General features: G+C 71.4%; 86 protein-coding genes (1 of these 86 cut by a window edge). 51 read left to right on the top strand and 35 right to left on the bottom strand.

The window, feature by feature from the left end; all coding sequences use genetic code 11:
* The 8 genes from ACWEQG_RS33010 to ACWEQG_RS33045 all read left to right on the top strand — a co-directional run.
* Positions 1-441, top strand: the 3' portion of a protein-coding gene (locus ACWEQG_RS33010) for a flavin reductase family protein (protein ID WP_452290787.1). The gene continues 66 nt to the left of window position 1, outside the view; the window shows 441 of its 507 coding nt (coding positions 67-507); the start codon falls outside the window, past its left edge; it ends in the stop codon at positions 439-441.
* A gap of 338 nt (positions 442-779) precedes the next feature.
* Entirely contained in the window at positions 780-2,018 is a 1,239-nt protein-coding gene (locus ACWEQG_RS33015; RefSeq protein ID WP_452290789.1) for an acyl-CoA dehydrogenase family protein, read from the top strand.
* 25 nt (positions 2,019-2,043) lie between these two features.
* A complete protein-coding gene (locus tag ACWEQG_RS33020) occupies positions 2,044-3,216 on the top strand; it encodes an LLM class flavin-dependent oxidoreductase (RefSeq protein WP_452290791.1) in 1,173 nt (390 codons plus the stop codon).
* Positions 3,217-3,241: 25 nt separating this feature from the next.
* Positions 3,242-5,062 (top strand): ABC transporter substrate-binding protein, encoded by a 1,821-nt coding sequence (locus tag ACWEQG_RS33025; RefSeq protein ID WP_452290793.1) that lies wholly within the window; start codon positions 3,242-3,244, stop codon positions 5,060-5,062.
* A 25-nt stretch (positions 5,063-5,087) separates the two neighbouring features.
* Positions 5,088-6,719, top strand: a complete 1,632-nt coding sequence (locus ACWEQG_RS33030; RefSeq protein WP_452290795.1) for a dipeptide ABC transporter ATP-binding protein — start codon at positions 5,088-5,090, stop codon at positions 6,717-6,719.
* Positions 6,712-7,647 (top strand): ABC transporter permease, encoded by a 936-nt coding sequence (locus ACWEQG_RS33035; protein ID WP_452290796.1) that lies wholly within the window; start codon positions 6,712-6,714, stop codon positions 7,645-7,647. The genes ACWEQG_RS33030 and ACWEQG_RS33035 overlap by 8 nt, the downstream gene beginning before the upstream one ends.
* Before the next feature lie 5 nt (positions 7,648-7,652).
* Positions 7,653-8,642 carry an ABC transporter permease gene (locus ACWEQG_RS33040; protein ID WP_452290798.1) on the top strand — a complete coding sequence of 330 codons (990 nt, stop codon included), beginning with the start codon at positions 7,653-7,655 and terminating at the stop codon, positions 8,640-8,642.
* Between the two features lie 19 nt (positions 8,643-8,661).
* Complete coding sequence (locus tag ACWEQG_RS33045) at positions 8,662-9,870, top strand: GNAT family N-acetyltransferase (protein WP_452290800.1); 1,209 nt, start codon at positions 8,662-8,664, stop codon at positions 9,868-9,870.
* 92 nt (positions 9,871-9,962) lie between these two features.
* Here ACWEQG_RS33045 and ACWEQG_RS33050 read toward each other — a convergent pair whose 3' ends face one another.
* From ACWEQG_RS33050 to ACWEQG_RS33060, 3 genes are all read right to left on the bottom strand, one after another.
* Positions 9,963-10,487: a hypothetical protein gene (locus ACWEQG_RS33050; protein ID WP_452290802.1), complete on the bottom strand. Its 525-nt coding sequence runs from the start codon at positions 10,485-10,487 to the stop codon at positions 9,963-9,965.
* Positions 10,488-10,509: 22 nt separating this feature from the next.
* Entirely contained in the window at positions 10,510-16,929 is a 6,420-nt protein-coding gene (locus ACWEQG_RS33055) for an RHS repeat-associated core domain-containing protein (protein ID WP_452290804.1), read from the bottom strand.
* Between the two features lie 96 nt (positions 16,930-17,025).
* Positions 17,026-20,724, bottom strand: a complete 3,699-nt coding sequence (locus ACWEQG_RS33060; protein ID WP_452290806.1) for a LamG domain-containing protein — start codon at positions 20,722-20,724, stop codon at positions 17,026-17,028.
* Between the two features lie 630 nt (positions 20,725-21,354).
* On the opposite strand from ACWEQG_RS33060, the gene ACWEQG_RS33065 reads away from it, so the two are divergent.
* A complete protein-coding gene (locus ACWEQG_RS33065) occupies positions 21,355-24,531 on the top strand; it encodes an AfsR/SARP family transcriptional regulator (RefSeq protein ID WP_452290808.1) in 3,177 nt (1,058 codons plus the stop codon).
* 78 nt (positions 24,532-24,609) lie between these two features.
* On the opposite strand, the gene ACWEQG_RS33070 is transcribed toward ACWEQG_RS33065, so the two are convergent.
* Entirely contained in the window at positions 24,610-25,095 is a 486-nt protein-coding gene (locus ACWEQG_RS33070; protein ID WP_452290810.1) for a S26 family signal peptidase, read from the bottom strand.
* Between the two features lie 174 nt (positions 25,096-25,269).
* Here ACWEQG_RS33070 and ACWEQG_RS33075 point away from each other — a divergent pair, with 174 nt between their 5' ends.
* The 5 genes from ACWEQG_RS33075 to ACWEQG_RS33095 all read left to right on the top strand — a co-directional run bounded on the left by ACWEQG_RS33075 (position 25,270) and on the right by ACWEQG_RS33095 (position 29,340).
* Positions 25,270-25,491, top strand: a complete 222-nt coding sequence (locus tag ACWEQG_RS33075) for a hypothetical protein (RefSeq protein WP_452290812.1) — start codon at positions 25,270-25,272, stop codon at positions 25,489-25,491.
* Between the two features lie 30 nt (positions 25,492-25,521).
* Positions 25,522-26,037, top strand: a complete 516-nt coding sequence (locus ACWEQG_RS33080) for a MauE/DoxX family redox-associated membrane protein (protein WP_452290814.1) — start codon at positions 25,522-25,524, stop codon at positions 26,035-26,037.
* 39 nt (positions 26,038-26,076) lie between these two features.
* Entirely contained in the window at positions 26,077-26,619 is a 543-nt protein-coding gene (locus ACWEQG_RS33085; RefSeq protein WP_452290816.1) for a TlpA family protein disulfide reductase, read from the top strand.
* A 5-nt stretch (positions 26,620-26,624) separates the two neighbouring features.
* Positions 26,625-28,469 (top strand): ABC transporter ATP-binding protein, encoded by a 1,845-nt coding sequence (locus ACWEQG_RS33090; protein ID WP_452290818.1) that lies wholly within the window; start codon positions 26,625-26,627, stop codon positions 28,467-28,469.
* Positions 28,470-28,671: 202 nt separating this feature from the next.
* Complete coding sequence (locus ACWEQG_RS33095; protein WP_452290820.1) at positions 28,672-29,340, top strand: maltokinase N-terminal cap-like domain-containing protein; 669 nt, start codon at positions 28,672-28,674, stop codon at positions 29,338-29,340.
* A gap of 117 nt (positions 29,341-29,457) precedes the next feature.
* On the opposite strand, the gene ACWEQG_RS33100 is transcribed toward ACWEQG_RS33095, so the two are convergent.
* Positions 29,458-30,141 carry a TetR/AcrR family transcriptional regulator gene (locus tag ACWEQG_RS33100; RefSeq protein ID WP_452290822.1) on the bottom strand — a complete coding sequence of 228 codons (684 nt, stop codon included), beginning with the start codon at positions 30,139-30,141 and terminating at the stop codon, positions 29,458-29,460.
* A gap of 187 nt (positions 30,142-30,328) precedes the next feature.
* Here ACWEQG_RS33100 and ACWEQG_RS33105 point away from each other — a divergent pair, with 187 nt between their 5' ends.
* Positions 30,329-31,588, top strand: a complete 1,260-nt coding sequence (locus ACWEQG_RS33105) for a YncE family protein (protein ID WP_452290824.1) — start codon at positions 30,329-30,331, stop codon at positions 31,586-31,588.
* A 60-nt stretch (positions 31,589-31,648) separates the two neighbouring features.
* Here ACWEQG_RS33105 and ACWEQG_RS33110 read toward each other — a convergent pair whose 3' ends face one another.
* Both ACWEQG_RS33110 and ACWEQG_RS33115 read right to left on the bottom strand, forming a co-directional pair.
* Positions 31,649-31,849, bottom strand: a complete 201-nt coding sequence (locus tag ACWEQG_RS33110; RefSeq protein WP_452290937.1) for a ferredoxin — start codon at positions 31,847-31,849, stop codon at positions 31,649-31,651.
* Between the two features lie 41 nt (positions 31,850-31,890).
* Positions 31,891-33,105: a cytochrome P450 gene (locus ACWEQG_RS33115; RefSeq protein WP_452290826.1), complete on the bottom strand. Its 1,215-nt coding sequence runs from the start codon at positions 33,103-33,105 to the stop codon at positions 31,891-31,893.
* Positions 33,106-33,385: 280 nt separating this feature from the next.
* On the opposite strand from ACWEQG_RS33115, the gene ACWEQG_RS33120 reads away from it, so the two are divergent.
* Positions 33,386-33,991 carry a DedA family protein gene (locus ACWEQG_RS33120; RefSeq protein ID WP_452290828.1) on the top strand — a complete coding sequence of 202 codons (606 nt, stop codon included), beginning with the start codon at positions 33,386-33,388 and terminating at the stop codon, positions 33,989-33,991.
* Positions 33,992-34,156: 165 nt separating this feature from the next.
* Here the strand turns inward: ACWEQG_RS33120 and ACWEQG_RS33125 are convergent, their stop codons facing one another.
* A complete protein-coding gene (locus ACWEQG_RS33125; RefSeq protein ID WP_452290830.1) occupies positions 34,157-34,720 on the bottom strand; it encodes a hemerythrin domain-containing protein in 564 nt (187 codons plus the stop codon).
* 122 nt (positions 34,721-34,842) lie between these two features.
* Between ACWEQG_RS33125 and ACWEQG_RS33130 the strand changes: the two genes are divergently transcribed.
* On the top strand, positions 34,843-35,262 hold the full coding sequence (locus ACWEQG_RS33130) for a hypothetical protein (protein WP_452290832.1): 420 nt from the start codon (positions 34,843-34,845) through the stop codon (positions 35,260-35,262).
* Positions 35,263-35,272: 10 nt separating this feature from the next.
* Here the strand turns inward: ACWEQG_RS33130 and ACWEQG_RS33135 are convergent, their stop codons facing one another.
* Genes ACWEQG_RS33135 through ACWEQG_RS33150 form a run of 4 tightly spaced genes read right to left on the bottom strand, consistent with a single transcriptional unit; the run spans position 35,273 to position 38,603 of the window.
* A complete protein-coding gene (locus tag ACWEQG_RS33135) occupies positions 35,273-36,019 on the bottom strand; it encodes an SDR family NAD(P)-dependent oxidoreductase (RefSeq protein ID WP_452290834.1) in 747 nt (248 codons plus the stop codon).
* 33 nt (positions 36,020-36,052) lie between these two features.
* Positions 36,053-36,745, bottom strand: coding sequence for a 3-oxoacid CoA-transferase subunit B (locus tag ACWEQG_RS33140; protein WP_452290836.1), 693 nt, complete (start codon positions 36,743-36,745; stop codon positions 36,053-36,055).
* A complete protein-coding gene (locus tag ACWEQG_RS33145; protein WP_452290838.1) occupies positions 36,742-37,419 on the bottom strand; it encodes a 3-oxoacid CoA-transferase subunit A in 678 nt (225 codons plus the stop codon). Before ACWEQG_RS33145 ends, ACWEQG_RS33140 begins: the two co-directional genes overlap by 4 nt.
* Positions 37,416-38,603 (bottom strand): thiolase family protein, encoded by a 1,188-nt coding sequence (locus ACWEQG_RS33150; RefSeq protein WP_452290840.1) that lies wholly within the window; start codon positions 38,601-38,603, stop codon positions 37,416-37,418. The genes ACWEQG_RS33145 and ACWEQG_RS33150 overlap by 4 nt, the downstream gene beginning before the upstream one ends.
* 175 nt (positions 38,604-38,778) lie before the next feature.
* Between ACWEQG_RS33150 and ACWEQG_RS33155 the strand changes: the two genes are divergently transcribed.
* Both ACWEQG_RS33155 and ACWEQG_RS33160 read left to right on the top strand, forming a co-directional pair.
* On the top strand, positions 38,779-39,132 hold the full coding sequence (locus ACWEQG_RS33155) for a hypothetical protein (RefSeq protein ID WP_452290842.1): 354 nt from the start codon (positions 38,779-38,781) through the stop codon (positions 39,130-39,132).
* 30 nt (positions 39,133-39,162) lie between these two features.
* Positions 39,163-39,786: an O-methyltransferase gene (locus ACWEQG_RS33160; RefSeq protein ID WP_452290844.1), complete on the top strand. Its 624-nt coding sequence runs from the start codon at positions 39,163-39,165 to the stop codon at positions 39,784-39,786.
* A 110-nt stretch (positions 39,787-39,896) separates the two neighbouring features.
* Here the strand turns inward: ACWEQG_RS33160 and ACWEQG_RS33165 are convergent, their stop codons facing one another.
* Positions 39,897-40,730 (bottom strand): AraC family transcriptional regulator, encoded by an 834-nt coding sequence (locus ACWEQG_RS33165; protein WP_452290846.1) that lies wholly within the window; start codon positions 40,728-40,730, stop codon positions 39,897-39,899.
* A 19-nt stretch (positions 40,731-40,749) separates the two neighbouring features.
* On the opposite strand from ACWEQG_RS33165, the gene ACWEQG_RS33170 reads away from it, so the two are divergent.
* Entirely contained in the window at positions 40,750-41,271 is a 522-nt protein-coding gene (locus tag ACWEQG_RS33170) for a TIGR03086 family metal-binding protein (protein WP_452290848.1), read from the top strand.
* A gap of 78 nt (positions 41,272-41,349) precedes the next feature.
* The gene (locus tag ACWEQG_RS33175; RefSeq protein WP_452290850.1) at positions 41,350-41,826 is read left to right on the top strand and encodes a hypothetical protein; all 477 of its coding nucleotides are present in this window, start codon (positions 41,350-41,352) and stop codon (positions 41,824-41,826) included.
* Positions 41,827-42,020: 194 nt separating this feature from the next.
* Here the strand turns inward: ACWEQG_RS33175 and ACWEQG_RS33180 are convergent, their stop codons facing one another.
* From ACWEQG_RS33180 to ACWEQG_RS33205, 6 genes are all read right to left on the bottom strand, one after another.
* On the bottom strand, positions 42,021-42,209 hold the full coding sequence (locus ACWEQG_RS33180; protein ID WP_452290852.1) for a hypothetical protein: 189 nt from the start codon (positions 42,207-42,209) through the stop codon (positions 42,021-42,023).
* 209 nt (positions 42,210-42,418) lie between these two features.
* Positions 42,419-42,898, bottom strand: a complete 480-nt coding sequence (locus ACWEQG_RS33185) for a hypothetical protein (RefSeq protein ID WP_452290854.1) — start codon at positions 42,896-42,898, stop codon at positions 42,419-42,421.
* Positions 42,899-42,972: 74 nt separating this feature from the next.
* Positions 42,973-43,338 (bottom strand): hypothetical protein, encoded by a 366-nt coding sequence (locus tag ACWEQG_RS33190; RefSeq protein ID WP_452290856.1) that lies wholly within the window; start codon positions 43,336-43,338, stop codon positions 42,973-42,975.
* A gap of 133 nt (positions 43,339-43,471) precedes the next feature.
* On the bottom strand, positions 43,472-43,801 hold the full coding sequence (locus ACWEQG_RS33195) for an NPCBM/NEW2 domain-containing protein (RefSeq protein ID WP_363472243.1): 330 nt from the start codon (positions 43,799-43,801) through the stop codon (positions 43,472-43,474).
* 1,020 nt (positions 43,802-44,821) lie between these two features.
* Positions 44,822-45,127, bottom strand: coding sequence for a hypothetical protein (locus tag ACWEQG_RS33200; RefSeq protein WP_452290858.1), 306 nt, complete (start codon positions 45,125-45,127; stop codon positions 44,822-44,824).
* Positions 45,128-45,252: 125 nt separating this feature from the next.
* Positions 45,253-46,332, bottom strand: coding sequence for an ADP-ribosylglycohydrolase family protein (locus ACWEQG_RS33205; protein ID WP_452290860.1), 1,080 nt, complete (start codon positions 46,330-46,332; stop codon positions 45,253-45,255).
* A gap of 119 nt (positions 46,333-46,451) precedes the next feature.
* Here ACWEQG_RS33205 and ACWEQG_RS33210 point away from each other — a divergent pair, with 119 nt between their 5' ends.
* From ACWEQG_RS33210 to ACWEQG_RS33230, 5 genes are all read left to right on the top strand, one after another.
* The gene (locus ACWEQG_RS33210; protein ID WP_452290861.1) at positions 46,452-47,663 is read left to right on the top strand and encodes an ROK family protein; all 1,212 of its coding nucleotides are present in this window, start codon (positions 46,452-46,454) and stop codon (positions 47,661-47,663) included.
* A complete protein-coding gene (locus tag ACWEQG_RS33215) occupies positions 47,660-48,556 on the top strand; it encodes a polysaccharide deacetylase family protein (RefSeq protein ID WP_452290863.1) in 897 nt (298 codons plus the stop codon). Before ACWEQG_RS33210 ends, ACWEQG_RS33215 begins: the two co-directional genes overlap by 4 nt.
* Positions 48,553-49,866, top strand: a complete 1,314-nt coding sequence (locus ACWEQG_RS33220) for an MFS transporter (RefSeq protein WP_452290865.1) — start codon at positions 48,553-48,555, stop codon at positions 49,864-49,866. The genes ACWEQG_RS33215 and ACWEQG_RS33220 overlap by 4 nt, the downstream gene beginning before the upstream one ends.
* 204 nt (positions 49,867-50,070) lie before the next feature.
* Complete coding sequence (locus ACWEQG_RS33225) at positions 50,071-50,859, top strand: SGNH/GDSL hydrolase family protein (RefSeq protein WP_452290867.1); 789 nt, start codon at positions 50,071-50,073, stop codon at positions 50,857-50,859.
* A 31-nt stretch (positions 50,860-50,890) separates the two neighbouring features.
* Positions 50,891-52,921, top strand: a complete 2,031-nt coding sequence (locus tag ACWEQG_RS33230) for a beta-galactosidase (RefSeq protein ID WP_452290869.1) — start codon at positions 50,891-50,893, stop codon at positions 52,919-52,921.
* Here ACWEQG_RS33230 and ACWEQG_RS33235 read toward each other — a convergent pair.
* The gene (locus ACWEQG_RS33235; protein WP_452290871.1) at positions 52,859-53,956 is read right to left on the bottom strand and encodes a LacI family DNA-binding transcriptional regulator; all 1,098 of its coding nucleotides are present in this window, start codon (positions 53,954-53,956) and stop codon (positions 52,859-52,861) included. The genes ACWEQG_RS33230 and ACWEQG_RS33235 overlap by 63 nt on opposite strands.
* A 375-nt stretch (positions 53,957-54,331) precedes the next feature.
* On the opposite strand from ACWEQG_RS33235, the gene ACWEQG_RS33240 reads away from it, so the two are divergent.
* The 7 genes from ACWEQG_RS33240 to ACWEQG_RS33270 all read left to right on the top strand — a co-directional run bounded on the left by ACWEQG_RS33240 (position 54,332) and on the right by ACWEQG_RS33270 (position 63,511).
* Entirely contained in the window at positions 54,332-55,324 is a 993-nt protein-coding gene (locus ACWEQG_RS33240; protein ID WP_452290873.1) for an ABC transporter permease, read from the top strand.
* Positions 55,321-56,193: a carbohydrate ABC transporter permease gene (locus tag ACWEQG_RS33245; protein ID WP_452290875.1), complete on the top strand. Its 873-nt coding sequence runs from the start codon at positions 55,321-55,323 to the stop codon at positions 56,191-56,193. Before ACWEQG_RS33240 ends, ACWEQG_RS33245 begins: the two co-directional genes overlap by 4 nt.
* Before the next feature lie 52 nt (positions 56,194-56,245).
* Entirely contained in the window at positions 56,246-57,916 is a 1,671-nt protein-coding gene (locus ACWEQG_RS33250) for an ABC transporter substrate-binding protein (RefSeq protein WP_452290876.1), read from the top strand.
* A gap of 67 nt (positions 57,917-57,983) precedes the next feature.
* Positions 57,984-59,525 carry a GH39 family glycosyl hydrolase gene (locus tag ACWEQG_RS33255; RefSeq protein ID WP_452290878.1) on the top strand — a complete coding sequence of 514 codons (1,542 nt, stop codon included), beginning with the start codon at positions 57,984-57,986 and terminating at the stop codon, positions 59,523-59,525.
* Positions 59,522-60,241 (top strand): hypothetical protein, encoded by a 720-nt coding sequence (locus ACWEQG_RS33260; protein WP_452290880.1) that lies wholly within the window; start codon positions 59,522-59,524, stop codon positions 60,239-60,241. Before ACWEQG_RS33255 ends, ACWEQG_RS33260 begins: the two co-directional genes overlap by 4 nt.
* Positions 60,228-62,252 carry an alpha-glucuronidase family glycosyl hydrolase gene (locus ACWEQG_RS33265; RefSeq protein ID WP_452290882.1) on the top strand — a complete coding sequence of 675 codons (2,025 nt, stop codon included), beginning with the start codon at positions 60,228-60,230 and terminating at the stop codon, positions 62,250-62,252. The genes ACWEQG_RS33260 and ACWEQG_RS33265 overlap by 14 nt, the downstream gene beginning before the upstream one ends.
* The gene (locus ACWEQG_RS33270; protein ID WP_452290883.1) at positions 62,249-63,511 is read left to right on the top strand and encodes an SGNH/GDSL hydrolase family protein; all 1,263 of its coding nucleotides are present in this window, start codon (positions 62,249-62,251) and stop codon (positions 63,509-63,511) included. The genes ACWEQG_RS33265 and ACWEQG_RS33270 overlap by 4 nt, the downstream gene beginning before the upstream one ends.
* Before the next feature lie 30 nt (positions 63,512-63,541).
* Here ACWEQG_RS33270 and ACWEQG_RS33275 read toward each other — a convergent pair whose 3' ends face one another.
* Positions 63,542-63,994, bottom strand: a complete 453-nt coding sequence (locus tag ACWEQG_RS33275) for a MarR family winged helix-turn-helix transcriptional regulator (protein WP_363473995.1) — start codon at positions 63,992-63,994, stop codon at positions 63,542-63,544.
* Between the two features lie 193 nt (positions 63,995-64,187).
* On the opposite strand from ACWEQG_RS33275, the gene ACWEQG_RS33280 reads away from it, so the two are divergent.
* The gene (locus ACWEQG_RS33280) at positions 64,188-65,549 is read left to right on the top strand and encodes an extracellular catalytic domain type 1 short-chain-length polyhydroxyalkanoate depolymerase (RefSeq protein ID WP_452290885.1); all 1,362 of its coding nucleotides are present in this window, start codon (positions 64,188-64,190) and stop codon (positions 65,547-65,549) included.
* A gap of 91 nt (positions 65,550-65,640) precedes the next feature.
* Here the strand turns inward: ACWEQG_RS33280 and ACWEQG_RS33285 are convergent, their stop codons facing one another.
* Positions 65,641-66,474 (bottom strand): PaaX family transcriptional regulator, encoded by an 834-nt coding sequence (locus ACWEQG_RS33285; protein ID WP_363473999.1) that lies wholly within the window; start codon positions 66,472-66,474, stop codon positions 65,641-65,643.
* A gap of 125 nt (positions 66,475-66,599) precedes the next feature.
* On the opposite strand from ACWEQG_RS33285, the gene ACWEQG_RS33290 reads away from it, so the two are divergent.
* From ACWEQG_RS33290 to ACWEQG_RS33315, 6 genes are all read left to right on the top strand, one after another.
* Positions 66,600-67,058 carry a MaoC family dehydratase gene (locus tag ACWEQG_RS33290; protein WP_452290887.1) on the top strand — a complete coding sequence of 153 codons (459 nt, stop codon included), beginning with the start codon at positions 66,600-66,602 and terminating at the stop codon, positions 67,056-67,058.
* Between the two features lie 297 nt (positions 67,059-67,355).
* Entirely contained in the window at positions 67,356-68,303 is a 948-nt protein-coding gene (gene speB, locus ACWEQG_RS33295; protein ID WP_452290889.1) for an agmatinase, read from the top strand.
* Positions 68,300-69,952, top strand: coding sequence for a N,N-dimethylformamidase beta subunit family domain-containing protein (locus tag ACWEQG_RS33300; RefSeq protein ID WP_452290891.1), 1,653 nt, complete (start codon positions 68,300-68,302; stop codon positions 69,950-69,952). The genes speB and ACWEQG_RS33300 overlap by 4 nt, the downstream gene beginning before the upstream one ends.
* A complete protein-coding gene (locus tag ACWEQG_RS33305) occupies positions 69,949-70,329 on the top strand; it encodes a cupin domain-containing protein (RefSeq protein ID WP_363470789.1) in 381 nt (126 codons plus the stop codon). The genes ACWEQG_RS33300 and ACWEQG_RS33305 overlap by 4 nt, the downstream gene beginning before the upstream one ends.
* A gap of 126 nt (positions 70,330-70,455) precedes the next feature.
* A complete protein-coding gene (locus tag ACWEQG_RS33310) occupies positions 70,456-71,946 on the top strand; it encodes an APC family permease (RefSeq protein WP_452290893.1) in 1,491 nt (496 codons plus the stop codon).
* On the top strand, positions 71,939-74,497 hold the full coding sequence (locus tag ACWEQG_RS33315) for a CehA/McbA family metallohydrolase (protein ID WP_452290895.1): 2,559 nt from the start codon (positions 71,939-71,941) through the stop codon (positions 74,495-74,497). Before ACWEQG_RS33310 ends, ACWEQG_RS33315 begins: the two co-directional genes overlap by 8 nt.
* A gap of 257 nt (positions 74,498-74,754) precedes the next feature.
* Here ACWEQG_RS33315 and ACWEQG_RS33320 read toward each other — a convergent pair whose 3' ends face one another.
* Positions 74,755-75,606, bottom strand: coding sequence for an SDR family NAD(P)-dependent oxidoreductase (locus ACWEQG_RS33320; protein ID WP_452290897.1), 852 nt, complete (start codon positions 75,604-75,606; stop codon positions 74,755-74,757).
* A 323-nt stretch (positions 75,607-75,929) separates the two neighbouring features.
* On the opposite strand from ACWEQG_RS33320, the gene ACWEQG_RS33325 reads away from it, so the two are divergent.
* Genes ACWEQG_RS33325 through ACWEQG_RS33345 form a run of 5 tightly spaced genes read left to right on the top strand, consistent with a single transcriptional unit; the run spans position 75,930 to position 81,096 of the window.
* Positions 75,930-77,276, top strand: coding sequence for an MFS transporter (locus tag ACWEQG_RS33325; RefSeq protein WP_452290899.1), 1,347 nt, complete (start codon positions 75,930-75,932; stop codon positions 77,274-77,276).
* Between the two features lie 16 nt (positions 77,277-77,292).
* Positions 77,293-78,828: an acyl-CoA synthetase gene (locus ACWEQG_RS33330; protein ID WP_452290901.1), complete on the top strand. Its 1,536-nt coding sequence runs from the start codon at positions 77,293-77,295 to the stop codon at positions 78,826-78,828.
* 3 nt (positions 78,829-78,831) lie between these two features.
* On the top strand, positions 78,832-79,899 hold the full coding sequence (locus ACWEQG_RS33335) for an aromatic ring-hydroxylating dioxygenase subunit alpha (protein WP_363470807.1): 1,068 nt from the start codon (positions 78,832-78,834) through the stop codon (positions 79,897-79,899).
* Positions 79,896-80,117, top strand: coding sequence for a hypothetical protein (locus ACWEQG_RS33340; RefSeq protein ID WP_452290903.1), 222 nt, complete (start codon positions 79,896-79,898; stop codon positions 80,115-80,117). Before ACWEQG_RS33335 ends, ACWEQG_RS33340 begins: the two co-directional genes overlap by 4 nt.
* Before the next feature lie 22 nt (positions 80,118-80,139).
* Positions 80,140-81,096: a PDR/VanB family oxidoreductase gene (locus tag ACWEQG_RS33345; protein ID WP_452290905.1), complete on the top strand. Its 957-nt coding sequence runs from the start codon at positions 80,140-80,142 to the stop codon at positions 81,094-81,096.
* Positions 81,097-81,128: 32 nt separating this feature from the next.
* Here ACWEQG_RS33345 and ACWEQG_RS33350 read toward each other — a convergent pair whose 3' ends face one another.
* Together ACWEQG_RS33350 and ACWEQG_RS33355 are read right to left on the bottom strand one after the other, a co-directional pair.
* Positions 81,129-81,980: a LacI family DNA-binding transcriptional regulator gene (locus tag ACWEQG_RS33350; protein WP_452290907.1), complete on the bottom strand. Its 852-nt coding sequence runs from the start codon at positions 81,978-81,980 to the stop codon at positions 81,129-81,131.
* A 136-nt stretch (positions 81,981-82,116) separates the two neighbouring features.
* A complete protein-coding gene (locus tag ACWEQG_RS33355; protein ID WP_452290909.1) occupies positions 82,117-83,367 on the bottom strand; it encodes an ROK family protein in 1,251 nt (416 codons plus the stop codon).
* A gap of 222 nt (positions 83,368-83,589) precedes the next feature.
* Between ACWEQG_RS33355 and ACWEQG_RS33360 the strand changes: the two genes are divergently transcribed.
* Together ACWEQG_RS33360 and ACWEQG_RS33365 are read left to right on the top strand one after the other, a co-directional pair.
* Complete coding sequence (locus ACWEQG_RS33360; RefSeq protein ID WP_452290911.1) at positions 83,590-85,128, top strand: cellulase family glycosylhydrolase; 1,539 nt, start codon at positions 83,590-83,592, stop codon at positions 85,126-85,128.
* Positions 85,129-85,381: 253 nt separating this feature from the next.
* On the top strand, positions 85,382-85,981 hold the full coding sequence (locus ACWEQG_RS33365) for a hypothetical protein (RefSeq protein ID WP_452290913.1): 600 nt from the start codon (positions 85,382-85,384) through the stop codon (positions 85,979-85,981).
* 50 nt (positions 85,982-86,031) lie between these two features.
* Here the strand turns inward: ACWEQG_RS33365 and ACWEQG_RS33370 are convergent, their stop codons facing one another.
* From ACWEQG_RS33370 to ACWEQG_RS33385, 4 genes are all read right to left on the bottom strand, one after another.
* Complete coding sequence (locus tag ACWEQG_RS33370; RefSeq protein ID WP_452290915.1) at positions 86,032-88,188, bottom strand: glycoside hydrolase family 44 protein; 2,157 nt, start codon at positions 88,186-88,188, stop codon at positions 86,032-86,034.
* Between the two features lie 200 nt (positions 88,189-88,388).
* Positions 88,389-89,060: a FadR/GntR family transcriptional regulator gene (locus ACWEQG_RS33375; RefSeq protein WP_363473951.1), complete on the bottom strand. Its 672-nt coding sequence runs from the start codon at positions 89,058-89,060 to the stop codon at positions 88,389-88,391.
* A 186-nt stretch (positions 89,061-89,246) separates the two neighbouring features.
* Positions 89,247-90,032 carry an SAM-dependent methyltransferase gene (locus ACWEQG_RS33380; RefSeq protein ID WP_452290917.1) on the bottom strand — a complete coding sequence of 262 codons (786 nt, stop codon included), beginning with the start codon at positions 90,030-90,032 and terminating at the stop codon, positions 89,247-89,249.
* 246 nt (positions 90,033-90,278) lie between these two features.
* The gene (locus tag ACWEQG_RS33385; protein ID WP_363473947.1) at positions 90,279-91,877 is read right to left on the bottom strand and encodes a lectin; all 1,599 of its coding nucleotides are present in this window, start codon (positions 91,875-91,877) and stop codon (positions 90,279-90,281) included.
* 560 nt (positions 91,878-92,437) lie between these two features.
* Here ACWEQG_RS33385 and ACWEQG_RS33390 point away from each other — a divergent pair.
* Positions 92,438-95,182, top strand: a complete 2,745-nt coding sequence (locus ACWEQG_RS33390; RefSeq protein WP_452290919.1) for a beta-L-arabinofuranosidase domain-containing protein — start codon at positions 92,438-92,440, stop codon at positions 95,180-95,182.
* 16 nt (positions 95,183-95,198) lie between these two features.
* On the opposite strand, the gene ACWEQG_RS33395 is transcribed toward ACWEQG_RS33390, so the two are convergent.
* A complete protein-coding gene (locus ACWEQG_RS33395) occupies positions 95,199-95,657 on the bottom strand; it encodes an N-acetyltransferase family protein (protein ID WP_452290921.1) in 459 nt (152 codons plus the stop codon).
* A gap of 43 nt (positions 95,658-95,700) precedes the next feature.
* The gene (locus ACWEQG_RS33400) at positions 95,701-96,279 is read right to left on the bottom strand and encodes an NADAR family protein (RefSeq protein WP_452290923.1); all 579 of its coding nucleotides are present in this window, start codon (positions 96,277-96,279) and stop codon (positions 95,701-95,703) included.
* Between the two features lie 398 nt (positions 96,280-96,677).
* Between ACWEQG_RS33400 and ACWEQG_RS33405 the strand changes: the two genes are divergently transcribed.
* Together ACWEQG_RS33405 and ACWEQG_RS33410 are read left to right on the top strand one after the other, a co-directional pair.
* On the top strand, positions 96,678-97,985 hold the full coding sequence (locus tag ACWEQG_RS33405; protein WP_452290925.1) for a hypothetical protein: 1,308 nt from the start codon (positions 96,678-96,680) through the stop codon (positions 97,983-97,985).
* Between the two features lie 86 nt (positions 97,986-98,071).
* On the top strand, positions 98,072-98,305 hold the full coding sequence (locus ACWEQG_RS33410) for a bacterial Ig-like domain-containing protein (RefSeq protein WP_452290927.1): 234 nt from the start codon (positions 98,072-98,074) through the stop codon (positions 98,303-98,305).
* Between the two features lie 65 nt (positions 98,306-98,370).
* Here ACWEQG_RS33410 and ACWEQG_RS33415 read toward each other — a convergent pair whose 3' ends face one another.
* The 4 genes from ACWEQG_RS33415 to ACWEQG_RS33430 form a co-directional block, all read right to left on the bottom strand.
* On the bottom strand, positions 98,371-99,414 hold the full coding sequence (locus ACWEQG_RS33415) for a WxL protein peptidoglycan domain-containing protein (protein ID WP_452290928.1): 1,044 nt from the start codon (positions 99,412-99,414) through the stop codon (positions 98,371-98,373).
* 107 nt (positions 99,415-99,521) lie between these two features.
* Entirely contained in the window at positions 99,522-100,157 is a 636-nt protein-coding gene (locus ACWEQG_RS33420; protein ID WP_452290930.1) for a hypothetical protein, read from the bottom strand.
* A gap of 117 nt (positions 100,158-100,274) precedes the next feature.
* On the bottom strand, positions 100,275-105,491 hold the full coding sequence (locus ACWEQG_RS33425; protein WP_452290932.1) for a ThuA domain-containing protein: 5,217 nt from the start codon (positions 105,489-105,491) through the stop codon (positions 100,275-100,277).
* Between the two features lie 214 nt (positions 105,492-105,705).
* Positions 105,706-106,986 carry an ROK family protein gene (locus ACWEQG_RS33430; protein WP_452290934.1) on the bottom strand — a complete coding sequence of 427 codons (1,281 nt, stop codon included), beginning with the start codon at positions 106,984-106,986 and terminating at the stop codon, positions 105,706-105,708.
* A gap of 245 nt (positions 106,987-107,231) precedes the next feature.
* On the opposite strand from ACWEQG_RS33430, the gene ACWEQG_RS33435 reads away from it, so the two are divergent.
* Positions 107,232-108,533 carry an ROK family protein gene (locus tag ACWEQG_RS33435; RefSeq protein WP_452290935.1) on the top strand — a complete coding sequence of 434 codons (1,302 nt, stop codon included), beginning with the start codon at positions 107,232-107,234 and terminating at the stop codon, positions 108,531-108,533.
* The last annotated feature ends 506 nt before the right edge of the window (positions 108,534-109,039 follow it).

The raw sequence follows: 109,039 nt of genomic DNA on the forward strand, positions 1-109,039 counted from the left end.
GCGGCCGGGGTGGTGGTCATCACGGCGCAGCGGGAGGGGATCCCGGCGGGACTGACGGCGACGTCGTTCTCCTCGGTCAGCCTGTCACCGCCGCTGGTGTCGTTCTACGTCGACCACGGCTCGACCACCTGGCCGTCGATGCGGTCGGCCGATCACTTCGCCGTGAACGTGCTGACCCGCGATCAGGGCGAGCTGGCGGCCAGGTTCGCGCGCAAGGGGGTGGACCGGTTCGCCGCGCCCACCCGGTGGCGTCCCGGCCCGTTCGGCGCGCCCCTCCTGGCGGACGCGACGGCGCACCTGATCTGCCGGCCGTACACCGCGACCGGCATCGGCGACCACGTGCTGGTGGTGGGCCTGGTCGCCGAGGCGACCGTGCACGGTGCGGGCGCTCCGCTGCTCTACCACCAGGGCAGGTTCGGCAGCTTCGTCCCGCACGACTGAGCACACGTTCTCTTGCGCCGGATATCGGACTTCTGGTAATTTCCTACTATGCATGTAGGGAAAGTTATGATTAGGCGCCGCTGGGTCGACCTCGCCCGGCTCGCCGCCGGCCTCTGTCGCCGGTCCTGACCTTTCCCGCCGGGCGACGACGCCCGGTGCGTTCCCTACCTCTCCCGCATGGCAGGCCCGACCACGGCTGCCGCCCCTCTCACCCAGGGCTGTCCCGAACGCCCCACCTGCCGCAGAGACGTGTCCCGCGACCGGCCCACGCCCCGGGAACGCGCCTCCTGGTACGGCACGGCCGCCGTACGCCCCCACGCACGACCGCAAGGAACCCCATGAGTCTCATCGATCAAATCCCCCCGCGTTCCGGCTCCGGCCGGTTCGAGGAATGGCGCGAGGCGGCCGTCAAGGTGGCCGATCGGCTGCGCGCCGACGCCGCCGAGCGTGACATCGCGGGCGCGGACCCCGTCGCCGAGGTCGACCTGCTGCGCCGGTCCGGCCTGCTCGCCGTCCATCTCCCCGAGGAGCTGGGCGGGGGAGGCGCGACCTACGAGGAGGTCCTCAGGATCGTACGCGTCCTGGCCGCGGCCGACACCTCGATCGCCCAGCTCGCGGCGTTCCACTTCCTGGGCAGCAGGGCCGGGCTCGGCGGCGGCCGGGCGCTCGCCGAGCGCTGGGCGAAGGGCATCGTCGAGGAGGGCCGGTTCGTGGCGGCCGTCGCCCAGGCCGCGTACGAGCCGCTGATCGCGGCCACACCGGACGGCGACGGCTTCCTGCTGAGCGGTTCCAAGCCCTTCACCAGCGGCGCGGCGGTGGCGGACACGCTGATCGTGTGGGTGCGGTTCGGCGAGGGCGCGACGGCCGGCGGCGTGGACGTGTCGGGGCTCGTCGGGCAGTTCGCGGTCCGCTCGCCGGCCGAGGGCATCGAGTTCCACGGCGACTGGGACAACTTCGGCCAGCGGCTCACGGTCAGCGGCGGCGCGACCCTCCGCGAGGTCCGCGTGACGGCCGGCGACCTGCTCGGCTACGCGCATCCGGACACACCCCCCTCGCCACAGGAGACACTCCAGGTGCCGCTGGCCCAGCTCGCCTACGGCGCCCTCTACCTGGGCGCGGCCCTCGGCGCCCTGGGGGAGGCGCTGGACCACACCCGGACCAGGTCACGCCCCTGGCTCACCTCCGGCGTCGCCGCGGCGACCGAGGATCCCCTCGTGGTCGAGCGGTACGGCCGGCTGTGGGTCCTGGCCGAGTCGGCGGTGGCGCTCGCCGACAGGGCGGGGGAGCTGGTCCAGGCGGCGATCGACCGCGGCGGCGACCTCACCGAGGAGGAGCGCGGCCGGGCGGCCGTCGCCGCCTACCAGTCCAAGGTCCACTCGACCGAGGTGGCGCTGGAGGTCACCTCGCGGATCTTCGAGCTGACGGGAGCCCGCTCGACCGCCCGCTCTTATGGGCTCGACCGCCATTGGCGCAACGTGCGCACGCACACGCTGCACGACCCCGCCCACTACAAGCTGCTGGAAATCGGCCACTTCGCCCTCAACGGGCGGTCGCCCGAGCCGACCTACTACTCCTGACAGCGCGGAACGGAACGACGGAGAAATGAGTCACGACCCCAAGCGCCCCATCCGGATCCACTGGTATCTGCCCACCAACGGCGACAACCGCGACATCGTCGGCTCCGGCGACCGATCGGAGAAGACGCTCGGCGCCGTCGCGGAGGGCTACCGTGCGCCGAGCGTCGACTACCTCGGCCAGATCGCCCGGTCGGCCGAGCAGCTCGGCTTCGAGGCCGTGCTCACGCCCACCGGCCTCTGGTGTGAGGACGCCTGGATCACCACCGCGGCGCTGACCCAGGTGACGAAGCGGCTGAAGTTCCTCGTCGCGTTCCGGCCGGGACTGATCTCGCCCACCCTCGCCGCGCACCAGGCCGCCACGTTCCAGCGCGTCTCCGGCGGCCGTCTCCTGCTCAACGTCGTGACGGGCGGGGACTCGGCCGAGCAGCGGCGCCTCGGCGACCACCTCGACCACGACCAGCGCTACGCCCGCACCGACGAGTTCCTCGCGGTCCTGCGCGGTGTCACCGGCCCGCCGCCCGGCGAGACGTTCAGCTTCGCGGGCGAGCACTTCCGGATCGACGACGCCCGCGTCGACGCCGGCCCCTGGGGACCCCCCGAGATCTTCTTCGGCGGCGCGAGCCCGGCCGCCGAGCGGGTGGCGGCCCGGCGGGCCGACGTCTACCTCGCCTGGGGCGAGCGGCCGGACCAGATCGCCGAGCGGCTCGAACGGATGCGGAAACTCGCCGCGGCCGAGGGGCGTGAGCTGCGCTTCGGCATCCGGCTGCACGTCATCAGCAGGGACACCGCGGAGCAGGCGTGGGCGGAGGCCGACCGGCTGCTGTCCAGGATCAGCCCCGAGCGGATCGCCGCCGTGCAGAGGGACTTCGCGAGCAGCGAGTCGGTGGGCCAGCGGCGCATGTACGAACTCCACGGCGGCGACCCCGGCAGACTCGAGGTCTACCCGAACCTGTGGGCCGGCTACGGCCTGGTGCGCGGCGGCGCCGGCACCGCCCTGGTCGGCAGCCACGAGGAGGTCGCCGACCGCATCGAGGAGTACCACGCGCTCGGCCTGGACCACTTCATCCTCTCCGGCCAGCCCCACCTGGAAGAGGCCTACTGGTTCGCCGAGGGCGCCGGGGCCGTGCTCCGGTCCCGGGGACTGCTGGCGCCCCCCGCCGTCGACACAGCCGGCGACCCGGCCGGCCCGACCCCCTGACACGCCCGTGCGAAAGAGAACCACCGTGAAGAGAACGACGCCCCTCAGACGCGGGCCGCTCCTGTCCCTGCTCGCCGCGTCCGCCGGGGCCGCACTGCTGGCCGCCTGCGCCGGCCCGGTCGCGACCGCGGGCGGCGGCGCGAGCGGCGGAGCCGGCGGCGCGGGCGGTGAGGCCCCCGCCCCCGGCGGCACGCTGCGCATCGCGTCCCTGCAGTCCGACCTCGACGCGCTCGACCCCCTCACCGGCTACAGCACCGACTCCTGGGAGATCATCAGGGCCCTCACCCGTCAGCTCGTCACCTATCCGGGCAGCACCACCGGCATCAAGGACGACACGAAGCTCGTGCCCGACCTGGCCGAGTCGTGGGACGTGAGCGAGGACGGCAAGACCTACACCTTCCACCTGCGCGACAACATCAGGTATTCGGGCTCGTCCACCCGTGAGATCGTCGCGGGCGACTTCGTCTACGCGATCAAGCGATTCTGCGACCCGAACAAGCAGGTCGCCGCGATCAACTACTTCCAGCTCGCCTTCTCCGGATTCGGCGACTACTGCGAGAAGTTCGCCAAGGTGCCCGCGGGCGACCCGGCGAAGTCCAAGGCCTTCATCGACGCCCACGACATCGCCGGCGTCTCCGCGCCGGACGACAAGACGCTGGTGCTGCGCTCGGACACGAAGAACTACGACTTCCTCAGCATCCTGTCCATGAACTTCGTGTCGCCGCTGCCCGAGGAGGTCGCCTCCAAGTACGTCGGCGACTCGCTGGAGTTCCGCAAGCACTACCCCTCCAGCGGGCCGTACCAGATCGCCTCCTACGAGCCGGGACGCAGCCTGGTGCTGAAGAAGGTCGCCGGCTACGACCACGCGGGCGACCCGGCGCGCAAGGCGTACGTCGACGAGATCGTCGTGGACTTCACCGCCAACAGCGAGGACGCGGTGGTGCAGAAGATCCAGTCCGGCGACGCCGACCTGTCGCTCTACCTCGACGTGCCGCCGCTGTCCACGATCCAGCAGTACCAGGCGAGCAACAGTCCCCACCTGCACTCCTCCGACAGCGGCGCGGCCAACTTCATCACGATCAACGCCCGCCCGGAGGCGACCTCTCCGGGCGCCGAGGCGCTGCGCAAGCTCAAGGTGCGGCAGGCCCTGGCGTACGCGGTGAACAAGGCCAACCTCGTGCAGGCCCAGGGCGGGAAGATCGCGGCGAGGCCGCTGGGGCAGATCATCACCTCGACGATCCTCGGCCACCAGGACTTCGACCCGTACCCGACCCCAGGCGACGCCGGGGACCCCGCGAAGGCCCGGCAGTTGCTCGCCGAGGCCGGCTATCCGGACGGGCTCAAGCTGGATGCCGTCTACCGCGTCAACGCCCAGTTCGAGACGATCGCCGTCACGCTCAAGGCCGACCTCGCGAAGGCCGGGATCGAGCTCGACCTCATCCCCGTCCCGCCCGCCCAGTCCAGCGCGTACCTGCAGGACCCGAAGAGCCGCTGGGACGTGTTCCTGAGCGCGTCCTTCGCGCCCGACTGGCAGGGGCCGAGCACCCGGATGCTGCTCGGGGGCTGGCTCGACTCCGAGGCCGCGCCCTGCGGCACCGGCAACGTGCACGCCATCTGCTACGACAACCCGGAGCTGAACAAGCTGGCGGCGAAGGCGTTCCCCTCCGACGACCCCGGGCCCATCTGGGCCGAGGCCGACAAGCTCGTCTCCGCCGACCTCCCGTGGATCCCGCTGTTCGAAAAGCGCAAGGTCGCCATCACCTCCGACCGGGTGCGCAACTGGACCTGGTCGTCGCTGGCGACCCAGGCCGACATCACCAACATCGCCGTGAGCCCGGCGAGCTGAGCCGTACGGAAGGGAGGCGACCGCCATGGCCCTGTTCTCGGTGGAAGATCTGAGCGTCACGTTCGCCCGGCGAGGGCGGACGACCGCCGCGGTCCGCGGCGTGTCGTTCGCCGTGGAGCCCGGCAGGACGCTGGCACTCGTCGGCGAGTCGGGCTCCGGCAAGAGCGTCTCGCTGCTCGCCTCGACCGGGCTGCTGCCGGGCCACGCCGAGGTGCGGGGACGCGCCCTGTACCGCGGCACGGACCTCACCCGGCTGACGCGCGCCCAGTTGCGCGGGATCAGAGGCCGGCACATCGGGTTCGTCTTCCAGGACCCGCTGAGCAACCTGCACCCGCTCAAGACCGTCGGCGCCCAGATCGGGGAGGCCGTCACCGCGCACGAGCGGACTGGGCGGGCCGCGCTGCGCAGGCGCGTGCTCGACCTGCTCGGCGAGGTGGGCATCAAGGACCCGGCACGCCGGATCGGCGACTACCCGCACCAATTCTCCGGAGGCATGCGCCAGCGGGTCATGATCGCCATGGCGATCGCCCTGAATCCGGAGCTGATCATCGCCGACGAGCCGACGACCGCGCTCGACGTGACCGTGCAGGCGTCGATCCTGAAGCTGCTGCGGCGGCTGCAGGAGTCGCACGGGACCGCGCTGATCTTCGTCAGCCACGATCTGGCCGTGGTGTCCGACATCGCCGACGACGTCGTCGTCATGCGGGACGGCGAGGCGGTCGAGACGGCACCGGCGGCGGAGATCCACGCCGCCCCCCGGCACGCGTACACCCGGGAGCTGCTCGCCGCGGCCCGGCATGGCCGGGCTCTCGTACGGCCGCCCGGGTCCGAGCCGCCGGAGCAGCCCGAGCGGTCCGAGCCGCAGGCCGGGGGCGTGCCGCTGCTGCGGGCGAGCGCGCTGCACATGAGCTATCGCCGGGCCGGCCGCAAGGAGTCGTTCAGCGCGCTCGCCGACGTCTCGTTCGACCTGCGGGAAGGCGAGATCGTCGGACTGGTGGGGGAGTCGGGGTCGGGCAAGTCCACGATCGGCAGGATCGTGGCGGGCCTGGCCAGGCCGACCGCCGGATCGGTGGCGCTGCGCGGCGAGGAGTACAACGCGCCCGGTGACGTGCGGCTCCCGAAGAGCCTGCGGCCCGCGATCCAGGTCGTGTTCCAGGATCCCTACGGGAGCCTCAATCCACGGCGCACGGTCGCCGCCACGCTCGCCGAGCCCTTCGCCGTCAACACCGATCTCCCGGCCGCCGAGATCCGCGCCAGGGTCGAGGCGCTGGTGGCACGGGTGGAGCTGCCCCTCTCCGTGCTGCACCGGCTCCCGTCACAGCTGTCGGGCGGGCAGCGACAGCGCGTGGCCATCGCCCGCGCGATCGCGCTGCGGCCCTCGGTCGTCGTGGCCGACGAACCGGTCTCCGCGCTCGACGTCACCACGCAGACGCAGATCCTGGCCCTCATCCGGCGGCTGCGGGACGAGCTCGGGACGTCGTTCCTGTTCATCTCCCACGACCTCGGGGCGGTCGCCGCCCTGTGCGAGCGGGTCGTCGTGCTGAACCACGGCCGGGTGGTGGAGCAGGGCCCGGTCCACGAGGTGTTCGACGAGCCCCGGGACGCCTACACCCGCACGCTGCTCGACTCGATCCCCGGGCGGGTGGCCCATGTCTGACGTGCTGCTCGCCGCCGAGGCGTACGGCGAGGCGGAGGCCGTCCGGCGGCTCCCGACGGTGCGGGCCGTCCTGGCCGAGCGCTCCGTGCGTACCGGTCTCGTCCTGGTCGGCGTGGTCGTGCTGGCGGCGTTGCTCGCCCCGGTCGCGGCGGCGCTGACCGGGCACGGCCCGGACGAGCAGTTCCGCTCGGAGGCCCTGGCCGAGAACGGGCTGCCGATCGGCCCGGGCGCGGGCTTCCTGCTCGGCGCGGACGGCAACGGCCGTGACGTGCTGATCCGGACCCTGTACGGCGCGCGGATCTCCCTGCTGGTGGGCGTCCCCGCGACAACCCTCGCCCTCGTCGCCGGCACGGCCGTCGGCCTGGTCGCCGGGTTCTTCCCGGGCAGGACCGACCGGCTGCTGTCCCTGGGCACCGACATCGCGCTGTCGTTCCCGTTCGTCGTGACCGCGCTCAGCCTGGTCGCGCTCAACCGGGGCGGCGACGGGGAGCCCGTCGTCGACCCCGTCCTGCTCGTCATCCTGGTCATCGCGCTGTTCGCCTGGACCTACTTCGCCCGGCTCACCCGCGGGCTCGTGGTCGTGCTGCGCAACCGGCCGTTCGTGGAGGCCGCCGTCTCGATCGGCGTGAGCCGCCGCCGGCTGATCGTGCGGGAGATCCTGCCCAACGTGCTCCCGGTGGTCGCGGTCTACTGGGCCGTCCAGCTTCCGGTGAACATCCTCGCCGAGGCGACCCTGTCGTTCCTCGGGGTCGGCGTGCAGGCGCCCACGGCGAGCTGGGGCAACATGATCGCGGAAGCCCAGCGCTCGTCCCTGTACCAGGTGCAGCCGTGGTTCCTCCTCGGGCCCGGCATCGCCATGTTCGTCACCGTGCTGGGGTTCAACGCGATCGGCTCCGGCATCCGCACCGTCCTCGACCCCCAGGGGTAGCCGGAATGAGAAGGCACATCGCGGGTCACGCGGCCCGCGCGCTCGCGACCCTGCTGGCCGTGCTGGTCATCACGTTCGCGATGACGCGGGTCGCCTACCGCAACCCCGCCGCGGTGCTCGCGCCCCGCAACGCCACCCAGGAGACCCTGGACGGCATCACCCGGGCGCTGCGCCTCGACGAGCCCTGGTACGTCCAGCTCTGGCACTACCTCTTCCGCGGACCGGACATCCAGGGCGCGCCGATGGGCCTGTTCAACTGGCCGCCCGCTCTCGGCTACTCGTTCAGGCAGCAGCGGCCGGTCACCGAGCTGATCCTGTCGAAGATCCCGGTGACGCTCTCGCTCGCACTGGGCGCGCTCGTCATCTGGATGACGCTGTCGGTCCTCTTCGGCGTCGCGGCGGCCGCGAGACCCGGCTCCTGGGCGGACCGCGTGCTGTCGGCGCTGTCCTACGTGGGCCTGTCCGTGCCGACCTTCCTGACCGGGATCCTGCTGTCCTACTTCCTGTACTTCACGCTCTCGATGTACGGCGTCAGGTGGTTCCCGGGCAGCGGCTACGTCGGGCTCACCGAGGACCCGCTGGAGTGGGCCAGGCACCTCGCGCTGCCCTGGCTGACGATCGCCGTCGCGGAGATCGGCGTCTTCCAGCGGGTGGTGCGGGCGAACATGCTCGACGTGCTCGGCGCCGACTACGTCCGCACGGCGCGGGCCAAGGGCGTCACCGAGCGGAGGGTCCACTTCGACCACGCGCTCAGCGCGGCGCTGAACCCCGTCATCACGCTCGGCGGGCTTGAGCTGGCCGCGCTGATGGGCGGGGCCATCGTGACCGAGCAGATCTTCGGCCTCGACGGGGTCGGGCGGCTGGCCGTCGAGGCGGCGGTCGGCGGGGACTTCCCCGTCGTCATCGGCACCACGGTCCTCGCCGCGACGATCTTCGTGGTCTCGACCTTCGCCGTCGACGTCGTCACCCGCCTGCGCGACCCCGCCGCCCGTTGACCTGGTTGGAGGAGAAGACATGAGTTTCGACGTTCGCGTGCTGAGCGGGGAGGACGACCTGCTCGCGGCGTCGGCGACGTTCCGCACCGCCCTCATCGGCCTGCCGCCCGTGCCGCCCGGAACCGGCGTCACCGAGTTCTTCGAACCCGGCCGGACGCTGGGCGCCTTCGACGGCGGACGGCTCGTCGGCACCGCCGACTCCTACGAGAGCCTCCTGACCCTGCCGGGCGGCGCGCGGGTGCCGCACGCGGCGGTCACGCACGTGGGGGTGCTGCCCACGCACACCCGCAGGGGCATCGTGACGGCGCTGATGCGCCGCCAGCTCGCCGACGCCGCCGCCAGGGGAGAGGCCGTCGCGACGCTGCGGGCCTCCGAAGCCGTGATCTACGAGCGCTTCGGGTACGGCATCGCCGGTTCGTCCGCGCGCCGTGAGGTGTCCCGCAGGCAGGCCGTCCTCCGGGAGAGCGTGCCGCGCGGGGGCCGGGTCAGGCTCGCCGACGCCGCCACCTCCTGGAAGCTGCTCGCACAGATCCACGAGTCCGCCGCGGGCCGGGCCGGGGCGGTCGGCCGGCCCGTCTCCTGGTGGCGGCAGCAGGAGCAGCGGCAGGCCGCCGCCCCGGGTCCCGCCTACGTCGCCGTGCACGGACGGGACGGCTGGGAGGACGGGTACGTCCGCTACCACCCGATCGGCACCGAGGAGTGGTTCACCAGCCGCGACCGGGCGATCGTCGTGGACGACCTCGTCGCCGCCACGCCGGAGGCGTACGCCGGGCTGGTCCGCTACCTGCTCGGCCTCGACCTCGTCGACCGGATCATCCTGCCGTCCACCGCCCCGGACGACCCGCTGCCGCTGCTGCTGACCGACGACCGCGCCGTCCGCACGGTCTCCGTACGGGACGAGACGTGGCTGCGCCTCGCCGATGTGCCCGCCGCACTGGCCCGGCGAAGCTACCGGGGGCCGGGCACGGTCGTCCTGGCCGTCACCGACGGCCTGCTGCCCGGCAACACCGGGACCTACCTGATCAGCGCACACGGGGCGGCCAGGACGAAGGGGCCGGCCGATCTGACGGTGGACGTCGCGACCCTGGCCGCCCTCTACCTGGGCGGTTCCCGCTGGTGGCAGCACGCCCACGCGGGGCGGGTCACGGTCCACCGCGACGGCGCCCTGGAGACGGCCGAGGCGCTGTTCCACACCGACGCGCTGCCCTTCTCCGGCACGGTCTTCTGATCGCGGCGACGGCCGGCGGTTCGCGCCGCCGGCTCCCGGCATGCTCCACCGACGACACCACCACCGGAGGCCGCCGTCACGGGCGGCGGCGGTCACGGGCGACAGCGGTCGGGGCCGGCGTGCAGGAAGGCGTCCCGGTCCGTCTTCACCGTCTCGTCGCCGCCCGCCCAGGCCAGCACCTGCCCGCCGCCCAGACCTGCCAGGTCGGCCGTCGTGAACGGCACCCTGCCCCGCAGGCTCCGCCCGCCGGAGGTGCCGTTGACGGTCGCGACGTAGGGGACGCCGTCCCGCAGGGCGGTCAGCGTGTCGTCGGCGGCGCGCCAGCCCTCGGGCGGCGCCTGGAAGAGCCGGACGTCGCGCACCGACGAGGTCCACCCGCCGTTGTGCACGCTCCAGGCCACCGTGTCGCCGTCCCCGGTGTCCTCCAGGACCGAGAAGTCCTTGGCGACGTAGCCGGGGCAGCCGGCGAGCAGCAGCCTGACGCCGCCGTCCTCGGCGCGCTCGACGGCGAGGACGCCCTTGGGCTCGGGAGTGCTGTCGCACGCCGAGGCGAAGAAGGCCAGGGCGGCCAGGGCGGCGGCCGCGAGTCCGGGCCCCGGCCTTCTTCTGCGCGTCATCGTCGTCCTTCCCCTCGAATTCCTAGCTCACCGGGCCCCAGTGCAGCGGCTGCCATTCGACGTAGCCACCCCACCACAGGTTGGCCTGGACCTCGAACTCGTTGGCGGCCACCTTGCTGCCGGTGGTCCGCTGCGAGTACCAGGTGGCCCCGCCGTACGCCGCGACGAACTGGGTGGCGTCCCGGAAGCGTGCCCACTGCTCGGAGTGCACCGCCTCGTGCCGTTCGAGGTCGGGGCCGTACTTCTTGGCCGTCTCGCGGCCGGCGACCCTCGCGATGTCGTCCCGCGCCTGCTTCTCCTCCCGCAGCCGGCCCTCGAACTCCTTCTTCGAGTGCGGGTAGAAGTGGACGTCCCCGACCGTCATGGGCTGGTCGCCGCCGGGGGAGCCGCCGTAGCAGACGTACTGCAGGGCCCGCCGTTCGCATCCCTCGCTGGCGAAGACCTCGTACGTCACCGCCAGCGCGTTCGCGCCGTTGAAGTTGTTGCCCCAGTGGAACGGTTTGGTGAGCAGCGCCTTGAACAGGTTGACGCCGTTGTCGCGGTTGAGCGGCTTGCAGTGGCAGCCGCCCGCCGGGGGCTTGGGCGACGGGCCGGGGGACGGCCTCGGCGTCGGGTAGCTCCTCTTCCCGGGCTTCTTGTGATGCTTCGGCGGCGTGACCTTGTGGGTCTTCGGGTTGTATCCGACCGACTGCTGCACCTTCTTCGAGCAGTTCGCGAGGGAGTACCGGCAGGAGTTGGGCCGCGACCCGATCTCCTCGCCCGTCGGGTCGCTGAACGTGACGGGGTTGTTGTTGCCGTAGGAGTATCCGTTGAGCGACTGGGCCTGGTCGGTGGACAGCACCGGGTCCACGCTCAGGAACCTGCCGGTGACCGGGTCGTACATGCGGGCCCCCACGTAGGTGAGCCCGGTGGCGGCGTCGGCGGGCTTGCCGAGGAACCCCTTGTCGTCGGGCCACGCCCCGCCGACCGTGTCCCCGCGCGGCGCGCCGAACGGGGTCGTGAACCGCTTGCCGATCGCCTGCCCGGCCGCCTCGACCGACAGCGAGGAGGTGCCGTGCTGATCGCCGGCGAGGAAGGAGACCGCGTTCTTCCCGGCCTGGGTGGTGCGCACCGCGATCACCTGGGTGCCGGCGGCGTAGAAACGGCTGCCCCAGGTCGTGACGGTGCCGCCCGTCTTCTTCGAGTGGATCTCGGTGGCGCCGAGGTAGAGCACGCTCTCCCCGTCGCCCATCGCGCGGCGGATCAGCAGCGCCCCGTCGGCGTCGTACAGGTAGGCCGTCTTCTGCGTGCCCTGGGTGAGGGTCGCGATGCGACCCTGCGCGTCCCAGGTCAGCACCTGGCCGTCGCGCCCGGTCGTGTTGCCGGACTTGTCGTAGGAGTAGGTCGCGGTGGCGCCGGCGCAGGAGCCGGTCACGACCGCGGTCAGGGCGTGCCGCTTGGCGGTGTCGCCGTAGCAGTACGCCGAGGTGGTGGCGGTGGAGCCGCTGTAGCGGGTCTCCGTCGCCCGCAGGCCCGAGGCGTTGTAGGTGTAGGAGGTCCGGTACGGCGCGGCGCCGCCGAGCGTCCTGCTCGTGCAGTCGTCGGTGGCCGGAGTCCACGCCTCGGCCAGCCGGCGCTGCCCGTCGTACGCGAAGCACTGGATGTCGCTGCGGCCGGCGCCGTCCTGGGTGGGGGTGTCGGCGATCTCGGTGACGTTGCCCGCGTCGTCGTAGTGGTAGGTCAGGTCCTGCGGCTTGACCGGTGTGGACTGCGTGGTCACGAAGGACCGCGTGAGCCGGTCGGTGCCCTCCTCGTAGGTGTTGTTGAGGAAGGTTTTCTTGGCCTGCGCGGCCCCCGACAGGCCGAGGGTGAACTGCAGGGGCCGGCCGAGCGCGTTGTAGTCGGCCTTCTGCAGGTAGTCGGTGGTGCCGGTCAGCCCGTTCACCTGCCCGGTCGGGGTGTAGGCCAGGCTGATCCTCTCCTCGGCCAGGCCGGCGGCCGCGGGCTCGGTGGAGCTCTTCAGCGTTCCGTCGAGGTTGTAGTCGCTGGCGAAGGTGTAGCTGCTCTTCGCCGCCCCGGAGACGACCATCGGGTCGTTCGGATCGATCTCGATCCGGGTGCTGGTCGCGCGGTACTGGCCGTCGTAGGCGAGGACCTTCTTCGTGTACGCCTTGCCGGTCAGGCCGCCGTCGTAGCTGGTGGACGAGGCGAGCTGCCCCTTGGCCACGGTGTCGTAGGTCCAGGCGGCGAGCTTGTTCGCGTCGGTCCGCGACCCCGACCACAGCCCGGTCTTGCGGCCGAGCTCGTCGTAGCCGTACAGCAGGACCGTGCCGTTCGCGCCGGTGACGGTGTCGGTCTGGTCGAGCGCGGTGTAGCGGACGGTGCTGGCGCCCTTGTCGGGGTCGCCGATGCCGGTCTGCCGGGCGAACAGGTCGTAGGTGTAGGACCACTTCGCGCCGTCGGGACCGGTGACGGTCAGTTCCTTGTCGTCGGGCCGGTAGGTGAAGGACGTGGAGGTGTACCCGTCGGAGGCCAGGGCGCCCCACTGGGTGTCGGCGGGGGAGGGCGAGTTGTACTCGCGCCGCTCGACGGTGCGCCCCAGCGCGTCGGTGACGGTCCTGGTCGCCGTGCCGCCGGTCACCGCGCTGACGGCGGTGGAGTCGCCGGTGTGGGTCGTGGTGGTCGTCCACTTCTCCACGCCGTACGACAGGAACGTGGCGCGCACCTGCCGGCCGGCGCCGTCGAAGACGAGGTTCGTCTGCTTGGGCGCCTCGCCGTACTCCTCCCGGGTGTAGGTGGCGTTCGGCGTCTGCTTGGTGTCGAAGATGTCGGCGTAGGTCTCGTAGGCGAGGCCGCGCGAGTCGTAGCGGGTGTCGGTCAGGAGCCGGCCGCCGTTCGGGGTCGGCTTCTGCGTCTGCATCGGCCGCAGCAGCGAGTCGAAGATCTCGTAGGACCAGCTGGCCGTGGTGGACGACTTGACGGCCGAGCTGCCGATCGCGGGCGCCTTGCCCCGCTGGTAGACGTAGGAGTAGGCGTAGGTGGGGGTCTGGCCGCCGTCCTTGCTGCGATCGGGCAGCCATACGCCGGTGAGCCGGCCGAGGGCGTCGTAGGTCTGCTCGGTCTTGCCGTTGTCGGGGTCGTAGGTGCGCTCAGGAAGGCCGCGCGTCCCGTCGAGGAACGTCGTCGTCTTCTGCTGCTTGGCGTTGGTCTCCACCGTCTTGGTGAGCACCCCGGCACCCGCGGGGGTGTACGCCGTGGAGGTGGGGTTGCCGCCGGCGTCGGTGACGGTCAGCGGCCTGCCCAGCGCGTCGTAGGTGGTCGACTCGACGCGCTGCCAGCCGGTCGGCGGGCGGTCGTCGCCGGTGACGGCCGAGGGATACCCGGTGGCCCGTCCCGTCCAGGTGGCGTCGCCCGTCACCGGCTTCCGGCTCGCCGACCACCCGGTCGCGGCGGTGTCGTCGTACACGGTGGCCGTGTCGGACAGCACGTCACCCGAGGTGGCGGAGTCGGCGGGCAGCGACAGGTCGGCCTCCTCCACGGAGCAGGCGCGGCCGACGACGCGGGTGCGGGAGACCAGCGAGTTCAGGCCCTTGGCGTCGTCGCGGGCGTACCAGACGCGGGTGCAGGTCTCGTCGCCGCTCTTCGCGGTGTCGCCCGTGCTGTCCTGTTTGACCGCCATGCCGTACGAGTCGTACGTCGTGGAGGTGGTGACTGTGCGCCAGGTCTTGGGGACGGTCAGGTAGGTGTGCTCCGACGTCTTGCCCATGCGCACGTAGTAGGCCTCGGTGTCGGCGTACGACTTGTGCTGGGTGGCGGTCTTCGCCGACCAGGGGTCGTTGACCGTGACGTCGACCGGGTTCGCCCCGTCGTAGCTGACCTCCTCGCGGGTGGAGCCGGCGTACTGCTCGGCGTCGGCGAGGTCGGGCACGTCGAGACCGGCGACGTCGAGGCCGGGCACCGTGGCGGCGCGCCGCCTGTCGGGGTCGACGGTCCTCGGGGTGGCCGACTTGAGCAGCCGGTCGCCGTTCATGCCCTGCAGGTACACCGCGACGGTCTTCGTGCGGGTGCCGTCGGCGTCGCCGGCGTACGTCGTGACCTTCTGGTAGCCGCGCCACAGCGACCAGGTGCGCTCGTCGGCCGGGGTGAACGGGCTGTCGTTGTAGCGCCAGCCGGGCTTCTCGTACTCGTAGGCGAACTCGAGAAGCGGGTTGTGCCCGGCGGGGTCGGCGGTGTTCACCGCGAGCACGCGGTATTTGTTGAACCAGTCGATGGAGGCGTCGGTGGCGCCGTTGACGTGCCAGAACTGCGGATAGCAGGACAGCGCGTTGTCGTCCTCGGCCTTCGGCATCCGCGAGCCGCGCACGCATTCCGGTTCGTTGTAGCTGACCGTCGTGATCGCGCCGGTCTCCGAGGTGATCGTCTCGATGCGGGGCCTGGTCAGCGGCAGGATGTCGCCGCCTCCCGGCTGGGTGCCGCCGGCCACCCGGTTGGGCCGCATGGCGTAGGTGAACGAGACGGGGTCGAGCGTGATCGGCGTGTCACCGGCGGACCCCGTCCGCACGATCGACATCAGCGACAGCGTCTGGTCGGCGGAGCTGCCGATGTCGCCGCCGTCCAGGTACTTCTGCGTGAACGCCCACGAGTCGACCGGCTTGTACGCGGTGCCGGACAGGACGCTCGTCTCGATCTTCACCAGGCGCTTGCGGCTGAAGAAGGCCGGGCTCTCCGCGTGGCAGTCGTCCTTGTCCGCGTCCTTTTTGCAGATCGCGTCGAAGGGCACGTCGGGCCAGTTCTGCGCCGTGTCCTTGGTGAGGCTGCCGCAGTCGGAGGCCGTGCAGCGCTCGGCGTAGGAGAAAGCCACCTTGTAGGGCGCGTCCACGGTGAACAGCGTGTCGGACCGCTGCCCGTAGAGAATCCTGTCGAGGTGGCCGCCGCGGACGTAGGAGGTGGTCGCGGTGGCCGACTTGTTCTTCCGGTAGTAGTTGGTCTCCGGCGTGTACCAGTACGTCATGGCGTTGCCGTGGGTGTCCTCGGCGTAGTCGAGGTTCCACCGCCACGCCTGGACGACGGACCGGTCGGCGAAGGCGCCGCCCTTGTCGTAGCCGGGCTCGCCGGAGTCGTCGCCGTACACCGGGACCGTCCACACCGAGTTGGTCCGCTGGCTGCCCGCGCCGCTCGGCTTGTTCAGGCCGAAGACGTACTTGGTGCCGTCGCCGGTGACGACGGTCCAGTATTCCCCGTCCGCGTCGCCGTTGTCGGCGCCCGTGGCGTGGACGACGGTGGAGGCGTCGTCGTTCTTCAGCCGCCACTTGCCGCTGGTGTCGTCCTTGACCAGCTCGGTGGCCTTGCCGTTGAGGACGAGCGAGGCGTTGTCGTACTTCCAGCACAGGTCGTACTGCTTGTCGTGGCCGTCCTCGCGGCAGGTGCCGAACTGGCGGTCGATGTAGGAGGTGGCGGCGGTCTCGAAGCCCTCGCCGACCGAGGTGCCCTGGTTGTTGGTGGTGGAGGTGCGCCCGTCCACGCCGCCCGAGTCGTACGACAGGTCGAGCGCGGGCGCGGGACCCGCCGCGGGCTCCACCGGGGCGATGGGGTAGGACCAGGTGAAGGAGCCGGAGTTGCCGCCCGCCTCCCAGGTGGACGACGCGGAGAGCGGGGTCGCCGCGTAGTCGCCGCTGCCGTCCGCCGCCTCGCCTCCCTCGCCGGGGGTGCCGGCGGTCACGGCCAGCACGGCAGGGGCGGCGTCGAGCGCGACCGGTGCCGAGAGTGTCTGCGCGGCGGCGGCGTTGGCGGTGTCCAGCGGCGTCCGCGTGCGGCACTCCTCCCGTTCCGGCGTGGTGGCCGCGCAGGCCGGCAGGCGCACGAGGCGCAGCCGCCCGCTCCACCCGCCGCCGTACGCGGAGGCGAACGCGGCGTAGCCGACGCTCAGCGTCGCGGTGCCGGGGGACTGCGCCGACACCGCCAGCAGCACGCCGTCCACCCCGGCCGCCTCGGCCGCGGCGCGGTCGAGCACCTGGACGTGAACGGCGGCGGGGGTTCGCGCGGACGCCGCGGCCTCGGCAGAGTCACCCGCGGTGGCCGGGGCCGCGGAAGCCGGGGTCGCGGAGGCCGGACCGGCCGGTTCGAGGGTGACGGGGAGTCCGCCGACGTCGACGCTCCGGCCGCCGATGGGCACGTCGGCCTCGCCGGCCCCAGGCCAGCGGGAGGCCTCGCGCTCCGTGGCGGCCCGCTCCGCCGCGGCGTCGTTGCGCGCCCTGGACGCGGCGACCCGCTCCCTGGCCTCCTTGGCCCCGTCCGCGGCCATGGCCCTGACCTTGCTGGGCCGTTGTTTCTGCACCGGAGGGGCGCCGGGCGAGCCCTGTGCCGCGGAGACAACGGCGGCCGAGGCCGCCGTCACCCCGACGGGTAACGAGATCACCACCGTCAACGCCGCCGCCAGGGCAGCACGAATTCCGGGCCGACGCATGACCCAACCTCCTCGAGAGGACAAGAGAGAACCCGCGGATCAACCGGGGGAAGATGCGGACAGGTGCGGGGACCGGCTCGCCGGTCCCCGCACCCGTCAGTCGCCGATGACGGCGTCCATCTGGTCGGAATCGGCCATGGCGCCCGCCCACAACCGCAGATCGGTGATCCTCGCGGGGAGGAAGTGACCCCAGGAGGTCGCGCTGAAGCCCTTGCCGGCCGCGAAGTCGCCCGACCCGGGCACGGCGGTGTAGGCCAGGTCGAGGTCGTTGCGCTCGTGGCCGACGTAGAGGCGCACGACCGGCCCGTTCGGCGCCAGGGCGTCGTACACGCCGGTCAGGCGGACCGGGCTGTCGAGGCTGGCCGAGGTGTCGGAGCTCACCCAGGTCTTGGTGCCGTCCTTGCCGACCCGGCCGAAGCGCCAGAAGCCGACCGGGACGGCGACCTCGTTGCCGTCGTCGTCGAGCTGCGTCTCCTTGCCGGTCAGCTCGAACCACAGGCCCCACGACGACCCGTCGGCCGTGCGCTGCCCGGCCACCTGGCCGACGGTCCCGACCGGCTTCGCCAGGATCTTGTCCCGGTCGAGCTCGGCCTTCACGGTCACCGTGAACGAGCCGGTGTCGTCCACGACGGGGCCCGCGGTGGTGGCGGCGTCGTCCACGCCGTCGAGCACCAGGCCCTCGCCGTCCAGCGACGCCCCGCCGGCCAGCGCCAGCGCCCGGCCGTAGCCCGACAGCGAGTCGGGCACCTGCGTCCCGGCGGCGCCCGCCGGGTCCCAGTCCGCCACCAGCTCCACGTCGTTGCGCCCGGACGCCGGGGACTCCGACCGCGCCTCCGTCGCGACCTCCTCCGGGGTCAGGACGCGCTGCCAGGCGGCCACCTCGTCGATCGAGCCCGGGAAGTGGAACTGGAAGACGTCGGCCCACTTGTAGCGGCCGATCTCGAACGGGCCGGTGGCCGACCACACGCCGGACACGGTGGCGGTGCCCTGCGGCAGGCCGTTGACGTAGAAACTCAACTTCTGCGTCGCCGGGTCGTAGCTGCCGGCGAGGTGGGTCCAGACGTTCGCCCTGGAGGTGGCGTTCTTCGAGCAGACCCCGTAGTAGGCCTTGCCCGTCGCCTCGTCCTTGTCCTTGACCCCGAAGCAGAAGGCGCCGTAGTCCTTCTCGTGCCACAGGAGGAACGGGCTGTAGCCGCCCGAGCCGTCCTGCGACAGCACGATGCCGTCGTCGCTCACCTTGTCCAGCCGCACCCAGGCGGCGACGGTGTAGGCCGACCGCGTCTCCAGCACGGGCCCGGACGTCGCCGCGTACGCCGAGGTGCCGTTCAGGCTCACGCCCTTGTCGATCTTCGGGGCGTCCAGCGGCGTGCCGGCGTCGTCGTGCCAGACCTCGCCGCGGCGTCCCCGCGCGTCCCGTACGGCGCCGCCGTAGAGCGTGGCGTCGTGGCGTCCCGTGCCCCGGTCGACGGCCGCGCCGGAGTCCTCGTCGAAGTGCCATCTGCCGACGGGGCCGGCGCCCGCGGCGACCAGGAAGTCGACGGCCGTGGTCGCGCCGTACCTGCCGACGTTGTCCTTGGCCCGCACGTACAGGCTGTAGGTGCCGGAGGCCGGGGGAGTGATCACTGCCTTGGCCGTGGCGCCCGCGACGTCGGACGACCAGGTCGGGCTGGTCGACGCGCGGTACTGGTAGGCGACGTTGCCGGCGTCGCCGGACGCCGGGCCGAAGGTGACGGTCGTGCTCTGGCCCGGCCCGCCGGCGGGCGTGCAACTGGTTGTGGTGCAGGCGGTGTACGGCGCGCCGAGCGTGACCACCGGAGCCTTCGGCGCGGTCGGGTCGACCTTGAAGTAGCACCATCCGGTCGTCGAGCCGTTGGACGGCCCCGCCAGCTGCTTGGTGTAGTTGCTGTAGTAGGAGCGCGTCCACGAGCGGTAGCGGTACAGCACTCCCTCCGACAGCGTCGGCGTGGACGCGGTGACCTTCACGTTGTCGCCGACGTGCCCGGTCGTCGGCCGCTCCATGGTGGTGAAGGCGTCGGTCCAGGTGCCGTCGGCGTTCTTCTTGTCGACGTCCATCGCCGCCCGGAGCATCGCGCCCGACTCGCCGCCCGCGGCGGTCTGCGGGGTGGACGCCAGCGCGGGCGTGGGGTCGGACACGACCGCGGGGGCGGTCTCCTTGGTCTCGCAGACGGTGCCGGAACCGGTGACGAGGCCGATGCCGGTCGGCAGCGCGGGCACCCCCACGTAGTCCACGACGAGCACGGCGTCGTTCCTGAACCGCTTCCAGGCGGAGGTGTCGCCCTCGTCGTGCGCCCGCAGCTCCAGGGTGAGCTTGGAGAACTTGCCCGCCGCGAAGTCCTTCACGGTCGGGGTCAGGTTCTCGTTCGTCTCCTCGGGGTTGTCCTTGAACTCGATCGGCGCGGTCGGCTGGTCCGGGTCGCACGCCGAGCCGCGGCCCGCCGACACGTGGCGGTCCACCATCCAGTCGAGCTCCTTGGGCCGGCCCGACCAGGTCGTCGAGGAGGTGAAGTTGTTCGTCCGGACGAGGTCGACCCACCGGGGGCTGCACTGGAAAGCCCAGGGCTCGGTGACGCGGAACGCCGCGCTCAGCACCTGCTTGCCCTTGAGGCTGGCGGGGGAGAACTGGAAGTACAGCCGTTGGGTGTATCCGGGCCCGCAGTAGTAGCCGTTCCAGGTGCCGCAGTGCCCGACGCCCTCACCCTGGTTGTTGCTGCCGTTGCCCCAGTTGTACGACTTGTAGCCGTCCGAGCGCAGCAGCGTCCTGTCGGTCTCCCCCCAGGTGACGGTCGGATCGATGTAGACGGGGTAGGCCGACTCGTCCTTCTGCCGCAGCAGGCCGGCGTCGGGGACGAGCGTGAGCGTGTCCTCGCCGACCTCGATCGGCAGCTCGGCGTGCCCCGCCCCGGGGGCGGGACCGTCGGCGGCCTGCCCCTCGCCGGCGGGGGCGCTCGTCTCCGGCGTCGCCTGTGGTGTCGTCTCCGGTGCCGTCTCCGCGGCGGGCGCGGATCGGGAGGCGCCGCCCTTGGCCCCCGAGGTGGGGGCGGCCGGCGCGGTGGGGGCGGCGGATGCGCCCGCCGTCCCGTCCTGCCCGGCGGCGGGGTCGCCGGTGGAGTCCCACATCGCGGCGGGAGGCGAGGTGAAGACCTCGGTGGCGTTGCCGTCGGTCGCGGACATGCCGCCCTCCGCGGTCTCCTCCACATCGAGGCCCGACGACCTCACGGCGTACTGGATCCGCGCGAGCGCGGGGTCGGCCGCGGCCTGCGGCGTCTTGACGATCAGGACCTGCCGGAAGCCCTCGGTCGTCGCGGTCATCCTGAGGTCCACGTCCGGCAGCACGTCGGGGTAGGTGGCGTTCGGGCCGTCGAGCACCGGCGCGGGCAGTGCCCCCGGCCACCCCAGCGCGAGCGTCCGGCCGTCCCTGGTCATCGTGACGAGGCTCCCGCCGTCGCCGCCTCCCGAGAAGGAGATGCCCACCGCGGCGGCGACCGGCCCCACGCTGCCGTCATCGCGACGCTCCAGCGTGGCGTCGGGCGGCACCCACGCGCCGTCCGGTCCCTTGACGCGGACGGGGGTGGTCGACTGCTCCAGCCGGAACGACTGGCCGTCGGGATTGGCGTAGGTCGTGGTGAACTCGGTCCGGGCCTCGGTCACCTCCACCGGTTCCCGGAGCTCGGCGGCGCGCGCCTGCGCCAGCCGCCAGCCGCTGAGCCGGCCCGCGTCGGACCCCGTCCGACCTTCCTCCGCCGCCATCGCGGCCGGGGGTGCCCCGGTTCCCACCAGAACACCCGCCACGACCACGGCAGTGAGCGCACGCCAACTCCGCAGTCCGGGAAACCAAAACATGGGTTATCTCCCGTACGAAATCCACAAGATCGCCAACATTAAACGTTTACCGTCACCCCCTGTCAATAAAATCTTTTCGCCCATGCGGGATTTGAGTCATGTTGCTGACATAAAGAGAAAATAAGTGATATTAGGTCGGTAAGTCAGACAAATTGACACTGCGATGCCCAGCGCGTGTGTCCGCGGGCGAGACCTCCGCCTCGAATGTCGCATCGCCGAGCCGGCCGCTCACGGCGCGTGAGGACGGGAGCGTCGATCGCGGAGCGGACCGTGCCGGCCGTCGCCGCGCGTGGGCCGCGGGGCGGACAATGCCGTGCGGCGGGAGAGGAGTGCGCCCGGCGGACCCGGCGGCGCCGCCGGTCGTGACCGGCGGGGGACGCCGCTCCCAGGGTCGCTACCAGGGCATATACCTCGCGTATACCGGCCTCTTCGACGCTCGAGAGAGCCCGCAGAAGGAGACCATGCGACGGGGGCCGCCAGGGCAGGGCATGGCCGGGGGAGGAGTCGGCGGGCACCCCGGCCCACCGAGGCCCGCCAGGGCGACCGGCCTCGCCGGGGGTGACGGTGTTCGAGTTCGACGTTCTCGGGCCGCTGCGGATGAGCCGCGAAGGGACGCCCGTTCCGCTGGGCGCGGCGATGCTGCGCCGCCTGCTGGCGGCCCTGCTGTGCACGCCGGGCAGGCCTGTGGCGGTGCCGGCGCTGATCGAGGCACTGTGGGGGAGCACGCCGCCGCGCAGCGCGCACAAGACCCTGCAGATATACGTGCTGCGGCTGAGGCGGGCGATGGGGGAGCGCGACCGCGTCGTGCACGAGGCCGGCGGTTACGCGGTCGCCGTACTGCCGCCGGAACTGGACGCGCTGCGCTTCCGGGAGTTGGCGGCGGCGGGGCGGGCCGCCAGGAGGAACGCCGATCTGGCGACGGCGGGCATGCTGTTCGAGCGTGCGCTCGGCCTGTGGCGGGGCCCCGCCTACGCCGACGCCGGGGACGTTGCGCCGGTGGCCGACGAGGCCCGGCGGCTGGAGGAGGAGCGGCTGCTGGCCTGGGAGGAACTGGCCGTCGTCGATCTGGCCCGCGGCCGCCACGCGGAGCTGGTGACCGGCCTGACCGAGACGGCCGGGCTGCATCCGTACCGGGAGCGGCTGCACGCCTGCCTGATGCTGGCGCTGAGCCGGGCCGGCCGCCAGGCCGAGGCGCTGGGGGTCTACCGGCGGACGCGGACCGTGCTCGGCGAGGAGCTCGGCGTGGAACCCGGCCGGTTGCTGCGGCGGGTTCACGAGGCGGTCCTGCGGGACGAGGCGACCGGCCCGATCATCGACGAGATCCTCGGGGCGGAGGGGACGGCCTGTGCGGACGAGCACGGCGCGTACCCCCTGTGCGGCGCCGGCGACGACGCCGGGAGCGACGCGGAGGAGCGCCGGGCGGAGGAGTGCCGGGCGGAGGCCGCGACGACCGTGCCGTGCCATCTGCCACCGGACATCGCCGACTTCACCGGCCGCCGGGAGACGGTGGAGTCGCTGCGGCTGTGGCTGGCCGGTGGAGGCGGGCACCCGTCCGCGACGCCGGTGGTGACGCTGTACGGCGGGGCGGGCACCGGCAAGACGACGCTCGCGGTCCACGTCGCGCACCGCCTGCGGGAGACGTTCCCCGACGGCCGGCTCTACGCCGACCTGCGCGGGACCGGCCCGCGACCGGCCGAACCGGCCGAGACCCTGGCGCGGTTCCTGATCGCCCTCGGCGCGGACGCGCGGGCGGTGCCGGACGGGACCGAGGAGCGCGTCGAGCTGTTCCGCACCCTTCTGGCCGATCGCCGCGTGCTGGTCGTGCTCGACGACGCCGCGGGCGAGGAGCAGGTCAGGCCGCTCCTGCCGGGCGGCCCGGGCTGCGCCGTACTGGTGACGGGCAGGCGCGCCCTGGCGGGGCTCAGCGCCCGCGCCGTACGCGTCGGCCCGCTCGACCCGGCATGCGCGTCCGAGCTGCTCGCGCGCGTCGCCGGGCCGGACCGGGTGGCGGCGCGGCCCGCGGTCGCGGCCGAGATCGTCCGGCTCTGCGGTCACCTGCCTCTGGCGATACGGATCGCCGGGGCGAAACTGGCGCTGCGCGAGCACTGGCACCTCGGACACCTGGCGGATCGCCTGCGGGAGGAGCGGCGGCGCCTGGATGAGCTCGCCGTCGGCGACCTGTCGGTCCGGGCCGGGCTGGCCGCCGACTACGACAGGCTCGACGAGACCGCCCGCCGGGCGCTGCGGATGCTCGGCCTGCTCGACGTCCCCGATCTCGCCGCCTGGATGCTCGCCGCGGCCCTCGACGTGCCGGTGCGCGATGCCGAGACATGCGCCGACCTGCTCGTCGACGCCCAGCTCCTCAGCTGCGCGGGCGGCGACGGGAACGGACGGTCCCGCTACCGCCTCCCCGGCCTCGTACGGCTCTTCGCCCGGGAACGCGCCGAGCTGGAGGAGACCGCCGGCGAACTGGACAAGGCGGTCGCCCGCGTCCTCGGCGCGCTGCTCGCGCTGGCGGAGGCGGCTGAAGGCGGCCTGCCGGAGCGAGCGGCCTCCGTCGTCCGCGGCGCGGCCCCCCGGTGGTACGCCGACCCCGCCACGACCAGAGCCCTGGTGGGCGACGCGGCGGCGTGGTTCGACGGCGAGCGGGAGACCCTGCTGGCGGGGGTGGCGCAGGCCTGCCGGCTCGGGATGAGCGAGGCGGCCTGGGAACTGTCCGCCCGCGCGGCCGGCTACTACGCCTTCCGGGGCCACTACCGGGACTGGTCGTCCTCCCACGAGCTGGCGCTGCGGGCGTGCCAGGCCGGCGGCGACCGGTGGGGGGAGGCGGTGATGACACGCGGCCTGGGCCACCTGCGCATGATCGGCGTGGACGTGCGGCGCGGCGTCGACCCGGAGGCGATCGAGGCGGCACTCGCGGTGTTCCTCGCGGCGGGGGAACGGCACGCCGCGCTCGACCTGCTGTGCCTGCGGGCCTTCGCGCTGCACCGCGCGGGCGACCCCGGCCAGGCCCGCGCGCTCGCGGACGAGGCCATGACCATGGCCGCGGAGATCGGCGACGAGCCCGCCCTGAGCCGTCTGTGGTGCCTGCGCGCCGTCGCGGACCGGGAGCAGGGGCTCCACGAGGACGCGGCCGTCTGCGCGGACCACGCGCTCCGCCTGGCCATCCGCGGGAACAGTCTCGTGGCCAGGACCCTCGCCCTGCGGGAGGTGGCCGCCGCCTGCCGCGACCGCACCGCGTTGACGCGCGTCTCCCAGCAGATGGGGGAGGGCCTGCGGATCTGCCGGCGGCGCAACGAGCGGCTGCTCGAGGCGTGCCTCCTGCTCGCCCTCGGTGACCTGTCCCTGCGGTTCGGGCGCCGGGACCCGGCGAAGCTCGTCGCACAGGTGATGCCCGTGTTCGAACAGTACGCGGTCCCGTCAGGACGGGCCACCGGGCTCCGGATCCTGGGGGAGTCCCACCGCCTCGGCGGCCGGGCGGACGAGGCGGTCCGCGCGCTCACCGAGGCGGTGCGCGTCACGCGGGAACTGCACGACCTCCACGAGCAGGCCCTCGCGCTGCGGGCCCTCGGCCGGGCCCAGCGCGACCGCGGCGACGAGGACGCGGCCGTACGGTCCTGGGCGGCGGCCCACCGGCTGTTCCAGCGGCTCGGCGACACCGCCGAGGCCACCGCGACCGCCGTGCTGCTGGCGGACCGGGCGTCCCTCGCCGGAATCCCGATGGCCCGCGTCCACGGCTAGGCAGGTGCTCCGCACCTCTGTCGTCGACCGGCCTCGGCGGCTCGGTTCCCGCTCCGTCCGCAGTGGCGAGCGGGTGTCTCACGACAATCTGCGGACGACGGTGCCAAGCACCTCGCTCACCGGAAGATAACCCCAGTGCCGGGAATCGGCGCTGGTGGGGCCGTCGCCGAGGACCACCAGCCGGCCGGCCGGGACCACGTCGCCCGGCGCGAAGTGCACGCCCGTAGCGGCCTGGGCGGGCACGGTGTCACCCGGCATCGCGGCGACCCGCTTGATCAGCCACTCCGCCCCGCGCGGTCCGGGCACCGGTCTCGGCGAGCCCCTGCCGTCCGCCGAGCCGGTGCCGTCCGCCGAGCCGGTGCCGTCCGGCCGCAGCCGCCGGAAGACCACGACCTGGCCGCGCCGCAGGGCCGGCCGCGCGCCGCGCCGTATGAGCACCCGGTCTCCCGGCTGGTACGTCGGAACCATGCTCGTCCCGGCCACCCGCACCACGACGAAGCGACGCCGGGCCGCGGCAATCCCCGCCGCCACGGCCAGCGACAGCAGGATGACGAGATATCGCATGATCCCCCTTCGTCCTCGTCGGGCGATCGCGATTCTGGACGGCTCCGGTAGCGCCGGGGTAGCGCGACGCCTGCGGCCCTCCACACGACCGGCCGCAACCACGGCGAAGGTCGCACCGCGCATCCTCACAGAGCGGGCGGCCTACCACGCCCGAACCCAGCGAAGGGACAACACATGATCCGCTCTCTGAACCGCCTGGGAGACCGGCTGCTCGAACGGCTCCTCCCCGGCGCGGAAGCCCAGGCCGACACGTGTTACTACGTGGGGCCCGTATCCGGCCCGCCCGGTTACGCGTGCCACCACGAGAAGCACTGCTACCCGAACCCCACCGGCTCCATCTGCGTGAAGTACATCCGTTCGGACTGCGGCACCTGGTACAACGTGGGCTCCTGCTGACGTGGGGTAACAGGTCCCATGGTCTATGCCGTGTTGACTCTGCGGCTCGTGCTGACGGGGGTCTTCCTGGTCTCCGTCCTCACGAAGCTGCGCACGCGGCGGGCTTTCGGTGAATTCACCACGGCGGTACGGCGGCTCGGCGGCCTTCCCGCGCCCCTCGGGGCGCCCGCCGCCGTCGTCGTCGTCACCGTCGAGGCCGGGACCGTCGTCATGCTGGCGGCGCCCGGCCTCGACGGCGACGGCAGGGCGGGCCTCCTGCTCGCGGGGGGCCTGCTCCTCGGGTTCGCCGTGGTCCTGGTGACGGCGCTGCGGCGGGGAACGACCGGACCGTGCCGATGCTTCGGCGGCTCGGACGAGCCGATCGGCCGCCGGCACGTGGCCCGCAACGCCGTGCTCGTCGCGTGTGCCGTCGCCGGAGCCGTCATGACGTCCGCGGCGGGCGGGACGCCCGTCGCGCCGCCCGCCGCCGCGCTCTGCCTGCTCGGGGCCTCGGTCGCCGTCGGCGCCGTCGTGCTCCTCGACGACCTGGTCCACCTCTTCCGCTGACCCCAGCCGCGTCCCGCCCTGCACAGAAGGGAAGCCCCCATGGCCGTCCTGGTCGCCGCCGTGATCCTCCTCGGCGGGCTCGTCCTGGTGAACCTGCTCCTCACCACGGCGATCATCCGGAAGCTGCGAACGCTCGACAAGGAGTCGTCCCTCGGCAGGGAGGTTCCCGAGCTCGGACTCGCCGCGGGCGCCGAGGTTCCCTCCTTCTCCGCGGTCACGGTCGCGGACACGAAGGTCGGCTCGGGCGACTTCGCGGGCGAGCGTACCCTCGTCGGGTTCTTCAGCACCGACTGCCGGCACTGCCTGCCCAAGGCGCCCGCCTTCGTCGCGGCCGCCCGCGACGCCGCCGCCGACGGCGTACGGACCCTGGCGGTGGTCGTCGTCGGCGGAGAGGAACCCGCGAAGCTGCTCGCCGCGCTGGCGGACGAGGTGAGCGTGGTGGTGGAGAGCGAGGGGGGAACGATGTCGAGCGCGTTCGCGGTCGCGGGTTTCCCCTCGTTCTTCCTCGTCGGACCCGGCGTCACCGTCGACGCCAGCGGTCATGAGCCGGAGCGGCTGCTGGCCGCGCCGTCCCGGACCTGACCGGGGTGAGGTCCCGGATCGAGCCGCTGCTGCTCACCCTGGCGCTCGTCTGGCGGGCCGGACCCGTGCTCGCGCTGTCCCAGCTCGCCGTGGCGGTCCTGAACGGCGCATCCCCCGTGGCCGTCGCGTGGCTCACGAAGCTCCTGATCGATCGCCTGACGACCGGGTCGAGCCCGGCGACGACGCCCCTGGCCGCCGCACTGGCCGCGCTCGGAGCCCTGACCGCACTGATGCCTCATCTGTCCGGATACGTCCAGCGGGAGCAGCAGCGGCGCATCGCGTGGCACACCAGCGACGACCTGTTCACCGCGGTGTGCCGCATGCAGGGACTGACCAGGCTGGAGAACCCGCGGTTCCACGACCGGCTCCAGATGGCCCAGCAGTCCGCCCAGACCACCCCGCAGCTCGTCACCGAGTCGGCGCTCGGGGTGGTGCGCGGCGGTATCACCATCGCCGGGCTCCTCGGCGCGCTCGCCACGCTCAGCCCGCTCCTGGCGGCCGTCGTGGCCGGGGCCGCCGTGCCCGAACTGGTCATCCAGCTCCGGCTCAGCCGTCACCGCGCACGCCTGCTCTGGGAGATAGCACCCGCGGACCGCCGCCGGGTGTTCTACCAGCTGCTGATGCTCGACCAGCAGGCCGCCAAGGAGATCAGGCTGTTCGGCATCGGCGGCTTCCTGCGCGGGCGCATGCTGGGCGAGCTGGGCACCGCGCAGCGGGCGGAGCGCCGGGTGGACCTGACCGCCATCCGCTACAACGGGGCGCTGACCGTCCTCAGCACGATCATCGCGGGTGCCGCGCTGATCGTGCTGGTCGCCCGGATCGCGGCGGGCCAGGCAGGCATCGGCGACCTGGCCGTCCTCACCGCCGCCGTGGCGGGCACGCAGTCGTCCCTGTCCGGCGTGGTGATCCAGCTGGCCCAGCTGAACGAGGCGCTCGTCCTGGCCGGCCACTACGCCCACGTCGTCACCATCGGGCCGGATCTGCCCGAGCCCGTCTCCGGCGGCGACGTGCCACCGCTACGGCACGGGATCGAGCTCCGCGACGTCTGGTTCCGGTACGACCCAGGCCACCCCTGGGTGCTGCGCGGCCTGAACCTGACCATCCCGTACGGGCGGAGCGTGGCCCTGGTCGGCCTCAACGGCGCGGGCAAGAGCACGATCGTCAAGCTTCTGTGCCGTCTGTACGACCCCGAGCGCGGCAGCGTCCGCTGGGACGGCGCCGACCTGCGCGACCTGCGCGTCGACGAGCTGCGCCGCCGGATCGGCGCGGTGTTCCAGGACTACATGGCCTACGACCTGACCGCGGCCGAGAACGTCGCGGTCGGCGACGTCGGCTCCCTCGACCGGCCGGAACGGATCCACGAGGCGGCCCGCCGGGCGGACGTCCACGACACACTCGCGAGCCTTCCCCGCGGCTACGACACCCTGCTGTCCCGATTCTTCGCCTCGGAACAGGACGGGGACCCCGGCCAGGGCGTGCTGCTGTCCGGGGGGCAGTGGCAGCGCGTCGCCCTCGCCCGCGCGCTCCTCCGCGCGGACACGGCCGACCTGCTCATCCTCGACGAGCCCAGCTCGGGACTCGACCCCGAGGCCGAGTACGCCGTCCACCAGCGGCTGCGCGGCTACCGCAGCGGCCGTACGAGCCTTCTCATCTCGCACCGCCTCAACACGGTGCGCGATGCCGACCACATCGTCGTCCTCGCCGACGGCCGGACAGCCGAGGAGGGCACCCACGACGAGCTGATGGCCCTCGGCGGACAGTACGCCCGCCTGTTCACCCGCCAGGCGGCCGATTTCCAGCTCACGCCGGCCCGGCCCGTCCGCGAGTCCGCTTCGACAGGCCCCGATTGATCGTCGTGCCCTGAACGGCGGGCGACTGGAGGTGGTGACCGATGTCGCCGCCGCCCGTGCGGCTGCCGACTGCTCGCCGACCGGCTGCGGGCGCGTGGACTGTCTCCGCTCACCGCCGCCGCACGGTGTGAGACGATGATCGGCCCCGGACGGTGACGCCGGGAAGCACGGTGACGGGACGCCGACGGAGGGCCTGCGCGGAATGGCTGTCATTCATCACACCACCCTGACCCCCAGCAAGCTGGAGCTGCTCACGTCGTGGCTCCCCGCCCGGCCCTGGTACCAGGCGCCGGGGCGCCTGCCGGAGCTGACGAAGGCCGGCGGCTTCCGGCTCGACGATCCCGAGGGCGAGGTCGGGATGGAGTTCATGGTGGTCAACGACGCGGCCGGCGACCGGCCGGTCTCCTACCACGTCCCGCTCACCTATCGGGGGGCGCCGCTGGAGGGAGCCGAGCACGCCCTCATCGGCACGGCGGAGCACGGGGTCCTGGGCCGGCGATGGATCTACGACGGAACCCACGACCCGGTCCTCCTCGCCCAGCTCCTCGCCGTGTTCCGGGGTGACGCCAAGCCGCAGCACCAGAGCGAGAGCGACACCCCCGATCCCACCGTGACCAGGAGCTTCACCGGAACCCCCGCCTGGGGCCCGATCCTGTCGGCCACCACGGACGACGGGCCGCACGGCACCGACGTCGTCGTGCACACCGCCGCGGACGGCGCGCCGGAGGAGCGGCTGGCCGTGCGCGTGACCCGCGTCCTGAGCCCAGGCGCGCAGGACGCCGCCGAGGCGCGGGGACACATCACGGCCGGATGGCGCCTGCCGGACGATGCCGAGGCCCGCGGGGTGTTCGCCGTCGTCAGGGACGTCTGACCCCGGTCGCGATGGCGACGGCTGCGCCGACGTCGTCTCCCCGGTCTCCGGCGGCCTGGCTCGATCTTGGGGTGGATGACGCAGGATCTCACGCCATGGTGGAGGAGCCGCCACTGCTTATCGCGAAATGGCTGGGTTCGGACCGGCGGGGCCGGCGTCGCCGGGGACCTGGAGGCGGCCCAGGAGCATGAGCAGGAGCTCGTCGACGATCTGGTCGAGGGTGGCGTCGACCCAGCCGACGGCCCAGTCGTGCATCAGGCCGTTGATCGCTCCGATGAAGGCGGCCGCCGTGACGCGGAAGTCGCGGGCGGGGATCTCGCCGCGGCCCGCGGCGTCGTCCAGCTGCTCGCACAGGAAGGCTATCCAGCGGGCCCGGCGGTCCAGGCGCTGCCGGTCCAGACGGGGGCTGACGCCGATGATCTCCACGAAGGCGATGCGGGTGTGGCGCGGGTCGGCGGTGGCTCCGGCGGCGTACGCGCGGAACAGCCGGCTGCAGCGTTCGACGGGCTCCAGGTGCCGAACCTGGGGGAGTACGCCGAGGACGGCCTGCTGCGCGACGTCGTTGACGTACAGGTGCAGCTCGGCCAGCAGGTCCTCCAGCGTGTGGAACTCCTCGTAGAACTGGCGGCTGGACAGCCCGGCGGCGCGGCACACGTCCGTGATCCTGGTGGCGCGGTAGCCGGGCCCGGCGCCGAACAGGTCGAGGGCCGCCTCCAGGAAGCGCCTGCGGCGCTCGGCCTGCCGTTCCGCCGCCGGCCTGCCGCCGTACCGGCCCGCCGCCGGTGTGATCCTGCCCGCCACCGTGTCCTCCGCTCCGTTGTCATGAATTTTGGGCCTTGTAGCGGAGGTCAGACGTGCCTACTATCCAGTAACACAGTCTGAATATCGCAATGTTCAGACTTGTGCGAGTCCACGCGCCGAAGGCGCGCGGGCCCCTCGGCCGGCCATGCTCGCTCACCGCCCACCTCCCACCACCCGGAGGAAGCACATGCACGCTTCGGCCCTCGCACGCCTGCGCAGATCCCTGCTCGCCGCCGCCGTGGTGGTCGGGGGCGCCGTCGTCTGCGGCGTTCCGGCCGCTCCCGCGAGCGCCGCCGACGGACTGCGCGAGGTGATGTTCGTCGGCAACAACTGGGACGGCACCGCGGACGTCATCGAGTCGAGCGGGGACTTCGCCAGGATCGGCCGGATCAACGTCATCCCCGACAAGGCCCGGCGGCTGGCCGAGATCTACCTCAACCCCATCAAGCTGGCCTTCTTCCTGGGCATCCGGCAGGGCCCGGGCGAGGGTCACGACCAGTTCGTCGACGACATGTACGCCACCCCGGACGGCACGGCCATGGTCGTCTCCCGCCCGAGCTTCGCCGACGTGGTGTCCGTCGACCTGACCACCGGCGCGATCCGATGGCGCTTCCCGGTCTCCGGCTTCCGCGCCGACCACATGGCCGTGTCCCCCGACGGGACCCGGGTCGCCGTGTCGGCCTCCACGTCCAACACCGTGCACGTGCTGGACATCGACACCGGCAGGCAGCTCGGCTCGTTCCGCACGGGGGACAAGCCGCACGAGAACGTCTTCACCGGCGGCGGCAGGTACATCTGGAACATGTCGATCGGCGAGGTCGACAACGACTTCGACAGCCCGTCCCAGGACTGGCTGAAGGGCGACCGCCACGTCACGATCGCGGACGCCTCGACGTACAAGGTCGTCAGGACCATCGACATGCGCGACCGGCTGGACGCCTCCGGCCGCAAGGACCTGTCGGACGCGGTGCGGCCCGCCGTCTTCACCCCGGACGAGTCGAAGCTGTATTTCCAGGTCTCGTTCTTCAACGGCTTCGCTGAGTACGACACCGCCACCGACACGATCACCCGGATCAAGACCCTGCCGAAGAACCCGTCCACCAGCGAGGACCGCACCACCTGGGTCAACGACTCCCGGCACCACGGATTGTCGATCAACCCCGCCGGTGACAAGCTCTGCGTCGCCGGGACGATGGACGACTACGCCACCGTCGTCGACCGGGCCACGCTGCGGGAGGGACCGCTGGTGAGCGCGTCCAAGCCCTACTGGGCGACCGTCAGCGGCGACGGACGGGCCTGTGTCATCTCCGAGAGCGGCGCCGACCGGGTCACCGCCATCGACTTCGCGACCGGGCAGAAGATCACCTCGGTGCCGGTCGGCGACCACCCGCAGCGCGTCCGCGTCGCCCGCGTCCCGGCCGGCTGGACGCCACCGGCCGCGGGCTGAGGCCCTCCCGGGTGCCGGGACGGACGGTCCGTCCCGGCACCACCGGGCGTGCTCCCCGGGTCAGGCGTCCTCGTCCACCTGGATGGCGGCGGCGGGGCAGACGGCGGCGGCCTCGCGGACCGCGGTGTGCAGGTCCGCGGCGGGCTCGGGCTCCAGCAGGACGACGACGCCGTCCTCGTCGCGCTGGTCGAACACCTCCGGCGCGATCAGCGCGCACTGCCCGGCGCCACAGCACTTCCCCTCGTCGACGACGACCTTCATGTCCATGTCCTCCTTGCCGATCGGGCCACTGTGGTCAGGGATCACCAGCGGACCGGGACCTCGCGCAGGCCGCCGACGGCGAGCCCCTCCACGCGTTCCAGCTCCTCCACGGGCACGGCCAGCTCCAGCGTCGGCAGCCGGCGCAGCAGCACCTCCAGGACGACCTGCAACTCGGTGCGGGCCAGTGCCTGCCCCAGGCAGGAGTGGGCGCCGGAGCCGAAGGCCAGGTGGGGGTTCGGGCTTCGGGTCAGGTCCATCTCGCCGGCGTTCTCGAAGGCGGTCTCGTCGCGGTTGGCGGCGGCCATGCTGCACACCACGGTCGTGCCGCGGGGCAGGACCGTGCCGCTGACCTCGGTCTCCGCGTTCAGATAACGGGGCAGGCCGAAGCCGGAGTTGGCGTCGAAGCGCAGCGACTCCTCCACCGTGGTGCGGATCAGGGACGGATCGGCCAGCAGCCGCTCCCACCGGGAGCGGTCGTCGGCCAGCAGCATGGAGACCATCTTCCCGATCATGTTGGCGGTGGTCTCGTGCCCGGCGACCAGCAGCGCCATGCCCGTGACCAGGATCTGGATGTCGGACAGCCCGCCGGTTTCGGGGCCACCGGCCGTGATCAGCTCGCTCAGCAGGTCGTCGCCGGGCTCGGCGCGCTTGGCCGTGACGAGGTCGGACATGTACTGGAAGAACTCGCCCTGGGCGGCCTCGGTCTCGGCCTTGCCGTAGCGGGTCAGGTTGAGCAGCGTGTCGGACCAGTAGGAGAACCGGTCCCGGTCGGCGGCCGGCACGCCGAGCATGTCGCAGATGACGTAGACCGGCAGCGGGAAGCCGAGGCTCGCCCTGAGGTCGCCGGGCGCGCCGCGCTTGACCATGTCGTCCACGAGCTCCTCGGCGATCTGGATCATGGCGGGCCGCAGGGCGTTCATGCGCTTGGCGGTGAACCACCTGCCGACCAGGCGCCGCCAGTGCTGATGCTCCTCGCCGCTGTCCGGGATGATCGTCGTCAGCTCGCTGCTGAACACCCCGCCGCCGTCCGCCGACAACCGGGCGGCGTCGGGTGCGTCGAGCCGGCGGGTGAAGCGCGGGTCGGCCAGCACCTGCTTGACGTCCTCGTACCGGGTCAGCAGCGTCGCCGTGTCGCCGCTGGGCAGCGTGACGTGGGCCACCGGGCACGTGGCGCGCAGCTCGGCCCACTCGGCGGGCGGGTCGAGCGCCGCGTCGTTGGGGATCGGGTAACTCAGGACCCGCTCGTCGGTGCTCATTCGGCATCTCCTCCTGCGAATGGTCGGTCGCCGTGCACCCTCCCGGTCGGAGGGGCGGCGCCTCTCACGTATGCCCGCGTCGGTGTGAAGGCCGGTCGTGCCGGTGCCCGTCCGTGTGCAAACTTCCGTGCGTGCCAGAGCCGGATGTCCCAGGGGCGGTTTCTCCCATCGGGTGTCCGACGGGTGCCTCAGGGGCCGGCGGCGACCGTGCTGCGGGTGTGCGGCACGCGTACGCGCCCCTCCTCGGGGACACGACAACGGGGAGGCGCATGGAGGACGGGTGGACGCGATCACCAGCTGGCTCTGGGGCCTGTCGGGAACGGTGCTGTACGCGGCCGTGGCGGCGCTGGTCTTCGCCGAGGACGCCCTGTTCGTGGGGTTCGTCGTGCCGGGGGAGACGGCCGCCGTCCTGGGCGGCGTGCTCGCCGGTCAGGGCAGGCTGTCGGTGTACTGGCTGGGGCTCGTGGTGACGCTCGCCGCGATAGCCGGCGACAGCGCGGGCTACTTCATCGGCCGCAGCCTCGGCCCCAGGGTCCTGAACGTGCGGGCCCTGCGCCGCCGTCGCCACCGCGTGGAGAGGGCACAGGCGCTGATCCGCCGGTGGGGCCCTCAGGCGGTGTTCTTCGCCCGGTTCACCGCGTTCCTGCGCGCCATGATGCCGACCCTGGCCGGGGTCTCGCGCATGAGCTACCGGCGGTTCTTCCTGTTCAACGTCCTGGGCGGGGTGCTCTGGGGAGTCGGTTACACCCTCCTGGGCTTCTTCGCCGGCGCGGCGTACGAGCAGGTGCGGTCGGCCGTCGGCGGTGTGGTCGCGGCCGTTCTCGCCGCGGTCGTCGTGACCGCCCTGGTCGCGTGGCGCGTCCGGCGGCACCGCGGCAGGCGGTAGGCGGCCATAGGGGTGCGCGGCGTGCGTATAGGGGTGCGCGGCGTGCGGGCCCGTCCATCGGACGGGCCCGCACATCACCGGTGTCCCCCCGGCGCCTACCCGGGTCCGGCCGGAGCGGCTTCGAAGCCGCTCCGCTCTGGTCTGCCGGACCGGGCGGGTCGTCCGTCAGTCCTTGTTCGACTGCCGCCAGTCCCGTACGACGTCGCGGATCTTGTCGAACACGGCCACCGGCGGGCCGACCAGCATGTTCGCGGTGGCGGACTCCCCGGCGCCCGGGTGGGGCCTGGTCGGCGAGATCGCCTCGGCGACCCGGACCGCACCGGCCATGCGGCGCAGCCGCTCGGGGGAGGTCTCCTGACGCAGCCGGGGGAACTCCTCCCGTTCCTCGTGCGTGGCGTGGTCGACGACCGCCTTCTCCAGAGCGGCCAGCCGGGCGTCGAACTCGGGGTGGTCGACGCCGAGGTCGTACAGGTCGGACAGGGCGTGTTTGGCCTCGTCCTCCTCGTGCAGCCGGGCATCGACGACCTCTTCGCCCGCCTTCGACCGCGCCGCCGGGTGCACGACCTGCTCCTCCGCGGCCTCGTGCACCGCCAGCAGCCGTACGAGGTCGTTGAACAGCTCACGCCTGCGCTCGCCCCGCGCGGCGGCGACCTCCGCGAACATGGTCTTGATCTGGTTGTGCTGCGCCAGCAGCAGGTCGATGACGTCCTGTTCCGTAGCAGTGCTCACTGTCGTCACCTTTCGACTCGGAGACTCGGACCCGCCTGCCCGGGCTCGGCCGCCCTACACCCCGCGCCTCGCCCGGACGTTCTCCGTTGAGCCGGAGGGCGTCGTGATGCGTCATAGAGAGCATGAGGATTTCGCGTATCGCGTTGCTGCCGCTGGCGGCTCTGCCCGTCCTGGCCGTCACGGCTCCCGCCGAGGCGGTCACGGCGCCCAGGAAGCTGGTCGTGGAGTTGCGGGAGGAGGGCGGGTTCGCCGGGCTGCGTGACCGCGTGGCCGTCTACACCGACGGCTGCGCCGTGCTGAGCCGCCGCACCGGACCCACCGTCCGCAAATGCCTGACCGCCGCGGAGTGGCGCGGCCTGCGCGGCTCGCTGAAGCACCTGCGGCTCGGCCGCTCCGAGCCCCCGCCGCAGGGGGCCGACTTCCTCGCCTACCGCCTGAACTACAAGGGCCACCGGGCCACCCGCTACACGCTGCCCCCGACCTGGCGACCGGTCGTGAGCAGGCTGGAGAAGGTCCTGGTCAAATACTGGGCGCCCGACTGACCGTCTCGGCTCAGCTGCGCAGGTAGGAGGCTCCGTTGAGATCGACGATCGCGCCGCTGGCCCACTCGGCGGCCGGTGACGCCAGGTACAGGACGGCGGCCGCGATCTCCTCGGGCCTCGCCACTCTCCCGAACGGGCTCTGGGCGCGGATCTCGTCCCCTCGCGGCCCCTTGAGATGCCTCTCGGTCATGTCGGTCTCGACGAAGCCGGGCGCCACGGTCGCCACCGCGATGCCGAGGGGCGCCAGGGCGACGGCGAGCGATTGGCCCAGTGCGTTGAGGCCCGCCTTGCTCGCCCCGTACGCGGGACTGTCGGGCTCGCCGCGGAAGGCGCCGCGCGAGGAGACGTTGACGATCCTGCCGCCGGGAGCCATGTGCCGCACGGCGTTCCAGATGACGTTGGCCGGCCCGGCGAGATTGACGGCCAGCGTCTCGCGCCACACCGCCTGCCACTCCTCGTACGAGGTCTCCATGATCGGGTGGTGCGGGAAGACCCCCGCGTTGTTCACCAGCACGTCGATGCCGCCGAGGGCGGCCGCCGCCTCCTCGACCATCCGCCGCGCCTCGCCGGGATCGGCGATGTCGGCCCGGACGACGGCGTGGCCCGCTCTGGGCAGCTCGGCACGGAGCCGTTCGGCGAGTTCGGGGGAGCCGCGGTGGTGGATCGCGACGCGGTCGCCGGCGGCGGCGAAGGCCACCGCGATCGCCCGTCCGATGCCGCGCGACGCGCCGGTGACGAGGACTGCCCGCTCACTCACAGGAGGAGACTAGCGTCCGGTCGGTCCTGGTTGTCATGGTGTCAGCCGGTCCGTCCTTTCTGTCGCGTCGAGGGTGCGCAGGGGGACCTCCAGCCGGGAGGCGAGCTCGGCCACGCTCGTGCCGTACGTCTCGGCCACCGTGACGCCCTCGGGGCCGATGTGGAAGACGGCGCGGTCGGTGTAGAGGCGGCTCACGCAGGCGAGCCCGGTGAGGGGATAGGTGCACTCGGGGACGAGCTTGGGCGTGCCGTCCTTGGCGAACAGGGTCATCATGACGAACACCTGCTTGGCGCCGGTGGCCAGGTCCATGGCGCCGCCCACGGCGGGGATGGCGTCGGGGGCGCCGGTGTGCCAGTTGGCCAGGTCGCCGCGTCCGGAGACCTGGAACGCGCCGAGCACGCACACGTCGAGGTGGCCGCCGCGCATCATCGCGAAGGAGTCGGCGTGGTGGAAGTACGACGCCCCCGGCAGCTCGGTGACCGGGAACTTGCCGGCGTTGATGAGATCGGGATCGACCTCGTCCCCGTGGGCGGCGGGCCCCATGCCGAGCATGCCGTTCTCGGTGTGCAGGACGACCCCGGAGGCGGCCGGGAGGTGGTCGGCGACCATCGTGGGCTGGCCGATGCCGAGGTTCACGAAGGAACCGGGCGGGATGTCCCGGGCGACGCGCGCGGCGAGCTCGTCGCGCGCGAGGGGGCCGCGGTCCGGGTGCTCCACGGTGCTCACTGGTTTCCCTCCGTCGCGCTCAGGTCCAGGATCCGGTCGACGTAGATGCACGGGGTGACCACGCTCTCGGGGTCCAGCCCGCCGGTCTCGACCACGTGGTGCACCTGCGCGATCGTCAGCGTCGCGGCGGTCGCCATGACGGGACCGAAGTTGCGGGCGGTCTTGCGGTAGACGAGGTTGCCCATCCGGTCGCCGACGTGGGCGCCGATGAGGGCGACGTCCCCTCTGATCGGATACTCCAGCACGTAGTCGCGGCCGTCGATGGTGCGCCTCTCCTTGCCCTCGGCCAGCGGGGTGCCGACCCCGGTGGGGCAGTAGAAGGCGCCGATGCCGGCTCCGGCCGCGCGCATGCGCTCGGCCAGGGTGCCCTGCGGGACGACCTCCAGCTCGATCTTCCCGGAACGGTAGAGGCCGTCGAACACCCACGAGTCGCTTTGCCGGGGGAACGAGCAGATCATCTTGCGCACCCGCCCGGCGGCGAGCAGCGCCGCCAGTCCGGTGTCGCCGTTGCCCGCGTTGTTGCTGACGACGGTCAGGTCGGTCGCGCCCTGCCGGATCAGCGCGTCGATGAGCCCGACGGGCATCCCGGCCAGGCCGAAACCGCCGATCAGGACGGTGGAGCCGTCCGCGACGCCCGCCACGGCCTCGTCGGGGTCGGTGAACACGGCGGTCATGAGGCGCTCACGTTCTCGAGGACGACGGCCAGGCCCTGGCCGACGCCGATGCAGATGGCGGCCACGCCCCACCGCCGGCGGCGTTCGCGCAGCACGTGGGCGAGCGTGCCGAGGACGCGCCCGCCGGAGGCGCCCAGCGGGTGGCCGATGGCGATGGCGCCGCCTCTGGTGTTGACGATTTCGGGATCGACCTTCCAGGCGTCCAGGCACGCCAGCGACTGGACGGCGAACGCCTCGTTCAGCTCGACGGCGCCGACGTCGTCCCAGCCGATGCCGGCCCGGCGCAGCGCCTGGTTGGCGGCCTCGACCGGCGCGTACCCGAACATCTGCGGTTCGAGCGCGCACGCGGCGCGGCCCGCGACACGGGCGATCGGGTCCGCGCCGATCCGGCCGGCGGCGGCCTCCGAGCCGAGCACGACCGCGGAGGCGCCGTCGTTGAGCGGGGAGGCGTTGCCGGCCGTGATGGTGCCGCCGGGACGGAAGGCCGGCTTGAGCCCGGCGAGGATCTCCGGCGTCGTGCCGGGTCTGATCCCCTCGTCCCGGGTCAGGGCGGCGCCCTCGATCGGGACGACCAGGTCGTCGTAGAAGCCGTCGTTCCAGGCCGCGTCGGCCAGCACGTGCGACCGCGCGGCGAAGGCGTCCTGCCGCTCGCGCGAGATCCCGAAGCGCTCCTGAAGCTGCTCGTTGGCCTCGCCGAGGGAGACGGTCCACTCCTTGGGCATCCGCGGGTTCACCAGGCGCCAGCCCAGTGTCGTGGACACGGCCGTCACGTCACCGGCGGGGAAGGCTCGCGACGGTTTGGGCAGCACCCAGGGGGCCCGCGTCATCGACTCCACGCCACCGGTCACGACGACGTCGGCGTCGCCGCTCTCGACGGTCCGGGAACCGATCATGGCGGCGTCCAGGCTCGACCCGCACAGCCGGTTCACCGTGGTTGCGGGCACGGTGACCGGCAGCCCGGACAGCAGCACGGCCATCCGGCCCACGTTGCGGTTGTCCTCGCCCGCGCCGTTGGCGTTGCCCCACACCACGTCGCCGATCTCCGCCGGATCCAGCCCGGGCAGCTTGGCCAGCACACCGCGCAACGCGGTGGCCGCCAGGTCGTCCGGCCGGACGTCGGCGAGTGCCCCGTTGAACCTGCCGAACGGCGTGCGCGCCGCGGCGTAGACGAAGGCCGAGCCCATGACGATCCCTTCTTGTTCGCTATGCGAACGCCGGTTCATTTTGCGAACATTGCGAGCATAGTCCATGCGGTCGACGCGCCACCGGTGCGGGCCGCAAACGATCTCCAAGCGGCTCACAAGGGTGACGCGCCAGGCTGTGGCCGACCTTGAGACAACCATCGTGAGGACAGCACACATGACCAGGAAGTTCGCCGCCGCGGGCGCGGCCGTCGCCCTGACCATGCTCGTCGCGCAGGTGCCGGCCGCCCGGCCTGCCGCCGCCGCGACGACGTACAGCAGCCCGTGCCAGGGGGTCCGCGACTGCCTCGGAGAGATGCAGAGCGGCGAGGGATGGATGGTCGAGACCCCCGAGAAGAACTGGAAGCGCGTGATCTACCGGTTCAAGCACCTGAAGAAGAGCGAGAAGAGGGTGTGCGCCCACCAGTACCCGCGACTGACCATGTGGATCAGTGATCCGAAGAGCTCGCGCCACAAGACGGTCACCATCAAGGCGTCCGGTAAGCTGCCCCGCCGCGCCTGTTCCTACTGAGACGGGCGTCCGTCGTCCTAACCTGGAGCGATGTCGATCGACGGCACGGCGGCGTACGACCGCCTCACGGGACTGCCTCCACTGGTCGGGCGCGCGGTCGAGGCGGCGCGGCAGGCGGGCTTCGGTCCCTCCTGCCGGCCTGAGCAGGGGCGCCTGCTGTACGCCCTGGCGTCCGGCGCCGAGATGATCGGTGAGACCGGCACCGGATGCGGGGTGGGCCTGGCCTGGCTGGCGTCGGGCGCCCGGCCTGGGGCCCGGCTGGTCAGCGTCGAACGGGATGCCCGACGAGCCTCCCTGGCGGCCCAGGTCTTCCTCGATCACCCGCAGGTGTCGGTGATCTGCGGCGACTGGCGGGAGATCCACCGGGACGGGCCGTACGACCTGCTCGTGCTCGACGGCGGCGGCCAGGGCAAGAGCGGTGCGGAGCCGGCCGATCCGCACCGGCTGCTCAGACCGGGAGGAACGCTGGTCGTCGACGACCTGACCCCGGCCCGGCACTGGCCGCCGCGCTTCGACGGTGCCGTCGACCGGGCACGCATGCACTGGCTCGGCCACCCGGGGCTGGACGCGGCGGAGCTGCGGCTCGCGCCCGATCTGGCCGCGGTCGTCGCCACCCGCCGCTTCCCCGAGACGTCCGGCACGGCGGATCGCTGAGCCGGCTCGCGTTCAGGGCTGGGCAGCGGGGTTCGTAGCGGGCAACCGCGTCCGGTTGTAGTGGCTCCCGGCGGATGCCGCCGCTGAGGCCCTTCGAAGTCCGGGCCGCATCAGCGCGCGACCTGGCCGCTGAGCCGGGCGTAGGCGGCAGGCGGCATCCCGACGGCGGCGGTGAAGTCACGCGTCAGGTGAGCCTGGTCGGTGTAACCGAGCTCGGCTGCCAGCGTGGCGAGGTCGAGGCCCTGCTGGATCCGCTCCGCGGCCTCGTGCAGACGGAAGCGGCGGATCACCCACTTGGGGCCGGCGCCGACGTAGTCCCGGAACAGCCGCTGCAGCGAGCGCACCGACCGCCCCGATCGGGCGGCCAGCTCGTCGACCCTGGTTATGGACGTGTCGTCCTCGGCCATCGCCACCAGGGCCGCGGCCTCCTCCGCCAGCGGATCCTCGGACGGGCCCAGACCCCGCAGGAACGTCTCTACGAGCGCGACGGCGGCCCGGGAATCGGGCTCGGCCAGGACCCGTTCGACCAGGGCCGCGCCGGCCGCTCCGAACATCTCGCCGATTTCTACGAACTGGCCGGACAGCCGTGATACGGGGCCGTCGAGGAACGGCCGGAACCCGCCCGGGCGGAAGCGGGTGCCGAGCACGCGTCCGCTGCCCCGCATCGTGTAGGAGAAGCCGCCTTTGATCACTCCCGCGATCCGGTGGAAATCCCGGGTGATCGTCATGTTCACCGTGGGATGCGAGATGATGCGCTGTTCGTACGGCTCGCCGAGATCCGTCCACGTGACGACCCAGAAGTGCTCCACGTACGCCGAGATCTCGGGTGACGGCGCCTGCCGGACGAAGTCGAAGGCGTCGAGCCCGGCGTACGGGTTCACCCAGCCGCGCTGTCGCGTTTCTACAAGCCGCGCCTCGGGCGGGCGCGGCACGATGCCTGCCATGCGAGAGATGATGCCGTTGATGACGCGCACCACCGAACGAACCGCGGGCTTGGTGCGCTCGGTGCGGCAGGAGCAGCTCGGGCTCCTGACGCCCTGCGAGAAGTTCGAGGTCAAGGACCTGATCAACCACCTCGAGTGGGTGGCGGAGCTGTTCGAGTCGCTGGCTCGCAAGGGACCGCGCGTCGAGCAGGGACCCTACACGGGCGACTTCCCCGAGCGGGCGGGGCGTGCGCTGGCCGCCTGGTCGCGGCCGGAGGCGTGGGAGGGGACCAGCCCCGCCATGGGCATGCCGATGACCACGCTGGCCCACATGTACCTCGTCGACATGGTCGTGCACGGGTGGGACCTGGCCAGGGCCACCGGTCAGGAGTACGAGCCGGACCCGGAGGCCGTCGAACGGGCCCTGGGCTTCACCGAGACCATGGTGGAGATGGGCAGACGTCGCGGCGCGTTCGGACCGCCGGTGGCGGTCCCGGACGACGCCGCTCCGTTCGACCGTCTGCTCGGCGTCATCGGCCGGGACCCGGCCTGGACACCCTGATTTCGGTCCCGTCCGGCGACAGCCCCAGGGTGGCCAGGAAGCGTACGCCTTCCGGGTCGTGACGCTCGAAGCCGAGCCGTGGGGTTCCGACTTCTCGTCGTCGCCCAGATTGGTCTCGACCTCGGACTTCTCGCACTCGGGGCCCCAGAGGTCGTCGGGGAAGCGGTGTTCCCCGCCCTGGGCGACGGCGATGATGCGGTCGCTGAACCGGTACGGCAGATGTCCGGCGGCGAACTCGGGGAGGGGCTCGCGGGAGAGGGTCATCTCCCGATCCCAGGCCTCGTCCGAGTAGTCCTCCCACGCGATGTTGAGCCCCGGCCGGATCTCCGCGATGGACTCGAAACCCCTCCCGCTCGAGTAGCCGCCGCCGTCGTAGTCGAAGGAGACCGAGTTGAACGTCCGGTTGGTGACGGGGGAGGGGAAACGGTAGAGCCTCTTCACCGGAACGAGCACCCAGTCGCCGTCCGCCCGGGCGGCGAAGTGGGGGACGCCGTTGATCCGGAACATCACCGGGACCAGATTGCTGTCCAGGATGGCGAGCAGCGACTCCTCTAGTCGGCGAAGAACTCCTCGTTCACCCGGGCCTCCGCGTCGCCGCGGTCGAGATAGGCACTCCGACCCGCTGCCGTGGTGAATACGGCGCGCGGCAGCGCCCTGGGCCGCTCCCGTGTCTCACCCAGCCCAGGCGGCGATCGTCCTGCCTACGTCGTGATCATGCATGCGGGCCAGCGCCTCGCGCTCCAGCCGGCTCATCCACTGGTGTGGAACCCCACCGTCTCGGCGATCTGCCGTCGGGTCTGCTCCGCCGTGCCGTCAAGGCCGAACCGCAGCCGTACGATCAGCGCCTGGCGGGGCGCGAGGGCGGCCTGGCCGAGCGGAGCGCGTCGGTCGGCCTGTTCAAACGCCGCCTCCGGACGGGCCCATGTCGCGTGCTCCACCGGTTCGTGCTGCGGGGACTGCTCCAGAGACGAGGGCCGTCGGCCGGTCGGGCGTCGAGGGTGACGTAGTTGCGCGCGAGCAGCCGCCAGGCGAGGACTCCACGCCAGCACGGTACTTGAATGGATCTCACGTTCCGTAGAGTCGTCGATCTGGGTGTCGAGATCATGAGCGACCGTGGTTACCCTCATAGCTCATGCTGAGTGGCCCGCTAGGTGTCGGATCGTGTGAACCAGCACTCTGACATGTCTGAAATCACATGCATGCGATTGCCGAGTACCGAGTAGATGTGCGTTCTGCTTTTGTTTTCATTCTCCCTCAACTGCCCCGAGGTGCGGTCGACCCGACCGGTGCCGGTGGTGGTCCAACCCGGATTATCGCTCGTCGCCGGGAAGGTGCTCGTCCATATATAAGTACCATCGTCGTGAATGACGACCTGGGCGTCCCAGGTGGCTCCTGTTGAGAATTTCGTGCAGGTCCCATTCCATCTGCCGGATGGATCGTCGGTGTTCGCGTATGCCTGTGTCTGACTTTCGCGACCGAGGACGATTTCGCTTGTATGTGCGGCCGGCAAGGAGGCGGCGCCGGTGAGCATCGCGAAGGCCAGGACGATGAAGCGTATAAGTTCAGGCATCGCATGAACTTTCTTCGACTGCCATGTGTGAACTGTAGGGTCGAGACCAATGGTCACGTGAGGGCCCACTCGAAGCAGGCAGAAAGGTGCTTGCCGATCGGCGTATGAGTGCTGCATCTCGGCCGTAGCTGTTATCCCGGAGGCGTGCAGTATTTTGCCTGACCCTCCTGGAACCCCTTATCGTACTCTTTATTGTAGGCCTCGGCATATCCTAGCCCGTAAGCATCTTTGCTGGCGCTCGGGTCAAGGCGGCCCTTTCCCCAATCGTAATCGCATTTATTATATGCCTGTGACGCGCCGGCCTTGTAGCCTTCCGGCGTTCCCTTCTCGTAGCCCTCCTGATAGGGCGAGTAGTCGTCCGTCTCGATTTGTGGGCCGGCGACGAGAGTCTGGTTCTCCCCCGATGGGGCTGCCACGGCTTGCGCTGTTGTAGGCCCGAGCGATACGGCCGCGAGCAGGGCCGATCCGAGAACGACGGACTGTCCGTTGTAGTGCATTTCTGTTCCTCTGTTCGATTCTGATGTGGTTAAGGATGAGGATGGGGGCGTCTCTTGCGGGGCCCCGGTATTCTCGTGGCCTGGGGCCACGCGCCGGGAGTCGGCGCTCCGCGCAACTCTGAAGACGGCATGTTTATTTCTCCAGCGCCGCGTCTCCCCAGACCACGCTGTAGACTCTGTCGCCCGATATCCACGTTGTCTTGAGTTTGAGCCGCAGTACGTTGCCGATGCTGACTCGAATGGTATCGGCCTCGCCGAGGCCGAGTTGGTTGTGGTACAGCAAGGTGTCGTCGCCGTAGACCTCGACGAGAGCTTTGGCGTCGGCTGGAGCGTCATCTTGTACACCAACCGTGGCTTTCAGCGTCTGCCATGCTCTGGAAAGGTCGTATTCGGCTTGATTCGCGCCCTCCCATGGGCTGTTCGGCTTCAGTGTTATGCTCTGGGGGTATGTCGTCCCGTTCACATTTGCTGATTCCGCAACAGGGCTCCCTGTGACTGCTTGTATTGTGCTTAGGTATTGGACGTCCTGGATCGGGGGTGGGGCGCTTTCGCGAGCGGTGTAGTTGATATTTTCTGCGGCAGGAATGCAATGCCATGTATAGCTGCCCGCGGCGGATGCCAGCGGATTTGTAAGTGTGAGAGCTAGCGCGACCCGCGCTGATTTACGACGATCAAACATATTCAACATCACTCTGTGCCTTCATCGGGGTGACGGCTGCCTCGAATCATCCTGTTGGCAGGGGATCCGGCTGTGCGCCTGCCGCGATCGCTCGCGGGCAGCGCGACTTTTTATTCGTGCGCCGTCCGGTTCGGCGCCAGTCGTAGGTCCCTGCCCGCTATCTGGAGCCACAGCTCTATCCGACCAAGAGATAACGAGAGAGGTCCAGGCGGGCAGTTGTGATTTTGCAGGAGCATAGATTCATGCCTGCGAACGTTTCACCAAAGGAAGGGCTTGGCGTTCACTGGCCTGCCTCGCCCGCGCCGATCACATGCGCCGAGGCGCGGGAGATGATTGAGCCGATGGACATGGTGACCCATATGGTCACTGTTATCTGGTGCGGGTCTAGAAGGGTCTCGGTGCGAGGCACCCGCCGGCCACGAACTCGCTGAGCACGTACGCCTGGCCCTCGGCGATGTGCTGCTACACGCGGAAGTCCAGCGTCACGACGTGCGCGCCGATGAGGTCACATAGGCGATCGGTCCGTCCGAGGTGGATCTGAGCCGCCTGCCGAGAACGAGATCGGCGATTCGCAGGTCCTCGGGTGAGCCGCTCCGGACCGCGTTGACGGGGGCGTCGAGGTCGGTGATGTAGCCGGCGAGCCGTACATCGAATCGGTGACGTATCAACCCGTCGCCCGGGCAGCTTGCTTTCCCAGCCGCCCAGTCCCGTCAGCACCGCCACGACGAAGCCGCCGAGTGTCACGGGCAGAACGCCGGCCCGCGCGATCTTCTGTGGATTGCCCACCCATCAGCCGCGGAGCGCTCATAGCAGGTGCTCGGGTGCCAGGTCGGCATGGAAGCCGATGTAGGGCCGGTCCTCGTCTCGGGCCGGCTTCGCCACGTGGATCCGCAGTACCGCGACGGTGTTCGTACTCGCGGACGCTGACAGAAGGAGGTGCGCTGTCACGTGAGAGCGATCAGCGATGCGCCGCGCCGCATCCTCAGGGATGACCGGCGTTGCGCCTGGATGACCGGCCACAGGGAGCAGGCCCGCTGCCGCGACTATGCGAAAGGCGGCGAGCGAGATGTCGAAGCGGTCCGCGGCCTGCCGCAGAGTGATGAGGGTCATGGCCTGGCGTCGTCTCCTCGGGCTTCGTCTGGCCCGGTCGATGCCGAGCTGGGGCGTGCGATCCAGAGGAACGCATTCCTCGCGGAGGCGGGCGACAGCGTCGCGGACGCGGTGCCCGGTGCGGATCAGCAGCCGGGGTACTTGTCGTTAGAGAGGCGGCCGCCGGTGAACGCGGTGGTGAAGTCGTCGGCGAGCTCGACGACGGTGTCCCTGCCCTCCAGCCGGGACAGCCAGCGCCCCGGCAGCGCCGGCTCTCCGTGCACCGTGCCGAGCAGGTTGCCGCAGAGGGAGCCGGTCGAGTCGCTGTCGCCGGAGTGGTTGACCGCGAGCAGCAGCGCCCGCTCGATGTCGTCGCCGCTCACCAGCGCGCAGTAGGCCGCGATCGCGAGCGCCTCCTCCGCCACCCATCCGCCGCCGAGCGTCTCCACCGCCTCGGGCGACGGCTCCGCCGTACCGGTCAGCGCGACCGCCGCCTCCATGGCGGCGGTGGTCTCCTCGTGCGCGGGCCGCTCGGCGAGCAGTGCGAGGGCGTCGTTGACGGCCTCCGCGAGCGGCGCGTCCTGGGCCAGGAAGCAGATCAGCGCGGCGAAGGCCCCGGCCGCCAGATAGCCGGTGGGGTGTCCGTGCGTGATCTGCGCGCAGTCGGCCGCGAGCGTGAAGGCCTCGCGCGGATCGCGAGTGGCCAGTCCGAAGGGGGCGGAACGCATGACGGTGCCGCAGCCCTTCGAACCGGGATTGACCGCTCCGGGCATGCCGGGGGCGGCGAGCGGGCCGGGGCCCGCGCGCAGCCCGGACAGGCAGGCGTTGCCGGGCGCGCGGCGGAAGTACAGCCAGGCCTGCTCGCGCAGCCGCCCGGTGCGCACGAGGCCGTCCTCGGGCGGCGGCACGCGGTGCTCCTGGGTGTCCAGCCAGCGCAGGTAGGCGTGGCGCACCACCTGCACCTCGCCGCCGCCGATGCCTCTCTCCCCGGCGCGTACGTGGGCGCGGATCAGCCCCTCGACGGTGAACAGCGTCATCTGGGTGTCGTCGGTGACCAGGCCGGTCCTGCCGTTCCAATTGGGTGCGAGGTCGGTCAACCCCGCTTCACCGTGATCGCGGCGGATCGCGGCGATCGAGTCGAACTCGACGGGGGCGCCGAGGGCGTCGCCGATCGCCCCGCCCAGCAGACAGCCGCGCACCCGTGCACCGAACGGAACATCGCTCACAACTCGCACCGTAGCGTCAAAACCGACCCTCTTGTCGCGACATCGCGGATCGGATAGAAACGGTGCTCACCTCGAGTAGGAAACTTTCCGGCCTACTCGGGCCGGAACGCGGGGTGAGCGTGAGCGGGAACTACCTGGCCGGGCCGCAGGGCCTGCTCCGGTCGATCAACGCCCGCGCCGTGCTCGACGTGGTCGACCGCGAGGGGCCGCTGGGCCGGCCGGAGATCACCAGGGCGACGGGCCTGTCCAAGACCACCGTCGCCCAGGCGCTGCGCGAGCTTCTCACGCTCCGGGTCGTCGAGGAGGCGGGCGCCGACACCACCCGCCGCGGGCCCGCCGCGACCCTCTACCGGATCGCCCCGCGCTGCGCGTTGGGTCTCGGCGTGGACGTCGGCCACCTGCGCGTCCGCGCCGTCCTCGTCGACGCGGCGGGGGAGGTGCTGGCCCGGGCCGAGACGCGGGCGCCGCGACGCAAGGTGGCCGACACGGCGGCGACGGTGGCGGCGCTCGCCGCCGAGTGCGCCGAGCGGGCCGGGACCGCGCCGGACGCCGTCGGCCAGGCCGTCGTCGGCGTGCCCGCGGTCGTGGCGCGTGACGGCCGCACGGTCAGGCGGGCGTACGGGCTGCCGCAGGGCGGCCTCGGCCTGGCCGAGGCCATCGAGCGCGACCTGCCCGTCCCCCTGCTGCTGGAGAACGACGTCAACCTCGCCGCCGTCGCCGAGCAGCGGTTCGGCTCGTGCGCGGACGTGGCCGACTTCGTGCTGCTCGGCGCAGGGGTCGGCCTCGGCGCCGGGATCGTGCTCGGCGGCCGTCTCCATCGAGGATTCGCCGGGGGAGCGGGCGAGGTCGGGTTCCTGCCCCATCCCGCCACCGAGCTCGGCACCGAGGTGATCGGCGCCCGCCGCATCGCCGAACAGGCCAGGCGGGCCGGCATCGAGGGCAGCCCGTCCCCGCGCGAGATCTTCGAACGCGCCAGGGGCGGCGACGAGAGGGCGCTGGCGGTCGTCGACGCGACCGCCCGCAGGATCGCCCACGTGGCGGCCTCGATCGCCCTGGTGATCGAGCCGGAGCTGTTCGTGCTCGGCGGCGCGTTCGGCGCCAGCGCCGACCTGCTGCTCGGCCGCATCCGTCGTCACCTGGCCAGGGACGCCGCGCCGCTGCCGATCAGGATCATCGGGAGCGGCGTCCCCGAGGACGCGGTGCTGCGCGGCGCGGCCTGGCTGGCCCGCCATCGGGCGCGGGAACGCGCCTTCGCCGCCGTCACCGGCGGGCGGCCGTACGACACGGACCTCGGCGGCCCCGCCGAATCCGGGAAAGGGGACATCACGTGAACCTCGCGCAACGGCTCGGCGCCGGGCCGGAGGACCGGCTGCTGATCGTGAACGCCGACGACTACGGCATGTGCCGGGCGGCGAACACCGGCATCAGCTCCCTGCTCGCCGCCCGCGCCATCAGCTCGGCGACCGTCATGACGCCGTGCCCGTGGGCCCCCGACGCGGTCCGTACGGCTGTCGCGGGCGGCTACGACGTCGGCGTCCACCTGACGTTCACCAGCGAGTGGGAGGGATACCGGTGGGGGCCGGTGACCCGCGACCGCGCGGTGCCCTCGCTCGTGGACGACGCCGGCTACTTTCCGGCCGACTCCCGCACGGTGGAGGAGCGGGCCGACCCCGAGGAGGTCCGCGCGGAGATCGACGCGCAGATCCGCAGGGCCGTCGCCCTCGGCCTCGACCCGTCGCACGCCGACAACCACATGGGCAGCCTGTACGGCCTGGCCACGGGCAGGGACTTCCTCGACGTGGTCTTCGCGGCGTGCGCCGAGCACGGCCTGCCGTTCCGGCTGCCCCGGACCCTCGACGGCATGGGCCTGCCGGAGGAACTGGAGCCGTTCGCGCGGGCCAGGGCCGAGGCCGCCGACGCGGCGGGCGTGGTGATCCTCGACCGGCTGTGGACGCTGCCCTTCGAACTGGCCGAGGGGGAGGCGTACGAAACGGTCCGGGACGACATGGCCGGCCTGATCCGGGCGTTGCGCCCCGGGGTCACCGAGATCTACATCCACCCGTTCGAGGACACCGGCGAGCTCCGGCAGATCATGCCGCACCACGCGAAACGCGGCATGGAGCTGCGTCTGTTCACCGATCCGGAGGTCCGCCGCGCCATCGAGGAAGAGGGCGTCCGGCTCATCGGCTGGTCCGACCTGCGCACGCTGCAGAGAACCCGATGACGGGCTCGACGAGGCGCGGTCAGGTGCTGGCGTACGGCGCGGGCAACCTGTCGGTCAACCTGCTCAGCCAGGCGTTCGCGACCTTCGCCACCTTCTACTACGTGGACCACCTGGGCGTCGACCCGTCGCTCATCGGCGTCGCCATGGTGATCCACGGCATCGTCAACGCGGTGCTCAACCCGCTCGTCGGGCACGTCTCCGACCGGACGCGCACGCGCTGGGGCAGGCGGGTGCCGTACATCGCGATCGGGATGGCGCCGCTGGCCGCGGCGTTCACCATGATCTGGATCCCGCTGGTGGACGGCGCGACCCCGAGGTTCTGGTATTTCCTCATCGCGGTCCTCGTCTACGACGTGCTGTTCGTCGTCGTGGTCCTGAACTACGTGGCGCTGTTCCCCGAGATGTTCACCACCATCGCCGAGCGGGCCGCCGCCGCGTCGTGGCGGCAGATGTTCGCCATCGTCGGCATGATCGTCGGCGTCGCCGCCGCGCCCCTGCTGTACGGCGCGATCGGATGGGCCGCGATGGGCGTGTCCTTCGGCGTCGTCGCGCTGGCCTTCTTCGCGCTGTCGCTGCGCGGCTCGGCCGAGCGAACCCACCTGGAACGCGAGAGGTTCGGGTTCCTCACCGCGCTCCGCCACACCCTCGCCAACCGCGCCTTCGTCACCTACGTCACGGGCAGCTTCCTGCTGCAGCTCACGTTCGCCCTGCTGCAGGCGGGCATCCCGTTCTTCACGAAGTACGCCCTGGGCGAGGCCGACTCCGCCAACACCGTCATCCTGGGCGCGGTGTTCGTCACCGCGATCCCGATGGTCTACGTGTGGAGCCGGGTCACCACCCGCCTCGGCCCGCGGCGGGCGATCCTCGCCGCGATCGTCGTGTACGGCGTGGCGCTCGTGCCGTTCCTGCTCGTCGGGACCCTCGCCCTCGCGGCGGTCACCGGGGCCGCGGTGGGAGTCGGGATCGCGGGCATGCTGGTCCTCCTGGAGATCCTGCTCGCCGAGGTGATCGACGACGACGAGCGCAGGACGGGCGCCCGGCGTGAGGGGATGTATTTCGGGATGAACGGGTTCATCGTCCGCTGGGCGGTGTCCCTGCAGGCGGTGATCATCACCGTCGTGCTGGCCCGCTCGGGATATCGCAACGGGGCCGCGGTCCAGCCGGACTCCGTTGTCACGGGGGTCCGGCTGATGATGGGCCTGGTGCCCCTGGCGGTGCTCGCGGTGGCCTTCGGCTGCTTCCTGCTCTACCCGCTGCGGACGGGTGCCGGCCGCGGCGACGGAAGCGCCCTCGTCCCGGCGGAGAACTGACCAGGAAAAATCGGCCCGGAAGATGTGACCACTCGTCCGGATGCTTTCGGCCCCCCCTTTACTCCATCCGGATGAATCCCCAGACTTGACGGCGTCACTGTGCGGTGAACGTGATGACAGTTCATCGTCCCTCAGGAGCGCTGACGCGCAGCTCGGATGCGGAGCGTCCGGCGCCCCGCACGCCGGCACGGAACGGGGATGCCCATGGTGAGGATGCCGCGCCTGGTGATCGGGCTGGCGGCGGTCCTGGCGGCGCTCCCGGTGCCGGTGATGGGGACGCTGTCCGCCACCGGCGCGGCCGTCGCGGAGTCCAACGGGGGAGTGCGGGTGATGCCGCTCGGCGACTCGATCACCGATGGTTTCACCGTGCCCGGCGGCTACCGGATCGACCTGTGGCGGAAGCTGACGGCCGGCGGGCACCGGGTCGACTTCGTGGGGTCGATGTCCAACGGGCCCGCGAGCCTGGGCGACCACGACCACGAGGGCCACTCCGGCCTGCGCAGCGACGAGATCGACGCCGGAATCGTGAGCCGGCTGCGTACTCACACACCGCGTACGGTCCTGCTGCACATCGGGACCAACGACGTCTACCAGAACCCGAACGGCGCGTCCTCCCGCCTGGCCACCCTGATCGACCGCATCACCGCCACCTCCCCGGAGGCCGAGGTGTTCGTGGCGACGATCATCCCGCTGTCCGGCGCCGACGCGACCGTCCGCTCGTTCAACGCGGCGATCCCCGGCATGGTGCGGGCCAGGGCGGCCGCCGGGCGCCGCGTCCACCTGGTCGACATGTACGGCGCGCTCACCACCGCCGACCTGGCCGACGGCGTCCACCCCAACGCCGCCGGCTACGCCAAGATGGCCACGGTCTGGTACGACGCCCTGCGTTCCGTGCCCGGCAGCCTGAGCGACGGCGCCCCCGGCCCCACCCCCAGTCCCACGCTGCGCCGGCCCGTGACGTCCACTGGTCCCGCCGGTCCGCGGCCCCGGTGACGACCTGATGACCCCCGCACAGGAGCTCCCGATGACAGACGCTCGCATGCGCGCCCTCCGGGACCGCCTCGGCGGCCTGGCGTACGGCGGGGACTACAACCCCGAGCAGTGGGATCCGGCCGTGTGGCGGGAGGACGTCCGGCTCATGCGCGCGGCGGGGGTGAACCTCGTGTCGCTCGGCGTCTTCGCGTGGGCGTCGCTCGAACCGGAGCCGGGGAAGTACGAGTTCGGCTGGCTCGACGAGGTCATGGACCTGCTCCACGAGAACGGGATCGCCGTCAACCTCGCCACCCCCACCGCCGCGCCGCCGGCCTGGCTGTCCCAGCGGCATCCCGAGGTCCTGCCGGTCATGGCCGACGGCGAGCGGTTCGGTTTCGGCAACCGACTGCACTACGACCCCTCGTCGCCGATCTACCGGGAGCACGCGGCGGCCATCACCACCCGGCTGGCCGAGCGCTACTCCTTCCACCCGGCGCTGGCGATGTGGCACATCAGCAACGAGTACGGTCCCACGGCGTACAACGAGGCCGCTTCGGCCGGCTTCCGGCGCTGGCTCGAGCGCAGGTACGGCGATCTGGCGACCCTCAACGAGGCGTGGACCACCCGCTTCTGGGGGCAGGTCTACACCGACTGGGACCAGGTCGAGGCGCCGGCCGTGCCGCGCACCTGGATGAACCCCGGCCGCATCCTGGACTTCAAGCGCTTCACCTCCGACGCCCTGCTGGAGTGCTTCGTCGCCGAGCGCGACATCGTCCGGTCATTCCGCGACGACATCCCGGTCGTCACCAACTTCATGCGCTTCTACCGGCACGCCGACTACTGGAGATGGGCGCCGGAGGAGGACGCGGCGGCCCTGGACATCTACCCCGACCCCGCCGACCCGGACGCGCACGTCTCGGCGGCCTTCCAGTTCGACCTGTTCCGCTCGCTCAAGGGCGGCCGGCCGTGGCTGCTGATGGAGCAGGCCGCGAGCGCGGTCAGCCAGTGGCGGATCAACGTGGTCAAGGAGCCCGGCCGGATGCGGCTCGGCTCGCTCCAGGCGGTCTCCCGCGGCGCGGACTCCGTCATGTTCTTCCAGTGGCGGGCCGGCCGGGGCGGGCACGAACGCTTCCACTCGGCGATGCTGCCGCACTCCGGCCCGGACTCGCGCACATTCCGCGAGGTCGTCGAGCTCGGCCGCGAGGCCGGGCTGCTGTCACCCGTCGCGGGAACCACCACGCGCGCCGAGGTCGCCGTGCTGTTCGACTGGAACGGCTGGTGGGGGCTGGAGGAACTGTGGGGCCTGCCCCGCAACGACTTCAGCTATGTGGACACCGTCATGCGGCACTACCGGCCGCTGTGGGAGCACCACCACGCGGTCGACGTCGTGTCGCCGCACAGCGATCTGTCGCGCTACAAGGTGCTGGTCGTGCCCAACGCGTACCTGATGGACGACGAGGGCGCCGGCGCCGTCACCGAGTTCGCCCGGCGCGGCGGGACGGTCGTCATGTCCTTCTTCTCGGGTGTCGTGGACGCGTGCAACCGGGTCCGGCCGGACGGCTATCCGGGCGCGTTCCGGCGCCTCATCGGCGCGAAGATCGACGAGTACTGGCCGGCGCGCCCCGGCGAGCGGTTCGCCGTCGAGTTCGCCGACGGGAGCACGGCGACGGCGGACTGGTGGCGCGAGGACATCCACCTGGAGACCGGGACCGCGCTGGCGACCTACGCCGACGGGCTGCTCAGGGGGCGCGCCGCGGTCGTCGCGAACGCCTACGGAGCGGGCCGGGTCGTGTACTTCGCCACCCTCCTGGATCGGGACGCCTTCGACCGGGTGCTGATCGGCGAGCTGAGGGAGGCGGGCGTGGCCGGCCGCTTCGACGGGCTGCCCGCGCACCTGGAGTGCACCGTCCGCGAGGACGAGCGGCACGAATACCTCTTCCTCCTCAACCACGACTCCGGGGCGCCCGTCACCGTCCCGCTGGAAAGCGGGGGCACGGACCTCCTCACCGGCCGGCCGGCGTCAGGGGAGATCACCCTGCCGCCCCTCGGGGCGGCGGTCGTGCGGCGGGCGCGGCAGGCGTGAGCGCGGTCCGGCCCCCGGCGGGGCCGTGCTCTCCCGCACGACGAGCTCGTTGGCGAGGTCGATCCTGCTCGTGGCCGGTTCCACGCCGCGGGCCAGGTCGAGCAGCATCTGGGCCGCGACCGTCGCCATGTCGCACAACGGCTGGCCCACCGTGGTGAGGGCCGGCTCGACCCAGCCGGCGACGGGCACGTTGTCGTAGCCGACCACCGACAGCTCCCCGGGGATGTCGAGGCCGAGCCGGTGCGCCGCGCGCAGGACGCCGAGCGCCTGCAGGTCCGACCCGGCGAAGATCGCGGTCGGCCGGTCGGGGCGCGACAGCAGGTCCATGGCGTGCTCGTATCCGGCGTCGACGTAGAAGTTGCCGTACCTGACGAGGCCGGGGTCGACGGTGAGCCCCGCCTCGTCGTGGGCGACCCGGAACCCGGCGACCCGTGCCCTGCTGCACATCACGTCCTTCGGACCGGAGACGACCGCGATGCGGCGGTGGCCCAGTTCCAGGAGATGACGAGTGGCGAGCAGGCCGCCGTCCCAGTTGTTCGAGCCGACCACGGGCACGGACTCGGCGATCTCGCCGTCGGTGTCGACGACGACGAACGGAACCTGCGCCCGCCGCAGCTTCTGCTGCTGCGACTGCGACGGGCTGGACATGACGAACAGCACGCCGAGGGGCCGATGGTCGAGCACGCCGTCCAGCCACTCCTCCGGTGGCCGGTGCGCTCCCTTCAGCTGGGACAGGACGACCTCGATCCGCGCGGCGGAGGCGACGGTGTCGACCCCTCGGATGATCTCCATCGACCACATGGAGTTCAGCTCGTGGAAGACGAGGTCGATCTGCCCCTTGAGCGGCCTGCGGCGGAGGCGGCGGCGGTACTGGTGGCGGGCGAGTCCGGCCTCGACACGTTCGCGCGTCTCGGGCGACACGTCGGGGCGGCCGTTGAGGACCTTGGAGACCGTGGTCACCGAGACGCCGAGCTCCGCGGCGATGGACGCGATCGTCGTGGGGCGAGGGCCGCGGGCTGGAGAAGGGCTGGTCATCGCTCCGCTCACTGTTTCCGAAATTTTCGCGAAACTCTAACACCGAACGGCGTCCAATATAAGGCGAGACCAGGCCAGAAGTAACGCGTTGAATGCGGCATGACGACGGCTGACTCCCCTCTTGACGAGGCCCTGGCCTCAGCCTATATTTCCGCAATATTACTGAGGATCACCGAAAATTTCTGTCGCGTCGCCTGCGCGCACCGCGTCGTCCGGCGTGGGTGACGGCGTGGTGACGGCGTGGGTGACACGGCGGTGCCGCAGCCCTCGCGGCCCCGGGCGCGGGGCCGGCCACGAGCGGTGGCCGCGGCCGTCGGCGTGATCTGTCGGCGTGATCTGTCGCGTGATCTGTCGGAGGGCACCGGAGGCACAGGAATGAGCACCACCAGAACGATCGACGTGTCACCGGGCGCCGGGGATCCCGGCCGTGCGAGACCCGGTCCCTCCCGTGCGCCACGGCCGCCGAAACGGACCTGGCGTCAGGCGCTGCGCCGCGACTGGCAGCTGTACTCGCTCGCGGTCATTCCGCTGCTGTTCTTCCTGATCTTCCGGTACCTGCCGATGATCGGCAACGTCATCGCCTTCCGCAAGTTCCAGCCCGGCGGCAGCGTGCTGGGCGAGGAATGGGTCGGCCTGCGGTACGTGAAGATGTTCCTGAACGACCCGTCGTTCTGGCAGGTGTTCACCAACACCGTGGTCATCGGCGTGCTGACCCTGCTGTTCTGCTTCCCGACGCCGATCGTGCTGGCCCTGCTGATCAACGAGCTGCGCGGCCGGCGCGTCAAGCGGTTCGTCCAGTCGGTGTCCTACCTGCCGCACTTCCTGTCGATGGTGGTCGTGGCCGGTCTCGTCATGGAGATGCTGTCGGTGGACGGGCCGGTCAACCAGCTCCTGCGCGCGATGGGCAACGATCCCGTGGCGTTCCTGCAGGAGGCGGGCTGGTTCCGCACCATCTACGTCTCCTCCGAGATGTGGCAGACCGTGGGCTGGGGAACGATCATCTACCTCGCCGCGCTCACCACCATCGACGAGCAGCTGTACGAGGCGGCCCGGATCGACGGCGCGAGCCGGTGGCGGCAGGTCTGGCACGTGACGCTCCCCGGCATCCGGCCGACCGCGGTCACCCTGCTGATCCTCAACGTCGGCACGTTCATGGCGGTGGGCTTCGAGAAGATCCTGCTGCTCTACAACCCGCTGACGTACCCCACGGGCGACGTGATCTCGACGTACCTGTACCGGATGGGGATCGTGTCCAACAGCTTCAGCTACGCCGCGGCGATCGGCCTGTTCGAGGCCGTGATCGGCCTGTCCCTGGTCCTGTCGGCGAACCTGATCTCCCGGCGCACGGTGGGGACGAGCCTGTGGTGACCGTCGACAGGACCCGGGGCTACCGGGTGTTCCGCGCGGTCAACGCGGTCATCCTGACCGGCGTCGTGATCGTGACCCTCTACCCCTTCGTCAACATCGTCGCCCGGTCGCTCAGCGACGAGTTCGCCATCCGCGCCGGCAAGGTCAACCTCGTCCCGGTCGGGTTCACCTTCCGGACGTACGAGTTCGTGGCCTCCGACCCGACGTTCTGGGCGAACTACCGCAACACCGTGGTCTACACGGTCGTCGCCACGGCCATCGCGATGTTCATGACCACGTGCTACGCGTACGTGCTGTCGAAGAAGCACCTGAAGGGCCGCACGTTCCTGATCGGCATCGCGGTCTTCACGATGTTCTTCTCCGGCGGGCTCATCCCCAACTACATCCTGATCTCCAGCCTCGGGTTCAAGGACAGCATCTGGGCCATCGTGCTGCCGAACGCGATCAGCGTGTTCAACCTCCTGGTGATGAAGGCGTTCTTCGAGGGCCTGCCGGCCGAGCTGGAGGAGGCCGCCGCGATCGACGGCATGAGCACGTACGGCGTCCTGCTGCGGATCGTGCTGCCGCTGTCGAAGGCGGTGCTCGCGACCATGGTGCTGTTCTACGCCGTGTCGTTCTGGAACTCGTGGTTCGCGGCCTTCCTCTACATGAGCCAGTCCGACCTGTTCCCGGTGACCGTCTACCTGCGCAACCTCATCGCGGGGGCCACCACCGGCACGTCCGTCGGCGCCGACGCCACCGACATGACCGTGGCCACCAACATCAAGGCCGTGACGATGGTGCTCACCGTCATCCCGATCCTGGTGGTCTATCCCTTCATCCAGCGGTATTTCGTCAAGGGCGTCATGCTCGGCGCGGTCAAGGGATAGCCGCCCTCGTTCGTTCTCACCCCCCATCACCAGGGAAAGGACCCCACCCTCCATGTATGAGATCAACCGGCGTCAGGCGATGGTCGCCGTGGGAGCCTTCCTCGCGCTCGCCGCCTGCAGCACCGACGGCGGATCCGGCGGCTCCGGCGACGCGAAGAAGGGCGACGACTTCTCGGCGAACCGGGACGGAGCGATGGCCGACTACGCGCCCGGCAAGCAGTTCAAGGCGGCGGCGCCCCTGACGTTCAGCATCCTCTACAACAACCACCCGTTCTATCCGATCAAGAACGACTGGCTGTTCTGGTCGGAGCTGACGAAGCGGACCAACGTGACGCTCCAGCCGAGTGTGGTCCCGCTGAGCGACTACGAGAACAAGCGCAGCCTGATGATCGGCGCGGGCGACGCGCCGATGATCATCCCGAAGACCTATCCGGGGCAGGAGACCCCCTTCGTCGCCTCCGGAGCCGTCCTGCCGGTCAGCGACTACATCGACCTGATGCCGAACTTCAAGGAGAAGATCGCCAAGTGGAACCTGCAGCCCGACCTTGACACGCTCCGGCAGTCCGACGGCCGCTTCTACGTGCTTCCCGGTCTTCACGAGGACTACTGGGTGGACTACACCCTGGCGATCCGCGCCGACGTCCTCGACAAGCTCAACCTGGAGGTCCCGCAGACCTGGGACGACGTGCACTCCGTGCTGAAGGCGATCAAGGAGGAGCACCCGGACTCCTACCCCTTCTCCGACCGGTGGGGGACCGTCTCCACGACGGGCGGCGCCTTGATGAACTACCTCGGCACGGCCTACGGCGCTCCCTGGGGGTGGGGCTATACGAGCGGCGGTCTCGTGTGGGACCCCAACGCGCAGAAGTTCGCCTACGTGGGTGTCATGGACCAGTTCAAGCAGGCGCTGCAGTTCCTCAACACACTGGTGACGGAGAAGCTCCTCGACCCGGAGAGCTTCACGCAGCAGGACGAGCAGGCGATCCAGAAGCTGGTGTCCGGCAAGTCCTTCGCGATCAGCACCAACGCGCAGACGCTGGTCAACGAGTACCGCCCGCCGCTGGGAAAGGCGAACTCGAAGGCCAGGCTCGTCAAGATCCCGGTGCCCATCGGGCCGCTCGGCCCGATCAAGGCGGGGTCGAACACCACCCGCCTGGAGAACGGCATCATGATCTCCAAGAAGGCCCGGGACAGCAAGAACTTCGTCGCGATGATGCAGTTCATCGACTGGCTCTGGTACTCCGACGAGGGCCAGGTGTTCGCCAAGTGGGGTGTCGAAGGGACCACCTACACGAAGGACGCCTCCGGCAAGTTCCAGCTGGCGAAGGACGTCGACTTCGTCGGGCTCAACCCCGGTGCGCCCAAGCACCTGCAGAAGGACTTCGGCTTCTCCAACGGCGTGTTCGCCTACGGCGGCAGCACCGAGCTGCTCCAGTCGACCTTCTCCGAGGAGGAGATCGAGTTCCAGAAGACGATGAACGCCAGGAAGGCGCTGCCGGTGGCGCCTCCGCACCCGCTCTCCGACGAGGAGCGCGAGCAGGCCTCCCTGTGGGAGACCCCGCTCAAGGACCACGTCAGCCAGAACATGCTCAACTTCATCCTTGGCAAGCGGAGCTTCGACGAGTGGGACGCCTACGTCAAGGAGCTCGAGGCGAAGAACGTGGCGTCCTACGTCAACCTCGTGAACGGCGCGTACGAGCGCTACAAGAAGGAGCACGGCTGACCGGCGTGGGCCGGCCGTGCCTGTCCCACGGCCGCCCCGCGTCCGCCGCGACGGTGAGCGAAGGACGATGATGCACGACCCTGCCCCCGATGAACCCCGCACGAGCCGCTTCCCGGACGCCTGGCGGTTCTGCGTCGGCACCGGCCGCTTCGACCTGGCCCTGCGCCGGGACTACCAGGAGTCGCTGGCGCTGGTCCAGCGGGAGATCGGCTTCCGGCACATCCGGGGGCACGGGCTGCTGAGCGACGGCGCCGGCGTCCACCGGCCGTACGTCCACCACGGCGCGCGGCACGTGCGGCACGCGTTCACCTACGTGGACCAGGTGATCGACGCCTATCTCGACCTCGGGATCGCGCCGTTCCTGGAGCTGGGCTTCATGCCCTCCGGGCTCGCGTCCGGCGACGAGACCGTGTTCTGGTGGCGCGGCAACATCACCCCGCCCCGCGACTGGCGCGAGTGGGCCGCGCTGGTGCGGGCCACCGTGACGCACCTGATCGGCCGGTACGGCCTGGAGCAGGTGCGCACCTGGCCGATCGAGGTGTGGAACGAGCCCAACCTCAAGGAGTTCTGGCTCGACGCCGACGAGGACGCCTACCACCGCCTGTACGAGGTGACCGCGAACACGATCAAGGACGTCGACGCCTCGCTCCAGGTGGGCGGGCCGGCCATCTCTCCCGGCTCCGACGAGTGGCTGGTGCGCTTCGCCGAGTTCGTCGCGGGCCGGTCCCTGCCGATCGACTTCGTCAGCCGGCACGCCTACACCTCCGGCCCGGCCCGGCATGTGCCGTTCGGCGTGCACCAGACGCTGGCCCCGCCGTCGCGGCTGCTGGAGCAGTTCGCCACTCCCCGGCGTCAGCTGCGGGGAGGTCCGCTGGCGGACCTGCCCGTGCACATCACCGAGTTCAACTCCTCCTACCGGCCCGACAACCCGATCCACGACACGGCCTTCCACGCGGCGTACCTCGCTCCCGTGCTGGCCGCCGGGGGAGACCTGGCCGACTCCTTCTCCTACTGGACCTTCTGCGACGTGTTCGAGGAGGTGGGCGTGCCGGCCTCGCTGTTCCACGGCGGGTTCGGCCTGCTGACCCACCGCCAGATCAAGAAACCCGCCTATCACCTGTACGCGTTCATGGCGCGGATGGGCGAGGAGGTCCTGGCCCGCGGCGAGGACCACCTGGCCACCGGGGGCGGCGACGGCCGGGTCACCGTGCTGGCGTGGGCGCCGGTGGACGTCACCGGCGGCCCGCCGGTGGACGGGCACACCGTGCGGCTGTCGGTCCCGGTCGCCTCCCCGTCCGGCAGGGCCTTCCTGCTGCGCTCGTCGGTGAGCGAGGAGAAGGGCAACGCCTGGCGGGCGTGGTGCGAGATGGGCCGCCCGGCGTCCCCCACGCTCAGGCAGCTCGACCTGCTGCGGGAGGCCGCCGAGCCGGTCCGCGGCCATCGCGGCCTGCCGATCGAGGACGGGCACGTCCGTCTGGACATCGTGCTCGACCGCCACGAGGTCACCCTGCTGGAGATCACGCCTGTGGTGGACGAGACCCCGCCCTGGGACAACGGGCAGGACGAGCGCCGCCTGCTCGGCCTGGACGACCAGGGAGGCGCCCGATGACCGAGACGACGATCCGGCGGTTCGGCCAGGGACCGCTCTCGCGCGTCTCCGCGCTGGTCTACACCCTGCTGGTGGTCGAGCTCCTGCTGCTGGCCACCACCCTGCCCGGCCTGGCCGGGCTCGTCCTGCTCGGCCGTGACGCCGCCAACATCCCGCTGGCCGCGGCCTGCGCGCTCCCGGCCGGCCCGGCGCTGTCCGCCGCGCTGTACGCGGTGCACCGCCGCAGGCCGGACCTGACCGACCTCCACCCGGCGTCCGCGTTCTGGCGCGGCTACCGGATGAACGCCCGGGGGGTGCTGAAGCTCTACGTCCCGTGGCTGGCGGGACTGACCGTCCTCGGATCGACGCTCGCGAACTTCGGCGCGGCCGGCGTCCCGGGCTGGTGGGCGACTCTGCTGGTCGTCGTCGCGCTCGCGACGGCCCTCTGGGGGGCGAACGCACTCGTGATCACATCGCTGTTCGCGTTCCGGGCGAGGGACGTCGCCCGCCTGGCCGCCTACTTCCTGTTCTCCGCGCCCCGCGTCGCGCTCGGCACCGCCTGCCTCCTCGTCGTCGCGGGCGGCGTCACGCTGGTCGCCACCGAGGCCGCGCTGACGCTGCTCAGCTCGGTGTTCGCGTCGGCGCTGCTGCTGAACAGCCGGCCGCTGATCGCCGAGGTCACGGAGAAGTTCACCGTACAGGGCGACTCCCCGGAGAGGTCTCGTGACGATTCCTGATTCCGTCCACCCCGCGTGGCTGCCCCCGGAGGCGTTCCGGGGGATCGGCTCGCGCCACACGCTCGTGCTCGGCGAGGGGCGCCTCGTCGGCACGGTCCACGACGAGGTGGCGCGGGCCTGCGCGCGGTACGGCGGACGCGTGCGCCGTGCCGGAGCCGGGCCGTACGACCTCGTGCTCGCGCTCACGGCGGCGCAGCCGCTGCCGGAGGCGGCGGCCGAGGTTCTTCCCGCTGCGGCGATCGGCGACGAGGGATACGTGATCGCACGCCGGGACGGCGTCACCGTGGTGCTCGCCGACGAGCCCGCCGGGCTGCTCTACGGCCTGTTCCACGTCGTGCGGCTCGGCGAGGAGGCGTTCGCCGGCGAGCGGCCCGCCGAGCACCACCGGCCGGCGACGCGGCGGCGCATGCTCGATCACTGGGACAACGTCGACGTGCACCCCGTGATGGGCCAGGTCGAGCGTGGTTACGCGGGCGGGTCGCTCTTCTGGCGCGACGGCGCCCCGCGCGGCGACCTGGCCCGGGTGCGCGCCTACGCGCGGCTGCTGGCGGCGTGCGGCGTGAACGCGATCTCCGTGAACAACGTCAACGTGCACGCCACCGAGGCCCGCCTGCTGACGGACCGGCTCGGCGACGTCGCCGCGATCGCGGACGTGCTCCGGCCGTACGGGATCAGGGTTCACCTGTCGGTGAGCTTCGCCTCGCCCGTCGTCCTCGGCGGGCTGCCGACCGCCGACCCGCTGGACGAGGACGTGCGCACGTGGTGGACGGGGGTCACCGAGCGGGTCTACGAGACCATCCCCGACTTCGGCGGATACGTGGTGAAGGCCGACTCCGAGGGGCAGCCCGGGCCGTTCGCGTACGGGCGCGACCACGCCGACGGCGCGAACCTGCTGGCCGAGGCGCTGGCGCCGTACGACGGGGTCGTGCACTGGCGGGCCTTCGTCTACAACCACCGGCAGGACTGGCGCGACCGGTCCACCGACCGGGCCCGCGCCGCCTACGACCACTTCGCCCCGCTCGACGGACGGTTCCGCGACAATGTGATCCTGCAGGTGAAGCACGGCCCGATCGACTTCCAGCCGCGCGAGCCGGTGTCGCCGGTGATCGCGGCCATGCCCGCCACCCGCCTCGCCGTGGAACTCCAGGTGACGCAGGAGTACACCGGCCAGCAGCGGCACGTCTGCTACCTCGCCCCCATGTGGCGCGAGGTGCTCGGCTTCCGCCCGTGGGGCCCCGCAGGGGCCGCCGTCGCGGACGTCGTCGGCGGCGGCGACCTGGTGGGGGTCTCCAACGTGGGGGACGACCCCTACTGGACCGGCCACCCGCTCGCCCAGGCCAACCTGTACGCCTTCGGACGGCTCGCCTGGGAGCCGCGGCTGGACCCGGCGGCGATCCTCGACGAGTGGATCGACCTCACCTTCGCGCCGGTGGCGAGCGGGGACGTCGAGCGGTCGCGGCACACGCTGCACGCGATCATGGACGACTCCTGGCGCGCATACGAGCGGTACACCGCGCCGCTCGGCGTCGGGTTCATGGTCCGCCCCGGCCACCACTACGGGCCCGACGTGGACGGATACGAGTACACCCCGTGGGGCACCTACCACTTCGCCGACCGGGACGGCGTCGGCGTGGACCGTACCCGCGCCACCGGGACCGGCTTCACCGGCCAGTACCCGCCGCCGTGGTCGGAGGTGTACGAGTCGCTTGCCGACTGCCCCGACGAGCTGCTGCTGTTCTTCCACCACGTCCCGTACGGACACGTGCTGCGGAGCGGCTCGACCGTGATCCAGCACATCTACGACACCCATTTCGCGGGCGCCGAGCAGGTGGCCGAGGCGAGGCGGCGATGGGAGGAGGCCGCGGGACTGTTCGACCCGCCCCTGCACGCCCGGGTGAGAGATCTCCTCGACGAGCAGGTCCGCTGCGCGGAGGAGTGGCGCGACCAGGTCAACGCCTACTTCTTCCGCAAGTCGGGCGTCCCCGACGCGCACGGGCGGCGCATCCCATGACGCGGCCGCCATGGATGCCCGAGGCGCCGGTGGTCCCCAGCGCCGACGGGCACTGGGTCCCCACCTGGACGGCGATGCCGCAGGCCGCCGAGCCGGAGAACATGCCGCCCGCGCCGTTCACGCGGGACGACGTGGTCCTGGCCGATGCCACACTGCGGCAGACGATCCGCGTGTCCACAGGCGGGGAGCGGATCCGGCTGCGCGTGTCGAACGCGTTCGGCGGGGCGGCGCTGCCCGTCACGAGGGTCAGCGTCGCGCTGCCGGCCGGCGGGCGGGCCGGGGTGAGCGCGATCCGGCCGGGCACCGCGCGGCCGGTGACCTTCCACGGCCGGCCGTCGGTGACGATCCCGGCCGGCGCGCAGGCGGTCTCCGACCCGCTGGACGCCGGGGTCGCGCCCCGGTCCAACCTGACCGTGACCGTCCACCTGGCTGACGGGCATCCCCCGGCGGGCACCACCGCGCATCCGGGCTCGCGGACCACGTCGTACCTCGTGGCGGGCGACCACGCCGACGCCGCGGACCTGCCCGGCGCGACCCCCGTCGACCACTGGTACCTCCTGAGCGCCCTGGAGGTGTGGGCCGCGCCGTCGGCCGCGGCGGTGGCGGTGGTGGGCGACTCGCTCAGCGACGGCCGGGGCTCGACCACCAACGGCAACGACCGCTGGCCCGACCGGCTGGCCGACCGCCTGCAGTCGCTGCCCGGCACGTGTGGTGTGGCCGTGGTCAACCAGGCGGCCGGCGGCAACCGGGTGCTGGACGACGGCCTGGGCCCCAACGCGCTGGCCCGGCTGGACCGCGACGTGCTCGCGCACAGCGGAGTGGCGTGGCTGATCCTGTTCGAGGGGGTGAACGACATCGGCACGGCCGAGGCGACCGAGGCCGCGCAGAAGCGGGTGGCCGGCGAGCTGGTCTTCGCCTACGACCAGATCGTCACGCGGGCGCACGCCCGGGGCATCCGGGTGTACGGCGCGACGCTGACGCCGTTCGGCGGCAACACGCCGTACGACGACGCGCGGGGCTGCCGCGAGGCGGCCCGGCAGGCGGTCAACCAGTGGATCCGCACCAGCGGCCGGTTCGACGCCGTCGTCGACTTCGACCGCGCCGCCCGCGATCCGGCCGACCCCCGCCGGCTGCGCGCGGCCTACGACGTGGGCGACCACCTGCACCTGAACCCGGCGGGATACCAGGCGCTCGCCGACGCCGTGCCCGTCGGGCTGTTCCTGCACGAGCCGCTGCCACCGGGCTTCCGATTCGGCTGACCACCGCGGAGATGGGCTCCCCGCGGGTGGTCAGTCGTCGGGCCGCAGGGCCCGCGCGCAGACGGTGAGGCCGTCCCTGAGGGTCTCGCACGTCGCGTCGTCGACCTTCTCGAGCATGACCGCCTCGATGTCGTCGAGGGAACTGTCGCAGCGCCGCAGCACGGACGTCCCCTCGGCGGTGAGGCGGGCGCACAGCATCCGGCCGCCGTCCGGGTGCGGGTCGCGGCGGATCAGGCCGCGCCGTTCCAGGTCGCGGATGACGAGGTTCATCGCCTGCGGTGTGACGAACGCGATGCGGGCCAGTTCCGCCGACGACAGGCCGTCGCGCGTGCGGAGTTCGCTGAGCGCCATGTACTCCGTCGTGGTGACGCCGTGCCTGGCGAGCGCGTCGTCCAGACGGGCGCGGATGCGGCGCTCCAGGCGGAACACCAGATAGCTCAGGCGCGGAGCGGAGGCGGCGCGACGGGTGCGGCGGGCGGTCACCGGACGACCATACCGTGCTGTCGGCCGGATGTAAGTTTCGCGTTTTGCTATCAAGTCACTTGATAGCAAGTACCTTGATAAGCAGTAAAAATGAGGATTTGATCTCCGGGCCCCTCGTATGGCTTCTTGACCACCGGTCGCGCCTGCTCCTATACCAGCTGGCGTCGGTATTCCGAATAACGAGGAGGAGCGGATGAGGCGATTACTCGCGGCGCTCGCCGGCGCCTGCGCGGCGGTATTGTGCGCCGCCGTGGCCCTGGTGTCGGTGCTGGTGCCCGCGCACCCCGCCGCGGCGGCCACACTGACCGAGGTGACCAACTTCGGCGCCAACCCCGGCAACCTGCGCATGCACCTGTACGTCCCGAACGGCGTGCAGCAGAACCCGGCGATCGTGCTGGCCATGCACACGTGCGGCGGCTCGGGGCCGGGCTTCTACTCGTCCACCGAGTTCGCGTCGCTCGCCGACCGGTACGGCTTCATCGTCATCTATCCGTCGGCGTCGAAGAAGATGAACTGCTTCGACAACTGGTCCGAGGCGTCCAAGGTGCGCGGCGGCCAGACCGACCCGGTGTCGCTCATGTCGATGGTGACCTACGTCGAGCAGCAGTACCACGGCGACCCCAACCGGGTGTTCGCGACCGGCGCGTCCTCGGGCGCCATGATGACCAACGCCATGCTCGCCCTGTACCCCGAGGTGTTCAAGGCGGGTGCGGCCTTCATGGGCGTGCCGTTCACGTGCTTCCCCAACGAGGCGGCCTACAACCCGGCGGGCAACTCCGCCCCGTGCGTGGGCAAGACCGCGCAGCAGTGGGGCGACGCGGTCCGCAACGCGAACCCCGCCTACCGGGGGCCGTGGCCGCGGATGCAGCTGTGGCACGGCACCGCGGACAACGTCGTCGCCTACTCCGAACTGGAGGAGGAGGTCAAGCAGTGGACGAACGTGCACGGCCTGAGCCAGACGCCGACGTCCACGGACACGCCGCAGTCCGGGTGGAGCCGCCGCCGCTACGCGGACGGCTCCGGGGCGGTGAAGGTCGAGGCCTACACCATCCAGGGCGCGGGGCACAGCCTCCCGGCGGGGGGCATGGCCGCCGTCGCCCTCCAGTTCTTCGGCCTCACCGGTAGCAGCCCCAGCCCGAGCCCCAGCCCGAGCGCCAGCCCGTCCGTGAGCCCGTCCGTGAGCCCTTCGGCGTCTCCGAGCGCCTCGCCGTCCGCGAGCCCGTCGGCCCCGCAGCAGGGCGCGTGCCGGATCGCCTACAGGGCCAATTCCTGGAACGAGGGCTTCACCGCGGAGGTCACGATCACCAACACCGGCGCCGCTCCCGTCAACGGCTGGACCGTCACCTGGTCGTGGCCCGGCAACCAGCGGATCGTCAACGCGTGGAACGCCACCGCGACCCAGTCCGGCGCCCAGGTCACCGCGCGCAACGTCTCCTACAACCCCGCCATCCCCGCCGGAGGCAGCACGAGCTTCGGCTTCCAGGCGACCTACAGCGGCAGCAACACCGCACCGTCCGGATTCGCCCTCAACGGCACGGCCTGCACCACCGCCTGACCGGGACCGGCGCCGCGCCCGGCCGCGCCGACGTGAGACTCGCCGGGCCGCGCCGTTCGGGGGTCGGCGCGGCCGGGGCGCCGGCGGAGGGTCAGACGGCCAGCGTGTCCAGGACGGCGGCGGCCAGCCCGCAGGCGGGCGGCTCGTACCGCTGCGCGAGGGCCTGGAACGTCTGCTCGGCCTGGATCGCCGGCCAGTCCCGGGGCAGCAGCTCGGCCGGCAGGTGCGGATCCTGCCGGACGAGCTGCAGCCAGTCGGTGTGCAGCAGCAACTGGCGTGCGAGGTCGTCCGGTGCGCCGGGAAGCGGCCGGGGCGCGTCCCACTGGGCGAGGAACGCCCGGTAGCGCGCCGCGATCTGCTCGACGTCGAACGCCTTGCCGACCAGGTCGGCCGCCTCGGTCGGCGCGAACGCCTTCGCCGTCAGCACGGTCACGTGATCGCCCAGGTCCAGAGAGGCGAGGACGCCGCTGACGTCCCTGGCGCCGGGCGCGATCCACATTCCGCTCTGCAGCAGGCCGAATCCGTTCCAGATGAGCTGGGAGCGCAGGTCGTGCCGGAGGCTGCGGTGGCTGTCCGGGATGGAGAACCCGACGACCGTCCAGGTGCCGTCCCAGTCGCGGTTCACCGCGCCGGTCTCCCACACCCTCCTGCGCCCGTCCTCCAGGACCTCCACGGCGTGCGGTGTCAGCCCGAAGTACACCTTCCGTCCGTGCCGGTGCCGCGTCAGGAGGTTCCGCTTCGCCATCCGCGCGAGCGTCGACCGTACGGCCTCCTCGGAGACGCCGAGACGGGCGAAGACGTCGATGACGCTCCCGGAGTAGACGGCGACGCCGCGATGCAGCACGTAGATCCCGAGGAAGCTGAACATCAGGGACTGCGGGCGCGGGGATGGCGCCGTCCGGTCGTCTTCGCCGCCGAGAGTCACAGCAGAAAAGGGTAGACCGTTCCCGACGTCATGCAAACAATTGACGCCCGTCAGAAAGGTGCCATACGTTCGAGGTGTCACGCTCGCCCGCCCGGGCTCGGCGCGCAGGAGAGGACGACGGACGCATGACCACCACGGCGTACGGGCTCGACGAGATCAGGGCGCTGGCCGGCAAGGACCTCGGCCACAGCGGCTGGCTGGAGATCACCCAGGAGCGGGTGAACACCTTCGCCGACGCCACCGGCGACCACCAATGGATCCACGTCGACCCCGACAAGGCCAAGGACGGCCCGTTCGGCGGCACCATCGCCCACGGGTACCTGACCCTGTCCCTGCTCATCCCGATGTTCACCGAGCTGCTGGACATCCAGGGCGTGAAGATGAGCATCAACTACGGCCTGGAGAAGGTCCGCTTCCCCAGCCCGGTGAAGGTCGGCGCCAGGATCCGCCTGGCCGCCGCAGTCGTCTCCGTCGAGGACGTCCCCGGCGACGGCGTCCAGATGCACCTGGACTTCACCGTCGAGATCGACGGCGCGGCCAAGCCGGCCTGCGTCGCCCGCGCCATCTACCGGCACTACGCCTGACCCCGCTTCCCACGTGACCCCGCTTCCCGCCTGACCCCCTTCGCGTCTGACCCCTGACTTCCCGACCCGGTGGCCGCCCTCGGCCACCGGGTCGTCCGCGTGCCCGGCCCCGCCTCGTCGCCGGGGCCGATTCGCCCCGCGCGGCCCACCGCCCTCCTGGGCCGGTTTGTGTCCAGCCACAAACCACCGCCCGACTCTCCGTGTGTGCCCCAATTGCCGGTTTGGTCTGTTTGATGCAGACTTGCCGATCCATAAGCCCCTGACCTGGGGCTTCGTCCCGGAGAGAAAGGATCAGGCATGACCGTGCCACGGGGGCCCGTCGATTCCTCCCGGGTCCCGCGATTCGCCGGCCCGGCCACCTTCGCGCGGCTGCCGCGCCTGGACGAGGTCGGGCACGCCGACGTCGCGGTGGTGGGCGTGCCGTTCGACAGCGGGGTCTCCTACCGTCCCGGCGCCCGGTTCGGCCCTTCGGCCGTCCGCGAGGCCAGCCGGCTGCTCCGGCCGTACCACCCGGGCCTGGACGTCTCGCCCTTCGCGGCGGTGCAGGTGGCGGACGCGGGCGACATCGCGGTCAACCCGTTCGACATCCGCGAGGCCGTCGAGACCATCGAGGAGGCCGCCTCCGGGCTGACGGAGGACGGCACGCGCCTGGTCACGGTCGGCGGGGACCACACGATCGCGCTGCCGCTGCTGCGGACGGCCGCCCGGCGGCACGGCCCGGTGGCGCTGCTGCACTTCGACGCGCACCTCGACACCTGGGACACCTACTTCGGGGCCGAGTACACCCACGGCACGCCGTTCCGCCGTGCGGTCGAGGAGGGCATCCTCGACACCGAGGCGGTCTGCCACGTCGGCACCCGCGGCCCGTTGTACGGCAAGAAGGACCTGGAGGACGACCGGCGCCTCGGCTTCGGTATCGTGACCAGCGCAGATGTGATGCGCCGGGGCGTGGACGAGATCACCGACGCGCTGCGTCAGCGGATCGGCGGCCGTCCGCTCTACCTCTCGATCGACATCGACGTGCTCGACCCGGCGCACGCGCCCGGCACCGGCACCCCCGAGGCCGGGGGCCTGACCAGCCGGGAACTTCTGGAGATCCTGCGCGGCCTGGCCGGGTGCGACCTCGTCGGCGCCGACGTCGTGGAGGTCTCCCCGGCGTACGACCACGCCGAGATCACCTCCGTCGCCGCCTCCCACGTGGCCTACGACCTGATCAGCCTGCTCGCACTCAAGGAGGAGCAGTGAGCGACACGAACACGGCGACGGGCCTGCCCGCCGCCTTCGCCTGGTCTCCGAAGGACTGGCCCTCGGAGCGTGCGTTCCGCACGCCCGACGCGGCCGAGGTGTGGTGTTACACCGATCGGTTCTCCTACTTCCCGGGGGAGACCGTCCGCTTCCACCTCAGCTCCAGCGTCCCGTCCTTCGACCTGGAGGTGGTCCGCGACGGGCTGGAGCCGCGCGTGGTGTGGTCGCGCACCGGACTGTCGGCGGGCCGGCACGAGGCGCCGGCCGACGCGCACGCCACCGGCTGCGGCTGGCCCGTGGGGCTCGAACTGGAGATCCCCGGCGACTGGCGCAGCGGCTTCCACATCGTCACGGTGCGCGCCGTCACGCCGTCCGGCGAGCTGTGGGAGCGCGAGCACTTCTTCGTCGTCAAGGCACCGGCCGAGCGGCGCGCCCGGGCCGCGCTCGTGCTGACCACCGGCACGCTGCTGGCCTACAACGACTGGGGCGGCGCCAACCACTACCGCGGCCTGGGCGACGACCCGCGCTCCGACAACGGGTCGCCGCTGGCCTCGACCCAGCGCCCCATCGCCCGCGGCATGATCCGCAAGCCGCTGAGCGCGCCGCGGGAGGCCAACCCCGGCGTCCTGCCCATGCACGGCGCTCCCCGCTATCCCTCCTACGAGTGGGCGCGGCTGTTCGGGTACAGCCGCCACCACGCCGACGCGTTCTGGGCGACGTACGAGCGGCACTTCGTCGTGTGGGCCGAGCGCAACGGGTACGACATCGACTACCTGACCCAGCACGACCTGCACTTCGACCCCCACGCGCTGGACGGGTACTCCTGCGTCGTCGTCGTCGGGCACGACGAGTACTGGTCCTGGCGGATGCGCGACACCGTCGACGCGTTCGTCGACGCCGGCGGCAACCTGGCCAGGTTCGGCGGCAACTACCAGTGGCAGGTGCGGCTCAGCGACGACGGCGCCACGCAGTACTGCTACCGCCTGCCGTCCCTCGACCCCGAGGCGGCCGCGACGCCGCACCTGGCCACCACCGTGTGGGAGGCCAAGTCGGTCGGGCGTCCCGGCGCCACCACCATCGGCCTCAACGGCCTCGGCGGGATCTACAACCGCTACGGCGTCGCCACCCCGCGCTCGTCGGGCGGCTTCACGGTCTACCGGCCGCACCACTGGGCGTTCGAGGGGACCGACCTCTACTACGGCGACCTGCTCGGCGGGCCCCCGTACTTCCTGGCGGCCTTCGAGCTCGACTCGGTCGAGTACACCTTCCGCCGCGGCCTGCCGTACCCGACGTTCGAGGACGGCGCGCCGGAGACGCTGGAGATCCTGGCCCTCGCGCCGGCCGTACGGGGCGAGGAGGACCGCTTCGGCGGCCGGGTGCCGATCGGCGGCCCGGAGGAGGAGGTCTACAACTACAACGCGGACCTCGGCGACGACCTGCCCGACTACGTGCACGAGGGCGAGATGCGGGGGGCCGGCATGATCGCGGCGTTCACCCGCGGCGACGGCGAGGTCTTCAACGGCGGCACCACCGAGTGGTCCCACGTGCTCAGCCTCGGCGACCCCTTCGTCGAGCGCATCACCCACAACGTCCTGCGCCGCTTCGGCATGACCAGCCGCTTCGAGAACCACGGGGGAACCGCAGCGTGAACGACCGGCACACTCCGGCGGGCGTCGACGCCGTCCGCGCCGTCACCGCCGCGAACGGCGAGCGCTTCGTGCCGCCGCTGAGCGACTACCACCTGCTGTCCGCCGAGTGGACGGAGGCGGAGTTCCGCGTCTTCGGCGGCGCCGCGAGCTCCTTCACCGGCGGTTACTGGACGGGCGAGCCCGGCGCCGTGCGGTTCGACTCCTGGCCCTACGACGAGATCTGCTTCATCCTCAAGGGCCGCGTCGCCGTGCAGGACGAGTCCGGGCGGCGCAAGGAGTTCGGCCCGGGGGAGTCGTTCCACATCCCGCAGGGCTTCCGCGGCGACTGGATCACCCTGGAGCCGAGCGAGAAGGTCTTCGTCGCGGTCACCCGCTGATCAGCCCACCCTCCCTCAGCCCCGAGCCCGTGGGCGGGCGGTCGCCTGCCCGCGGGTCGCCGACCCCCCAGTGACGACTCCGCAGTGCCGACTCCGCAGTGCCGACCCCGCAGTAAGGAACTCACCATGCCAGGTCATCCCCCCGGGAACGCCGCGACCGCGCCCGGCTCCCTCGCCAGCAACGCCATGGGCACCAAGGACCTCGTCTTCACGGTCCTGGCCGCGCTCGCCCCCCTGACCCTCATCGTCGCCGTCGCCCCCCTGCACTTCCTCAAGGGCGGCGCCGCCGTCCCCGGCGCCTACCTGGTCGCCGGGGTGGTCATGGCGTTGTTCGCCGTCGGTTTCATGACCATGAGCCGGTACGTGCGCAACGCGGGGGCCTTCTACGCCACCATCTCGCGCGGCCTGGGCAAGCCGGCGGGCTCCGGCGCGGCGATGCTCGCCGTCGTCGCCTACAACGCCCTGCAGATCAGCACGTACGGCGCGCTCGGCGTGTACGCCAACGAGACCTTCAAGAACTACTTCGGCCGCGACGTGCCGTGGTGGGTGTTCGCGATCGTCGGCCTGGTCTTCGTGGGGTGGCTCGGGTATCGCGGCATCCACACCAGCGCCCGGATCCTCGGGGCGCTGCTGGTGCTGGAGACGGCCGTGCTCGTCGTGCTGGCGGCCTACGTGCTGCTGAAGGGCGGCTCCGGGGAGTGGTCCGCCGCGTCGTTCGCGCCGAGCAGGGTCTTCGACCCGGGCAACAGCGCGATGTTCGCCCTGGTCGCCGGGGCGTTCATGGGCTTCGAGGCCACCGCGATCTTCAGCGAGGAGGCTCGCGGCGGCATCCGCACGGTCCGCCGGGCGACCTACATCGCGGTCGGGTTCATCGCCGTCTTCTACGCCTTCATCACCTGGGTCGTCGTGATGGCCTACGGCGTCGACAAGATCGCAGGCGCGGCCGAGGCCGACCCGGTCAACCTGGTCGTGGCGGTCTTCGACAGGTACGTGCCCGCCCCGATCACCGAGGTGATGCACATCCTGCTGCTGACCAGCGCGTTCGCCGCGCTGCTCGCGCTGCACAACGCGGCCAACCGCTACTTCTTCGCCATGGGCCGGGAGGGCCTGCTGCCCCGCGTGCTCGGCCGTACCCACCCGAAGACCAAGGCCCCCTGGGCGGCCGGCCTCGTCCAGACCGTGCTCGCGGGCCTGGCCGTCGTCGTGTTCGCGGTCCTCGGGATCGACCCCTACCTCGGGCTGCTGCTGTGGGGCAGCGCGCTCGGGTTCCTCGGGATCATCTGCCTGTGGGCGCTGTGTTCCGTGGCGATCATCCGTTTCCTGCGCCGGGAGGCGCCCCAGGCCGGGATCTTCCGCACCACCGTCGCCCCCGGGCTCAGTTTCGTCGCCCTGGCCGTGGTGCTCTTCCTCGTCCTGAGCAACCTGCCGCTGCTGACCGGAGCCGGGACCACCACCAACATCCTGATCATCGGCCTCGGCGTGGCCGGCATCGTGGCCGGCGTCACCAGGGCCCTGTACCTGCGGGCCCGCGCACCCCGGCTCTACGCCGGGCTGGCCCAGACGTCCGTCGACGAGCCGCCCGCCGGCCGGAGGGAGACAGCTGTCGGAAATGCCTGATCACGACATGTCACAGGACGGCGGCTGCCGGGGCTACTTCCCGCTCGACCTGGCCGATGTGCTCAACGCGCCCCGCTCGGTGCTCGACGACGGCGACTCCTATCCGCTCGGGCCGCGCACGCTCTACGGCCTGCCGTTCCGGTTCGGCGACGAGGGCGACGAGGGCGACGCGGACGCGGCGCTGCTGCGCGTGGGCGGCTCCGGCCCGGCGAGCGTCACCGTCGCCGTGGGCCGCAGGGTCACGTGGCTGGTGGTCGCGCACGCCCTGGAGTCCCCCGACCTGTTCGACGGGCAGCTGGCCGGTCAGCTCTGCGGCCACTACACCCTCGTCTACGACGACGGGACCACCGAGCGGCTGCCGGTGCGCCAGCGCATGGAGATCGGGCCCACGCCGCGGCTGTGGAGCGACCGGGCCATCCCGCTCGACTGGGGGCAGACCCCGTTCCTGGCCGTCCCCGACGCCCAGCATCGGCTGATGCCGCGCACCCACGGGCGTTTCGACGCCGCGGGGGCGCGGTTCGTCGACATCGACGACCCGCAGGCGCGGTCGCCGTACGTCCTGCCGTACCGGTTCTACCTGTGGCCCTGCCGCAACCCCCGGCCCGAGCGGACGGTCACCGCCCTGGAGATCCACTCGGCGGGCCCGGCCATCCTCGTCGGCGCGGTGACCGTCGGCGAGCTCGACGAGGACCCCTTCGGGCGTACGGTGTGGCGCGACGTCCTGCTCGACCTCGGCCCGTCGGCGGGGCCGGTCTCGGAGGATCTGGCGGTGAGCGTCGACCGGGGGTCGGCGACCTACGTCCACCGTACGGTGGGCACCGTGGACGCGGCCGCCGGGGGCACACCGGCCTGGGGGACGCCCACAGGGGAGCACCACCAGGGCTACGTGCGCGTCGCCGCCATTCCCTCGGCCCGACTGACGCTCACCCGCGGCGAGACGGTGATCAGCGCCTGCGGATGGGGGGAACTGCTCGGCGCCGGGGAGCACAGCGACGGCGGGGTCACCTGGCGCGTCCCCGACGCCGGACGGGCCTGGGTGCGCACCACGGTCAGGGACGCGGCCACCGGCGAGCCGGTCCCGTGCCGGATCCACTTCCGCTCCGCCGACGGGGTGCCCTACCCGCCGCATGGCCATCACGGGCACATCAACTCCGACGGCAACACCTGGAACCTCGACATCGGCGGCGACGTCCGCCTGGGCACCACGACCTACTCCTACGTGGACGGCACCTGCGAGGGCTGGCTGCCGCTGGGCGAGGTCACCGTCGAGGCCGCCCGCGGGTTCGAGTACGAGCCGCTGCGCACCACGGTCACGATCGAGGAGGGCCGGACCGAGCTGGAGCTGACGCTGGCCAGGGTGACGGACCTGGCCGCCGACGGCTGGTACAGCGGCGACACCCACGTGCACTTCGTCTCGACCCTCGGCGCCGAGCTGGAGGCCCGCGGCGAGGACGTCCGGGTCACCAACCTGCTGCTCAGCCAGTGGGGGCACCTGTTCACCAACACGGAGGAGTTCACCGGCCACCCGCACACCTCCCACGACGGGCACACGCACGTGTTCGCCGGGCAGGAGAACCGCAGCGGCATGCTCGGCCACATCAACCTGCTCGGCCTGCGGCGCCCGATCATGCCGTGGTGCACCGGCGGCGCGGAGGAGGCCGAGCTCGGCGGCGGCCTGGAGACCACCCTGTCCCACTGGGCCGACGAATGCCGCGAGCAGGGCGGCACCGTCGTGCTGGCGCACTTCCCCGTGCCCAACGGCGAGGCCGCGGCCCTGCTCGCCACCGGCAGGCTCGACGCCGTCGAGATGATCGCCTACGACGACTACAACATCCGGGAGTACTACCGCTACCTCGACGCCGGCTACCGGATCACCCTGGTGGGCGGCACGGACAAGATGAGCAGCGAGGTCCCGATCGGCCTCATCCGCACCTACGCCCACGTGCCGGATGACGAGGAGTTCGACTACTGGGCGTGGTGCCGGGCCGTACGGCGGGGCGCGACCTTCGTCACCAGCGGCCCGCTGCTGTGGTTCACCGTCGACGGCCGTGAGCCGGGCCAGGAGGCGCGGGTGCCCGCGAGCGGCACGGTACGCGTCGACGCCCGCGTCCAGTCGATCTTCGACGTCGACCGGCTCGAGATCGTGGTCAACGGGCGCGTCGTCGCCGAGCGCAGGCTCGACGCCCCCGGCCGGACGCTCGAACTGACCGCGGACGTGCCCGTGACCGAGGACAGCTGGATCGCCGCGCGCTGCTACGGACCGGGCGCGGGCGTCGCCCGGCACCACGACGTGTGGGCCAGGCCGATCATGGCGCACACGTCCCCGGTCTACCTGCGTACGGGCGAGGAGTACGCCCGGTCGGACGCGGCCACGATCGACCACATGCTGAACCTCGTCGACGGCTCCCTCGCCTACATCGACGAGCGCAGCCGGCGTCTGTGGCCCGGCCGGGTGTGCCACCGGCACGGGCAGGAAGACCACCTGGCCTTCCTGCGGGCGCCGTTCCTGCAGGCCCGCGACCTGCTGCGCGAGCGCAGGGCGGCCCTCTGAGGCCGCGCCGCCGGTGCGCTCCGGTACGGCTGCCGCCCGCTTCCGCTCGACGGGCGGGCGGCAGCCGTCGTGGTCGACGCCAGAGGAGCCCGGTCAGCCGCGGCTGGTCCGCCGCCGGCGTTCACCGCAGGGTGGGCGGGGTGCCGGTGCCGATCCGGGTCGGCTTCCGCGGGTCGCGGGCGTAGTAGAGGCCGGCGATGCGCGCGTCCTCGGCCCTGATCGCCGTGACCGGTCCTCGTCCGTCGAGGCCGGCCCTGTCATCGATCTTCCTGATCGAGGTCGCCGTGCGCCTCCCGCGACAGGTCCTGCCAGTCGGCCCAGGTCTTGAGCCGGTCGGCGTAGGCCTGCTGGAGCATCGGGTAGAAGCCGAGGCCGAAAAGTACTCGCAGGGGAGGGTTGTCGGAGTCGACGATTTTGAGGAGTGCCCGGGCCGCGGCGGCGGGGTCGCCGGCGGGCTGCTTCCCCGCGAACGCGGCGAGGCGCCGGCGGAGACCGTCGTAGACCGGGTCGGGCTCGGCCACGTGGCCGTTGTCGAGGGGATCGGGGTTCTTGCCGGACCGGGTGGCGAAGCCGCCGGGCTCGATGATGGTCACCTTGACGCCGAAGTCCGCAACCTCCTGGGCGAGGGTCTCGCCCAGGGCTTCCAGGGCCCACCTGGAGGCCTGGTACGCGCCGCCGAGCGGCATCGCGATGAGCCCGGCGGCCGAGGACAGCTGGATGACGTGCCCCGCTCCCTGCTCGCGCAGGTAGGGCAGTGCGGCCTGGATCACCCACACCGCGCCGAACAGGTTGGTCTCGAACTGGTCGCGCAGGTGTTGCTCGGTCAGCTCCTCGATCGCGCCGATCTGGGCGTAGCCGGCGTTGTTCACGATGACGTCGAGGCGGCCGAAGTGCTCCTTGGCCCGCTTCACGCCCTCGAAAACGGCGGCCTTGTCGGTCACGTCCAGTTCGAGCGCGAGCACCGCGTCGCCATAGGCGGCGACCAGCTCGTCGAGGCTCCCGGTGTTCCGCGCGGTCGCGGCCACCTTGTCGCCGCGGGACAGTGCGGCCTCGACGAAGTTGCGGCCCAGGCCGCGGGACGAACCGGTGACGAACCAGACCTTGCTCATGACGTCTTTCCGTTCTCTCTGCGGTTGTCTGCTGTTTCACCCCCTAGACACACAACCCGGCATGGATCTGACAGCGGCCGGGTGTGACGTGCGTCTCTTCCGATACTCGTGGCACGACCCGCCCGCGGCTCGCGGTCGCCGCGGGCGTGCCGGGGGAGCGGGCGGGGTAGGTCGAGCAGGAGGCCGAAGGCCGGGTGCGCGGCCGTCGACGCCAGGCTGTCCGCATCCATATTCGGCAAAGTCTTGACCTCCGTTAGCAATCTGCCTAACCTCCGGACGAGAAGGCGAGCGTCTCGGCTCGCTCCCGGACGAGGAGCTCGGTCATGCCGAACCTGTCAGTCGCACCCCCCAACCGGACACAGCTCCGGCGCGCGGTGACCTCCAGCTTCCTGGGCAGCGTCATCGAGTACTACGACTTCCTGCTCTACGCCACGGCCTCGGCCGTCGTCTTCAACAAGGTCTTCTTCTCCTCGCTCGACTCGCTCGCGGCGACGGTCGCCAGCTTCGGCACGTTCGCCACGGGTTATCTGGCCAGGCCGCTCGGCGGAGTGATCTTCGGGCACTACGGCGACCGGCTGGGGCGCAAACGCATGCTCGTGCTGACGATGACCCTGATGGGTGTCGCCAGCTTCCTCATCGGCCTGCTTCCCACCTACGCGCAGATCGGCAGCCTCGCGCCCATCGCGCTGGTCGTGCTGCGGATCCTGCAGGGCGTGGCCGTCGGCGGCGAGTGGGGCGGCGCGGTGCTCATGTCCGCCGAGCACGCGACCAGCAGGCGCGGCCTGTGGGCGAGCTTCACCAACGCCGGGGCCCCCTTCGGCATGGTGCTGTCCACGGCGGCGCTCACCGGCACGGCCGCCGTCATGGACGAGCAGGCGTTCCTGAGCTGGGGCTGGCGGGTGCCGTTCCTGATCAGCTTCGTGCTGCTGGCGATCGGCCTGTTCGTCCGGCTGCGGGTCGAGGAGACGCCGGTGTTCGAGGCCGCGAGGGAGCGGGCGCCCCGGATGCCGCTGCTGGAGGTGTTCCGCGACCACCCGAAGACCCTCCTGCTCGGGGTCGGCGTCGGACTGTCGGCCTTCGTGGCCCAGGGCACCCTCACCACTTATCTCATCGCGTACGGCGTGCGCGCCGGCTTCGCCCGGCCGGCGGTGCTCAACGCGCTCACGCTCTCGTCCGCACTGGCCGTCGTGGGCATCGTCGGCTGGTCGGCGCTGTCCGACCGGGTCGGGCGCCGCCCGGTCGTGCTGGCGGGTGCGGTGCTCATGGCGGTGTTCGGCTTCGTGCTCTTCCCGATGGTGGACTCCGGCAGCACGGCCGTGCTCGCCGTCGCGCTCGTGCTCGGCCAGGCGGTCATCCACCCGCTGATGTTCGGCCCGCTCGCGGCGTTGTACACCGAGCTGTTCACCACCGGGAGCCGCTACACGGGCGCCTCGCTCGGCTACCAGATCGCCGGGCTCGGCGCCGGCCTCGCGCCGCTGCTGTTCGCCCAGCTCGACGCGACGACCGGCGGCGGGACGACGACGATCTCGGTGATCATCGCCGCGTGCTGCCTGCTGACCGTGGCCTGCGTCCTGGCGCTGCGCGAGACCAGCCGCCACGACCTGACCTCGGTCGCGCCGGTGGCGCCGTCGGGGCAGGTCGCCGACACGGCGAAACCGTCCTCCGCCTGACAAGGGGGTGCCGCCTGTGCGCAACGCAGGACTGGGGGGCTGGCCGGCGCGCCGGGCCCAGATGAGCCCGGGCCGCACCGCGTTCGTGTTCGAGGACCGGTCGTTCAGCTACGCGGAGGTCCACGAGAGGACGACGAGACTCGCGTCGCGGCTGCGCGAGGCGGGGGTGCGCGCGGGGGACCGGGTCGCCTACCTCGGTCCCAACCACGTCGCCTTCGCCGAGACCATGTTCGCCACCCACGTGCTCGGCGCGATCTTCGTACCGCTGAACTTCCGGCTGGCCGCGCCCGAGATCGCGTACATGCTGGCGGACTCGGGCGCGTCGGTCCTCGTCTACGCACCGGAGTGCGCGGCCGTGGTCCGCGAGATCCCCGGCCCGCCGCGCCCGCACACGGTCGTGGCGCTGGAGTCGCCCGCGGAGGGGGAGCGGCACTACGAGACCTGGCTGTCGCAGGGCGACCCCACGCCGATCGACGTCGCGGTGACGCTCGACGACGTCGCCCTCATCCTCTACACCTCCGGCACCACCGGACGGCCCAAGGGCGCCATGCTGACCCACGCCAACCTCGCGTGGAACTGCTTCCACATGCTGATCGGCGTGGACGTGGCGGGCACCGAGGTCACGCTGATCAGCGCGCCGCTGTTCCACGTGGCGGCCCTGAACCAGACGCTGCTGCCGACCTTCCTCAAGGGCGGCACCTCGGTCGTCATGCCGTTCTGGGACGTCGACCGGTGCTACGACCTCATCGAGAAGCACCGGGTCACCTGGATGTTCGGGGTCACCGCGATGTTCGCGGCGTTCGCGCGGTCGCCCCGCTGGCCGCACGCCGACCTGTCCTCGCTGCGCACCCTCATGTCCGGGGGAGCGGCCATCCCGGTCGCGTTGATCCGCGCCTACCAGGAGCGGGGCCTGGTCTTCTGCCAGGGCTACGGGATGACCGAGACCGCGCCGGGCGCGACGTTCCTTGAAGCGGGCGAGAGCGTGCGCAAGGTGGGCTCGGCCGGGGTGCCGGTCTTCTTCGCCGACGTGCGCGTGGTCCGGCCCGACCTCACCCCCGTCGCGCCGGGCGAGCCGGGCGAGGTGCTCGTCCGGGGGCCGAACGTGACCCCCGGCTACTGGCGGAACCCGGAGGCGACCGCCGCCGCGCTCACCGAGGACGGCTGGTTCCGCTCCGGCGACATCGCCACCCTGGACGACGAGGGCCACCTCCACGTCGTCGACCGGGTGAAGGACATGTACATCTCCGGCGGTGAGAACGTCTATCCGGCGGAGGTCGAGAACGTGCTCTTCGAGCACCCCGCCGTGGCGGAGGCCGCCGTGGTCGGGGTGCCGGACGAGCGGTGGGGCGAGGTCGGCCGCGCCTTTGTCGTGTCACGCCCCGGCGCCGCCGTCACCCCCGGCGAGCTGCGGGACTTCCTCCGTCCCCGGCTCGCGAAGTACAAGATCCCGGTCTACGTCGACGTCGTCGGCGCGCTGCCGAAGACCGGCTCCGGCAAGATCCGCAAACCCGACCTGCGCCGGCGGCCCCTGCCCGCCGGCCCCGAGGAGTGAGTTGTGATCGTCACCGAATTCGCGCGTAACCAGTGGTACGTGGCCGCCTACGGCCACGAGGTGGGCCGGCGTCAGCTCGGCCGCACCGTCCTGAACGAGCCGATCCTGCTCTGGCGCACCGAGGACGGGCGGGCCGTGGCGATGGCCGACCGCTGCGTGCACCGCCGGTTCCCCCTGTCCGAATCGCCCAGTCACCTGGTGGGCGACCGCGTCGTGTGCGGCTACCACGGCTTCACCTACGGTCCGGACGGCGTCTGCGTCGCCGTGCCCGCGCAGCAGCGGATTCCGCGCACCGCGCGGCTGCGCACCTATCCCGTGGTGGAGCAGGACTCGTTCGTCTGGGTGTGGATCGGCGACCGCGAGCCGGGTGACACGCTGCCGCCGCGCGCCCCCTGGCTGGTCTCGCCCGACTACGCCACGGTGTGCGGGATGGAGCCGCTGAACGCGCGGTACGGCCTGCTCGTGGACAACCTCCTCGACCTGTCCCACGAGACGTACCTGCACGGCGGGTACATCGGCACCCCGGAGGTGGCCGAGACGCCGATCACCACCGAGGTCGACGAGGACGCGGGGATCGTCTACGTCAGCCGCCACATGGACGACGCGGCCTGCCCGCCGTTCTACGCCGAGTCGACCGGCATCAAGGGCCGCATCACCCGCTGGCAGGACATCGAGTACCACCCGCCGTGCCTGTACCTGCTGCACAGCCGGGTCGCCCCGGTCGGGTCGCCCCCGCCCGCCGCCGACGGCACGGACCCGCACGCCTTCCACGTCGAGGTCGTGTACGCGATCACTCCGTCGACGGAGAACACCACCTACGACTTCTGGGCGGTGGCGCGCGACTTCGCGCTCGACGACGAGAAGGTCTCCGACTTCCTGCGGGACAGCAACCGCACCGTCGTGCTGCAGGACGTGACCGCGCTGAACACCCTGGAGCAGGTCCTCGCCCGGGAGCCGGACCGCTACCAGGAGCTGTCGGTGAACATCGACACCGGCGGCCTGGCCGCCCGCCGCCTGCTCGCCAGGATGGCCCAGGCCGGCGCCGTACGACCGGAGGCCGCCGCCCGATGAACGCGGACGACGCCGGGGCGCGGGCCGGCCGCACCGTCTACCGCATCCGCTGGCTGCCGGGGACGGACCGGCTGCACGCCTCCTGCTTCTGCGGGGCGGAGCAGGAGTTCGAGGACCCGGTGGTCCTCTGGGACTGGCTGCTCGGCCATCCCGAGGGCCACCGGCCCGGCCGCGCGGCGGCGCAGGACACGCCGGCCCCGGCCGCCGCGCTCGTCTGAGACACGAGGGAGTTCGACGACCATGCCCGTCACCGAACCGGAGCTCGACCTGAAGGTGGCGGGCAGGACGCCCGCCGCCGAGGGCGTCGTCCTCCTGCGTCTCGTCCGTCCCGACGGCGGCCCGCTGCCGCCGTGGACACCGGGCGCCCACGTCGACCTGCTGCTCGCCCCGGGACTGGTCAGGCAGTACTCGCTGTGCGGCGACCCCGCCGACCCCTCGGCCTTCCAGGTGGCGGTGCTCCGGGAGCCCGCCGGGCGGGGCGGCTCCGCGTACGTGCACGACCGGGTCGCGGAGGGCGACACGATCCGGGTGCGCGGTCCCCGCAACCGCTTCGGCCTCGCCGCCTCCCCCCGCTACCTGTTCGTCGCCGGCGGCATCGGCGTCACCCCGATCCTGCCCATGGTCGAGGAGGCGGCGCGGCGCGGGGCCGACTGGCGGCTGGTGTACGGCGGGCGCACCCGGGCCTCGATGGCGTTCGCCGACCGGCTGGCGCGGGACCATCCCGGCCGGGTGGAGCTGTGCCCGCAGGACGAGACCGGCCTGCTCGACCTCGACGCGCTGCTCGGCGTCCCGCGTGCGGACACCCTCGTCTACTGCTGCGGGCCCGAGCCGCTGCTCGCGGCCGCGAAGGAGCGGTGCGCCTCCTGGCCGCAGGGCGCGCTGCGGGTCGAGCGCTTCGCGCCCGCGGCCGCGGACGACGCCGGGCCTTCGGCCGCGTTCGAGGTGGAGCTGGCCCTGACCGGCACGACGCTGACCGTGCCGGAGGACCGCTCGATCCTGGAGGTGGTGGAGGAGGCCGGGGTCGCGGTGCTGTCCTCCTGCCGCGAGGGCACGTGCGGCACCTGCGAGACCGTGGTGCTCGACGGCGTTCCCGACCACCGCGACCACCTGCTCACCGAGGAGGAGCGCGCGGCCGGGGACGTGATGTTCGTCTGCGTGTCGCGGGCGCGATCTCCCCGCCTCGTCCTCGAACTCTGATGTCCTCTGAACTTCGGGGCGACCGCCTGCGCCTACGGGCCGCTCGCTGGCGCGGTGGTGCCCCGGTGGACGAGGGTGGCGGTCGGGCACCGGCGTTCGGCGACCGGCTCGCCCGCCATGAGTTCCAGCAGTGATTCGGCGACCAGCTGCCCGAACCGGTGGACGTCGAGACTCATCGTGGTGAGCGGAGGGGACGCGAGCCTGCACAGGCTGGAGTCGTCCCAGGCGATCAGGCTGAGATCGCGGGGAACGTCGTAGCCGAGCTCCCTGGCGGTGCCGAGGCTCGCGACGGCCATCAGGTCGTTGTCGTAGATGATCGCCGTCGGCGGGTCGGGCCGTTCCAGCAGCATCGCCGTGAGCTTCGCCCCCGATTCCTCCGAGTAGTCTCCCTCCACCACGACGGGCTCCACACCCGCCGAACGCATGCTGTCCACGAGGGCCTCGGTGCGGATGCGCGTGTGGATCAGAGTGTCCGGCCCGCTGACGCGTGCGATCCGGCGGTGCCCGAGTCTGCTCAGGTGGGCGACGGCGTCCCGCACGGCGCCGGCGTCGTCGGTGCGGACGGCGGGGGCGTCGCCCTCCGGCTCGCCCGCGACCACCGTCGGCAGGCCGAGCGCGCGCAGGACGGCGGGTCTGGCGTCGTCCACCGTCCGGTTCACGAGGACGACCGCGTCGACGCTGCGGTTGGCCGCCCACCGGCGGTACGCGGCGATCTCGGCCTCATGGGTGGTGACGACGTGCAGCAGCACGGACTGACCGTGCTCGGCAAGATGCTCCTCGATGCCCGCGATGAACTCCAGGAAGAACGGTTCCGCACCCAGCAGCCGGGGCGGCCGCGCCAGCACCAGGCCCACGGCTGCGGCCGCGCTTGTCTCGCGGATCATCCGCCCTGTCTCCTCCTCGGGAGGGAACGGCACCCTGGTGGTCCCAGCCCGGTTGATCAGCCTACCGAAGTGAGGGGCGCGTCCGGCTGCGGCGGGTCCCGTGGGGAACGGCCGCGGACGACGGGCCGCGGCAGGGTCACGAGACGGCGGCGGACTCGGCGCCGGGTCTCTCGGAAAGGCGCGTGCCCTGGCTGAGGGGCACCAGTTCCGACTCCAGCACGAGTGCCGCGGCGCCGACGGCGGAGGCCGTGGCGGCCGAGCGCGACAGCCGGACGTCCACGACGTGCGTGCCGCGGGAGAAGGCCGTCCGCCGCAGTTCCCGTTGCACGACGGGGAGGTAGACCGAGCCGGCGACGGCGAATCCCGGCCCGGTCAGCACGAGGACTTCGAGATCCATGATGTTGGCCAGGGTTCTGGCGGCCGCCGCGATGTAGCGGGCCGACCTCTCCAGCAGCGCGAGCGCCCCCGGCTCCCCCCTGCGGGCGGCCCGGCTGACGGCGGCGAAGTCGGCGGCGGTCGAGGCCCGTATCCCGCGGGTCCCCAGGCCGGCGGCCCTGGTCAGGGCGGGGTCGGCCCGCACGGCCTGCACGACCGCGGCGGCGCCGGCCATCGCCTCGACGCAGCCGCGGGCCCCGCACCAGCACTCGGGGCCGTCGATGTCGACGCAGACGTGCCCGAACTCGCCCGCGTTGCCGCTGGGACCGCGGTAGGTGATGCCGTTGATGACCAGGCCGGCGCCGATCCCGGTGCCCAGATGGACGACCGCCGACGACGTGGTGGTGCCCAGGCCGCCGGACCAGTGCTCGCCCAGCGCGGCGGCGGTGGCGTCGTTGTCGAGCACCACCGGCAGGCCTGTCGCCTGTTCGAGCGCCTGGCCCAGGGGGAACCCCTGCCAGTGCCGCATGCTCGGTGGGGTGAGGCCGATGCCCCGCGTGGGTCCGAGAGGGCCGGCGGAGACCAGGCCGACGCCCAGGACCCGCTCGCGCTCCACGCCGATGCTCTCGATCAGACCGGAGATCTCCGCCGCCGTCCTCGACACGACCGTCGGGGGCTCGTCCGCGCCCGCGCCGCGCCTGGTGATGCGGGCCACCACGGTCCCGGACAGGTCGGTCAGGACGTGGGTCACGCCGCCGTGGTCGAGGTGCACACCGACCGCGTAGCGGGCGGTGTGGTTGAGCTGGAGCAGAACCCGCCGCTTCCCGCCGGTCGACTCGGCGCGGCCGGTCTCGACCACCAGGCCTTCCTCGATCAGCCTGCGGACCAGTGCGGAGATCGTGGGGCCGGTGAAACCGGTGGCGGCGGCCAGGCCGACGCGGCTGATCGTGCCCGCGGCCCTGATGGCGTCGAGGACGGCGGCCTTGCTGCTCGCGTGCGGCTTCGCCTTCACTCCTGCGCTCACTGCCGTCCCGTCCCGACCTCGATCACCCCGGCCACTGCGAGCCTACAAGTCCTGGCTGCGCCCCTGTTGCGGCGCTCTGAACAGGCCGCGCGCCCGGAAAGGACCGGAGCGGGGCCTGACTGAAAGTTTCACCCGTCGTTGACTTACTTAAGTCGCCTACTTAAGAATCTCGCACTGTTTATCAGATTCGCCGGGCAGGAGAGGAAATCAATGAAACTTCGTGTCGCCTGGGCGACAGCAGCCGCGGTCGGCCTCGTCGCCGCCGCCGGTGCCGCGGTCATGACCGGCCCGGCATCCGCCGCCGGCGCGGGCTGCTCGGTGAAATACAAGGTGGTAAGCGAGTGGCAGGGCGGATTCCAGGGTGACGTGTCGATCACCAATCTGGGGGACCCGTGGTCCGGCTGGACCCTCGAATTCGACTTCCCCAACGCCGGCCAGGGCGTGAACAACGGCTGGAGCGCCGACTGGTCGCAGTCCGGCTCGCACGTCACCGCCAAGAGCCTGAGCTGGAACGGCGCCGTCGCCTCGAACGGCTCGGTGTCGGTCGGCTTCATCGGCAAGTGGAGCGGCGGCAACCCGGCGCCCACCGCCTTCAAGATCAACGGAGTCGCCTGCGGCGGCGCCACCGGCAGTCCGAGCCCGAGTCCCAGTCCGAGTCCGAGTCCCAGTCCCAGCCCGAGCCCGAGCCCCAGTCCCAGCCCGAGTCCGAGCCCTGATCCGGGTGGGCCCGCGCCGCAGCTGCACGTCTCCGGTAACAAGATCGTCACCGCGGGCGGCAAGCCGTACCGGCTGCTGGGCGTCTCCCGTTCCAGCGGTGAGTTCGCCTGCGTCCAGGGCAAGGGAATGTGGGACTCCGGCCCGGTGGACCAGGCGTCGGTCGACGCGATGAAGAGCTGGAACATCCACGCCGTCCGCATCCCGCTCAACGAGGAGTGCTGGCTGGGCATCAACGGCTCGCCCAGCGGCGCCGCCTACCAGCAGGAGGTCAAGGGCTACGTGAACCTGCTGGTCGCCAACGGCATCACGCCGATCATCGACCTGCACTGGACATCGGGCGCCTTCAGCAACGGACCGGACTGGCACTGCAAGGACGCCACTGCGACGTGCCAGAAGCCGATGCCGGACGCGCAGTACGCTCCCCAGTTCTGGACCGGCGTCGCGAAGACCTTCAAGGGCGACAACGCGGTGGTCTTCGATCTGTTCAACGAGCCGTACCCGGAGGTCGGCAGCGACTGGAACAAGACCTTGGGCTGGCAGTGCCTGCGAGACGGCGGGACTTGCACCGGCATTCCCTATGAGGTGGCCGGCATGCAGGACCTCGTCGACGCCGTCCGGGCGACCGGCGCGACCAACGTCCTCATGGTGGGCGGCCTGGAGTGGGCCAACGACATGCGGGAGTGGCTGGCGTACAAGCCGAACGACCCGCTGAACAACATCGCCGCATCCTGGCACTCCTACAGCTTCAACGCCTGCGCCACGGCGTCCTGCTGGGACACCCAGGTCGCCCCGCTCGCCGCGAAGGTTCCCGTGGTGATCGGCGAGTTCGGCGCGGACAACTGTGGCTACGACTACATGGACCAGGTCACCAAGTGGGCCGACAAGAATGGCTTGTCGTACCTCGCCTGGACCTGGAGCCCGTGGGGCTGCAGCACCGGCGCGGTGCTCATCAAGGACTACGCCGGCACCCCCGAGCCGGGCATCGGTGAGGGCTACCGGGCGCACCTGCTCACCCAGAATCCCTATGCGTGACACCTGTCCCGACCGCAGGTGACACACCGGGACCCGGCGCTGCGAGGTGGCGGGTCCCCCTGGCCGCTGTCCCCGGCCCATGCCGAGCTGCTTTATCGTGGCGGGTTCCGGGCTCGGGCGAGGCCCGGACCCGCCACGAGACCGCGAAGCGGTCAGCGGTGGGTGTGGTGGGCGGCGCGGAACGATCGGGTCTACCTCGACGCTGTCACTTGACGCGATTGTGCCGATGCGTATCGTCACCGATACTCGTCCGGTGGACACCGCACTGGGGAAGTCGCAGGGTGATTCGGGCACGTCGCGGCAGGACCGGCCACGACGTGCCCGAGGCGTTGGAACGGCGGCAGCGGGCACGCGGCGCCACAGCTACCGCCCGAGGCTCCGCAGGGCGGGAGCCGCGGGAATCGTCGCGGCGGCCGTGCTCGTGGCCTTCCCGTCCCCGTCCGGCGTGGCCGCCACCGGCGCGGCCGGTGACCGGCCCATCGACTGCCGTGACTGGATGCGGCCCGGCGCCCACACGGTCAGGAACGCCAAGCCCGTGTACTCGCTGACAGTCGGCAAGCAGAGCGACGAGGTGGACGTCACGCTGTGGCGCGGCGACGCGGGCCCGGGCGGCGAGTGGCACTACTGGGCGGCCCTCACCGGGCGCACCCACCCCGGTGACGCGGTCTGGCTCGAGGTCTGGCCGCCGGGCGGCGGCCCCTGGCATCGGTGCGGCCCCTTCCCGGTGAGCCGCGACGGCCAGGCGGTCTCGTCCCCGATGGCCGTCTGGCGTCGTTTCACCCTCGTCCGCGCCTGCGGCCGCCACCACGACGTCAAGGCGTGCGGCCGGGACAAGGGCGCGATGGTGGACTGACTCCCGGTGAGGGCCGGCCCCGGGGAGGCCGGCCCTCACCGATCACCCGGTCAGCTCGTCGCGCAGGGCGAGCCGTTGAGCGTGAACCGCGTGGGCGCGGGGTTGCCGCTGTTGTCCCGGCGGGCGAGGAAGCCGAAGGTCACGCTGCCGCCGTTCGCGGCGATCGTGGCGTTGTAGCCGGCGTTGGTCACCGTGACCTTCGACCCGTTCTGGGTGTAGGAGCCGTCCCACAGCTGGGTCACGATCTGCCCGTTGCCGTACGTCCAGCCGAGCCGCCAGCCCTTCACGGCCGAGGCTCCCCGGTTGACGATCCGGACCCCGGCCTGGAAGCCGCCGGGCCACTGGTTGGTGACCGTGTACGTCACCACGCAGGCGGCGGCCGGCGTCGGCGAGGAACTGGGCGACGCGGACGGGGACGGGGACGGGCTGGGGCTCGGCGAAGGCGAGGGAGAAGGCGAAGGGCTGGGGGAGGGGCTGGGGGACGGGCTCGGCGAAGGCGAAGGCGAGGCTGATGGCGAGGGAGAGGGGGAGGGGGAGGGCGACGGGCCGGTGCCCTCGGGGATCACGACGGTGCTGATCGAGTCGGCGGGGAACGTGCCGGTGAAACCGGCCGCCCCCACCCGCACGTCGGCATCGCGCCTGATGGCCGACGTGTCGGCCGCGCCGTACCGGTACACCTGGGCGGTCGTCCCGCCGCCGCGTCCCTTCACCGCGACCTCGCTGGTCAGGTCGTCGCCGGTCTTGTTCACCACGACGAGCGTGAGCGCCTTGTCGGAGGCCCGCTCGGCCGCGTACACCGCCAGCTTGCCCTGGTCGGCGCTGGTCGCGCCGACCGCGGTCTCGCCGAACCGGCCGCCCTCGCCGTCGTAGTTCAGGTACATCCGGAAGGCGTACGCGCCGGGCTGGGATGCCGTGGGCGGTCCCCACAGGGTGGCGAGGTCGAGGCCCTCGCGGCCGAAGATGCCGAGGATGTCGGCCTGGGTCAGGGCGCCGTTGATGTGGTCGAGGGCGCCCCAGTTGTACTCGGTGATCGCGGTCTTGGTGCCCGGATACTCGGCGGCCACCAGCCCCTTCATCCGGGGGATGAGCTTGACCTGGGTGCCGATCCAGCTCTCGTCCGTGTACGAGGGGTCCCACAGCGCGCGGGTGGAGCGCAGGCGCAGGGCGTCGGTGGCCGGGTCGCCGCCGGAGCCGAAGGCGACGCCGGACGCCTGCGGGTAGAAGTGCTCGTCGAAGTAGTCGAGGACGCGCAGGCCGTGCTCGTCCTCGTACTTCTTCATCTGCCGCAGATACCAGGTGGTGAACGGAAGGCCGCCGCGGACCTCCTTGTCCGGGGGGTTCGACCAGCAGCCGGTCCGGCCGCAGGTCTCCTGGTCGAGGCCGGAGTAGTCCCAGGAGGACCAGCCCCAGCCGACCGGGCCGAGCGTCTTCGCGCCGGGGTCGGCGGCCTTGACGGCGGCGCCGATGAGGTAGGCCTTGTCGCGCAGCTCGACCGAGCTCGCGCCCTCGGGGTGGACGTCCCGGTGCGTGCTGTGCCAGATGTCGGGCTCGTTGTCGAGGTTGTAGAACTTCACGCCGCCGGTCGCGGCGGTGCCGTACCTGCCGGTGAGGTGGCCGATCCAGTCCTTCACGTACGCCGCGCCGGCCTCGACGCTCGTGTCGTGGGGGTCGTTCCCGGTGATCTTCGTGCCGTCGGGCTTCACGCCGTCGCCGCAGTCGGGCCGCCACTGGTCGGTCCGCTGCTGCGGGCCGTACTCGGCGACGGAGAACCCGCAGGAGGCGTCGCGGCCCTTGGGAACCCAGCCGATCAGGGGGACCGTGAGGATGGTGTCGGTGCCGGTGCGGCGGTCCTGCTCGACGAACCGGTCGGCCGTGGAGCCGTCCGGCAGCTTCGACGGGTCCGGGTTGTCCTCGGCGATGTTCTCGAAGAACCAGTCGGAGGCGCGGTTGCTGGTGTCGTACAGGTAGTTGTAACGAGTCGTGGCGTTGCCGCCCCACCGGCGCACCGGGAGGCGCAGCTCCTTGGCAAGCGTCTCGTCGGCGAAGTTCATGCCGTAGATGTACGGGCTGATGGGGTGCCGCCCGGTGGTCGTGTCCACCGTCAGCGCCGGGCCTTCGGCGGCCGCCAGTGCGGGCGGCTGTCCGGCCGCGCCGACCGACAGGGCGATCGCCGCGGTGAGGGCGATCGGGAGCGTTCGCGTTCGCACGGGTCTCCTCTCGAGTCCCTGGGGGGTTCTGGGGCCGCCGGATGCGAGGGGGAGCAGCCCGTCGCGGCCAGGGCATCACGCTGGCCAAGACCCGGCCCGGGAACAAGAACGCGATTCGCCGGAGCGCCGCGGGGACGCGCTGAGCAGCCACACTTAGGGACCGCCCCTGGAAGTTTCACGACCCGGCCGCGCCGGACGTGTCACAGCGTGCGGCGGAGCCACTCCTCGACGCCCGCCACGTGGACCGTCGCCCACGCCCTGGCCACCTCCGGCCTCCGGGTCGCGATCGCGTCGCAGATCATCACGTGCTGCTCGCGGGTGTCGTCGAGCACCCCCTCCTGGGTGAGGCCGCGCCACACCCGGGCGCGTGTCGTCGGCCCGGAGAGGCTGTCGAGCAGCGAGCAGAGCACCGGGTTGCCCGACCCCGCCGCGATGCGCTGGTGGAACCGCAGGTCGTTGGCGACCAGCTCCTCCACGCTGGGGTCGTCCGGCAGCGCGTCGAGGATCGCGCGCAGCTCCTTGACGTCCTCGTCCGGCATGTTGATCGCGGCCATCGCGGTTGCGGCGGGTTCCAGGACGCGCCGCACCTCCAGGAACTGGAGCACGGTGTCGTCGCGGTGGAAGTCCACGACGAACGACAGCGCCTCGAGGAGCAGATGGGGCTGGAGACTGGTGACATAGGTGCCGTCGCCCTGCCGTACGTCGAGCACGTTGATCAGGGCGAGGGCGCGCACGGCCTCGCGGAGGGAGTTGCGGGACAGGCCGAGCCGTTCGGCCAGGTCGGCCTCCTTCGGCAGCCGGTCACCCGGAGCGAGCTCGCCCGACGTGATCATCTGCTTGATCTTGTCGATCGCCGCGTCCGTGACCGCCACAGCCACCTCCACCGTTTCCTCGCGAGCGAGGTGCACACATCCGATGTCCAGCAGTGTAGAGGTGCGCGATGCGCCGTGTCGGGCGGGGCTCCGACGGTGTGACGCCACTTCGCGGCCCTCGGATGGCGATCGGCGGCACCGGGCACGTCCGATCTCCTGTCCCGCCGGGCCGCGGTGTGGCCGCTTTCAGGGTTTGCGGCCGACGCCGCCCTGGACCACCATCCGGGTGGGTACGGAGTCCATCGCGGGCCGCCACCGCTGCACCGGCACCATGCCGGGCTCCACCAGCTCGAAGCCGTCGAAGAACCGCAGGAGTTCGCCGCGGGTGCGGAACGTCGAATGCGCGGGGGTGCCGGCCGTCGCGGCCTTCAGATCCTCGACGGCCTCGGCGTCGCTCTCCGCGGCCATGTTCGAGACGGCCACATGGCTGCCGGGCGCCATGCGATCGCGCCACCGGGCGACGATGCCGTGGGCGCCCTCCTCGTCGGAGACGAAGTGGAGAACGGTGACGAACAGCACTCCGACGGGTTCGTCGAAGTCGATCAGCGCACGGAGGGCGGGATGGTCCATCACCGCGTCGGGGCGGCGGATGTCCTCCTCGATGGTCGCCACATGGGCGTCGGCCGTGAGCAGGGCGTCGTTGTACACCTTCACGAGCGGGTCGTTGTCGACGTAGACGACCCGCGCGGACGGGTGGACCTCCCGGGCGATCTCGTGCACGTTCGGCGACGTCGGGATGCCCGCACCCAGGTCGACGAACTGCCGGACGCCCTGGGCGGCCATGAACCGCACCGCCCTGGCGAGGAAGGCGCGGTTCGCCTTCGCGACCGATCGCGTGTCGGGCGCGAGCGACAGGAGCCTGCCCGCGACCATCCGGTCGATCTCGTAGTTGTCCTTGCCGCCCAGCAGGTAGTCGTACACCCGGGCGGGACTGGGCACCCTGGGGTCGGTGCCGGCCGGTGTCTCCGCCACAGCCGCCTCCCGTCCCCGCCGATGTCCTTCCGGCGATCATAGTCCGGGGCCGTGCCGTACGGCAGGCCCCGGGCGGGCGGGGTGGTTCACGGCGGCCGCGCGGTGAGAAGGGGCTACCGGCCCGGGCCGGGACATGGGCGACCGCCCCCGGGCTGGGAGCGGTCGCGGACGCGGCGTACCGGCATGTCGTTGAGGCCGCCGGCGCCGGAGGCCGGGACGGGGCCGGCGCTCCGGTGCCGCGAGTGGTCAGGCGCGGGTCCAGCGCTGGTTGGCCTGGCCGTTGCAGGTCCAGATGATGACCTTGGTGCCGTTGGCGGTGCCGCTGTTGTAGGCGTCCAGGCACTTGTTCGCGCCTACGGCGGTGATGGTGCCGTCGGCGTTGAGGCGCCACTGCTGGTTGTTCTGGCCGTTGCAGTCCCAGATGATCACGTTGGTGCCGTCGGCGGTGCCCCGGTTGGACACGTCCAGGCACTTGTTGCCGTAGACGCGCAGCTCACCCGAGCCGGTCGGCGTCCACTGCTGGTTGTTCTGGCCGTTGCAGTCCCAGAGCTGCACCTGCGCGCCGTTGGCCTGCGAGACACCCGCGACGTCGAGGCACCGGCCCGACCCCACCCCCTTGATCGCGCCGGTCCCGGTGGGGGTGGGCGTGGGGGACGGCGTGACCAGGCCCCCTCCGCTCACGACGTACATGGCCGCCCCGTGTCCGGGCACCTGCGCGCTGATCGTCCCGGACGAGGAGCCGGTCGTGTGCGCCCACAGGTCGCGTACGGAGTAGGAGGAGGCGGAGCCGAGCCCGAGGGCGGAGGCCGTGGTGGACACCGTCGCCGCCGAGGTGCCCCGGTTGAGCAGCACGACCGCGACCGAGCCGTTGGACATCGGCTTGCGCCACACCTCCAGGTTCCCGTTGTCGCTGATCTTGTGGCCCTGCCTGCCGCCCCAGTCCTGGTTGACGGCGATGACCTCGGTGTTGGTGAGGATCGTGCGGGTTTCGGCGCTCATCGAGCGGATGTCGTTGCCCGCGATGAGCGGTGCGTTCAGCAGCGACCACAGGCTGAAGTGCGCCCGCCCCTCGGTCGCCGTCAGCGAGCCGACCCCCACCTCCAGCATGTCGGGGTCGTTCCAGCCGCCCGGCCCCGAGTACGCCTCCAGGCCGACCTGCTGGTCCAGGATGCCCATGACCGAGTTCCAGTTCGCCTGGATGTCGCCCGTCGTGCGCCAGGAGTTGCCGGTCTGCATCCCCCAGGTCCAGACGCTCTCCTGGCCCCAGTTGCACAGGCTGAACAGGATCGGGCGCCCGGTGGCGGCGAGCGCGTCGCGCATCGCGGTGTACCGCTGCTGCCCGTTCTTGCCCTGGTGGTCGCCGCAGTTGTCGTACTTCAGGTAGTCGATCCCCCAGGAGGCCCACAGGGCGGCGTCCCGCCGCTCGTACCCCAGGCTGGCCGGGTAGCCCGCACAGGTCGTCGTCCCGGCCGAGGAGTAGATGCCGAGCTTCAGGCCCTTGGAGTGGACGTAGTCGGCCAGCGCCTTCATGCCGCTGGGGAACTTCTGCGGATCGGCCACCAGGTCGCCGCTCGCGTTGCGGCTCTTGGTGGACCAGCAGTCGTCGATGTTTACGTAGGTGTAACCCGCCGCCGCCATGCCGCTGGACACCATGACGTCAGCGGTCTGCCGCACGAGCGTCTCGTTGACGTTGCAGCCGAAGCTGTTCCAGTCGTTCCACCCCATCTGGGGCGTACGGGCGAGCCCGTTGTCGAGCGCGGCGGCCGGTGACGTCGCGCCGCCGGCCGCGACGAGGGACCCGGCGGCCAGCACCGCCGCCAGCGTCCACCGAACGATCCTGTGCATCTGACTCCTTAGCCGCCGAAGATCGGTCCCGGGTCTGATAGCGATAACATTTCCGGCCATGCGTCCGGGTGGTTGGTGGTGTGCGGCGGAGCCAATACGACGCCGCCGGTCCCGTCAAGAGGGTTCGCCGGGCGTGCTCCCGCCGGACGCGGCGCCGCCTGCCCTCACGGGCGCACGGTCGTGGGATCGGCAGGCGGGCCGCCTGAAAGTTTCACATTCAGGGGTACACGCCGAGGGTTTCGGAACGTTACCGCGACCGGCCCGTCATCGCCGCAGGAAGACGACTCCCGCGGCCAACCAGGGCGCGAAACTTTCCGGATACGGGTCTTGACATATTTCGTGGCGGTTTCTCACACTGAGCCCGGGCGGCATCCCGCCGGGGCAGTGGTGGGCGGCGGGACCGCCGCCCGTGGCGCGTCCCCGGTGCGGTGGCCGTGCTGGTCGTGTGCCGGTTGCCGGTTCCACGCGGTGTCCCGCGTCCCCGTTCGACGTCATCCGATTCGGATGGCGGCACCAAAGTTTTTGTTAACGCTAACAAAGCGAGATGTCCAGGAGGCCACGTGTCCCCCTCGTCCCTCAGCCGGCGCCGGCTGCTCCAAGCCGCCGGCGTCGCCGTCGTGGCCTCCGCCGTCGGAGAGGTCGCCGGCGCCTCCGCCGCCGGAGCCGCCGTCGCGCCGGCGCGGGCCGACATCGGCGTGTCCGCGTACGGCTTCGAGCTCGGGCAGGTGCGGCTGACCGGGGGCCGCTGGATGGAAAACCAGAACCGGACGCTGTCGTACCTGCGGTTCGTCGACGTCAACCGGTTGCTGTACAACTTCCGGGCCAACCACAGACTGTCCACCGCCGGCGCCGCCGCGAACGGGGGATGGGACGCCCCGAGCTTCCCGTTCCGCACCCACATGCAGGGGCACTTCCTCTCCGCGTGGGCCCAGGCCTATGCCGTGCTCGGGGACACCACGTGCCGGGACAAGGCGACCTACATGGTCGCCGAAATGGCCAAGTGCCAGGCCAACAACGGCGCCGCCGGGTTCAACACCGGATACCTGTCCGGCTTCCCCGAGTCCGACTTCACCGCCCTGGAAGCCCGCACGCTGAGCAACGGCAACGTCCCCTACTACTGCATCCACAAGACGCTGACCGGCCTGCTCGACGTGTGGCGCCTCATCGGCGACACCCGGGCCCGCGATGTGCTGCTGGCGCTGGCCGGCTGGGTCGACTGGCGGACGGGCAGGCTGAGCAGCAGCCAGATGCAGAACATGCTGGGCACCGAGTTCGGCGGGATGAACGCGGTGCTGACCGACATCTACCAGCAGACCGGCGACGGGCGCTGGCTCGCCGTCGCGCAGCGATTCGACCACGCCGCGGTGTTCAACCCCCTGGCGTCGAACCAGGACCAGCTGAACGGCCTGCACGCCAACACCCAGGTGCCCAAGTGGATCGGCGCGGCCCGCGAGTACAAGGCCACCGGCACGACCCGCTACCGCGACATCGCCACCAACGCCTGGAACATCACCGTCGGCGCGCACACCTACGCGATCGGGGGTAACAGCCAGGCCGAGCACTTCCGGGCGCCCAACGCGATCGCGGGCTACCTCACCAACGACACCTGCGAGCACTGCAACAGCGTCAACATGCTCAACCTGACCCGCGAGCTGTGGCTGCTCAACCCCGATCGGGTGGCGTACGTGGACTTCTACGAGCAGGCGCTGCTCAACCACATCATCGGCGCGCAGAACCCGGCCGACGGCCACGGGCACGTCACCTACTTCACGCCGCTCAAGCCGGGCGGCCGCCGCGGTGTGGGCCCGGCGTGGGGCGGCGGCACCTGGAGCACCGACTACAACTCGTTCTGGTGCTGCCAGGGGACGGGGCTGGAGGTCAACACGCGCCTGACGGACTCCATCTACTTCTACAACGGCACCACGCTGACGGTGAACCTGTTCGCCCCCTCGGTGCTGGACTGGACCCAGCGCGGCATCACGGTCACCCAGACGACGTCCTATCCGGTGAGCGACACCACGACCCTCACCGTCACGGGCAACGCCGCCGGGTCGTGGTCGATGCGCGTCCGCATCCCCTCCTGGACCACCGGCGCCACCATCAGCGTCAACGGCGAGCAGCAGGACGTGGACACCACCCCCGGCACGTACGCCGTCCTCACCCGGTCCTGGGCCTCCGGCGACACGGTGACGGTCCGCCTGCCCATGCGCGTCGTCATGAAGGCCGCCAACGACAACCCGAACGTCGCAGCCATCACGTACGGCCCGGTCGTCCTGTCCGGGAACTACGGGAACACCGCACTGTCGGCGCCGCCCGCCCTGAACACCGCGTCCATCACCCGGACCGGCACCACCGCGCTCGCCTTCACCGCGACCGCCAACGGCGCCACGGTCAACCTGGGCCCGTTCTACGACGCGCACGGGCACAACTACACCGTCTACTGGAACACCGGCGGCAGCGGCGGCGGGGGAGGGACGGCGAGCTACCGGCTGGTCAACGCGGCCAGCGGCCTCGTGCTGGGCGTCCAGAACATGTCCACCGCCGACGGGGGCCTCGCGCTGCAGTGGACCGACAACGGCACCGCCGACCACGACTGGGAGCTGATCGTGGACGGCACCGCCGTACGGTTCCGCAACGTCAACAGCGGCAAGGTGCTCGGCGTGGAGAACATGTCCACCGCCGACAACGCCCGCGTCCTGCAGTGGACCGACAACGGCACCGCGGACCACCGCTGGACGATCGCCGACGCCGGCGACGGCTCTCACAAGATCCGCAACGTCAACAGCGGCAAACTCCTGGCCATCCTCAACGGCTCGACCGCGAACGGGGCGCAGGCCGTGCAGGACCCCGACAACGGCGGCGCGGACAACCAGTGGCGGTTCGTGCCGAACGGCGCCCGGCGCATCCAGAACCTGGCCAGCGGGCTGGTGCTCGGCGTGCAGAACATGTCCACCGCCGACGGCGGCCTGGTCATCCAGTGGGGTGACACCGGAACCGCCGACCACCTCTGGACCGCGGTGGTCGACTCGGGCGGCTACCTGCGCCTGCGCAACTCCAACAGCGGCAAGGTGCTCGGCGTGGAGAACGCCGCCACCGCGGCCGGGTCGCGGGTGCTCCAGTGGGCCGACAACGGCACCTCCGACCACCGGTGGCGGCTGCGCCACGGCGCCAACGGATACTTCCGCATCCAGTGCGCCAACGGCGGCAGGGTCCTCGGCCTCAGCGGCGGCTCCACCGCCCAGGGCGCCCAGGTCGTCCTCGCCGACGACAACGGGGCGAACGACCGCCTGTGGCGGTTCGTCTGACCGGCAGGGGAGGGCGTCAGGCCCGCCAGCGGTAATGGGCGTCGGGCAGGTTCTCCTCGTTGCCGCCGCCGTCGCCCTCCGCGACGAGGGTGAAACCGTGCCGCTCGTAGAACCGCCGGGCGCCCGTGTTGCGCTGGAAGACGTACAGGTCGAGCCCGTGGGGGCGCGCCTGCTTGGCCTGGCCGAGCAGCGCGCTCCCGACGCCGCCGTTCTGGGCGCCGGGCGCGAGATACAGGTGGTCGAGCCAGCCGCCGCGCAGGGCGGCGAACCCGGCGACCCGGCCGCGCAGCTCGGCCACCCACACCTGCGACGACGGCAGCACGACGCCGGCGATCCACGCCCGGGTCTCCTCGTCGGAGTGGAGACGGGGCAGGTAGGTCATCTCGGCCCGGGCGGCGAGGAACACCTCGGCGACGTGCCCGGCGTCTCCGGGCCCCGCGCGGCGGATCAGCGGCGGGGCGTCGTGGACGGTCACCCCCGCCCTCCTCTCCGTGCGGCGGACGGCCGGGCGGCGCCGCTCACGACCCGGCGCCCAGGGCGTCGCGGGCCGCCATCAGGGCGAAACCGAGCAGGTTGAGGCCCTGCCAGGTCGAGGGGGAGGCGGCGCGCTCGTCGCCTGCGGTCAGGCCGATGCCCCAGATCCGGTCGTACGGGCTGGCCTCGACCAGGACCCGGTCCCCGGTCGCGAGCAGGTACCGCGACAACTCGGGGTTCTGGCCGAACTTGGCGATGCTGCCGCGGACCACGATGTCGAACCGGCGGGCGTCCCACACCTGCTCGTCGAAGCCGCGTACGGCCCGGCCGAGCTTCTTGGCCTCACCGGGATGACCGGCGGCGAGGATCTGCCCGGCGGTCCGGTCGTCGCCGAACAGCCAGGCCTTGTGCGCCATCATGTAGTGCTCGGCGGAGGCGAAGGTGTGGCCGTCCTCGGTGAAGGTGACCGGCCACCACTGCGACAGGCAGCCGGGGCCGACGCCTCCGTCCCGGGCGGGCCGGTGGCCCCAGAAGTACAGGTAGCGGAGGGCGCGGCCGTCCCGCTCCGCGGCGACCGCCTCGTCCACACTGCGCGGTAACAGGATCTGCTCGGACACGCCCACACCGTGCCACAGACGGCCTCGCCCCGGCCATCGGGTTTCGGCGCCGCGCAGCGCCGCCCTGCCTCGCGCCGTCCCGCGCCGTCCCGCGCCGCACCGCCAGCGCCGCACCGCCCCGGGCCGGATGTGACCTGCGGCCCTAAGCTACGTGACGGGATCGGCCCAGCGGATCCCCGTGGCGAGCCGGTCGTCGCCGAACCACGCTGCTCGTCGGTCCCCAGGGATGCTCCGGGCGTGACCGTCCCCGGGAGGAGAAGCCCGTGTTACCAGGAGGCATGACCCGGAAACGGGCGGTCTGGCTCGTCCTGGCTCATTGTCCCCAGGCCTTCGTCCCCGGGTGGTTCAGAAGCGGCTTCTGGCCACCCCTGCCGGCCCGGCGAAGGGTATGGCGCTGGGCACGCGTGCCGGGGTGGTTGGGCGACGGGGCTCTCCCGGTGGTCGTGGGAGTGGCCGCCGGGGTCGTCGCCTGGCTCCACGGTCACCGAGAGCAGGCGCCGATGGTGATCGCGGGCATCGTGATGATCGCCGTGCGGATGATGCCTTTCGCCTGGCCGCGGCGCGTGTGTCAGGCGCACGTCGCCCGGCGTGCGGACCACCCCGAGCTGTACGCGATGGTCGACGAGGTGGCCGGGACCCTGGGAGTGCGACGTCCGTCGCGTGTGTGCTTCATGGCCGTCGCGGAGGCGGCCGCCTTCCGGCTGGGACCGCGGCGTACGGAGCTGTGGATCGGCCTGCCGTACGCGATGGGCTTCGACCGGGCGGAGCTGCGAGGGTTGATCGCCTTCGAACTCGCCCTCCTGGACGCGTGCCGGACGCGGCCGCTCGCCGCGCTCATGGAGCTCTGGGCGTCGGTGCCGATCAGGAAGGACGCCGTCCGGGCGGAGGTAGCCGCCGTCGTCAAGGCCCTCATGCTGCGGGCCGACGAGGCCGGCTGCCTGGTGTCGGACCGCAGGACCATCGCGACCGCGCTTCTCCGCGGTGCGCTCCTGCCCCATTCGCTCGGCTGGTTCGCCGGCCGCTACGCCGAATTTCTGCCCGGCTTCGGGCTGTTCGCCGTGGACCTCTACCAGGGCTGGCGCTGGAAGGTGTTCGAGGACGACCTGCCGGCCCGGCTCACGCCGCGCTACCGCGAGTTGTACGCGGCGGACCCGCCCAGGCACGGGTTCATGCTCGATCGGATCGCGGAGCTGGGGGTCGCCCCGGACGAGCCGCTCCGGCCGGCGGAGGACCCGATCGTGCGGGCGCTTCACCCTGCCGTCGAGGAACGGTTCGCCCGATGGCTGCTCCGCGACCACACGGCGGGCCGGACGGTGTACTGGTCCGTCGGCTTCGCGGACATGCCCTTCTCGGTCTGGGACGCATTGATCGAACAGGGCCACGACAGCGTCCTGCTGGCCGTGGCCCACCTTTCCGGGCGGCCGGACCCGGCGCTCGACGACCTGATGGAGATCGTGGCGTCCGGGCGTATCGAGGAGCTCCAGTGGGAGCACAGGGAGGAGTCGTGCACCCACCCGTCTCCCGGAGTCTGCGCCCTGTTCCCGGTGCTGCACCGCACGCTGCGGATGCGGGGCTACACGTACGTCAACGCGCTGCGCCATCGGGAACTCGCCGGGCCGGACGGCGACGTCGTCGACGTCGTACGGCTGGCGCAGGCGATCGAGCGGGGGGACCGGCTGCCGGGGATCCTCGTGCCCGCGACGGCGTCGTGAACGAGGCGATGCGAACCGGATCGGTGTCAGGGGCCGTGATCGGTGCGCTGGATGCTCGCGGACCGGAGTGGCCACCGTCCACCTCGGTGAGGACGCCCCCGGCCAGGACCGTCTACGCCGCCGGTCAGCCACTCGACCCGACGGGCCTCGTGGTCACGGCCGACTACACGGACGGCGTGCGGGACGAGGCCCTGGCCGAGGGGTACGGCGGTTGCTCCGTGTCGGGATACGACCCGGCCAACCCGGGGACGCAGGCGATGGCCGCCTCCTCCACGGTGGCGGGCACGGCGAAGACCGCCTCGTTCCGGTCCGCGTCATAGGGGTGTGAGCCGCGGCGACCGCCCGGTGCCGGGGCCAGGGCCTTAGTCAGTCCTGGGGCGTGGGCTCACGCTCCGAGGGGTCTGCCTTGGCTGCTGAGGATCAGCTTCTCGATGCGCTTGCGGCGCCTGGCGCTGGTGATCCGCAGGGCGACGACGAGCAGGGCGAGCAGGGCGAGGACGGCCAGTTGCGGCCAGGGCAGGGCCCAGACGGAGGTGTCGATGGAGACCCGTTCGGCGGTGACGCCGGGCAGGGGCTGGCCGGCGGGGGAGGGGATCGCCATGACGGTCGTGTTGATCACGCCCATCGGCCAGGCGCCGGTGACGTGTGCGGTGAAGGTCCGGCTGCCGCCCGGCATGATCTCTCGGGCTTTGGCGTCGGAGGTGTCGTTCCAGCCGCTTTCGCCGGTGAGGGTGGAGGTCAGGATCCGGGAGTCGGGGGCCAGGCGGACGTTGCCGATGTTGGCGACGGTGTAGGTGACCTCGACCGATCCGGCGGTGAAGGGGTTCCATGACCAGGTGTATTCGGCCTTGACGTCGCTGACGGCGACTTTGGCCACGTAGGCGCCGCTGACGCGGATGTTGAGGCGGACGCCGACCCGGTTTTGGACCCTGACCTGGCCGGAGACGGTGTCCACGGAGGCGGTCACGCCCGCGGGGTGGTCTCCGGGGGTGGCGTTTTGGGGGATGGTGACCTTCACGGGCACGACGGTGGTGGCTCCGGCGGCGATGGTGACCTTGTCGGGGATCTCGATCCAGGCGCCGCCGTCGACGGGTTTGGCGTCGGAGGGGCGCATGTCGAAGTAGCCCTTGGAGGTCAGGTAGCCGTCGTTGGCGTCGATGGCGAAGTCGACCGGCTGGGTGGAGCGGTTGATGACGGCGATGTGCTCGGTGGTCTGCTGCCCGCCGGCGAGTTCGATGTCGATGACGCGGCGGCCGTCGGGGCCGTTCGCGTCGGCGGGTACGACCGACCAGGTGACATCGGCGCTGGAGGGGGTGGCGAGGGCGACCACGGCGACCAAGGTGACCATGGCGGCCAGTACGGTCGCGCCGAGGGCATGAAGCACGGGCGGCAGGGCGTGGAGGCCCCGCGTGCGGCTCTTGGTCGGCAACGGTCTCTCCTGTCTCAGGATGGGCGTCCGGGCCGTGTCCGGGGGTGATCGATCGGGTGATCGATCGGCCCGGACGCCCACGTCTTGGGTGGAGTCCAGCCTCCGGTTCAGGACTGGTTGAACAGCGAAAGCGTCAGGGTGGAGTGGTACTCGCCGGCGGCGACGTCGACGGCGGTGCGCAGGGCGAGGTCGGCGTTGACCTTCGAGGTGCCGATCTCGTCGGAAGAGTTGGCGGTCGAGACCAGCAGCTCCTGGCCCTCCAGACCCACCTCGGGAGCCCCGGTGCCGTCGGAGATGACACTGGAGACCGGCTCACCGGCCGAGACCGCACCGGTGGAGGAGTCGCTCAGCAGACGCGGCTTCCAGCCCAGGTACTCCGGGCCGATGGTCTTGGCCGGGTCGTCGGCCGCGACGAACTGGCTGGCCTGGCCCACGACCGCCCAGTACTCCCCGTCGGGAATCTCCTCGGGGGTGCGGGTGTCGGTCACCGTGACCGTCGGCAGAGTGCCGGTGAACTGACGGGCGGCGGCGTCGGAGCCGTTCTCCTGCAGGGACACCCCGTTGTTGTCGGCCACGGTCATCGACAGCTGACCCGGCGTGGTGGTGGGCTGGATGTTCACCGACACGTCGATGCCGCTGCCGGGCTCGTCGTCGGCCAGCGCGGGACCGGCCAGGCCGGCACCGGCCAGGGAGAGGCCGAGCACCGACGCGGCGAGCAGCTGCGTGGTCCTGGTGATTTTCATGTGATCATTCGCTCCATCTATGAGGGGCGGGGCCGGCCGGCTGGTCGGCCGGCCGGCCCCGGGTTGTGCTAGGGCGGTGTCCTCGTCGTGGGGACCGTGGTCACCGCCCGTGTGCGGTCAGCGGCAGCTGGCCGCGGTGTAGGCCGCGTCGTAGGACGAGGTGACCTGCTTGCCGCCGATCGTCGCGGTGCCGGTCACGGTGACCTTGCCGGCGTCGATCTGGGCGGTCCGGGTGTTGAAGGACTGGTAGGCCTGCTTGCCCGGAGCCACGTCCGCCACGGTCTTCTTGCCGAACGGGGTGTTCAGCTCGATCGTGGCCGGCGCGTCGCCGTCGTTGACCGCCGTCACGGCGAGGTACACCGAGCTGCCGATGCAGCGCGGCGCGGCCGTGACGGTCAGCTTGACCTCCGCCGAGGGAGCCGCGGAGATCGTCAGCGAGAGCGTCTTGATCTCCTCGGTGTTCCCGGCCTTGTCGGTCGAGCGGTAGCGCAGCTGGTGCTGGCCCTCGCCCGAGACGGTCACCGGAGCGGTGTACGCCGTCCAGTCGCCGCCGTCGACCGAGTACTCGGTCTTGGCGACGCCGCTGCCGCCGGTCTCGTCGACCGCCTTCAGCGTGACCGTGACCGGGCCGGTGAACGAGCCGCCCTCCGGCTGCGCCGGGTCGGTCGTCGCCGTCGTCACCGGAGCGGTCTTGTCCTCGCTACCCGCCTTGATCAGCTTGAAGTAGTCGAACTTGACCGTCTTGGACGCGGTCTGGTTGGTGCCGATGGTGTAGACACCGACCTTCGACGCGTTCGCCACGGCGCTGTTCTTCACCGCGGTGACCGTGCCGTTGGTGGCCAGGTCGGTCCAGGTGGTGCCGTCGGAGGAGTAGGAGCCGGTGAAGCTGTCTCCCACCTTCTTCAGGCGCAGCCACCACACACCGGTGGTGCGGTTGTTGACCTGCGGCTGCGGGTTCTGCACGGTGCCGCCGACCTCGCTGCGCAGCTCGATCGTCCGCGCCACCGTCGACCCTGCGGCGTTGGTGGTGAGGAAGTCGAACTTCACGTAGTTGTCGTCGTCGCCGTAGACGATCAGGCCGCCCTGCTGGTACTGCTCGCTGAGAGCAGAGCCGTCGACCTTGGTCTCCAGCGTCCAGTCACCGCTCGGCGCCTTCTGCAGGATGAAGTTCTTCGGAGCGCCGTTGGGCGTCCCGTAGATGTCACCCGTGGTGGTGTCGATCTCCAGGTTGCCGCCCGTCACACGCAGCGTGGCCGGGTCGGAACGGACGATCGAGTCCCAACGGCAGTTGTCGAGCGAGGTGCCGTTGAAGTCGTCGTCCGGGTTCGGGCCGGTCGCCTTGTCGTCCGGCGTGATGTGGAACCAGTCGAAGGCCGCGTCCACCACCGGGTGGTTGGCCCCGGCCAGCGAGATCAGGCCGATCTTCGGGTTGGTGATCCCGGCGAGCGGCTTGGTCTCGGACATCGCGGTGAAGTTGCTGCCGTCCGACGAGTAGTGCGCGGTGATGTTGGTGCCGTCGCTGATGAACCGCACGTACACCGTGTCGGGGTAGGCGTCCCCGAGCTGAGCCGTGTTGCTCGCCGTCACCTCGTTGGGGTTGCCCTTGTCCTCACGGATGAACTGGAAGACGCGGTTGGCGTGGTTGGACCCGTTGGTCGACCGCGCCTGCAGCACCATCTTGGCGTAGTTGTCGTCGTCGCCGTAGATGATCAGGCCCGCCTGCTGGTACGCGTCACGCGCGTCCATGGTCAGCTTGGCCGTGGCCGTCCAGGCACCCGAGGGAGCCGGCTGCACGACGATGTTCGGCGTGTTGTTGGTCGTCTGGTAGATGTCGGTGGTCGACGTCGGGATGATGAGCTTGCCGTCGGCGACCCTGAGGTCCTGGTTCTCCCGGACGACCGACCAGCGGTCACGGTCGAGCTGGGTGCCCAGGAAGTCGTCGGAACGACCGGAGAAGCACACCGTGGCCGGCGCGTTCACCTTGATCTCGACCTTGGCGCTGGACGACGCGCCCTTGCTGTCGGACGCGGTCACAACGGCCGTGTAGGTGCCCGGCGCGTTGTAGGTGTAGCTCGCGTTCGCCGTCGTCGGCTGCGGCGAGCCGTTCACCCCGAAGTCCCACTTGTAGGTGATCGGGTCGCCCTCGGCGTCGGTGGCCGCCGCCGTGAAGTCGACCTTCAGCGGAGCGATGCCCGTGGTCGGGTTCGCCGTCACGGTCACGACCGGACGCTCGTTCTCCGTGGCGCCCTTGCCGATGAAGTCGACCCAGTTGAAGTTGACCAGGTAGGCGTCGTTGGCCGCGCTCGCCGGCTTGCGCACGACGAAGTAGAGCGGGCCGCTGGTCGTCGGAACGTTGTTCAGGTTGACCGTGATGTCCTTGAACGTGTTCCAGCCGCCGGTCGGGGCGATGTCCGCCGAGCCGATCAGCGTCCCGTTGTTCGGGTCGCCGGCACGGACCTGCACGGTGCCGCCGGCCCCGCCCGAGGCGGCACGCAGCCGGATCGCGCTGATGTTGGTGAGGTTGACCGGGTCGAACGACCACCAGTCGCCGTCCTGGACGAAGGCGATGTGCTTGGCGCCGCCCGCGCTGTCGGTGGTGTTCTCGGCCTCGACGCCGGCGGCGTCCGTGCCCACCCCGCCGGTCACCCGGCCGGTCTGCGTGAAGTGCTCGGCCTGCTTGCGCTTGGGCTGCAGGAGCACCTCGCCACGCCCGGTCAGCGACGGGGCGTCGCCGTTGCCCTTGTCGGCGTAGCTGGCCTCGATCGCGTAGTACAGGTTGTCGGTCTCGCCGTGGCCCGCCTGCTGGGTCTGGACGGTGCCCTCACAACCGTTGTACTGGTCGAGCGGGTGGCCGTGGCTGTCGTGACCCAGGATCGCCTGGATCTTGACCTTGTCGCAGTCGATCGTCCCGTCCTCGGGGTCGGTGACGGTGACCTTGAACTTCACCTGGTCGCCGAACTCGAAGAACGCGCCGTTCGGCGGCAGCTCCACCTTGACCGTCGGCCGGTTGTTGCCGGCGACGACGATGACGGCGGCCGTCGCGGTCTCGCCCTCCTCGTTCTTGATGGTCAGGACCGCGTTGTACTGACCCGCCTTCTCGTAGGTGAAGGAGGGGTTGGCCTCGGTGGAGTCGGTCTTGCCGTCACCGTCGAGGTCCCAGGCGTAGGTGAGCGCCTGGCCGTCCGGGTCGCGGCTGCCCTCGCCGGAGAACTTGACGGTCAGCGGCAGCGGGCCGTCGGTCTTGTCCGCCTCGGCGTGGGCGACCGGCAGGGGGTTGCCCTTGATGTAGTTGATGCGGTAGATGCCGGAGTCGGCGTTGTCGCCGCCGAAGCCCGAGCCCCACTCGATCATGTAGAGCGCGCCGTCGGGGCCGAACTTCAGGTCCATCGGCTTCTTGAAGCTGAGGGACGAGAGGATCCGGTTCATCTCGACGAGCTTGGTGCCGTTCTCGTCGAGCTGGAACGACCACACCTGGTTGTTGTTCCACTCACCGAAGACGGCCTTGCCGTCCCAGTAGGCCGGCCACTTCACGTTCGACTTGAGGTCGGCGTTGTAGCGGTAGACCGGGCCACCCATCGGCGCGCCGCCGCTGAGCTCGGGGAAGGTCGTGTTGGCCTGGTAGTGGTACCAGACCGTGGCCGGGATCACCGGCGGCAGGTTGGTCAGGCCGTCGTTGTTCGGCGACTCGTTGACCGGCGCGGCGCAGTTGAACGCCTGGCCCGACTGCCGGGTGTTGAAGTCGTAGTCGATGTACGGCGTGTTGTTGCCGATGCAGTACGGCCAGCCGTAGTTACCCGGCTTGGAGATGAGGTTCCACTCGACCGTGTTCTGCGGGCCACGGGTGGCGTTCGCCGAGTTGGCGTCCGGACCGTACTCGCCGAGCATGATGTTGCCCGTCTTCGGGTCGATACCCATGCGGAACGGGTTGCGGAAGCCCATGCCGTAGATTTCCGGCTTGGTCTTCGCGGTGCCCGGAGCGAACAGGTTGCCGGCCGGGACGGTGTAGGTGCCGTCGGCCTCGGGGTGGATCCGCAGCAGCTTGCCGCTCAGGCTGTTGGTGTTGGCCGAGGAACGCTGCGCGTCCCAGGCCGCACGGCCCGACCGCTCGTCGATCGGCGAGTAGCTGTCGGAGGCGAACGGGTTGGTGTTGTCACCCGTCGCCAGCCACAGGTCGCCGGTCTTCTGGTCCATGAGCATGCCGCCGCCGTGGTGGCAGCACTCGGCCCGCTGCACCGGAACGTCGAGGATCTTCTTCTCGCTCGACAGGTCCAGCGTGTCACCGGTGACCGTGAACCGGCTCAGCCGGTCGACGTTCGCCGCGCTGGGCGAGTAGTAGAGGTACACCCACTTGTTGGTGTCGAAGTTGCGGTCGAGGGTGATGCCGAGCAGACCGCTCTCGTTGGCCGTGAAGACGTCCAGCTTCGCGGCCGTGACCGTGCCACCGGTGGGCTTGATGACCTTGACCTCGCCGAGCCGGTCCACGTAGAACACGCGGCCGTCGTTGGCGATGCTCATCATCATCGGGTTCGACGTGTTGTCGTCGAGGGTGACCTTCTCGAAACTGCTGCTCTGCGAGGCCGAGCAGTCGGCCTTCTCAGCGCCGGCGGCGGTCTTGATGCCGCCCAGCAGCAGCTTCAGGAAGTTGGCCTCGCTGTAGTTCTCCTTCTGGTGGCCGAGGCCGGTGTACCACGAACGGCCGCCGTCGTAGTCCTGGCACCAGGTGTTCGGGTGGTCCGCCCCCATCGTGGCGCCGGTGTAGGACTTCTCGTCCATCGACGTCAGGACGTGGACCGTGCCACGCGGGTTCGTCTGGTAGTCGTACCACTCGTCGGTACGGACCCAGTTCGTCGGCAGGCCCTTGGTCGACGGGTGCGCAGGGTCCTCGACCTTGACGGTCGCCTGCTGGATCGCCGGGTGCTGCTTGAAGTACGCACCGACGAGCTTGCCGTACCAGGCCCAGTTGTATCCGCTGTCGGCGGCGGCGTGGACGCCCACGTAGCCGCCGCCCTTCTGGATGTAACGCTGGAACGCGTCCTTCTGAGCCTGGGTGCTCACCGGGTCGCCGGTCGTGGACATGAAGACCACGGCCTGGTACTTCGCCAGGTTCTCGTCGGTGAACGCGGCGCTGTCCTCGGTCGTGTCGACCGCGAAGTTGTTCTCCTGACCGAGCTTCTGCACGGCCGCGATGCCCTCGGGGATCGAGTCGTGCCGGAAGCCGGTGGTCTTCGAGAAGACCAGAACCTTGAAGTCGGGCTCCGCGGCCGCGGTGGCGGCCTCGGCGCTCACCGGCGCCGACAGGAGCGTGATGGCGGGAGCAGCGATGGCGAGTGCCATCGCCGCCGCGGACAGACGTCTGGGACGCCGTCCGCTTGGCTGGGCCGCGTTGTGCGGCCAGGCCCACGTTCGAGAACGTGGTGTCATGGAAAACCCTTCCTGACCGGGGGGACGTCAGGCAAGGCGCGCGCCGCCGCGCTTGTTGCCACTTGGTCGAAGCGGATATTTCGGTTGCTGGAGGGTGCCGTCTCCAGGTCTGTGGGGGCCGTCAGCGTCAGTAGGCTGCCGGCCTGGGTAATGAATCCATGATCGTGGTCGGGTCGTCGATGATCTGGTTCACCACCATGCTCGCGGCGCCGCGGGACGCGGCGCCGAAGCCGAGTGTCGAGGCGACGAACCGGCACTGAGTGGCCGGTGCGGCCATCACGAGCCGTTGCAGCTGGTCCTGCGCGTGCGGCAGCAGCCACTCGGCCAGTGAGGCGAAATAGCCTCCGATGACGATCACGCGGGGGTTGAACAGGTTGGCCACGATCGAGCCGCCGAGCCCGAGCCACTGACCGACCTGCGCCACCGCCTGCATCATCCGCCGGTCGCCCGAGGCCAGGCCCCGGGCGATGTCGGCCACTCGTTCACCGGGGTCCGGAACCGGCATGCCGGGCAGGCCGTACGCCTGCTCGGGCATGGCGGCGCGGACGAGCGCGGCCAGTCCGACCTTGGTCTCCCAGCAGCCGATGCGGCCGCAGCCGCACTGGTCGCCGTTCGGGTCGACCCGCAGATGCCCGACCTCGCCGGAGAAGCCGTCCGCTCCCCGCAGCAGCTTGCCGCCGGAGATGATGCCGCCGCCGACGCCCACCTCGCCGGTGAGGTAGACCAGGTCGGGCGTGCCCGCCGCGACCCCCGAGGTGAACTCGGCCAGTGCGGCGAGGTTGGCGTCGTTGTCCACGCGCACGGGCACGCGCAGCGAGCCGAGCATCGCGGAAAGCTGGTCCGCCAGCGGCAGGTCCTGCCAGTAGAGGTTCGGCGCGAGCGTCACGACGCCGCGCGCCACGTCCACGAGGCCGGGTACGGCCACCACGATGCCCGCGGGCATGGCGCCGGCCCGCGCCATCGCCTCCACGGACTCCTTGGCCACGAGCCCGAGCCGGCGCACCGCGCTGTCCGGGCGGCTGCCCATCGTGTCGAAGACCACCCGGCGCTCGACCAGGACGCGGCCGCTGAGGTCGGTGCCGTGGACCGCGATGTAGTCGACGTTGATCTCCATGCCCAGAGCGCCGACGTGCGCGCCGTGCAGCGCCACCGTCCGCCTGGGACGTCCGACGGCGCCCACGTGCTCGACGCCGAGCTCCCGCACCAGCCGCCGTTCGAGGAGCTCGGACATGAGGCTGGAGACGGTGGCCCGGTGCAGTCCCGTCGCGTCGGCGATGTCGGCGCGGGACAGGGTGACATGGTCGCGCAGTTCGCGGAGCACCATCGAGAGGTTCGCCCGGCGCAGCGCGGCGGGGCCTGCCGGCGGAGAGCCACCCCAGGGACGGGTGAGGTGCGACTCGTACGTCACTCTGCCCTCACCTGCCCTTTGTTTGTCTCTGAGATCAATTAATCAGGGTTGTAACACGCAGGTGTCCGAACGTGCACCCCCGGGACGCGTAACGAGTTGGCATCGCTCCGTTCCGCCGCAGGTCAGGGTCAATTTGTGACCTGGTTACCGGAACGTTACGCAAATCACTGCCGGTTCCCCCTTGTGCCTGGAGGAAATCAGCGCCTTTAATTCGGCCAGCCATGCGAACTAATTGAGGGAGAGCGGTGGACCACAGCAGGGCCGACGGCCGTACGGCCGACTCGCCGAGTCGGGGTGGGTCCGCGGGTGTTCCCGCGGACCAGGCCACCGTGCGCCGTTCCAACCTTGCTCTGGTGCTGCGGCACGTGAGCGCCTACGGCCCGTGCTCCCGGTCGGCCGTCGCCGTCGCGACCGGGTTGAACAAGACGACCGTCACTAGCCTGGTGAACGAGTTGCAGGCACGAGGGCTGGTCAAGGAGACCGGACCACAGCACGCCGGCTCCGTGGGCCGCCCGAGTGTCGCGCTCGTCCTGGACGGTTCGGGGGTCGGCGCCCTGGGCGTGGAGGTCAACGTCGACTACATCGCCGCCTTCGCCACGGACCTGGCCGGCAGAGTGCTCGCCGACCGGCGCATCGGCTTCGACGCCATGGGGTCCAGTCCGGAACACTCGCTCGACGAGCTGGCCCGGATGGTCGAGCGGACCGTCGCCGACCTCGACCGGATCGGGGTCGCTCCCGCGGGGATCACCGTGGCCGTTCCCGGTCTGATCGACACGACCACCGGCACCGTCGTCGTCGCCCCGAATCTCGGCTGGCGCGGGGTGGCGGTGGCCGAGCGGCTGTCCCAGGCCGACATCCGCGCGGACATCCCCATCGCCGTGGACAACGACGCCAATCTCGCCGCGCTGGCCGAGTTCACCTCGGGGGTCGCGGCGGGCACGCCCGACCTCGTCTACCTCACCGGCGAGGTGGGCGTCGGCGGCGGCATCATCTCCGGCGGCCGGTTACTGGGCGGCGCGGACGGGTTCGCCGGGGAGGTCGGCCACGTCATGGTCGACCCTTCCGGTGAGTCGTGCCGCTGCGGCCGTGTCGGCTGCTGGGAGACCAAGGTCGGACTGGCCGCGCTGGTGCGCATGGCCACGCCCGACCGCGCGTACGGCACCGGCCGGCAGCTCGTCCGCGACCCGGAGGAGCGGCTGGCCGAGATCGAGCAGCGCCGGGCCGAGGGAGACCCCCGCGTCGAGGCGGCCCTCGCGGAGGTGGGCCGGTGGCTCGGGCTCGGAGCCGCCACACTGGTCAACCTCTTCAACCCACGGGTGATCGTGCTCGGCGGCTACTTCGCCAGGCTCGCCGATCGGCTCATTCCCGCGGCCCAGGAGGAACTGGTCCGCCTGAGCATCACCGGGGCCGTCGACCGCTGCCGGTTCGTCGCCTCCGGCCTCGGTTTCGGCGCCGCCTCGCGCGGAGCGGCCGGCGTCGTCGTCGAACGAGCGCTGGCGGATCCCACGGCGATCGCGATCCGACATCGCAGCCATCGGGGGGCGTGAGGCACCTCGATGACCCAATTACCCCACTCGCGGTGGACCCGCGTGTCCACCGCTCCGTCCCCGCGTACCGCCCGTCCCCTCTGATCGTTCCGTCCCCCCAGACTTCCCGTCCGTCCGACCGTCCCGCTCGGCCGCCGGCACCCCCGCCCATCCCGCGTGCCTGCGGTCATAGCGCATGCGGTCGGGCGGACGGGATCACCACCTGTCTCTGCCCCTCACCACAAGAACGTCCCGCCCGCCTGACCGGCTGTCCGGACCGCAGCGGCACCGTTGACGCCGACCTCGGTGCCGCCGCGGTGGTGCCAAACCGGCGCCGTCAGGCGGGCGGGGCCACCACCGTGTCCCTATCCCCAGGAGGCTCCTGTGCCGCAGTCATCGTCCGACTCGGCGTCTCTACTCGTTATGCGAGGAATCGTCAAGCAGTTCCCCGGCGTGCGTGCGCTGGACGGCGTGGACCTTGAGGTCAGGGCCGGGGAAGTGCACTGCCTGCTCGGCCAGAACGGTGC

The organism is Microbispora sp. NPDC004025 (genome assembly GCF_053604425.1).

Coding starts and splice junctions, on each gene's coding strand:
- ACWEQG_RS33015 (WP_452290789.1), top strand. CDS start 780: ATGAGTCTCATCGATCAAATCCCCCCGCGTTCCGGCTCCGGCCGGTTC.
- ACWEQG_RS33020 (WP_452290791.1), top strand. CDS start 2,044: ATGAGTCACGACCCCAAGCGCCCCATCCGGATCCACTGGTATCTGCCC.
- ACWEQG_RS33030 (WP_452290795.1), top strand. CDS start 5,088: ATGGCCCTGTTCTCGGTGGAAGATCTGAGCGTCACGTTCGCCCGGCGA.
- ACWEQG_RS33035 (WP_452290796.1), top strand. CDS start 6,712: ATGTCTGACGTGCTGCTCGCCGCCGAGGCGTACGGCGAGGCGGAGGCC.
- ACWEQG_RS33040 (WP_452290798.1), top strand. CDS start 7,653: ATGAGAAGGCACATCGCGGGTCACGCGGCCCGCGCGCTCGCGACCCTG.
- ACWEQG_RS33045 (WP_452290800.1), top strand. CDS start 8,662: ATGAGTTTCGACGTTCGCGTGCTGAGCGGGGAGGACGACCTGCTCGCG.
- ACWEQG_RS33050 (WP_452290802.1), bottom strand. CDS start 10,487: ATGACGCGCAGAAGAAGGCCGGGGCCCGGACTCGCGGCCGCCGCCCTG.
- ACWEQG_RS33055 (WP_452290804.1), bottom strand. CDS start 16,929: ATGCGTCGGCCCGGAATTCGTGCTGCCCTGGCGGCGGCGTTGACGGTG.
- ACWEQG_RS33070 (WP_452290810.1), bottom strand. CDS start 25,095: ATGCGATATCTCGTCATCCTGCTGTCGCTGGCCGTGGCGGCGGGGATT.
- ACWEQG_RS33075 (WP_452290812.1), top strand. CDS start 25,270: ATGATCCGCTCTCTGAACCGCCTGGGAGACCGGCTGCTCGAACGGCTC.
- ACWEQG_RS33085 (WP_452290816.1), top strand. CDS start 26,077: ATGGCCGTCCTGGTCGCCGCCGTGATCCTCCTCGGCGGGCTCGTCCTG.
- ACWEQG_RS33095 (WP_452290820.1), top strand. CDS start 28,672: ATGGCTGTCATTCATCACACCACCCTGACCCCCAGCAAGCTGGAGCTG.
- ACWEQG_RS33105 (WP_452290824.1), top strand. CDS start 30,329: ATGCACGCTTCGGCCCTCGCACGCCTGCGCAGATCCCTGCTCGCCGCC.
- ACWEQG_RS33110 (WP_452290937.1), bottom strand. CDS start 31,849: ATGAAGGTCGTCGTCGACGAGGGGAAGTGCTGTGGCGCCGGGCAGTGC.
- ACWEQG_RS33115 (WP_452290826.1), bottom strand. CDS start 33,105: ATGAGCACCGACGAGCGGGTCCTGAGTTACCCGATCCCCAACGACGCG.
- ACWEQG_RS33130 (WP_452290832.1), top strand. CDS start 34,843: ATGAGGATTTCGCGTATCGCGTTGCTGCCGCTGGCGGCTCTGCCCGTC.
- ACWEQG_RS33145 (WP_452290838.1), bottom strand. CDS start 37,419: ATGACCGCCGTGTTCACCGACCCCGACGAGGCCGTGGCGGGCGTCGCG.
- ACWEQG_RS33150 (WP_452290840.1), bottom strand. CDS start 38,603: ATGGGCTCGGCCTTCGTCTACGCCGCGGCGCGCACGCCGTTCGGCAGG.
- ACWEQG_RS33155 (WP_452290842.1), top strand. CDS start 38,779: ATGACCAGGAAGTTCGCCGCCGCGGGCGCGGCCGTCGCCCTGACCATG.
- ACWEQG_RS33160 (WP_452290844.1), top strand. CDS start 39,163: ATGTCGATCGACGGCACGGCGGCGTACGACCGCCTCACGGGACTGCCT.
- ACWEQG_RS33165 (WP_452290846.1), bottom strand. CDS start 40,730: ATGGCAGGCATCGTGCCGCGCCCGCCCGAGGCGCGGCTTGTAGAAACG.
- ACWEQG_RS33170 (WP_452290848.1), top strand. CDS start 40,750: ATGACGCGCACCACCGAACGAACCGCGGGCTTGGTGCGCTCGGTGCGG.
- ACWEQG_RS33190 (WP_452290856.1), bottom strand. CDS start 43,338: ATGCACTACAACGGACAGTCCGTCGTTCTCGGATCGGCCCTGCTCGCG.
- ACWEQG_RS33200 (WP_452290858.1), bottom strand. CDS start 45,127: ATGACCCTCATCACTCTGCGGCAGGCCGCGGACCGCTTCGACATCTCG.
- ACWEQG_RS33220 (WP_452290865.1), top strand. CDS start 48,553: ATGACGGGCTCGACGAGGCGCGGTCAGGTGCTGGCGTACGGCGCGGGC.
- ACWEQG_RS33225 (WP_452290867.1), top strand. CDS start 50,071: ATGGTGAGGATGCCGCGCCTGGTGATCGGGCTGGCGGCGGTCCTGGCG.
- ACWEQG_RS33230 (WP_452290869.1), top strand. CDS start 50,891: ATGACAGACGCTCGCATGCGCGCCCTCCGGGACCGCCTCGGCGGCCTG.
- ACWEQG_RS33235 (WP_452290871.1), bottom strand. CDS start 53,956: ATGACCAGCCCTTCTCCAGCCCGCGGCCCTCGCCCCACGACGATCGCG.
- ACWEQG_RS33240 (WP_452290873.1), top strand. CDS start 54,332: ATGAGCACCACCAGAACGATCGACGTGTCACCGGGCGCCGGGGATCCC.
- ACWEQG_RS33250 (WP_452290876.1), top strand. CDS start 56,246: ATGTATGAGATCAACCGGCGTCAGGCGATGGTCGCCGTGGGAGCCTTC.
- ACWEQG_RS33255 (WP_452290878.1), top strand. CDS start 57,984: ATGATGCACGACCCTGCCCCCGATGAACCCCGCACGAGCCGCTTCCCG.
- ACWEQG_RS33260 (WP_452290880.1), top strand. CDS start 59,522: ATGACCGAGACGACGATCCGGCGGTTCGGCCAGGGACCGCTCTCGCGC.
- ACWEQG_RS33270 (WP_452290883.1), top strand. CDS start 62,249: ATGACGCGGCCGCCATGGATGCCCGAGGCGCCGGTGGTCCCCAGCGCC.
- ACWEQG_RS33280 (WP_452290885.1), top strand. CDS start 64,188: ATGAGGCGATTACTCGCGGCGCTCGCCGGCGCCTGCGCGGCGGTATTG.
- ACWEQG_RS33290 (WP_452290887.1), top strand. CDS start 66,600: ATGACCACCACGGCGTACGGGCTCGACGAGATCAGGGCGCTGGCCGGC.
- speB (WP_452290889.1), top strand. CDS start 67,356: ATGACCGTGCCACGGGGGCCCGTCGATTCCTCCCGGGTCCCGCGATTC.
- ACWEQG_RS33310 (WP_452290893.1), top strand. CDS start 70,456: ATGCCAGGTCATCCCCCCGGGAACGCCGCGACCGCGCCCGGCTCCCTC.
- ACWEQG_RS33315 (WP_452290895.1), top strand. CDS start 71,939: ATGCCTGATCACGACATGTCACAGGACGGCGGCTGCCGGGGCTACTTC.
- ACWEQG_RS33320 (WP_452290897.1), bottom strand. CDS start 75,606: ATGAGCAAGGTCTGGTTCGTCACCGGTTCGTCCCGCGGCCTGGGCCGC.
- ACWEQG_RS33325 (WP_452290899.1), top strand. CDS start 75,930: ATGCCGAACCTGTCAGTCGCACCCCCCAACCGGACACAGCTCCGGCGC.
- ACWEQG_RS33340 (WP_452290903.1), top strand. CDS start 79,896: ATGAACGCGGACGACGCCGGGGCGCGGGCCGGCCGCACCGTCTACCGC.
- ACWEQG_RS33345 (WP_452290905.1), top strand. CDS start 80,140: ATGCCCGTCACCGAACCGGAGCTCGACCTGAAGGTGGCGGGCAGGACG.
- ACWEQG_RS33350 (WP_452290907.1), bottom strand. CDS start 81,980: ATGATCCGCGAGACAAGCGCGGCCGCAGCCGTGGGCCTGGTGCTGGCG.
- ACWEQG_RS33360 (WP_452290911.1), top strand. CDS start 83,590: ATGAAACTTCGTGTCGCCTGGGCGACAGCAGCCGCGGTCGGCCTCGTC.
- ACWEQG_RS33385 (WP_363473947.1), bottom strand. CDS start 91,877: ATGCACAGGATCGTTCGGTGGACGCTGGCGGCGGTGCTGGCCGCCGGG.
- ACWEQG_RS33420 (WP_452290930.1), bottom strand. CDS start 100,157: ATGAAAATCACCAGGACCACGCAGCTGCTCGCCGCGTCGGTGCTCGGC.
- ACWEQG_RS33425 (WP_452290932.1), bottom strand. CDS start 105,491: ATGGCACTCGCCATCGCTGCTCCCGCCATCACGCTCCTGTCGGCGCCG.